Here is a 102,600-nt window from a genome sequence, read left to right on the forward strand (position 1 = left end):
CGTACTTGGCGGCGATCACCTCCCCCTGCTCGGTGACCCGCAGCGCGCCGGCCACCGCGCCCGGCGGCTGGGCGCGGATCGCCTCGTAGCTGGGCCCGCCGCCGCGGCCCACGGTGCCGCCGCGGCCGTGGAAGAGCCGCAGCCGGATGCCCTCGCGGCGGGCGAGCTCGACCAGGTCCAGCTCGGCCCGGTAGAGCGCCCAGTTGGCGGCGAGGTAGCCGCCGTCCTTGTTGCTGTCGGAGTAGCCGAGCATGACCTCCTGCACGTCGCCGCGGTTGGCCAGGAGCCGGCGGTACAGGGGCTGGCCGAGCACGGCGCCGAGGGTGGTGGCGGCGGCCTGCAGGTCGTCGATCGTCTCGAACAGCGGTGAGATGCCCACCGGGCAGGTGGGACCGGGGTGGGTCTGGGACGACGAAGCGCCGGCCGGGTCGAGCAGGCCGACCTCCTTGAGCAGGACGGCGACCTCGAGGACGTCGCTCACCGACTCGCACATGCTGATCACGTAGTTCGGGATCGTCCGCGGCCCCAGCAGCTCCACCCGCTCGGCCGCAGCGAGCAGGACGTCGAGCTCCTTCCGGGTCTCCTCCGACAGCTCGGCGCCGGGCCGGACCAGCGGCCGGCGCAGGGCCAGCTCGCCGGCCAGCAGCTCCACCCGCGCGGCCTCGTCGAGCCCGGCGTAGTCGTCGCACACCCCGGCCCAGGCGAGCAGCTCCGCGACCACCTGCTCGTGCACCGACGAGTTCTGCCTCAGGTCCAGCCCGCACAGGTGGAAGCCGAACACCTCGACCGACTCCCGCAGGCGCAGCAGGCGGTCGTCGGCGAGGGCCCCGGCCCCGTGGCTGCGCAGCGAGGCGTCGACGACGTCCAGATCGGCGCGCAGCTCGTCGGGACCGTCGTACGGGGGCAGCGGCGGCAGCGCCCCGGGGTCCCCCGGCTCCGCCCCCGGCACCCGTGCGGCGGTGGCCGCCAGCCGCGCGGAGATGCCGGTGAGCGCCCGCCGGTAGGGCTCGTCGGCGCGGAACGGGGAGTCGTCCCGCGAGGCCTCGGCGAGGTGGTAGAGCTCGGGCGTCGGCGTGACCAGCCGGTCGGACATCGACAGCTCGTCGCGGAGCGCCGCGAGCTCGGCCAGGTGGTGCGTCAGGGCCGTCGCGGCCTGCCGGGAGGTGGCCCGGCGCAGCGCCTCGGCGGTGACGAAGGGGTTGCCGTCGCGGTCGCCGCCGATCCACGAGCCAGGCAGCAGCATCGGCCGGCGCAGCACCCCGGCCCCGGGCCAGCGCTGCTCGACCGCGCGGCGCACCTCGGCGTTGATCGCCGGTACCACCTCGAACAGCGAGAGCTCGTAGTAGCGCAGCGCCTCGTCGATCTCGTCGGTCAGCCGCAGCCGGGAGAGCCGCAGCAGCGCCGTCTGCCACAGCGTCAGCACCGAGCGCCAGAGCCGGGCCGACCACTGCGGGTCCACGTCGCCGTCAGCGGCGCGGTCGCGCTGCCGGATCAGCTCGGTGACCTGCCGCTGCACCTGGAAGACGGTCTTGCGGCGCACCTCGGTGGGGTGGGCGGTGACGACCGGGCAGACCAGGGCGCCGGCGAGCTCGCGGGCGACCGTGTCCTCGCGGACGCCCGCCTCGTCCAGCAGCGCGAACGCCGCCGCCAGGCTGCCCTGCTGCGGTGGGGACCCCGCGCGCCGGTGGTGCCGCCGGCGGCGCTCGTGGTGGATGTCCTCGGCGAGGTTGGCCAGCAGCGAGAAGTGGCTGAAAGCGCGGATGACGTGGTTGGCCGAGCGGACGTCGAGCCCGGCGAGCCGGTCGGCGAGCTCGGCGCGGTCCACCTCCGAGCGGCGGATGCGGAACGCCTCGACGCGGGTGGACTCGACCAGCTCCAGCACGTCGGGCCCGGCCTGCTCGCCGATCACCTCGCCGAGGACGCGCCCCAGGAGGCGGATGTCCTCCCGCAGCGGTTCGTCGTCCGCCCGGTCAGCGGCACCAGGCGCACCGTGGCGGCGGAGATCGGCGACGTCGACAGTGGCTTCGCTCACACCGCGATTATCGGGGATGCAGGTGACGCATTCGTGTCGCCCCCGATACAGGCCCCGTCCAGCGGCTCACCCCGAGCCCGCGAGGGATGAGGAGGACGGGGTCCTCTCAGTGCTCGAGCTCCCAGAGGCACTGCGCCGCGAGCTGGTCGCCGGCCGCCGCGCCCAGGCGGAACTGCTCGACCGCCCCCTCGAGGTCGCCGCGGTCGGCCAGCAGCACGCCGAGGTTCTGGTGGCAGTAGGGGTCACCGGCGGCGATGCCGCTGCGGTAGGCCTCCTCGGCCGCCTCCTCGTCGCCGAGCTCCTCGCGGTAGAGGTTGCCCAGCGGCAGCCAGGCCACCTGCTCGCCGAGCTTGGCGCCACGCTCGAGCACCGAGCGGGCCTCTGCCGCGCGGCCGGTCTCGCGCAGGAGGTGCGCGAGGTCGGCGCGGGCGGCCGGGAAGTGGTGCTGGCCGGCGCGGAGGTCCTCCTCCAGGGCCGGGTCCAGCGACGAGCACCAGCGCCAGCAGGCGACGACGGCCGCCGCCTCCTCGTCGCCGGCGGCGGCGAACTCCTCGGCCACCGCCATGGCCTGCTCGCGCTCACCCTGCTCGCGGAGCAGGAAGGCCAGCTGCAGCCCGCCCTCCAGGTCGCCCGCGGCCGCGGCGCCCCGGTAGGCGCGCATGGCTCCGGCGAGGTCGCCGAGGTCCTCCAGCACCAGGCCGAGGTTGCGCCAGGCGTCGGCCTCTCCGCCGCGCAGTGCGACCTCGTAGGCGTCGACCGCCTCCTCCCAGCGGCTCTGCGCGGCGAGGGAGTTGCCGAGGTTGAACGCGGCGACCGAGTCACCCAGGTCGAACGCGCGGCGGAAGCAGGCCTCGGCGTCGGTCTGCCGGCCGGCGTCGGCCAGGTCGCAGCCGAGGTCGATCAGCGCGTCGGCGTCGTCGGAGGCGAGCAGCCGCCGCAGCCGCCCGTCCAGGTCCTCGGTCATGCCGCCGATGATCGCGGCGAGGGGGCGCGCGGCGCGCCCCCTCGCGGTCGGACCTCACCCCAAGGGAGCGGCCCGCGGCGGCGGGATCACCCGATCAGCTGCCGAAGGCCTCGCGCCAGGCCGGCATCAGCGAGCTGCGCACCCAGTCGAGGTAGGGCTCCTGCTGGTCCCCGCCGATCTGCACCAGGGCCAGGTGGGTGAACCCCGCCTCGGCGTACTCCCCGGCGGCCTCGATGACCGCCTCGACGTCGTCGCCGCAGGGGATCGACCCGGCGACGTCGTCCGGCGTGACGAACTGGGACGCGCCCTCGAAGGCCGCCGGACCGGGCAGCTCGGCGTTGACCTTCCAGCCCAGGCCGAACCAGCGGAAGAGGCTGTGCGCCCGCTGCACCGCGGCCTCCTCGTCGGCGCCGAAGCTGATCGGCATCTGCGCGATCTTGGACTTGCCGGCACCGCCGGCGCCCTCGAACTCCTCGACGAGCTCGCTCAGGGGGTCGGTCGCGATCAGGACGTCGGCCAGCTCACCGGCGATCCTGGCCGCCTGCTTCCCGCCGGCGGCGAACCCGATGGGCACCCGCTTCTCCGGGAGGTCCCAGAGCTTCGCGGACTCGACGTCGAAGTGCTCGCCGCGGAAGTTGGTGTACCCCTTGCCGTCGAACAGGTCGCGGATGATCTCCAGGGCCTCGACGATCCGCTCGTGCCGCACGTCGGCCCCGGGCCACCCGCCGCCGACGACGTGCTCGTTGAGGTTCTCCCCCGCGCCGAGGCCCAGGGTGAAGCGCCCCTCGGAGAGGATCTGCAGGGTCGCGGCCTGCTGCGCCACGACCGCCGGGTGGTAGCGGAACGTGGGGCAGGTCACGTAGGTCATCAGGGGGATGCGGCTGGTGGCCTGCGCCGCAGCGCCCAGGGTCACCCAGGCGTTGGGCGAGTGACCCATCTCGTCCAGCCACGGGAAGTAGTGGTCGCTGCTGACGGCGAAGTCGAAGCCCACCTCCTCGGCACCGACCACGTGGCGGACGAGGTCCCTCGGCCCGGCCTGCTCGGTCATCATCGTGTAGCCCAGCTGCATCGCCATGCCGCCCGGCTACCCGGCCCGCCCCGGCGGCCAATCCTCAGACGCGCTCGGCGCGCAGCGCCTCCCGGACCTTGATCTTCCCGCTGGTGCGCAGCAGCGCCCCGGCGTAGACCCGGCCGCCGAGCCGGACGATCAGCGCGATGGCGGCCAGCATCAGCGCCACGGCCAGCCCGACCTCCCAGGCAGCGACGTCGCCGGCGGCCTGCCGCACCGGCATGACCAGCGGTGAGAGCCCCGGCACGTACGACGTCACCCGGGCCAGGCCGCCGGAGGGGTCGGAGGCGGCCTGGATGCCGACGAAGAAGGCGACGATCAGGACCATGGACGTCGGCATGAGCACCGTGGCGAGGTCCTCCTGGCGGCTCACCAGCGAGGCCGCCACCGCGAAGACCGCGGCGTAGAAGGCGTAGCCGAGCAGGAACCAGGCGATCACCGTGAGCACGGTGCCGATCAGCTCCCCGGGCACCTCGACCACGTCGAAGGCGAGGACCCCCACGACGCCGACGACGCCGATCAGCACCATCTGGCCCAGCGCCAGCACCCCCAGGCCGAGGATCTTGCCGGCGAGCAACTGCCACGGGCGCATGGTCGCCAGCAGCAGCTCGACGACCCGGCTTGCCTTCTCCTCGACCACGCCCTGCGCGATGAACTGGCCGAACAGGATCAGCAGGCTGTAGAGCAGGACGACACCGATGATCGCCGTGACGACCCGCTGGCCGTCGGCCGCGGCGCCGCTCTCCAGCGGGGTGACCTCGACCTCGGGCACGTCCAGGCCGGTGAGGCCGGCCTCGGCGAGCTGCTCGGCGACGGCGAGCTGGCCGACCGCGCCCTGCACGACCGCCTGCAGGGCCCCACCGGCGGACTCGCGCACCAGCAGCTCCGGGCCGGCGCCGGCCAGCAGGGCGCCGTCGACCTCCTCGGCGTCCACCGCGGCGCGGGCGGCGGCCTCGTCGTCGAGCTCGACCACGGTGACGTCGACGTCCAACGCCTCCCCCTGGGCCTCGAGAGAGGCGGTCACGGCGGGGGCGCCGCCCACGACGCCGACCCGCGTCTCGTCGCCGCCGGAGCTGACGACCACCTGGAAGGCCATCGCACCGACGATGGCGACCAGGATGACGATCGAGCTGATGATGAAGCTCTTGTCCCGGATCCGGGTGGAGAGCTCGCGCGCAGCGACCAGCCGGACCTTGGCGGTGCTGCTCAGGGTGCTCGGCGCGGTCACGCGGCCACCTCCTGCGGCTGGGCGACGGCTTCGCGGAACAGCTCCACGAGGGTGGGCTCGCGCCAGGCGAAGTGGGTGACCCGCCCGGTGCGGACGGCGGTCGCGAGGACGGCCTGGTCGTCGCCGCCGGCGCCGAGGTCGAGCAGCGTGTCACCGGCGGACTCCGAGACCACGCGGACGCCGGGCAGCGCGTCGGCCCAGCCCCGCGGCGCGTCGGGGACGACGACCCGGAGCAACCGGCCCGCCTCGCGCCGGCGCAGCTCGTCGACGGTGCCGGTGGCGACCATGCGGCCGCGGGCGAGGATGCCGACCGAGTCGCACAGCCGCTCGACGAGGTCCAGCTGGTGGCTGGAGAAGACGACGGGGACGCCGGTGCGCACCTGCTCCAGCAGCGCCTCGGCCAGGGAGTCGACGCCGACCGGGTCGAGGCCGGAGAACGGCTCGTCGAGGATGAGCACCTCGGGCCGGCTCACCAGGGCGGCGGCGAGCTGCACCCGCTGCTGGTTGCCCAGCGACAGCTTCTCCACCGGGTCGCCGCGGCGGTCACCGAGGCCGAGCCGGCCCACCCACTCCTCCGACGCCCTGGCCGCGGCGGCGGCGTCCATGCCGTGCAGCCGGGCGAAGTAGGTGACCTGCTCGCCGACCTTCATCTTCGGGTAGAGCCCGCGCTCCTCCGGCATGTAACCGATGCGGCTGCGGGCGGCCTCGTCCAGCGGGCGGCCCTGCCAGCGCACCTCGCCCGCGTCGGGCCTGACCAGCCCCATGGCGATCCGCATCGTCGTCGTCTTCCCCGCCCCGTTGGAGCCGCAGAAGCCGAACATCGACCCCGGCGCCACCGCGAAGCCCACGCCGTCGAGGACGCGGAGGTCGCCGAAGCTCTTCTGCAGCCCGTCGAACTCGAGCACCTGTCTCCTCCTGCTGCCGGCACCACCGCCGGAAACCGTAGCGGTGCTCACGATCACCGCGGGCCGACCGACCCGCCCCGGGGTGGTGACCCCGACTGTTCACCTCGCGACCGCCGCGCCGGTGCGGTCTCATCGGCCCATGAGCGAGCGCGACGGCGTGGCCCAGCCGCCCTCCGGGGTGGGCCTGGAGCAGCTGCGGTCGGCAGCGGCCGGGTGCACGGCCTGCGAGCTGTGGCAGGACACCACCCAGACGGTGTTCGGCGAGGGGCCCGAGACCGCCCGGGTGGTCCTCGTGGGCGAGCAGCCGGGCGACCAGGAGGACCGGAAGGGCGAGCCCTTCGTCGGTCCGGCCGGCCGGCTGCTGGACAAGGCCCTGGCCGACGCCGGCATCGACCGGCGGGACAGCTACGTCACCAACTCGGTGAAGCACTTCTCGCACACGGTGAAGGGCAAGCGGCGGATCCACCAGACGCCGCGGCCGGAGCACCTGCGCGCGTGCCGGCCGTGGCTCGACGCGGAGCTCGCCATCCTGCAGCCCGACGTGGTGGTGGCGCTCGGCGCGACGGCGGCCAAGGGGCTGATCTCCCCGTCGTTCCGCATCACCCGCGACCACGGGCAGCTGCTGCCCTGGACGCCGCCGGGCGCGCCGGCGCCGACCGAGGACGACGACGAGGACGCGCCGCACCAGACGTGGATCCTCGCGACCACGCACCCGTCGGCGATCCTGCGCACCCCCGGCGAGGCCCGCGCCGCCGCCTACGACGCCCTGGTCGCCGACCTGCGCACGGTCGCCGCCACACTGGCCTGATCCCACTCTCCGGGAGTACCGGTGAGTAGGAACGGCAGGTGCCGGTTATGCCCTCCCGGCGTCCGGCCGGCCTCGCCACTCTCGGGGGCGGGCGAGCCCGGCCGGACCTTCCGTCAGCCGGTGCGGTCGACGGTCGAGCGGGAGGCCCGGAACAGCCAGAACGAGGGCACCAGCAGCGCGACGGCGACCATCGCGAGCACCACGACGACGCCGCCGGACACCATCGCGAACGAGACGCCCGCAGCGCTGGCCAGCGCACCGGCGCGCAGGTCGCCCAGCCGCGGGCCCCCCGTGACCACGACGATGAAGACGCCCTGCATCCGGCCGCGCATCTCCTCCGGGGCCGCCGTCTGAAGCATCGCGCTGCGCAGCACCGCGCTCACCATGTCCCCCGCCCCCGCGACGGCCAGGCACAGCACCGCCAGCCACAGCGTCGGGGCGTAGCCGAAGCCGATGATCGCCACGCCCCACACCGCGATCGAGACGATCACGACCGCGCCCTGCCGGTCGACCTTCGACACCCAGCCCGAGGTCAGCCCCATGACCAGCGCGCCGATCGAGATCCCCGCGAACAGCCAGCCCAGGCTGTTGGGCGAGTCGGCGTACCGGGTCTCGGACAGCTCGGGGAACACCGCCTGGGGCCAGGCGAACAGCATCGCGATGACGTCGACGACGAACGTCATGAGCAGCACGGGCTGGGTGCGCAGGAACGCGAAGCCCTCCCAGACCCCGTGCACGGCTGCACCCAGCCGCAGTTTCCCGGCGTCCCGGCCCGGAGGCAGCGGCGGCAGCCCGCGGAGCAGCACGGCGGCGACCACGAAACCGACGGCGTCGATGGCGTAGGCGGTGAACAGGGACCCGAGGCCGATCAGCAGCCCCGCGAGGAGCGGGCCCACGATCACGCCGATCTGCCGGACGGTCATGGCGAGCGCGTTCGCGGCGGGCACGCCGGCCGTGCCCACGAGCGCCGGGATGACGGCGTAGCGGGTCGGTGAGTTGACGGCGGTGAAGGCGGAGACCGCCGCGGTGAGGATCCACAGGAGGACGAGGTTCCCCCCACCCGGGAGCAGCGCCTGCGCCGCGAGCAGCGCGCTGGTCACCGCCGCGCCGACCGAGGTGATCACCAGCAGCCGCCGGCGGTCCATGGCGTCCGCGATCGCGCCGCCGAGGAGCCCGAAGACGACCAGCGGGACGAGCGCGACGATCGACGTCACGCCGACCATGAACGACGAGCCGGTCAGCAGGTAGACCTGGAAGGGGACGGCCACCAGCGTCATCTGCTGGCCGATCGTGGTGGTGGCGATGCCCCAGAAGAGCCGCCGGAAGCGCGGGTCCCGCAGCGGCGTGGTGTCGATCGCCCAGCCCCGCCGGCGCACCCGCTCCGGGACGGGCTCCTCGACCGGCGCACCGCCCTCGACCGGGTCGACCGGCTGGCTCACGGCGCGAGCCGCTGCACGATCCAGCCCCCGCCCTCGGCCGAGTCGCGCACGAACCGCAGCCGGTCGTGCAACCGGTCCGCGCCGCCCTGCCAGAACTCCACCCGGTCGGGCACCACCCGGTAGCCACCCCAGACCTCGGGCCGGGGCAGCTTCCCCTCCGGCGTCTGCTCGTCCAGCAGCCGCACGCGCGCCTCGAGCTCCTCCCGGGAGTCGACGACGGTCGACTGCACCGAAGCGACGGCGGCCAGCTGCGACCCGCGCGGCCGGGGGTCCCACAGCCCGTCGGAGGCGGCGTCGCCGATCCGCTCCACCCGCCCGCCCACCCGCACCTGCCGCTGCAGCGCGTGCCAGGGGAAGACGAGCGCGGCCCGCGGATTCACCGCCAGCTGCGCACCCTTGGCCGAGGCGTAGCTGGTGCCGAAGACGATGCCGTCGGTGTCGTAGCCCTTCATCAGCACGATCCGGGCGTCCGGGGCGCCGTCGGCGTCGGCGGTCGCCACGACGACGGCGTTGGGCTCGGGGAGCTCTGCGGCGACCGCGTCGGCGAACCAGCGGTCGAACTGCTCGACCCACGTGGGGGCGAGCTCCTCCTCGCGCAGCCGCCCCAGCGTGTAGTCGTTCCGCATGCGGGTCAGGTCGGGCACGCCGTCATGCTGACACCGGGCGCGCGCGGCGGCTCGGGAGGGCGCTCGCACCGCCCCCCGTGTGCCGGCGCGGGGTGGACGGCCTAGGGTCGGCAGGCAATCCGTGCGCCAGTTCCCTGCGCGCACGTGGTCCGCGCGCAGAGGAGCATGCGAGATGGCCGACGACTTCGTACCCGGCCTGGAAGGCGTCATCGCCTTCGAGACCGAGATCGCCGAACCGGACAAGGACGGCGGTGCACTGCGCTACCGCGGCGTCGACATCGAGGACCTGGTCGGCAAGGTCACCTTCGGCAACGTCTGGGCGCTGCTGGTCGACGGCAAGTTCGGCCCCGGGCTGCCGCCGGCCGAGCCGTTCCCCATCCCGGTGCACAGCGGCGACGTGCGCGTCGACGTGCAGGCCGCCCTGGCGATGCTGGCCCCCTTCTGGGGCTATCGCCCGCTGCTCGACATCAGCGCCGACGAGGCGCGCGACCAGCTGGCTCGCGCCGCGGTGATGGCGCTGTCCTACGTCGCCCAGTCCGCCCGCGGCATCGGCGTCCCCGCCGTCCCGCAGAGCCGCATCGACGAGGCCGCGACGATCGTCGAGCGCTTCATGGTCCGCTGGCGCGGCGAGCCCGACCCCCGCCACGTGGCCGCGGTCGACGCCTACTGGACCTCCGCCGCCGAGCACGGCATGAACGCCTCGACGTTCACCGCCCGCGTCATCGCCTCCACCGGCGCCGACGTCGCCGCCGCCATGTCCGGCGCGATCGGCGCGATGTCCGGCCCGCTGCACGGCGGCGCCCCCTCCCGGGTGCTGCACATGCTCGACGACGTCGAGAAGACCGGCGACGCCGAGAAGTACGTGAAGGACCTGCTCGACCGCAAGGAGCGGTTGATGGGCTTCGGCCACCGGGTCTACCGCGCCGAGGACCCGCGCGCCCGCGTGCTGCGCCGGTCGGCGCAGGAGCTCGGCGCCCCGCGTTTCGAGGCCGCCCTGGCCCTGGAGAACGCCGCCCTCAAGGAGTTGCGCGAGCGGCGCCCCGACCGGCCGGTCGAGACCAACGTGGAGTTCTGGGCGGCGATCGTCCTCGACTTCGCCGAGGTGCCCAGCCACATGTTCACCTCGATGTTCACCTGCGCCCGCACCGCCGGCTGGTGCGCGCACATCCTCGAGCAGAAGAACACCGGCCGTCTCGTGCGCCCGTCGGCCCGCTACATCGGGCCCGAGCCCCGCAAGCCCGAGGCCGTCGAGGGCTGGGACACCATCAACCACCAGGCCGCCCAGCCGGCCTGACGAAGGACCACCCTTCCCCCCACGCCTCGCGAGCTCGGCGTGGGGGGAAGGGTGGATGTTCCAGCACGTCACCTCGAGAGGCTTCGCCCGGCATGACCGTCACCATCCCCGCCGCGCTGCTGCCGGCCGACGGCCGGTTCGGGTGCGGGCCGTCCAAGGTGCGCCCCGAGGCGTTGCGCGCCCTGGCCGGCGCGGGGGCGGCGGTCATGGGCACCTCGCACCGCCAGGCCCCGGTGCGGGCCCTGGTCCGCCGGATCCGGGAGGGGCTCACCCAGCTGTTCGACCTCCCGGACGGCTACGAGGTGGTGCTCGGCAACGGCGGGACCACCGCCTTCTGGGACGCCGCGCTGTTCGGGCTGATCCGCGACCGCGCCGCTTTCGGCACCTACGGCGAGTTCTCCGCGAAGTTCGCCGCCGCGGCGGCGGAGGCGCCCTTCCTCGGCGACCCGGTCGTCGTCACCGCCCCGCCCGGTTCCCTGGCGGTGCCGGCCGCGACCCCGGGCGTCGACGCCTACGCGTGGGCGCACAACGAGACCTCGACCGGCGTCATGGCCCCGATCTCCCGGCCCAGCGGCACCGAGGACGCCCTCGTGCTCGTCGACGCCACCTCCGGCGCCGGCGGCCTGCCCGTCGACGTCTCGCAGACCGACGTCTACTACTTCGCCCCGCAGAAGTCCTTCGCCGCCGACGGCGGGCTGTGGGTGGCGCTGATGTCGGCCGACGCACTGCAGCGGATCGCCCAGATCAAGGCGTCGGGCCGCTGGGTGCCCGGCTTCCTCGACCTCTCCGTCGCCGTCGAGAACTCCGCGAAGGACCAGACCTACAACACCCCGGCCGTCGCCACGCTGTTCCTGCTCGCCGACCAGATCGACTGGATGCTCTCCCTGGGTGGCCTGACCGGCACCGTCGAGCGCACCCGCGAGTCCTCGTCGCGGCTCTACGGCTGGGCGGAGCGGTCGGCGTACGCCGCGCCGTTCGTCACCGAGCGCGACCACCGCAGCTACGTCGTGGGCACCGTCGACTTCGCCGGCTCCGTCGACGCCGCGGCGCTGGCCGCGACACTGCGCGCCAACGGCATCGTCGACGTGGAGCCCTACCGCAAGCTCGGCCGCAACCAGCTGCGGGTCGGCATGTTCCCCGCCGTCCACCCGGACGACGTGCAGGCGCTGACGGCGTGCATCGACTACGTCGTGGAGCGCCTGTAAGGGCGGCGGGAGCCGGCCCCCGCGGGGCCGGAGCCGGTCGGGCAGCCGACCGGGGGGTCGTGCAGGGTTTCTCGGTGGAGGTGGGTGTGGGACCCGGTGTGCCCGCGGGCGCCGACGGTGGTGAGCTCTTCGCCGCCGGGGGCGAGGCCGCGCGGCTGATGGCGGCCTTCGACTGGTCCGCGACCTCGGTGGGCCCCGTCGAGACGTGGCCGGTGAGCCTTCGCATGGCCGTCCGCACGGTGCTGGTCTCGCGGTTCCCGATGATCGTCTGCTGGGGCCCCGACCTGCTGCAGTTCTACAACGACGCCTACGCCCCGGTGCTCGGCGCGAAGCACCCGGCGATCGGCAAGGACATCCGGCTCACCCAGCCCGAGACGTGGGACGCCCTGCGGCCACCCATCGAGCACGCGATGAGCACCCTCGACGCGTCGTGGATGCCCGAGCTGCTGCTGCCGCTGGAGCGGGCCGGGTACCGGGAGGAGACCTACTTCACCGTCTCCCACGCACCGGCCTTCGACGACGACGGCCGGGTCGCCGGCATCCACGCCGTCTGCGCCGAGGTCACCCACGAGGTGCTCGGCCGCCGCCGCCAGCACCTGCTGCGCCAGCTCGCCGCCGTGGGCACGCAGCTGGGCGAGGAGGCCGAGGTGGTCGCCGCCATGTGCCGGACACTGACCCAGGACTGCCTGGACGTGCCCTTCGCCGCGGTGTACCTGGCCGAGCCCGGCGACGCGCGGTTCCGCCTGGTGTCCGCCGCCGGGTGCCCCGCCGACCTGCTGCCGGCCACCGCACCGCTGGACCCGGCGGGGTTCCCCGGCGACGTGGCCGCGCTCGGAGTCGTGGGCGGCCCGTTCGGCGATCCGGTCACCGATGCGGTGGTGCTGCCGCTGCCCACCGGCGGCGACGGCGGACCGCTCGGCCGGCTGGTGGTCGGCCGCAACCCGAACCGCGCACTGGACGCGGACTACACCTCCTTCCACGACGTGATGGCCGGGCAGTTCGCCGCCGCCGTCACGACCGTCCGGGCGTTCGAGAGCGAGCGGCGGCGGGCCGAGTCCCTCGCCGAGCTCGATCGCGCCAAGACGACGTTCTTTGCCGACGTCAGCCACGAGCTGCGCACGCCGCTCACCCTGCTGCTGGGCCCGCTCGTCGACGTGCTCGAAGACCCCGACGTCGCGCTCACCCCCGATGTGCGCGAGCTGGTCACCCTGGCCGTCCGCAACGGCCGGCGGCTGCGACGCCTGGTCGACGACCTCCTGGACTTCGCCGGCATCGAGGCCGGGCGGGCCACGCCGGTGCGGGTCGAGACCGACGTGGCCACCTTCACCGCCGAGCTCGCCGGCATCTTCCGGTCGGCCGCCGAGCGGGCCGGGCTGCGCCTCACCGTCGACTGCCCGCCCCTGGACCGCGCGGCCCACGTCGACCCCCGCATGTGGGAGAAGATCGTCGTCAACCTCCTCGCCAACGCGGTGAAGTACACCTTCGTGGGCGGGATCGACGTGGCCCTCCGCGGGACCGACGACCGCCTTGTGCTCACCGTCGCGGACACCGGCGTGGGCATCGTCGCCGAGGAGCTCCCCCGGCTGTTCCAGCGCTTCCACCGCGTCGCCGGGGCGGCCGCCCGGACGCGCGAGGGCACGGGGATCGGCCTGGCGCTGGTGCAGGAGCTCGCCGCGCTGCACGGCGGCACCGTCACGGTCACCAGCGAGCCGGGGCGCGGCAGCACCTTCACCGTCGCCCTGCCGTACGGCACCCCCGACGCCGCGACCGACGGCGACGCGGCCGCCCCCTCCGACGCCGCCCGCGGGGAGGCCGAGGGCTGGGAGCAGGCCGGCTCACGCCCGTCCGGGCGGCCCGACGGCTCCCCGGACGCGGCCGAGGTGCTCGTGGTCGACGACAACGCCGACATGCGCGGCTACCTCGCCCGGCTGCTGCGGCCCTTCTGGGCGGTGCGCACGGCGGCCGACGGCGAGGAGGCGCTCGCCGCGGTGGCCGAGCGGCGCCCGGCCCTCGTGCTGACCGACGTGATGATGCCCGGGGTGGACGGCTTCGAGCTGCTCCGGGCGCTGCGCGCCGACCCGGCCACCCGCCACCTCCCGGTGATCATGCTGACCGCGCGGGCCGGGCAGGAAGCCTCCGTCGAGGGGCTGGAGGCCGGCGCCGACGACTACCTGGCCAAGCCGTTCCGCGCCGCGGAGCTGCTCGCCCGGGTCCGGGTGGCGCTCGAGCGGGGAGCCGGGCGCGCCGTGGCCCCGGCAGGGCCCGGCGGGGTCGCCGAGCCACCCCCGCCGGCGACCTCCCCACTGCCCGCCCCGCTGGTCGCCACGGCGGTCGGGCGGCCGGGGCCGGTGCCCGCTCCCGAGCCCCGGCCCGGCACCCCGGACGGTGGGCACCGGGCGCACTGGCGGCTGCCGTCCGCGCTCTCGTCCATCCCCGTCGTGCGCCGCCGCCTCCGCAGCCTGCTGGCCGACGCCGGGGTCGGCGAGGAGCAGTCCTACGACCTCCTCCTGGCAGCGTGCGAGGCGGCCAGCAACGCGATCGAGCACGCCCAGCACCCGACCGAGCCGGTCATCGAGGTGACCGCGGTCGTCGAGGACAGCGTCGTGGAGATCACCGTCCGCGACCACGGCCAGTGGCGGGAGCGCGTCCCGAGCATGGACCGCGGCCGCGGCTCGACGATCATGAGCGCCGTCGCCGAGGTCACCGCCGTCCCGAGCCCCGAGGGGACGACGGTCCGGATCCGGTCGGCGCTGCGGCCGGCCGCCTGAGCCGCCGGCGCGGGAGTCGAGGCTCGCCCACCGGCCGGGGTTCGACCGCGGCCGTCAGCGCAGCAGCCAGGTGTCCTTGGTCACGGGGCCCGCCCCCAGCACCCTGGTCAGCGCGAGCGGCAGCGTGGTCGTGGTTCCCCCGGCCACCGAGAACACCCGCAGCTCCACCGGCCGCGGACGCAGGCACCCGTCGACCAGCGTGGGCGCCGTGGAGGGGATCAGCGGCTCACGGGCCACGAACCGGTGCGGGGCGGCGGTGATCTCGGCGCGCAGCGCGGCCAACTCCTCCCCCGAGCAGGTCGGGCCGTGCACGAGGCGCCGGCCGCCGTACCCGGCGACGGTCTCCACCTCGAGCTCGTGCAGCCGGCCGGCGACCTCGGCGCACGCGGCCGGGTCGGCGAGCACCCAGGTGCGTGCCGACGCCAGCAGCGGCTCCTCGCCGAGGTAGAAGCGGATCATCGCCGGCACCCACGCGTAGCCGGCCGCGTCGTCGGCCACCCCGTTGCCGGGCACGTTGGCCAGCCCCAGCCGCCCGGCCCGCACCGCCTCGGTGAGGGCCGCGTCCAGCGGCACCCCCGCACCGGTCGGGTAGGCGCCGAGCAGCGCGTCGTCGAAGCGCCGGTAGAGGACGTCGACGGGGACACGGCCACCGTCGACGGCGGCCTCCACCCCCCCGTCCCCGCGCGGCCAGAGGTCGCCGGCCCGCACGAGCGGGGCGTCGAGCGCCTCGGCGAGCACCTGGTGCTCGAACCAGGCGCCGTCGCTCTCGCCCTGGGTGAGCACCGCCGTGCGTGGCGACCCGGCGGCCCCCGGCGGGGCGGCGTCCGCCAGCGCGCCGGACAGCAGCGGGATCGCGTCGGCGGGGTCCCGGAGCCGCTCCCTGGCGGCGGCGGGGAGCTGCGGCAGCAGCGCGCGGGCGCTGTCCCGGTCGGCGAGCGCGTAGCCGATGCCCGACGGCGCGCGCAGGTGGTCGCGGACCACCGCCCAGCCCCCGTCGCCGGTGCGGACGAGGTCGGCCGCGGCGACGGCGGCGCGCGGCTGCCCCCGCCAGGCGCGGGAGACGGCGTCGGGGTCCCGGCCGGGGCCGTGCGCCACCGCCCACTCGGGCAGGGCACCGGCCCGCACGATCTCCGCCGCGCGGTCCGGATCGCTGCGCCGCCGGCCCGCGGGCCGGTAGGCGTCGTCGAGGAAGGCGTTCAGCGCGCGGTGCCGCTGGGCCATCCCGGCCGACACCGCCCGCCACGCGCCGGCGTCGACCAGCCGCGGCACCGGATCCAAGGCGACCGGGCGCAGCTGCTGCCGGCCGTCGGCCCACGTGCCGACGACGACGCCGCGCTCCTGCCGCCGCCGCGCCAGCTCCGCCTCCGCGGCCGCGAGCCCGGGGGCACCCAGCCGCTCGAGGACGGCGACCGGCCCGGCCCAGCCGTCGCGCAGCCGGCCGTCGGCCCCGACGGCCTCGTCGGTGCGGTCGGTGGGGTAGCCGGCGAAGAGTTCCCCGCTCACAGCCACCGATCGAACCAGGCGGCGAGCCGCTCGCCCAGTTCGACCAGGTTCTCCCGGCCCACGATCGCGTGGCCCTCGCCCGGGAAGAGCAGCAGGTCGGCGCGGGCACCGCGGGCCTGCAGCGCCTGGTAGGCCTGCACCGACTCGGCAACGGGCACGTTGGTGTCACGGTCCCCGTGGGCAAGCAGCACCGGGGCGGTCAACCGGTCCAGGGTCGTCATCGGGGAGAGCGCGGCCAGCATGTCGCGGTCGGCGACCGGGTCGCCGTACTCGGTCACCGAGGCCGCGGCCATCCACGGCTCGGTGCCGGCGAAGAAGGTGCGCAGGTCGCTCATGCCGGCCAGCGAGGTACCGGCCGCGAACAGCTCCGGCCAGCGGGTCAGCGCGACCAGGGTGAGGTACCCGCCGTAGGACCAGCCGTGCGCGCCGACCCGGCCCGGCTCGGCGATGCCCGCCGTCACCAGCTCGTCCACCGTCGTCCGGACGTCGGCGAAGGAGGCCTCGCGCGCCGGCCCGTCATCGGCGGTCATGAAGGCGCGGCCGAAGCCGCCGGAGCCCCGCACGTTGGGGGCGAAGACGGTGAGCCCCGCAGCCACCATGCTCTGCGTGATCGGCGACCAGTTCGGCCGCGCCTGGCCCTCGGGGCCGCCGTGGAAGCTGACCACCGTGCGGTTGGGGCCGCGGCTGCCCGCCGGCTCGTACAGCCACCCGGAGAGCCGGACGCCGTCGGGGCCGACGTACTCGTGGCGCACCGGCTCGACCAGCCCCGTCAGCCGCCGCCGCGCGGGCGAGCAGGGCAGCGGCTCGGGGGTGGCGCCGTCCAGCGGCACCCGCCACAGCCCCCGGGGCGCACGCGGTCCGGAGAGCTCGGCGACCAGCGCGTCGCCGTCGGCGGCCGGCGCCCAGCCGGAGAGCACCGGCTCGGGCAGCTCGATCCGCCGCACGACGGCGCCGTCGCAGCGCGCGTGCAGCCACAGCTCGCTCACCCCGTCGGCGTTCCACACCGCGAGGACGGTGCCGTCGGGGCGGACCGCGTACCCGTCCAGGTCGGCGTCGGCCCGCTGCAGGACGACCCGACCCCGCCCCGGCACGCCGTCGGCGTCGAGGGGGACCGCGACCAGCCCGGCGCGGTCGGCCCCGGGCGGGCCGGGGAGGGCGGCGCGCACGTGCACGGTGGCCCCGCCGTCGGTGAAGCGGCCGTCCTCGGAGGCGATCCCGCCGGGGGCGTCGAGGGGCACCACCCGCCGCTGGATGCCGGTCGCGACGTCGATGACGACGATGTGGCGGTAGGCGCGCGGCCCGCGCCGCGCCAGCACCGTCCGCCGGTCGGAGGAGACCGCGGTCACGGCCAGGAACCCCCCGGAGGCGAGCGTCCGCTGCTCGCCGGTGACCACGTCGACCAGCACGACGTCGGCATCGGGCCCGGAGCCCGGGGCGATCGAGCAGGCGTAGCGCCGGGCGTCCACCCAGCAGCCGGCGAAGACGGCCGCCCGCGGGTCGGCGCCGGCGACCAGCCGGTGACCCGTGCCGTCGGGGCGGACCACGTGCAGCTCGGCGCAGATGGAGCCGCCGGGGCTCACCAGGTAGGCCAGCCGCTCCCCGTCGGGGGCCCAGGAGACGGAGATGACCTCCTGCTCGGCCCCCGACACCTGGACCGGAGGGGTCCGCCCGTCCAGCGCGGCGACCTCGAGCCGGGGCAGCCCGGTCCGGTCGGTGACGTAGGCGACGCGGCGGCCGTCGGGCGACGGCGCGGGGCACCAGGCGGCGGTCGCCCCGGCGATCCCGGCGATGGCCCGGCGGACCGCGGCGGGGAGCGCCTCCGGCGGCGCGAGCACCTCCAGCGCTGCGCAGCCCGCGGGCGCGGCCGTCCACTGCTCGGTCACGGGACTGGCCATCGCTCCTCCTCGGCTCGGTGCGGCGCCGCCGGCGAGCCCCCCACTGTGGCGGGGGTTCGTTTCCGGCACGTGTCAGCGCTGTCATCGGCGTGCGTCGTGCTCGCCCGCACCCCCCGCCGGAGGGAGCTGAGCCACCCCGCGCCCGGCCACGCCACGCCGGGGCGCCTGCGCGCCGCGCGCGGCCGGTCCCGATAGCCTCGGAGACCGGGGTCTCGTCCGGGCCCGCCGCGCCGGCTGCAGGAGGTCGCCCATGCGCACGCTGCGCCTCGTGGCTCTCTCCGACGACGGGAAGAGCCTCGTCCTCGTCGCGGACAGCCCCGAGCACCCCGAGGGCGAGCGGTTCGAGCTTCCGATCGACGAGCGCGTGCGCGCCGCGGCCCGGGGGGACGCCCGCCGGCTCACCCAGATCGACGTCGACCTCGGCACCGAGCTGCCGCCCCGGGTCATCCAGTCGCGCATCCGCGCCGGCGAGACCCCCGAGCAGGTCGCCACCGCCACCGGCGCCCGGGTGGAGCGGATCATGCGCTTCGCCCACCCCGTGCTGCAGGAGCGCGAGCGCGTGGCCACGCAGGCCCGCGAGGCGCGCGTCCGGCTCACCGAGGGCGCGCCGGGCGCCGTGCTCCAGCAGTTCATGGTCGAGCGGCTGCGGCTGATCGACACCGACATCGACGCCGTCCGGTGGGACGCCTTCCGCGACGAGGACGGCACCTGGGTGGTCACCGGCGAGTGGCGCGCCGGGGCGAAGTCCGGCACGGCCCGGTGGAACTTCGACCTGCCGTCCCGCACCGTCACCCCGGGCGACGCGGCGACGACGGACTTCGCCGAGGGCACCCGCCTCGTGCGGGTCGTGCCCGAGGTGCCCGCCGGGCTGCCCACGCCGGCGCCCCGCAGCCGCCCCGTGGCGGTGGTGCGCAACCCCGAGCCGGCGCCGGCCCCCGCCGCGGCGGAGGACGCCCACGTCCGCGACGTGCACGCCCCCGACGGCAGCCCGGCCGACGACGACCCGATGGCCGCCCTGCTGGACGAGGTCGCCGAGCACGACACCGTGGTGCTCGGCCGGGGCGGCGGCGAGGGCACGGACGACGACGAGGACCCGCGCGCCCGCATCCCGGCGTGGGAGGACATCGTCTTCGGGGTCCGCCGCAACCGCTGACCGGATCCGCGTGGAACCCCGCGCGCGGCTGGGTAGTTGATCCGGCATGAGTGCTTCGGTGTCGATGCCGCTGGGCGGCGTGCAGGTCGGGTCCTTCGACAGCTACGAGCGGGCGCAGGCCGCCGTCGACCACCTCTCCGACGAGAAGTTCGCGGTCGAGAACGTGACCATCATCGGGACCGACCTGCGCATGGTGGAGACCGTGACCGGCCGCATGACCATGGGCCGGGCGATCGCCGCCGGCGCCGCGGCCGGCGCGTGGTGGGGTCTCTTCGTCGGGCTCCTGCTGGGCATCTTCGCCCCCGACGGCTCCGGCTGGATCGGCTCCGTGCTGACCGGCCTGCTCATCGGTCTGGCCTTCGGCGCCGCGTTCGGCGGGATGGGCTACGCGGCCACCCGCGGCAAGCGCGACTTCACCAGCACCAACAAGATCATCGCCAGCCGGTACGACATCATGTGCCACCCGGCGCACGCCGAGGAGGCCCGCGCCCTGCTCGCCCGCTTCTCGCTGCGCGCGGGCTGACGGAGCCCGGGCGGCGGAGCGCGGCTAGCGCAGCGCGGCGAAGGCCACGGCCGCCGCGGCGGCCACGCCGAGGGAGTCGACCCCGCTGCGCATCGGGATCCGGGCCCGCACCCGGGCCGCCCGCTGCGCCTCCGGGGTCAGCCCCGGCCCCTCCGCGCCCAGCAGCACCGCGGTGCGCGGGTGGGCCACGGGATCGATGCCGGCCAGGTCGACGGCGTCGGCGGCGGGGGTGAGCGCGACGGTGAGGTAGCCGGCGTCGTGCAGCAGGTCGAGCCCGGCGGGCCAGTCGGGCAGCACGGCGAACGGCAGCGACAGCACGTGCCCCATGGACACCCGCACCGACCGCCGGTAGAGCGGGTCGGCGCAGCGCGGGTCCAGCAGCAGGCCGTCGACCCCCAGCGCCACCGCGGATCGGGCGATCGACCCCAGGTTCTCGGCGTCGTTCAGCGCCTCGAGGACGGCCAGCCGGCGCGGCGCCGCCGGATCGGGCCCCGCGAGCAGCCCGTCCAGGTCGGCGGACGGGCGGCGGTCGGCCGAGGCGACGACGCCCCGCGTGAGGCGGAACCCGATCACCTCCGAGAGCACCCACTTGTCGGCCTCGTAGGCCGGCACGTCGTCGGGCAGGTCGAGCGCGCTCACCCGCCCGGGCACCCCGAGCACCGCCCGCACCCGGTAGGGGGAGGCGAGCAGCCGCTGGACCGCGGGGACGCCCTCCACGATCACCGGACCGGTGCCGCGTGGCGTGCCCGCGGGCCGGTCCCCCGCCTTGAGGTCGCGGAAGTCGGCCACCCGCTCGTCGGTCGGGTCGGTGATGGTCTCGGGCACCCGGTGATTCTGCCGGGCGGGCGCCGACGGGTCGCGGCACCCAGGATCGGGACGTGACCCCCGACAACGCTCGCGTGACCGTCATCGGCGCCGGCATCGCCGGCCTCGCCTGCGCCCGCGCCCTCCGGGACGCCGGCCGCGACGTCCAGGTGCTGGACCGGGGGCGGGGCCCGGGCGGCCGGCTGTCCTCGCGCACGGTGCGTGGCCGGGCGGTCGACCTCGGCGCCTCCTACCTCACCGCGAGCGACGGGTCCCCGTTCGCCGCCGTGGTGGCCGACTGGGTGGACCGCGGCCTGGCCCAGCCCTGGACGGACACCTTCGCGGTGCTCGGACCGGAGGGGCTCCGGGAGCGGAAGTCCGGACCGCTGCGGTACGGGACGCCGGCCGGGTCGCGCAGCCTGGCCGTCGACCTCGCCACCGGGCTGTCCGTCCGGTCCGGGACCACCGTCCGGGAGGTGACCGCCGGCCCCGCCGTCGACGGGCGGGCCGTGCCGGCCGCCGTCCTGGCCATGCCCGGGCCCCAGGCCGCCCGGCTGCTCGACCCGGCCGGCCGGGCGGGGCGCCTGGCCACCGCGGAGAGCTGGCAGCCGGCCCTCGCGGTGGTGCTGGGCTGGCGCCGGCGGCGCTGGCCGGCCGATCTGCACGGCGCCTTCGTGCACGACGACCCGGCCGTGGAGTGGATCGCCGACGACGGCGACCGCCGTGGCGACGCCGCCCCGGTGCTGGTCGCGCACACGACGGCCGGCCTGGCCGCCGAGCACCTCGGGGACCCCGCTGCCGCCGTGCCGGCCGTCGTGGCGGCCGTGCGGTCCGCCCTCGGCATCGACGTGGAGCCCGAGTGGACGGAGGTCCACCGCTGGACGTTCGCCCGGCCGGCCGCGCCGCGGGAGGAGCCGTTCGGTCTGGTCGACCGGATCGGGCTCTGCGGGGACGGGTGGCACGCACCGGCGAAGGTCGAGGGCGCCTGGTCCTCGGGGACCGCGCTGGGCCGCGCGCTGGCCCGTTGACGAGGTGAAGGAACTCACCTAGCGTTGAGTTCATCACCCGTTGAGTTCTTGGGGGTGCGTCATGGACGCCATCACCGTCACCGATCTCGTCGTCGACCGCGGGAAGCGCCGGGTGCTGCCCGGGCTGTCCTTCACCGTCCCCGCGGGCCAGGTCACCGGGCTGCTGGGCCCCAGCGGCAGCGGGAAGACCACCCTGATGCGCGCCCTCGTCGGCGTGCAGCGCATCCGCTCGGGCACCGTCACCGTCCTCGGCGAGCCGGCCGGCTCCCCCGGGCTGCGTCCCCGCGTCGGCTACGTCACCCAGTCCCCGAGCGTCTACCCCGACCTCACGGTGCGGGAGAACGCCCGCTACTTCGCCACCCTGCAGGGGCGGCGGGCGGTGGACGCCGACGCCGCGATCGCCGACGTGGGGCTGGCCGACGCCGCCGGTCAGCTGGTCGCCGACCTCTCCGGCGGCCAGAGGGGCCGTGCATCCCTGGCCTGCGCCCTCGTCGGCGAACCCGAGGTCCTGGTGCTGGACGAACCGACCGTCGGCCTCGACCCGGTGCTCCGCGTCGAGCTGTGGGAGAGGTTCCACGCCCTGGCCGCCGCCGGGACGACGCTGGTCGTCTCCAGCCACGTGATGGACGAGGCGGGCCGCTGCGACCGGCTGCTGCTGCTCCGCGACGGCGAGCTGCTGGCCGACTCCACGCCGGCGCAGCTGCGCGCCGACGGCGGCTCCGAGGACCTGGAGGAAGCCTTCCTCGCCGTGGTCCGGGCCCGGACGGGGGTGGCGGCGTGACCACCGCCCTGGCGAACCCCCGCCTGACCACCGCCACTGCGGGCCGGGTCCTGCGCCAGCTGCGGCACGACCACCGCACCATCGCCATGATGCTGGTGCTGCCCAGCGCGCTGCTCGGGCTCCTCCACCTGCTGTGGCAGGACGTGCCCACGCTCCCCGGTCAGCCCGGCACCTTCGACCGCATCGGGCTGACGATGCTCGGGATCTTCCCGTTCGTGGTGATGTTCCTGGTGACCAGCATCGCGATGCTGCGGGAGCGCACCTCCGGCACGCTCGAGCGGCTGCTCACCACCCCGCTGGCCCGGCTGGACCTGCTGCTCGGCTACGGCCTGGCCTTCGGCCTGGCCGCCGCACTGCAGGCGGCCGTCACCGTGACGGTCGCGACGACGCTCTACGACCTCGACGTCTCCGGGTCGATCGGCCTCGTCGTGCTCATCGCCGTGGCCGACGCGGTGCTGGGCGTCGCCCTGGGGTTGCTGGCCAGCGCCTTCGCCCGGAGCGAGTTCCAGGCGGTGCAGTTCATGCCGGTGGTCGTGCTGCCCCAGTTCTTCCTCTGCGGGCTGCTCGTACCCCGTGAGCAGATGGCCGGGTGGCTGCAGGCGATCAGCGACGTCCTGCCGCTCACCTACGCGGTGGAGGCGCTGCAGGAGGTCGGGCGGTCGCCGTCGGCGACCGGCACGATGTGGGTGGACGTCGGGCTCGTCGCCGGCGCCGCCCTGCTCGCCCTCGCCCTGGCGGCGGCGACCCTGCGGAGGAGGACCAGCTGAGCGCAGCAGGACCGGCTCGACGGTCGGGACGGCGCCCCGGGAACCCCGACACCCGGGACGCCGTCCTGGCCGCGGCCCGCGAGGCGTTCGCCGAGCGCGGTTTCGACGGCGCGACCATCCGCGGGATCGCGGGCGCGGCCGGCGTCGACCCGGCTCTGGTGCACCACTACTTCGGCAACAAGGACAAGCTCTTCCTCGCCGCCATCGAGGCGCCCGCCAACCCGGCGGAGCTGCTGCCCGAGGTCCTCGCCGGCGGTCGCGAGAACCTGGGCGAGAACATCGTGCGGCTGCTGCTGCGGGTGTGGGACGGCCCGATGCGACCGGCGGCGCTGGCGCTGGTCCGCTCCGCCGTCGCCAACGAGTGGACGGCGAAGCTGCTGCGCGAGTTCCTCGTCTCGCAGATCCTGCGGCGCGTGGTCGGCACGTTGGGGCTGCCCACCGCCGAGCGGGAGGCGCGCGCCTCGCTGGCCGCCTCCCAGCTCATGGGCCTGGTCATGGCCCGGTACGTGCTGCGGGTGGAGCCGCTGGCCTCCGCCGCGCCGGAGTCGATCGTCGCGGCGGTGGGCCCGACGGTGCAGCGCTACCTCACCGGCGACGTGGCGCTGCCCCACCGCTGATCGTTCCGGGTCGGGTCAGTCACCGCGGGGCACTCAGCGCGGGCGGGGAGCGCGCGCCAGCTGACGGCTCTGCGCGACCAACCGGCCGGTCGAGTCCCAGATCCGGTACTCCTCGTCGAGCCAGCCCCCGGCGATCTCGGTGGCCCGCGCCTCGGCCAGGCACCACCCGGGGGCGGGCCGCGCGCGCACCAGCACCTGGAGCTGGACGGTCGGCGCCCAGCCCATCAGCCCCATCGACCAGATCGTCGGGGGCAGCACGTCGGCGAAGAGCAGGAGCGCGAACGGGTCGGGATCCCGCCCGTCGGCGAGCCGCAGCCAGGCGCGCATGACCGGCTCCCCCGACGGGGTGCCCCTCACCCAGCCGGCGGTCGCCGGGTCCAGCCGGGTCTCCACCCGGTGCCGCAGCCCCACCGCGGGCACGGGGTGCCCGCCCATGTCGGCGCCCGGTTGCGCGTCCAGGCACTCCTCCACCGGCGGGACGTCGGGCGCCGGCACCGAGCGCAGCGGGGCGTCGTCCCCGAGCGTCGCCGTCGTCACCTGCACGCTGAGCGTGGGCCCCTCGGCACCGCTGAGGACGACGCCGGAGTGCCCGAGAGTGCGCCCGCCCGGGCCGGGCGTGACGGCCAGGGTGGCCGGGCCGGGCGGCGTCGCACGCAGGTAGCTGGCCGACACCGCCACCGGGTGCGGGTGCGGGTGCGGGCTGCCGGCGACGGCCGCCCGCGCGGCGACGGCGAGCAGGTACCCGCCGTTGAGGATGCCGCTGCCGACGTCCCAGCCGGGGTGCAGGTCGGCGGCGAAGCCGCCACCCTCGGCCCGCCGGACGGCGGTGGCGGCGTCGAAGTCGGAGAGAGCCTGGTCATCGTTCTGCGGCACGTCGGACAGCGTGCCAGGGTGGCCGGCGTGGACCACACCCACCTGGGCCGCAGCGGTCTGTCGGTCTCCCGGCTCTGCCTGGGGACGATGAACTTCGGCTGGAAGACCGAGGAGGGCGATTCCCACGCGATCCTCGACCGGGCCCTGGCCGAGGGCGTGAACTTCGTGGACACCGCGAACGTCTACGGCTTCGAGGCCGGCAAGGGCCGCACCGAGGAGGTGCTGGGCAGCTGGTTCGCCCAGGGTGGCGAGCGCCGGGAGCGGACGGTGCTGGCCACCAAGGTCTACGGCGGGATGTCCGACTGGCCCAACGACACCTTCCTCTCCGCCCGCAACGTCGTGCGCTCCTGCGAGGCCTCCCTGCGCCGGATGCGCACCGACTGGATCGACCTCTACCAGTTCCACCACGTCGACCTCGCGACGCCGTGGGAGGAGATCTGGCAGGCCTGCGAGACGCTGGTCGCCCAGGGCAAGGTGCTCTACGTCGGCTCCTCGAACCACGCCGGGTGGCAGCTGGCCGCGGCCAACGAGACGGCGGCCCGCCGGCACTTCCAGGGGCTGGTGAGCGAGCAGTCGCACTACAACCTCCTCACCCGGCACGTGGAGCTCGAGGTGCTGCCCGCCGCGCAGCACTACGGCGTCGGGGTGATCCCGTGGAGCCCGCTGGCCGGCGGGCTGCTCGCCGGCGTGCTGGAGGAGGCCGGGGGCGGCCGGCGCGGCGAGGAGCGCACGCAGAAGCGGGTGGAGCGGCACCGCCCGGCGCTGGAGGCCTACGAGGCGCTCTGCCGGGAGCTGGGGCACGCGCCCGCCGACGTCGGCGTGGCCTGGCTCCTGCACCAGCCGGCCGTCACCGCACCGATCGTCGGCCCGCGCACGATGGAGCAGCTCGAGGGCGGGCTCCGGGCGCTGGAGATCCGGCTCGACGACGCCACGCTGACCCGGCTCGACGAGATCTTCCCCGGCTACCGCCCCGCCCCCGTGGAGTACGCCTGGTGAAGGACCCCGTCGCCCCCCACGCCTCGCTCGATCGGCGCGGGGCCCTGCGACGGGGCCGGTTCCATCACGTCACCAGGGGCCAGCAGGCGAGCACCGTGTAGGCGGGGGCCGGGCCGAGGCGGCTCTCCCACAGCCGGATCCGGTCCACCGGCCACTCCGGCCCGCGGTAGCCGGCGAGCCGGTCGGTCAGCGTGGCGTCGGCGGGCCGGCCCGGCCGCCACCGGCCCAGGGTCAGGTGGGGCCGGAAGGGCCGTTCCTCCACCGGGAGCCCCAGGGCACGCGCGACCGCCGCCAGCCGCCCGGCCAGCGCCACCAGCGGGTCGACGTCGCCCTCCAGCCCCGCCCAGGCGACCTGGGGACGGCGCAGCGACCCGAACCGCCCGCCGCCGGCCAGTCGCAGCGTCATCGTCGGGGTCGCGGCCACCGCCGGCGCGGCGGCGGCCACCAGGCGGGGCACCAGCGGGTCGGGCACGGCCCCGAGGAACAGCAGCGTCAGGTGCCAGCGCTCGGGTCTGCCCCAGCGCGGCGCCCCCGGGAGGTCGCGCAGCGGCAGCAGGACGCGCTCGAGGTCGTGGCGCGCGCCCTCGGGCGGGTCGACGGCGAAGAAGAGCCGCCGTCCCGCCCCGGGGCTGCTCAGAGGGGCACCTGCAGGCCCGCGGCGCGCAGTTCGGCGGCAACCCGGAGCCGCTCGACCTCGCGGGCGCGGCCCTCCGGCAGACCCGCGAGCGCCGAGGCCAGGCCCAGCATGCCGGCCGCCTCGGTGAGGACGTCGTCGTACGCGGCCAGCAGCGCGCGGCGGCGCGCCATCGGCATCCCGGCCGGGACGAGCGCCACCTGGCGGCCGAGCCGGCGCACGTCGGCCGCCACGACCTCCAGGGCGCGTCCCGGGGGCGCCGGGTGGCGCGCCGCGTGACGGCGGGCAGACCACGCCTCGATCCGCCGGATGAGCGGTCCCAGGCCGGCGACCAGGCCGGCGAAGGCGGCGAGCAGTGCGACGAGCTGGATCAGCGCGGCCATGGCGTTCCCCTGCGCACGGGCGGGACGGGTGCAGCGAACGGTACGCGCGGAACGCTCAGAGCGACTGCTGACCGGGGGCCTTCTGGCTGAGCTGCTCCTCGACGCTGCGCACCTGCGACGACGGGACCACGGGGCGGATGCGCAGCCGCACCGGCGAGCGCTCCACCGTCAGCCGCAGGGACCCACGGTGGGCCAGCCAGGCCGCGGCGCCGAGACCCGCGACCACGCAGACGCCGCCGCCCAGCACGAGGCCCCACGGGGCGCCCAGGTGCTCGGAGATCCAGCCGACCAGCGGCGCCCCGACGGGGGTGCCGCCCATGAAGCACATGAAGTACAGCGCCATCACCCGGCCGCGCATCTGCGGGTCGACGCCGAGCTGGACGAAGCTGTTGTTGGCCACGCTGAAGACCAGCGCCGCCGCACCGGTGGGCACCAGCATCGCGGCGAAGGCCCAGTAGGTGGGCATCAGCCCGGCGACGACGGTGCAGGCGCCGAAGAGCACCGCCGACGCCACGAGGAAGCGCTGCCGGGGGCGGACGCTGCGCCGGGTGGAGAGCAGGGCGCCGCTCAGCGACCCGACCGCGAAGCAGGTCGAGAGCAGGCCGAAGGCCTCCGCCCCGAGGCCGAAGGTCTCCCGGGCCATCAGCGCGATGGTGACCTGGTAGTTGAAGCCGAAGGTGCCCAGGACGAAGGCCAGCCCCATCGCCAGCAGCAGGTCGGGGTGCGCCCGCGTGTAGGCCAGACCGGCGCGCAGCTGCCCCCGGCCCCGGGCCACCGGCGGGCTGGGGGTCAGCTCGTCGGCGCGCATGCCGGCGATCGCCACGATGGTGAAGGCGAAGCTCGCCGCGTTGAGGAAGAACGCCGGTGCGGTGTTGCCCGACGCCGCGCCGATGAGCAGGCCGGCGAGCGCCGGCCCGACCAGGCGGGCGCCGTTGAAGATCGTCGAGTTGAGGCTGACGGCGTTCGTGATCAGCGCGGGGCCGACCATCTCCGGGACGAACGACTGGCGCACCGGCACGTCGACGGCGGCGACCGACCCGAGCAGCCCGGCCAGCACGAAGACGTGCCACAGCGCCACCGCCCCGGTGGCCACCAGGACCCCCAGGACCAGGGCGAGCAGCCCCATGAGGGCCTGGGCCGCGATCAGCAGCCGGCGCTTGGGGTAGCGGTCGGCGAGGACGCCGCCGTAGGCGCTCAGCAGCAGCGAGGGGCCGAACTGCAGGGCGGTGATCAGGCCGAGGGCGACCCCGCTGCCGTCGGTGAGCTGCAGCACCAGCCAGTCCTGCCCGATGCGCTGCATCCAGGTGCCGGTCAGGCTGACGAGGTTGGCCGAGGCGTAGCGGCGGAAGTTCCGCACCCGGAGGGCGCGGAACATGCCGCTCCCCTGCTCGGGCGGCGTCCGCTGGTCAGTGCTCGTGCAGGTCACCCACCGGCGAGCTTGTCCATGATCTCGGCCGCTTCGCGGAGGACCGCCCGCTCCTCGGCGGTCAGCTCCTGCAGCCGGCCGGCCAGCCAGGCCTCGCGCGCCCGCGCCTCCGCCGACAGCAGCTCCTCGGCCGCGTCGGTCAGCCCGATGATCACCTGGCGACCGTCGGTGGGGTGCGGGGTGCGGGTGACCAGCCCGGCGTTCTCCAGCGCGACGACGACGCGGGTCATCGACGGCGGCTGCACCCGCTCGTGGGCGGCGAGCTCCCCCGGGCTCATCGGGCCGTGCCGCTTCAGCGTCGACAGGGCCGCGAGGTGGGTGAGCGTCACCGAGGTGTCCACGCGCTGGTTGCGCAGCCGCCGGGAGAACCGCATGACCGCCAGCCGCAGCTCGTGGGCGAGCGCGGCGGTGTCCAGCGTCGTCCGGCCCACGGTTCGTAGCCTACCTAACGATCTGTCGGTCGCCGCGCTCTCCGACGGCCCCCTCGCAGGGGCCCGCCGCGAGCTCGCGAGTGGTGGGGGGCGAGGGAGCCCTCTCTCAGAGGAGCTGCTGCAGCGGCTCGAGCGCGAAGTAGACCAGGAACAGCAGGGCCACCACCCACATGAGCGGGTGGATCTCCCGGCCCCGCCCGACCGCCAGGCGCAGCAGCACGAAGCTGATGACGCCGGCCCCGATGCCGTTGGTGATCGAGTACGTGAACGGCATGAGCGCGATCGTCAGGAACGCCGGGATGACCAGGGACATGTCGTCCCACGTCAGGTTCTTGATCTGGCTGATCATCAGCGCGCCGACGATGACGAGCGCCGGTGCGGCCGCCTCGGAGGGGACCACCGCGACCAGCGGGGTGAAGAAGACCGCGACCAGGAACAGCAGGCCGGTGACGATGCTGGCCAGCCCGGTCCGGGCGCCGTCGGCCACGCCGGCGGTGCTCTCGATGTAGGTGGTGTTGGAGGAGACGCTGCCCGCGCCACCGGCCGCGGCGGCCAGCGAGTCGACGAGCAGGACCGGCTGCGACTTCGGCAGGTTGCGGTTCTCGTCGAGCAGGTCCCCCTCGGCGCCGACGGCGGTCACCGTGCCCACGGTGTCGAAGAAGTCGGCGATCATGATCGCGAAGACGATGAGCAGGGCGGCGACGACGCCGATGCGCTCGAAGCCGCCGAAGAGGGAGAAGTTCCCGAGCAGCGAGAAGTCGGGGCTGCCGACGATGTCGTCGGGGAGCGCCGGCACCTGCAGCGCCCAGCCGCGGGGGTTCTCCCCGTCCTCGCCGAAGCGGGGGCCGACCCCGGCGATCGCCTCCACCACGATGGCGAGCACCGTCGTCGCGACGATGCCGATGAGGAGCGCGCCCCTGACGCGGCGGACCACCAGCAGGCTCATGAGCAGCAGGCCGACGACGAAGACGAGCATCGGCCAGCCGGCGAGCTGGCCACCCACGCCGAAGCTGATCAGCGGGTTGCCCGGCCGGATGATGCCGGCGTCGGCGAGGCCGATGATGGCCAGGAAGAAGCCGATGCCGACGGCGATCGCGACCTTGAGCTGGGCCGGGATGGCCTCGAACACCGCCTTGCGGAAGCCGGTGAGCACCAGCACGGTGATGAGCAGGCCCTCGAGCACGACCAGGCCCATGATCTCCGGCCAGGTGAGCTGCGTGGCCGCGAAGACCGCGACGATCGCGTTGATGCCCAGGCCCGTGGCCAGCGCGAACGGGTAGCGGCCCACGATGCCCATGAGGAGGGTCAGGGCACCGGCGAGCAGCGCGGTGACGGCGGCGATCGAGCCGAACGGCAGCACGGTGCCCGCGACGTCGGCGCCGGGGACGCCGTCCGGCCCGGGGATGCTGGTCAGGATGATCGGGTTGAGCACCACGATGTAGGCCATCGCGAAGAAGGTCGTGATGCCGCCGCGCACCTCGCGGCCGACGGTCGACCGGCGCGCGCTGATCTCGAAGTAGCGGTCCAGCCCGTTCTTCGGGCGCACCCGCGGCCCCTCGCTGCGGCGGGGCGTGGTGGGGGGCGTGCCGGCCGAGACGTCGGCGGGGGTGCTGCCGTCGGCGGCGGCGGCGCTGGCGCCACCGGAGGGACGGGACTTCTGCGGCATGCGGGATCTCCGGGCGGTGCGGGCGGCCATCGAGCGGCGACAGCGTGCCACACGGATGTTTCCGGCACGTGCCACCGTGGCCGGGACGGGATCTAAGGTGCGGTCGTGGCCCGTCCCGGTAAGCAGGCTCCCCCGCCGCTCGAGGTCGACACCGTGCGCGTGGTGATCGCCGGCATCGCGGTCTGGGCGGTGGTCCTGGTCGTCCTGCTGCTGCTGGGCGACCGGGTGGACCGGATGTGGACCTGGACCTGCGTCGCCGCGATCGGGCTGGCGCTGCTGGGCCTGGGCGTCATGAAGCTGCAGGGGCAGCTGGGCCGGCGCGACCGCGACTGAGCCGGGGTTCAGTCGCCCAGGACGTCGTACTCCGAGGTGTCGTAGCGCGCCGAGGTGACCACCTCGGTGTCCTGGACGAGGACGAGCGTCGCCTGGCTGTGCGCGCCGCACCCGTAGTCGGCCGTCACGACCCGCCCGTCCCCGGGGGCGTAGGCGTTGCCGCAGGCGCCCACCATCTGCCGGAGCGACCCGGCCAGCGGGAGGTAGAACCCGCAGGTGGCGCAGGGGCCCGGCGCCTGCCGGGCCATCGGGGACGTCGGCCCGTACTCCCCGGCCGACCAGCGGGCCACGGCCTCGGCCCGGCCCTCCCGCGACATGACCCGCTCCCGGCCGAGGCCGATCTCGCGGGCGACGACGCGGCCCTCGGGGTCGTCGGCGGAGTCGTCGTCGGCGGTGTACGCCGGCACCAGCCGGGCGTCGTCCTCGGTGGCCGGCAGGACGTCGCCGACCGAGAGGTCCCCCGGCCGCAGCCGCTCGTGCCACGGCACCCACGCCGGCGCGAGCAGCGCCTGCTCGCCCGGGAGCAGCACCACCTCGTCGACGGTGACCCGGTCCTCGCCGGGCACCCGGGCGACCGTGACCGCCCAGTGCCAGCCGACGTAGCCGGGCAGCCGGCTGGCGAAGGTGTGGGTGACCACCTCGCCGAGCTCGGCGGGGCCGACGGCCTCCGCCGTCGCCCCCAGGTGCTCGCCGACCAGGTCGGCGGCGCCGGCGGTCTCCACGGCGGCGGCCCGGGCCGGCTCGATCGCGGCGGTCAGCGGCTCGGCCGCTGCGGAGGCGGGCCGGACGGGCGCGGAGGAGTCGGACACGCCCCCATTGTGGCGGACGGGCCACCCGGCGTCCGGCACCGCACTCCCGGGTCGGTGCGGCACCATGGGCGGCGTGTCCGCACCCCGCCGCTCCTCCGGTGCCCGCCGGTGGTCGCGGGCGGGCGGGCAGGAGGCGGCGCCGCCCCTGGACACGACCCCGCTGGGCGTGCCGCGGCCGCAGACCCGACCGATGCCGCAGCCCGGACCGAAGGTCACCGTCACCCGGGTCGCCGCCGCCCGCAGCCGCGAGCTCACCGTCGCCGCCGCGCGTCGGGTACGCACCGCCAGCCGGGCCGACGGCGCGGGCGAGAGCGGGCTGACCCACCTGCTGTGGGTGAACGCGCTGCACATGGCCGGAGACGCGATGATCGCCGTCTCCCTGGCCGGGACCCTCTTCTTCGCCGCCACCGCCGACGCCCAGCGCGGCAACGTGGCGCTCTACCTGCTGGTGACCATGGCGCCGTTCGCCCTCCTCGCGCCGGTCATCGGCCCGGCCCTGGACCGGCTGCAGCGCGGCCGCCGGTGGGCGCTGGCGGTCTCGCTCGGCGGCCGGGCCGCCCTGGCCCTGGTGATGGCCGGGCACTTCGACGACCTCTGGCTCTACCCGGCGGCGCTCGGGGTGCTGGTGCTCTCCAAGGCGCACAACGTGCTGCGGGCGGCGGTGGTCCCCCGGGTGCTGCCCGGTCCGATGTCGCTGACCTCCGCGAACGCGCGGCTGTCGGTGTTCGGCCTGGTGACCGCCGGCGTCGCCGGGGGGCTCGGCGCCGGGGTGGCCGCGCTGCTCGGCTTCGACTGGGAGCTGTGGGCGACCGCGGCGGTCTTCCTGGCCGGGGCGGTGCTCGCCGTCCGCCTCCCCCGCCACGTCGACGTCCCCACGGGCGAGGAGCCCGCCGACGTCCTCAGCACCACCGAGATCCCGCTGCCCGGCCGCCGCCGGCGGGTCACCCCGCACGTGGTGCTGGCGCTGCGGGCCAACGCGGCGTTGCGCGGCCTGGGCGGGTTCCTCACCATCTTCGCCGCGTTCCTGGTGCAGGCCACCTTCGCCGACGGCTGGTCGGCCACCCTCGCCCTGGGCGCGCTGGCCGCAGCCGCGGGGCTCGGGAGCTTCACGGGGACCGCCGTCGGCTCGCGCATGCACACCGCGGCCCCCGACCGCCTCGTGCTGCACGCCGCCTCGGGCGCCGCGGCGGTGACGGTGCTGGCCGCGGTCTTCTACGGGTTCGGCATGGCGGTGCTGGTCGCCGGCGTCTCCGCCGTGGCGAACGCGCTGGGCAAGGTGTCGCTCGACGCGATCATCCAGCGCGAGGTGCCCGAGAGCCTGCGCGCCTCGGCGTTCGCCCGCTCCGAGACGGTGCTGCAGCTGGCCTGGGTCGTCGGCGGGGCGCTGGGCATCGCGCTCCCGCCCACGGGCTGGCTCGGCTTCACCGTCGCCGCGGCGCTGCTCGTGCTCGCCGTCGGGCTGATCCTGTGGAGCCTCTACCGCAGCCGTCCCCCGGCGACGGCGACGGGGGCCTCCGATGCGCCGACGACGCCGGTGGGACCGTCGTGGTCGTGAGAACCCCCCTCCCCGCGCTGCTGCTCGCCCTCTGCGCGGCCGGCTCGCTGTCGGCCTGCGCCGGCGAGCCCGCCACCCCGCAGGACGTGCGGGTGCAGGCCGGCAGCCAGGACGTCACCGCCGCGCCCACCCAGTACTGCCTCGACGGCGAGGGGCAGCGCTACGGCACGACGCCGCCGGTGGTCGAGGTCTCCCCCGACACCACCATCACCCTGACCGTCCCCGAGGCGATCGCGGAGCGCGGCTGGCAGGTGCAGGTGTTCGACGAGTCGCTGGAGGAGCTGATCGGCGAGGTCGACGTCCCGGCGGGGACGGAGACGTTCGCGGAGATCAGCTCCTCCGACGTCGTCCCGCCGGCCTTCTACCTCGTCGTCGTCGAGGACGCCGGCGGCGACTGCGGGGAGTTCACCGCGGCCTGGCCGGTCGGCTTCCTGCGTGCCGGAGGTGACCTGGCGAGCTGAGGGCGCTCAGCCCTCCAGGTCGCCGGCCACCGCGCGGAGCACGGCGGCGACCTTGCGGGCGTGGCCACGCTCGGGGTACCGGCCGTGCCGCAGACCCTCGGAGACGTCGTCGAGCAGCTTGATCAGGTCCTCGACGATCGGCACCAGCTCGTCGGGCTTGCGCCGGCTGGCCGCGGCGACGGTGGCGGCCACCGACGGCAGCGGGTCCAGCAGCCGCACCTGCAGCGCCTGGTCCCCCCGGCGACCCGCGACGATGCCGAACTCCACGCGCTGCCCCGGCTTGAGGTCGGTACCGGCGGGGAGGGCGTCCTTGTGCACGAAGACGTCGGGACCGTCCTCGCGGGACAGGAACCCGAAACCCTTCTCCGCGTTGAACCACTTCACTCTGCCGGTGGGCACGGTGGATTCCCTCAGCTCTCGGTCTGGCGCGGTGGGACGACGGCGGCAGGACACCGCTGGCTGACAGGTTAGCCGCCGCTGCGTCGCGCCCACCTGCCGATTCCGAGGGTGTCCCTACGCTGGGCCGGTGCCCGACCACCCCGACTACCGCTTCACCCTCGCCAACGAGCGCACGCTGCTGGCCTGGCTGCGGACCGGGCTGGCCCTGGTCGCCGGCGGGGTGGCCGTCGCCACCTACGCGCCGGACCTCGGGGTGCGCTGGGGCAGCGCCGCGGTCGCGCTCGCGCTGGTCGTCATCGGGCTGGGCATCGCGCTGGCCGGGTACCGCCGCTGGCAGGCGAACGAGGAGGCGATCGCGGCCGGGCGCGCGCTGCCGTCGAGCGTGCTCGTCCCGGCGGCGGTCGCCGCCGTGGCGGCGGTGGTGGTCGTGGTCGGGGTCCTGGTGGGCCTGGAGGTGATGCGCGGGTGAGCGCGCCGGTGGAGACCCAGCCCGAGCGCACGGCGCTGGCCTGGCAGCGCACGGGCCTGGGGCTGCTGGCCGTGGCCGGGCTGGTCGGGCACCGGGCGGTGCACCTGGGCAGGCCGGCGCTGCTGGTCCTCGCGGGGGTCGCCGCGCTGCTCGGGCTGGCGGTGCTGGGCGGGCTCGCGCCGGTCCGCTACCGCCAGGTGCAGCGGCGGGTCGCCGCGGAGGGGGCGGTGGTCGGCCGGTCGGCGGCGCGGGGCGCGACGGCGGCGGTCGTCCTCACCGCCCTCGCCGCCGCCGTCGCGGTCGTCATCCCCGGGTGACGTCCGGCACGACCCCCAGCCGCTCCACCAGGTGCAGGAAGACGACGGCGAAGTCGTTCTCCGCCACCTCGGCGGCCACCCGGGCCCAGTCGACCTGCTCCCGCAGCGCCCGGGCGACCGGCAGGAGCCGGGAGAAGTCGCAGTAGTGCTCGTCCAGCGCCATCAGCTTCGAGACGACGATGTCGGTCGGCAGCATCACCGGCATCTGCACCGAGAGCACCGGCAGCACCTCTGCGCGCTCGACCAGGTCGTTCTCCACCGGCCGACCGCAGGTCCGCCAGATGACGTCGACGAAGACCTCGTCCCGCTCCACCTTGAGCAGCCAGTCCTCCGCCGGGTCGACGACGTCCAGACCGGCGGCGACCAGCGCCTTCGCCGCCCGCTCGGCCTCACCGGCCGGCACGAGGAAGTCGGCGTCGTGGTCGGGCTCGGGGGCACCGCGCACCCAGGCGGCGTAGCCACCGCAGAGCGCGAACGGCACGTCGCCCTGCTTGAGCGCGACGGCGGTCCGCTTCAGCAGGTCGCGCACCTGGTCGCGGGGAGACGTCTGCACCTGCCGCCTGCTACCCGCATGTCACCGGGGCACACGGCGGGGTTGGACCCGGCGGGCAGCGGGGCACAGGGAGCAGGTGCGCATCGCGAGCTTCAACATCCTGCACGGACGCTCCCTCGACGACGGCCGGGTCGACGTCGACCGGCTGGCCGCCGCGGTGAAAACCCTGGATGCCGACGTGCTCGGCCTGCAGGAGGTCGACCGCGACCAGCCGCGGTCGTTCGGCGCGGACCTCACCGCCGTCGCCGCCGAGGCGATGGGCGCGGTCGACTCGCAGTTCGTCGCGGCCCTCGACGGGACGCCCGGCGGCACCTGGATGGCCGCGACCGGCGAGGAGCAGCCCGGGTCGGCGAGCTACGGCATCTCGCTCCTGTCGCGCTACCCCGTCGTCTCCTGGCGGGTGGTGCGGATGGCCCCGCTGCGGGTCAGCGTGCCGCTGTGGTCCCCGCAGTCCCGGCGTCCCTTCCTGGCCCGCGACGAGCCGCGGGTGGCGGTGGCGGCCGTCCTGGAGGGACCGTTCGGCCAGTTCACGGTCTGCAACACCCACCTGTCCTTCATCCCCCGGTGGAACGGCCACCAGCTGCGCACGCTGGTGCGCTCGCTGGAGGGCACCCGCGAGCCGCTGGTGCTCCTGGGCGACCTGAACATGCAGCAGCGCGCCGCCGCCCGGTACAGCGGGCTGACGCCGATCGCGACGGCGGCCACCTTCCCGGCGCCGCGGCCGTCGCGGCAGCTCGACCACGTCCTGGTGCGCGGCGGCCTGCGCGCGAGCGGTCCGGCCGAGGCGGTGCGGCTGCCGCTGTCGGACCACCGGGCGCTCGTGGTGCCGGTCGCGGCCACCTGACCGGGGGGAGGCCGGTCGCGGTGGCACATGGTTCCGTGGATCATGACCGCATGTCCGGAGCCGCCCGCATGCTGTCACTGGTCGCCACGATCGTGCGCGCCGTCTTCTCGGTGATCGCCGCGGTCCTCGTCGTCCACGCCGTGTTCGTCCTGTTCGAGGCCAACCCGGCGAACGTGCTGGTGCAGTTCGCGGCCGGCTGGCGCGACTCCTTCGGCTGGTTCACCCGCGACCTGTTCACGCCGTCGGACCCGGAGGTCGCCGAGGCGGTCAACACCGCGCTGGCGGCGCTGATCTGGGTGATCGCGGGCTCGCTGCTGTCGAAGCTGATCGTCAAGCTGGCCCCCGAGAGCAGTGCCCGCGTCTAGGCGTTCCGCACCGCGGCGGCGGACTCCAGCCCGAGCTCGGAGACCGCGACCTGGCGCATCTCGACCTTGCGCACCTTGCCGGTGACGGTCATCGGGAACTCGTCGACGACCTTCACGTACCGCGGCACCTTGTAGTGGGCCAGCCTGCCGGCGCAGAACTCCCGCAGGGACTCGGCGGTGAGCGGCTCGGCCCCCTCGCGCAGCCGCACCCAGGCCATGAGCTCCTCCCCGTACCGCTCGTCGGGGACGCCGATCACCTGCGCGTCCACGACGTCGGGGTGGGTGTAGAGGAACTCCTCGATCTCCCGCGGGTACACGTTCTCCCCGCCGCGGATCACCATGTCCTTGATCCGGCCCACGATGTTCAGGTAGCCGGCCTCGTCCATGACGGCGAGGTCGCCGGTGTGCATCCAGCGGGCGGCGTCGATCGCCTCGGCGGTCTTCTCCGGCTCCTCCCAGTAGCCGAGCATCACCGAGTAGCCGCGGGTGCAGAACTCCCCCGGCGTCCCGCGGGGCACGGTCAGCCCGGTGGTCGGGTCGACGACCTTCACCTCGAGGTGCGGGTGCACGCGGCCGACGGTGGAGGTCCGGCGGTCCAGGTCGTCGTCCGCGCCGGTCTGGGTGGAGACCGGCGAGGTCTCGGTCATGCCGTAGCAGATGGTCACCTCGGTCATCCCCATCTCGGCGACGACCCGCTTCATCACCTCCACCGGGCACGGTGAGCCGGCCATGATGCCGGTGCGCAGGGTGGAGAGGTCGTAGTCGGCGAAGTCGGGCAGACCCAGCTCGGCGATGAACATCGTCGGGACGCCGTAGAGCGAGGTGCAGCGCTCGTCCTGGACGGCGCGCAGCGTCAGCGCCGGGTCGAAGCCGGGCGCGGGGATGACCATGGTCGCGCCGTGGCTGGTGGCCGCCAGGTTGCCCATGCCCATGCCGAAGCAGTGGTAGTAGGGAACCGGGATGCAGATGCGGTCGGCCTCGGTGTAGCCGCAGCCCTCCCCCACGAAGAACCCGTTGTTGAGCAGGTTGTGGTGGGTGAGCGTGGCGCCCTTCGGGAAGCCCGTCGTGCCGGAGGTGTACTGGATGTTGATCGGGTCGTCGGCCGAGAGCTCGAGGGCTCGCTCGGCCAGCCGGCCCCGGTCGCCGGCCCGGCCGGTCGCCATGAGCCGGTCCCACTCGCCGGACCCCAGGAAGACGACCTCGCGCAGCGCCGGGCACTCCCCCCGGACCTCCGCCACCATGGCGCGGTAGTCGCTGGTCTTGAACTCCGGCGCGCTCACCAGCACCGAGATGCCGGCCTGCTTCAGCACGTAGGCCAGCTCGTGGGTCCGGTAGGCCGGGTTGATGTTGACCAGGATCGCGCCGAGCTTCGCCGTCGCGTACTGGACGAAGACCCACTCGGCGCAGTTGGGCGCCCAGATGCCGACCCGGTCGCCCTTGCCGACGCCGAGGGCGTCGAGCCCGAGCGCGCAGGCGTCGACGTCGGCCACCAGCTGCGGGTAGCTCCAGCGGCGACCCGAGGCGCACTCGACGAGCGCCTCGTGGTCACCCACCCGCGCCGCCGTCCGATCCAGGTTCGCCCCGATCGTGTCACCGAGCAGGGGGACCGTGGAGGTCCCGCTGCTGTAGGACGGCAGCGCGGGCGCGCTCACCGCCGCCGGCCCTCTGCGGTCTGGACGCCGGCCCGGTTCGGCTTGTCCGTCGGGTGGGCGTAGCGCAGGCGCTCCGCGGGGATCGGGAACCCGTGGTCCTCGCCGAACGGCGACAGCCCCCCGGCGACCGAGGCGGAGAGCTCGGTGACCGGCGGTCCGCCGCCGTCGGACTCGCCCCAGGTGGGTTCCACCAGGTGCGCGTGCTTCTCGTTGCGCTTGGCCATGACGCCTCCGTGTGCGGTACCGGGTGCACCGCGCGGTGCACTGTTGCCGACATCTTCCCCTGACCGACCTGCCGACCGCGCGCCACCGCCCCCCGTGGCGGCGGTGGTGTCGCGGTCAGCGGCCCCGGGAGACCACCCGGGCCCCCCAGAGGGTGCCCGCTCCCTCGGCGGTGAACACCCACTGACCCGGACCGACCGGCGCGGCGAGCACGCCGGCGCCGTCGAGCTCCTGGACCGCGCGGGTCCGCCAGATGGCGGTGCTGAGCAGGCGCAGGTGGACGGCGTCCTCCCCGCTGTCGGGCTCGAAGGCCAGGACGGCGGGCCCGGCGACGAAGAGCCGCCCGGAGCGCCAGGTGGTGCCGGCCAGCGCCCGCCGCCAGCGGCTGGTGCGCATCAGGGCCCCCACGCCGACGACGACGGCGGCCACCCCGCCGAGCACGAGGGCCATGACCGCGAGCCCGGCGCCGGGTACCCGCCGGCCGTCCTCGCCGGCCAGCGTGACCGTGGCGACGCCCAGGAGGACCCCCAGGACGACGGCGATGGCGCCGCCGCCCAGCCAGCGCAGCGCGCCGACCTGGAGGGCGGCCAGGGAGGTCCGGGTGCCGGGGTCGTCACTCGCCGGGTGCATGCGCCCATGCTGGCAGCAGCGTCCGCGGGGACGGCGACGTAGCGTGGACCGGATGTCCACGGAAGCCCCCGCGACGCTCGCCGCCTGGTTGCGCACCCGCAGCGACGAGCAGTTGCGCGCGCTGCTGGCGGCCCGGCCCGACGTGGCCCGCCCCGCACCGTCCGACGTCGTCGCGCTGGCCAGCCGGCTCGCCGTCCCGGTGTCGGTGGACCGGGCCCTCGACGAGCTCGACGCCGCCACCCTGCAGGTGCTCGACGTCGTGCTGCTGGCCCCCACCGACGGCCTGGCCCCGGACGCGCTGTCCGGCGAGCTGCCCGAGGTGCCCGAGGACGTCGTCGCCGGCGCGGTCGAGGCGCTCACCGCGCGGGCCCTCCTGTGGGGCGACGACGTCCTGCACGCGCCGGACCCGGTGCGCCGCGCCGTCCGGCACCCCGCCGGGCTGGGCCGCCGGGCGGTGGACCTGCGCCTGCAGCTGCCCGCGGACCTCGCCGCCGCCGTCGGCGAGCTGACCCCTGAGGAGCGGCAGGTGCTCGAGCGGCTGGCGGGCGACCGCCCGGTCGGCCACCTGCCCGACAGCCCCAACGGGAGCGCCTCCCCGGCGCGGCGGCTGCTGCAGCGGGGCCTGCTGGCGCGCATCGACGCGCTGAACGTCGAGCTGCCCCGCGAGCTGGGCCTGCTGCTGCGGGGTGACCGCCCCTACGGACCGCCGCGCCGGCGACCGGAGCCCGCCGTCGTCACCCGCGACCCGCAGGTGGTGGACCGGCAGGCCGCCGGTGCGGCGCTGGAGCAGGTGGGCCGGGTCGGCGAGCTGCTGGCGCTGCTGGAGGACGAGCCGGCCGGGCTGCTGCGCAGCGGCGGGGTGGGGGTCCGCGACCAGAAGCGGCTGGCCCGGACGCTCAAGGCGAGCGAGCCCGACGCCGCCTGGCTGCTGGAGCTGGCCCACGCCGGCGGGCTGCTCGACGTGGGCGGGCCGCACCGCGACGAGTGGCTGCCCACCCGCGCCTACGACGTCTGGCGGGAGCAGGACCTCGCCGACCGCTGGGCGGTGCTGGCGGCCGGGTGGCTGGGCGGCGTCCGGCTGCCCTCGCTCGTGGGCGTGCGGGACCTCGCCGGCAAGGCCGCCAACCCGCTCTCCCCGGACCTGGTGCGGCACACCGCGCCGGCGATCCGCCGGTCGGCGCTGGCCGTGCTCGCCGAGCAGCCCCCGGGGTCCGGGTTGGCGGCGGACGAGTTGACCGGGCTGCTGCGCTGGCGCACCCCGCGGCGGGCCGACCGGCTGGCGCCGGTGCCCGACATGCTGGCCGAGGCCGCGCGGCTCGGTGTCCTCGTGAATGGGGTGCTCTCCACCGGCGGTCGCGGCCTGCTGGCCGGCGGTGAGGACGGCGCGGCCGACGGCATGCGCGGGCTGCTGCCCGAGCCCGTCGACCACGTCCTGGCCCAGCCCGACCTGTCGCTGATCGCGCCGGGTCCGCTGGTCGCGGAGCTCGCCGACACGCTCTCCGTCGTCGCCGACGTCGAGTCCTCCGGCGGGGCGACGGTGTTCCGGGTCTCGGAGTCCTCGGTCCGCCGGGCGCTGGACGCCGGCTGGTCGGCCTCGGATCTGCACGACTTCTTCGCCAAGGCGTCCCGGACGCCCGTGCCGCAGGCGCTGGACTACCTGGTCGACGACGTCGCCCGCCAGCACGGGCGGCTGCGGGTGGGCGCGATCGAGTCCTACGTGCGCTCGGACGACCACGGGCTGCTGTCCCAGGTGCTGAGCGACCGGCGCACCGCCGCCGCCGAGCTGCGCCGGCTGGCGCCCGGGGTGCTGGTGAGCGGGCTCGGCGCCGACGAGGTGCTGACCGTGCTGCGGGAGGCCGGCTACGCCCCGGCCGGTGAGCACCCGGGTGGGGCGGTGCTCACCCGTCCGCCGGCCCGGCCGCGCGCCGCCGGCCGCCGCGGCACCGAGCCGCCGACCGCGCCACGCCCGCTGGGCGCCGCCGACCTGGACACGACGGTGCGGGAGATCCGGGCCGGCGACGCGGCGCTCGCCGCGCGCCGCGGCGAGGCGGTGCGCCAGGTGCCCGGGGTGACGACGGCGTCGACCCTGGAGCTGCTGTCGCGGGCGGTCCGGGACGGGGTGCCGGTGTGGCTGGGCTACGTGGACGCCCAGGGCAGCGGCAGCCAGCGCGTGCTGCAGCCGGTGTCACTGGCCGGGGGCTTCCTGCAGGGGTACGACGAGCGACGCGGGGAGAGCCGCACCTTCGCCGTCCACCGGATCACCTCCGTGGCCCTGGTGGAGGACGACGACGCGGTCTGACCGGCGGCGTTCCGTCGGTGGGGCGGCCTACCGTGCCGCCGTGACCGAGACGTTCACCGCCGTCCTGTGGGTCCACGACGGCCCGGCCGGGTGGCACTTCCTCACCCTGCCGCCGGCGGTCGCCGACGAGGTCCGGGAGCTCGGCGCCGGTGCCCGCGTCGGTTTCGGCTCCGTGCGGGTGGCGGTCACGGTGGGCGGCACCTCGTGGGAGACCTCGGTGTTCCCGGACGCGCGGAGCGGCTCCTACCTGCTGCCCGTGAAGAAGCCGGTGCGGGCCGCCGAGGGGCTGCGCGCCGGCGACCGAGTACGGGTGGCGCTCGACGTCAGCCGGGCTCCGGCACCCGGTAGCGGCGGGTGAGCATCCAGCCGACCCGGCCGAGGACCGCGAGCAGGTAGAGCCCGAGGACGAGGAAGGCCCAGCCGTCGAGCCGGGGATCGGCCGCTTGCGCGGCGCGGACCACCAGCACCTGCACCGCGGCGATCAACAGCAGCGTCCACGCGCCGATCCACCACAGGTCATCGGCCACCAGTGCCCGCAGGCGGGGCAGGTGCTCAGGGCGCTTCCAGTACCCGGGGTGCGGCACGTCGAACAGGTGGGCGGGCGCCCGCTGGACCATCACCACCAGGCCGGCGAACAGCAGCGCCATGCCGAGCCCGAGCAGACCGGCGGTCCACAGCGCCTCCGCGCGACCGGCCCACCGGTCCGGTTCGCCACCGCCGCCGAAGTGCACCGGCACCCGGTCGGGCAGCCGCGCCAGCGACCACGCCCAGGCCGCCGCGCAGGAAGCCGTCGCCGCGAGGAACCACCAGCGCGCCGAACCCACACCGGCAACCTATCGATCCCCCGCGCCGTCCCCGACCCCGGCGAGAGGGAAGGTCGTGTCGCCCCCCGGCGTTACCGTGGGCAACCCCCGCCCCATGGAGAGAGTTGACGCGTGTCTGACGGCCCCTTGATCGTCCAGTCGGACAAGACCTTGCTGCTCGAGGTCGACCACCCGCTGGCCCGTGAGTGCCGCGCGGCCATCGCCCCGTTCGCGGAGCTGGAGCGCTCCCCCGAGCACGTGCACACCTACCGGGTGACCCCGCTCGCGCTGTGGAACGCCCGCGCGGCCGGCCACGACGCCGAGCAGGTCGTCGACGCGCTGGTGCGCTACTCGCGCTACCCCGTGCCGCACGCGCTGCTGGTCGACGTCGCCGACACGATGGACCGCTTCGGCCGGCTGACCCTGGCGCAGAACCCGATCCACGGGCTGGTGCTGACGTCCTCGGACCGCGCGGTGCTCGAGGAGGTCATCCGGTCGAAGAAGGTCGCGCCGATGTTGGGCGCCCGCATCGACGACGACTCGATCGTGGTGCACGCGGCCGAGCGCGGCCGGCTCAAGCAGGCGCTGCTCAAGGTCGGCTGGCCGGCCGAGGACCTCGCCGGTTACGTCGACGGCACGGCGCACCCGATCTTCCTGGAGCAGGACAACTGGCAGCTGCGCGACTACCAGCAGGAGGCCGTGGACGGCTTCTGGGCGGGCGGCTCGGGTGTCGTCGTGCTGCCCTGCGGTGCGGGGAAGACGCTGGTCGGCGCGGCGGCGATGGCCGAGGCCAAGGCGACCACGCTCATCCTGGTCACCAACACCGTCTCCGGGCGGCAGTGGAAGCGCGAGCTGATCGCGCGGACCACGCTGACCGAGGAGGAGATCGGCGAGTACTCCGGCGAGCGCAAGGAGATCCGGCCGGTCACCATCGCGACCTACCAGGTGATCACCACCCGCCGGAAGGGCGAGTACCGGCACCTTGACCTCTTCGACGCGCAGGACTGGGGCCTGATCGTCTACGACGAGGTGCACCTGCTGCCGGCGCCGATCTTCCGGCTGACCGCCGACCTGCAGTCCCGCCGCCGGCTGGGGCTGACCGCGACGCTGGTGCGCGAGGACGGCCGCGAGGACGACGTCTTCTCCCTGATCGGGCCGAAGCGCTACGACGCGCCGTGGAAGGACATCGAGCAGCAGGGCTACATCGCGCCGGCCGAGTGCGTGGAGGTGCGGGTCGCGCTCGACGACGAGGAGCGGATGACCTACGCCGTCGCGGAGCCCGAGGAGCGGTACCGGATCGCGGCGACCGCGCAGTCGAAGTTGCCGGTGATCCGCCGGGTGCTCGACCGTCACCCCGACGAGCAGAAGCTGGTCATCGGCGCCTATCTCGACCAGCTGGAGGCGCTGGGTGAGGCGCTCGACGCCCCGGTGATCCAGGGGTCGACGACGAACAGGGAGCGGGAGCGGCTGTTCGACGCCTTCCGCACCGGCGAGATCAAGACGCTGGTGGTCTCGAAGGTCGCCAACTTCTCCATCGACCTGCCCGAGGCCGCGGTCGCGGTGCAGGTGTCGGGGACGTTCGGGTCACGCCAGGAGGAGGCGCAGCGCCTCGGCCGGGTGCTGCGGCCCAAGGCCGACGGCCGGCAGGCGCACTTCTACACCGTCGTCAGCCGGGACACCCTCGACAGCGAGTACGCCGCCCACCGGCAGCGGTTCCTCGCCGAGCAGGGCTACGCGTACTCGATCGTCGACGCCGCTGACCTGGCCGGTTCCGGTGAGGTCAACGGCCCCGACTGGGTGGACGAGCCCGCCGACTGACCTGGCGCGATCTCGATGCCCTCGGCGACCAGGTGCAGCAGCGTCGGTGCGTCGATCACGAACCGCGTCATGCGCCCGCACCGTAGCGGCGCCGCGGGGCGCATCAGTACGGCGGTGGGGACGTCGAGGCGACCAGGCCGCCGGGGGTGGTCACGGTGAGCGTGCCGTCTGCGGCCAGCTCGTGCTGCCAACCCGGGGCCTGGTGCTTGCCGCGGTGGTGCGGGGTGCAGTAGCCGACGAGGTTCTCTGCGCTCGTCTCGCCGTCGGGCCAGCGCCGGTCGTGATCCAGCTCGCCGCTCCTGGGTACCGGCCGGCGGCAGCCGGGGAACCGGCACCGGCGGTCGCGAGCCCGCAGGAAGCGGTCGAGCCGGGCGCCCGGCCGGTATCCGTCGGTCGGCGGCGGAGCGCCGAGGCCCGGGAAGGCGCTCAGGTCGTGGGTGCAGCAGGCCGGGTTCTGCCGGCAGGCGCTGCCCTCGCACCGGGACCGCCGGCGGAGTTCATCGCTGTCGGTGAGCGCCACCAGCGCGCCCGTCAGCTCGTCGACGACCGCGATCCGCGGGCGGTCGACCAGCCCACCGCCACCGGTCCGGTCGAGCAGCTGCGCGAGTGCGGTGCGTTGGGCCTGGGTCGCGGCTCCGAGTGCGGTGAGGGCATCAGAGGCCGAGGAGGTCCGCCCTCCCTCGCTCCTCCGCCAATCGGCTTCGTCCTCCGCGTCAGCCACCCCCGCGGCCGCCACCGCACCTCTCGCCCGACCCACCGCCCGCTCCAGGTCCAGCAGGACCGCCCCCGCCGCCTCGACGGCACGGTCGGCGGCAGCCCAAGGACCGGCCCCAGGCGCAGGGGCGTCGGCGAGGGCGTGACCTGGCCGGGGCACAGGGGCGTCGGCCAGCGCAGAAGTGAGCCGGGGGTCTTGCGGCGGTGCGCCGGCGGGGGCAGGGCCGGAGCGCCGCTCGGGGCCGGGCTCGGACCACGGGCCGTCGTCCACGCTCCAAGCAGAGTCCAGCCACGGGAGGAGGTCCACCGCGGCCGGCATCGCCTCCCAGCGGGCCGCTTCCTCCCAGAACCGGGCCTGCTCCTCGGGTGGCGGGGCCTCCGCGCCGCCCCACTCCTCCAGCACCCGCGCCTCGGTGGCGGCCCACCAGTCGGCCAGGGTCTCCTCCTCCCACGCGTCCGGTGGGCGGGTGCCGGGCGACCACGTCTCGTCCGGCTCCGCGGTCTTTTCCGACGGCGCAGTCTCCTCCGGCGGCGCGGGCTCGTCCGGCTCCGCGGGTGCGGGTGGCTCCGCGGGTACCGGTGCCGCCGCGTCGACCGGCCGTGCGGCTCCAGCCGGTGCCACAGAGTCGGGCAGGAGGCCCAGCGCGCGAGCGAGAGCCCGCACCATCTCGGCCGGTACGACATGGCCGTTGATCTCCCCCGGCTGGTCGCCCCCCAGCATCGTGCGCACCCCGGCCACCAGGGTGAGCTGCGCCTGCACGGGCGCGAGATCGTTCTCCCCCGGCCGCAGCACCAGATCGAGCAGGCGGTCGGCCATCTTCTGCCCGCGGGTGCGCCGGTCGTCGGGCGTGGAATCCAGGGCGTCGGCGTACCGACCCAGCGCGTCGAGGAGGGCTTGCGCCTCCGGCACGGAGATCAGCGCGCTGAGCACCGCCGTCCCGTCGGTGGCACCGGGCCGGACGGAGACGCCGCGCTCGTGGAGCGCCCGGGTCAGCCGGCCGGCGGCGTCCCGGGCGTCCCGCCGGAGCACCACCCGGCGCGCCTTGTCACCCAGCTGCGCCGGGGTGGTGACCCGGCCGGCGGCCCAGGCGAGCAGCTCGGCCTCCACCTCCGCCCGGATCCCCGCGTCGGCGATCGGTGCGACGGTGCCGAGCATCGGCCACAGATGCCCGTCGTGCAGCGCCCCCGACTCGAGGGCGTCCAGCGTCCCTGGCAAGCGGTGCACGAGGGTGAGGGACCGGGTGAGCAGCGCCTCGGCCGACTGCGAGGTGCGGGACAGGGCGAGGGCGAGCTCCTGCGTCGCCCACTCGCTGACCCCGGACAGCACCTCAGCGCGCGACGCCCGGCGATCGGCACTCATGGTGCCCGGCTCGCCGGGCTGCCGGTCGACCGATGCCGGGCGGGTCGCGGCGAACTCGGCGATCGCCCGGGCCCGCAGCGCGGTCTGCCGGGCGATCTCCCGGTCAGCGGCCTGCACCGCGCCGAGCGGACCGGACGCCCACCCGGCCGGTGGCGCGTCGTCGGCAGCACACCCGTCCGTCATGCATCGAACATACGTTCGACCTCTGACAGTTCTCGCCGATCAGCCGCCGGCCGGCCGCAGGTCCAGGCCCATCAGCACCTCGTTGCGGCGGTCGCCCGGGGCGACCTGCAGAGCTCCCGGCCAGCAGCCGGTGACCACCCAGCCGTACCGCGCGTAGAACGTCTCCAGCCCCATCCCGCCACGCACCTCGAGCCGCAACGACTCCAGGTCGAGGTCGTCGCGCGCCGCGCGGGCCACCTCGGTCATCAGCGCGCCACCCACGCCGCGACCCCGGGAGGGCAGCGCCGTCTGGACGTGCGTCACGCGCCCCCAGTGCGCCGCGACAGGGTCGGCGTTGCCGGTCAGCACCAGCCAGCCGGCGACCTCTCCCTCGTGCTCGGCGACGAGGACCCGGCACAGCCGCGGGTCGAGCCCCGCGACCAGCCGGTCGACCACCGGCGCCACGACACCGTCGTCCACCGGTACCTGCCGGGCGAAGCCGACCGCTCCCCCGGCGTTGGCGACGTCCCGCCAGCAGGCGACGAGCCCCGCCCGCAGCCGCGAGGTCACCTGGTCGGGACCGGTCAGCCAGCGCACCGCCGGAGTCTGTCAAGTGACCGCGATGCCGCCGGGGACGCCTGGGATCCCCGGGGCCGACGGGAGTGACGAGCCGGTCCGTCCATGCCATGACGATCGCCACACCGACCGCGCAACGATGGACATAGGGCCAGGTCACAGGCCTGTTGGCACGCGGCCATACGTGCCGCCCGGCGGGGCGCGCGGCAGGAGACCGGTTGGGCGTGTCGTCCGCGCGGCAGCGAAGATGGGTCCCGACATGGCGACTGCAGCAGCAGCGGCGGCCCGGGCCCCGCAGACGACCAGCCGACCGCTCCGGGCATGGCAGCAGGCCGCCCTCGGCCAGTACGAGGAGGCCTCCCCCAAGGACTTCCTGGTCACCGCTACGCCCGGCGCCGGGAAGACGACCTTCGCCCTCACGCTGGCCGCTCGGCTGCTGTCGCGGCGGGAGGTGGCACGCGTGGTCGTCGTCGCCCCCACCGACCACCTGCGGTTGCAGTGGGCCGAAGCGGCCGACGCGATGGGCATCGTCCTCGACCCGAACCTGACCAACGCCGTCGGCCCGGTGCGCGCCGGCACCCAGGGCTACGTCACCACCTACGCGCAGGTCGCCGGCAAACCGATGCTGCACGCCGCCCGCGCCACCGCCGTCAAGTCGCTGGTCATCCTCGACGAGGTGCACCACGCCGGCGACGGGCTCTCCTGGGGCGAGGCGGTCGAGGAGGCCTACGGCATGGCCGCGCGCCGGCTCTGCCTCACCGGGACGCCGTTCCGCACCAAGCCCGACGAGCGCATCCCTTTCGTCCGCTACGAGGAGGACACCTTCGAGGGCGAGGCGGGCGGTCTGGTCAGCCGCGCCGACTACACCTACGGGTACAAGGAGGCGCTCGCCGACAACGTGGTCCGCCCGGTGGTCTTCGCCGCCTACACCGGGACCTCGCGCTGGCGGAACTCCGCCGGCGAGGTCGTCGCCGCGTCACTCAGCGAGGCCGGCACCAAGTCGGTGGAGATGCAGGCATGGCGCACCGCCCTGGACCCGAAGGGCCAGTGGGTGCCGCACGTCATCGCCGCGATGGACGACCGGATCACGCACCTGCGCGAGGAGGGCGGCATGCCCGACGCCGCCGGGCTGATCCTCGCCAGCGACCAGGACGACGCCCGCGACTACGCCAAGATCGTGCGCCGGGTGACGGGCAAGGCGCCGGAGCTGATCCTCTCGGACGACCCGAAGGCGTCGAAGAAGATCGAGCGGTTCGCGACCGGGTCAGCCCGGATCGCCGTCTGCGTCCGGATGATCTCCGAAGGCGTGGACGTGCCGCGCGCCGCCGTCCTCGCGTGGATGACCTCCTACCGGACGCCGTTGTTCTTCGCCCAGGCCGTCGGCCGCGTCGTCCGCTCGCGGGCCGCGCACGAGTCGGCCACGGTGTTCCTCCCCGCCGTCCGCCCGCTGCTGACGCTGGCCGCCTCGATGGAGGAGCAGCGCAACCACGTCATGCCGCCGCCGAAGACGGTGCAGGGCGACGAGCTCGACCTCGAGCCGCTGCCACCCAAGGAGAAGGACCCCGACGGCATGAAGCAGTGGGAGGCCCTGGAGGCCGACGCCCGCTTCGCGCACGTGCTGCACGGGGGGACGGCGCACACCGGTGAGGGCCGCCCGGCGACGGTCGTGGCCCCGGAGGAGGAGGACTTCCTCGGCATCCCCGGCCTGCTCACCCCTGAGCAGACGGCGTCGCTGCTGGCCAAGCGCGACGAGGAGCTGCGGCTGCGCATCGCCCAGAGCCACCGGGACGACGCCGACGACTTCATGGTCGTCGAGGACCACCCGGACGAGGACGACGCCGGCCGCTCGTGGCGCGATGCCGCGGAGCTGCGGCGGGAGATCAACCGGCTGGTCAACCGGGTGGCGGCGCGCACCTCGCAGCCGCAGGCGGTGGTGCACACGCAGCTGCGCCAGTCGGTGCCCGGCCCGCCGTCGGCGTCGGCGTCGGTCGACGTCCTCCGCGCCCGCCGCGAGCGCCTCCGCACGATGCTCTGACACCGTCGTCCTCCGGACGACACCGCGGTGACACCGTCGTCCTCCGGACGACACCGCGGCCAGGGGGCTCCCCTGGAGAGTGGAGCCGTTGCATCCCACCTGCGCGGAGCCCTCCGGGCCCCACTCGGCGCGATCGATCACGGTGTCGGTAGCAGGCCCCGGCTCGCGGCGATGGCGACGGCCTCGGTGCGGCCGCCCGCGCCGAACTTGGCCAGGATGTTGCTCACGTGGACGCTGGCGGTCTTCTCGCTGATGTAGAGCTCCGCGCCGATCTGCCGGTTCGTGCGCCCGAGGGCCAGCAGCCGCAGCACCTCCGCCTCCCGCGGGGTGAGGACGGCGGAGACGTCGACCGTCCGGACGCCGGCGACGTCGAGCCTGCCGCGGCGTGCCAGCGCCTCGACCGCCTCCCGCAGCGGCCGTGCCCCCACCCGGACGGCGACCTCGTGCGCGGCCAGCGCCTGCTCCCCCGCTCCGGCCCGGTCGCCGGTCGCCAGGAGCGCCTCGGCGAGCCGCCGGCGGGACCGCGCCTCCTCGTAGACGTGCCCGAACCCGAACGCCTCGACCGCCGCGCGCCACAGCTCGGGTGCGGCGTCCCCGCGCAGCCGGGCCGCCTCGGCCGCCACCCGGGCCTGCCAGGCCCTCGCCTCGACGCCCATCGTGTCGCCCCACCACCGCCGGTAGATCTCGACCGCCGAACCGGCGACGTCGACCAGCTCCCCACCGACCTCGGTCCACCGGGACTCCTCCGCCACGTCCCCGGCCCCCCGGGCCGCGGCTGCGGCGTCGGCGACGGCAGCGAGCGCCGTGCCGGCCAGCCGCAGGACGCCCAGGTGGTCGGTCCACGCACGCTGCAGCCGCCCACTAGCGGCCAGGGCGACGTCGACGGCGGTCCGGGCGTCGCCCTGCCACGCCGCCAGATCGATCTCGGAACCGGCCGTGACGAGGTCGAGGAGCACGTGCGCGCCGAGGCGCGGGATGAGCCCGCGGGCCCAGTCGACGCGCTCGCGCGCGGCCGGCTCCCCCCGCCCGACGAGGACGAGGAGCCCGGCGGCGCGCACGTGCGCGGCCATCTCCGGCACCCGGGCCAGCAGGTCGGCCTCCGCCAGGCTCGCGTCCCACTCCCCGGTCATGTAGAGGGCCGTCACCTGCAGGTGCCGGAGCTCGGCCGGGTAGTACGACCACTCGATGCCGAGGTCGCCCGCCCGCCGCGTGCCGCACCGGGTCCACTCCAGCGCCTCGCCGATGCGGCCGGCCTCGAACGACACCGTGGCGAGGTTGAACAGCACCCGCATCTCGACGTCCACGTCTCCGGACCGCCGGGCCCGTGCCAGCGCCTCGTCCAGCCGGGCCCGGACCGCCACGGGGTCGGCTCCGGGCAGCGCGCGCACCTGGGTCACCGCGATGTCGGACCAGGCGCCCTCCAGGCCCAGCACGTCGGCCGCGGCCAGCGCCTCCTCGGCCGCCGCCTCCGCCTCCGCCAGGTCGCCCTTGCTGTAGCTCAACCGTGCGAACGTGGCCGCCGCCCACGTGCGCTCCTCCGACGGCGGCTGCGCGGGCACGAGCGCCATGGCCGCGGCGCTCTCCCGGTGCGCACCGGTGACGTCCTCGACGCGCACCATGGCCTGGGCGAGCGTGTAGTGCACCCGGGCGCGCCTGGCCGGGTCGCCGTCAGGGCCGAGCGCCTCCAGCGCTGAGCGGAGCAGGGCCACGGCGCGGTGGAGCTCCCCCACGGTGCGCGCGGCGGCCGCCGTCTCGGCCAGCAGCGCCGCCTGGTCCCGGCCGGCCCGCTCGCCCGCATCCGGCACGGCCGACCAGAGCGCGAGCGCAGCCTCGAGGTGCTGCAGCTGCTCGGCGGGGGCGCCCACGCGGCACGCGTGCACGGCAGCCTCCAGCGAGGCGGCGAACGCACCGGGGAGGTCGTTGCTCTCCCGGGCGTGGTGGGCCCGCTCCGCGGCGGTGCCGGCGTCGGGGTGCGCGTCCAGGTAGCCGGCGATCGCCGCATGCAGCCGCACCCGTTCGCCCGGGAGGAGGTCCGCCAGCACGGCCTCGCGGAGCAGTGCGTGCCGGAAGCGGTAGCGACCGTCGTCGGAGACGACGAGCAGGTGGTGGTGCACCGCCTCGGCGAACGCCCGCTCCAGCTCGTCCGGCGGCAGCTCACCGATCGCCGCGACCAGCTCGTGGCGCACCCGGCGCCCCGCCACAGCGGCCACCCGCAGCACCTGCTGGACGGCAGGGGAGCGCTGCTCCACCCGGGCCAGCAGGACGTCGGCCAGCGCGAGCGGGAGCCCCTCGCCGTGCAGCCCCGCGGCCAGCAGCTCCTCGGCGTAGAAGGCGTTGCCCTCCGCGCGGGCGACGACGTCGTCGATCGCGTCGTCCGGGAGCCCACCGGTGCGGAGCGCCAGGTCACGCACCAGCTGCCCGAGCGCCTGGTCGGGCAGCGGGGCGAGGTCGAGGCGCTCGACGCCCGGCAGCCGGACGAGCTCGGCCAGCAACGGGCGGAGCGGGTGCCGGCGGTGCAGGTCGTCGGCGCGGTAGGAGGCGACGACGGCGATCGGCTCGTCGGACAGCCGGGCCAGCAGGTAGCGCAGGAGGTCGCGGCTGGACCGGTCGGCCCAGTGCACGTCCTCGAGCAGCACCAGCAGCGGGCCGGCCGCCGCCAGCTCGCACAGAAGGCCCGCCACCGACTCGAACAGCTGCAGGCGGCCGTCCTCGACCGGCTGCGGAGCCGCCCGGTGCGGGAGCGGGCTGCCGAGGTCCTGGCCGTCCGCCGGGGGACGCACCGGCACGACCGCACCGGGGCGGCCTGCGATCAGACCGGCGAGCACCGGGTTCTCGCGGGAGGCCGGCGCCAGGTCCGGGTCGGCCGCCACCGGGCGCAGCAGGTCGACGAAGGGCAGGTAGGGCAGCCCGACGTCGCCGAGGTCGACGCAGTGCCCGGTGAGCACCCGTAGCCCGCGCTCAGCTGCCCGCCGGCTCAGCTCGTCGAGCAGCCGGGTCTTGCCGACGCCGGCGTCGCCGGCGAGCAGGGTGGCGCACGCCCGTCCGGCGACGGCCCGCTCCACCTGCGCGAGCAGGTGGGCGAGCTCCTCTGCCCGGCCCACGAGCGGGGCGTCGTCCCAGCGAGACACGGCAGGGATCGTGGCACGCGGGGGTGACCGATCGGGCCCGGCGCCACCCGGCCGGGGTGTGCTCAGCGCGAACGCCGGGGCCTGCGGAGCCACGGACCGCGCCGGGTCCGCGTGCCGCGACCGAGCTCCTGGAGGACCTCGCGGCGGTAGGCGAGCTCGGCCTCGAGTCCGGGGTTGGGGTACGTCATGGTCGTTCCTCTCATCGGTTCGGACGAGGAGAACGGTCGTGCTGAGGGGGGACCCGCGACATCGGGCGACCACGCCGTCCCCGGTAGCGGTCCCCGCCTAAGGGGGCCTCAGACCCACCCGTCGGGGTGACATCGGGCGCAGGAGCGGTTCACCGCCCGGCGCGCGGGAACCGTCGCCCCCGCGGCGAGCGCCGCAGGCCGGCGCTCCGCCGGCCGCCACCGGAGGAGTTCGTCATGCGACTCGGAACCGCCATCGTGCTGCTCGCGCTCGGCGCGATCCTCACCTTCGCCCTGCGCGTGGACGTCAGCGGCGTCGACCTGCAGGTCGTCGGCTGGATCCTGATGATCGTCGGTGCGCTGGGCATCGTCCTGGAGCTGGCCGTCTGGGGCCCGCGCCAGCGCCGGGTCGCCCGCACCGACGCCTACGGCGACCCGGGCGGCGCCCCGGTGCGCCGGAGCACCACGGAGGAGTCCTACTGAGCCGACCCGCTCGGCGAAGACGCGAGAGCCCCCGCCCGGAGGGCGGGGGCTCTCGTGCGTCGAGGTCCGGACCGGATGACGGCCGCCTCGCGGCGAAAAGCACAACACGGCTCCAGGCCCCCGACCGAGGTCGGGGCGGTAGTCCGTGAAGGCGTAACCAAATGGCACCCGGGGGCACGATGCACCCGGTCCGGACGGGATCCACCGTACGCGCCGGACGGACCGGCGTCATGTCGCGGGACGTGGCCGTGGACACGGTTGGTCGGGTCGTTCCGCGTGGGCCCCGGAGGGGTCCGCGCAGGTCGGGACGGCACCTGGCCGCGATGCGACGCGGACCGTCGCAGGTCAGTTGAGGCCGCGTTCGTCCTGCTTGAGCGCGGTGTCCACGGTCAGCGCGGAGGCGATCACCATGCTGGCCAGCGGCTCGGGCAGCCGGTAGTGCACGAGGACGACGTAGCGGTCGGCCGTGGTGAACATCGTCCGTGCCAGGCCCTCCCACTTCTTGGTGATCCGGGCGACCTCGACGCCGGCCGCATCGGTGATCGCGAAGTCCCAGGCCCGCCAGTTCTCCGCCTGGATGGCGCCGACCGGCCGCCCACCGGCGACCAGGTCGAAGCGGATCTTCCCGAAGACGTTCGCCTGCACGATCTCGCCGACCGGGGCGCCGTCGGGCCGCTCCACGACCACCCGCGACCTCACGAACTTCGCCGGCCGGGTGAGCACCAGCACCGGCCCGCGGGCGTCCCGGACCTCGAGCCGGTGGGTGAGGAACTGGTCGAGGTTGGAGACCAGCCGCACCGCCTTCTTGAGCGAGCTCTGCCCCACCTGGACGACGGCGCCGATCTGCTGCCCGCTCCCGTCGAGCACGGCGTACTCGTTGGTGAGCTCGATCAGCTTCGTCCTCTGGTTCACCAGCAGCACCGGCTGGTCGTAGAGCGACGGGCCCGCGGCCGGGGGCGCCGCCTGCCGGGCGTGCTCGGTCCACCCCTGCCCGCCCCACCACCGGGTGCCTCCGCCGCCGGCGGGATCGGGATACCAGCCGGGCGGCGGCGGGGGCTGCGTCACGGCCGTCACGCTAGCGCCGGTCCCCTGCTGCCCCGTGCCAGACTCCGACCGTGGCCGACCTGACCGACGTGGAGGCCCGTGTCCTCTCCGCCGTCGACGAGCGGTGGGCCGTGGACCGGCTGGCCGCGATGATCGCCGTCCCCTCCGTCGGGGGCAGCGCTGCGGAGAGCGAGGTGCAGCACCTGCTCGCCAGGTGGCTGGACGAGCTCGGCTGCGACGTCGACTGCTGGCCCGTCGACCTGGCCGAGGCGGCGGCCGCCGCCGACGCCCCCGGCCAGGAGGTGGTGCGCACCGAGGCGTGGGGCGTCGTCGGCACCGTCGGCGGCGAGGGCACCCCGGCGCTGGTGCTCTCCGGGCACACCGACGTCGTCCCGCCCGGCGACCTCGACCTGTGGTCCGGCGACCCCTTCGTCCCCCGCTTCGCCGATGGCGCGGTGCACGGCCGCGGCGCCTGCGACATGAAGGCCGGCGTCGTCGCCACCCTCGCCGCGGTGCACGCCCTGCGGACGGCGGGGGTCCGCCTGGCCCGCCCGCTCGCCCTGCACGGCGTCGTCGGCGAGGAGGACGGCGGCCTGGGCGCCTGGGCCGCACTGCGGCGCGGCCACACCGGCGAGCTGTGCGTGATCCCCGAGCCCACCGCGCAGGCCGTGGTCACCGCGCATGCCGGCGCGCTCACGTTCCGGCTGGAGATCAGCGGCCACGCCGCGCACGCCGCCATGCGCGACCGCGGGGTGAGCGCCGTCGAGCTGTTCGCGCACGTGCACGCCGCGCTGCTCGCCTTCGAGACCGAGCGGCAACAGGATGCCGACCCCCGCTTCGGCGACGCCCGCTTCCCCTACGGCATCTCCGTCGGGCGGGTGCGGGCCGGCGACTGGGCGAGCTCGGTGCCCGACCGGCTGGTGGCCGAGGGGCGGTACGGGGTGCGCATCGGCGAGCCGGTCGAGGCGGCGCGCGCGGCGCTGGAGACCCGGCTGGCGGAGGTCTCGGCGACGCACCCGTGGCTGGCCGAGCACCCGGTGCGGCTCACCTGGGTCGGCGGGGCGTTCGCCAGCGGGGAGCTGCCGGCCGGGCACCCGCTGCTGCCCGCGGTGCGGGCCGCGGTCGTCGACGCCGGCGGGCCACCACCGGTCGAGCGCGCCCTCCCCGCGGGCACCGACCTGCGCCTCTACGCCGCCGCAGGCATCCCGACGCTGCACTACGGCCCGGGCGACCTGCACCTGGCCCACGGCCCGCAGGAGCAGGTGCCGGTCGCCGAGCTCGTCACCGCCGCCCGCGCCTTCGCGCTGCTGGCGCTGCGCACCTGCGGGGCCCGGTGAGCGGCCCGGTCGGGTTCGAGGCCTGGGCCGCGCTGGCCGGGGACTCCCCCATCTCGCGCACCGAGTGGGCCGCGGTCGTCGCCGCCTGGAGCGAGCCGCACCGCCACTACCACGACCTCGCGCACCTGGCGGCCGTCCTCGGACTCCTGGAGCGGCTCGCCGCCGGCGTCCCCGACCCGGACGCCGTCGCCCTGGCCGCCTGGTACCACGACGTCGTCTACGACCCGCTGCGCCCGGACAACGAGCAGGTCAGCGCCGAGCGCGCACGGGCCGGGCTGCGCGGGCTGGTGCCCGAGGAGCGCGCGGAGGAGGTGGCCCGGCTGGTCCTGCTCACCGCCGGGCACGACCCCGAGCCCGGTGACGCCAACGGGGCCGCGCTCTGCGACGCCGACCTGGCGGTGCTCGCGGCACCTCCGGCCGCCTACGCGGGGTACGCCTCGGCGGTCCGGGCCGAGTACGGGCACCTCTCCGACGAGGAGTTCACCGCCGGGCGGATCGCCGTCCTCGAACGGCTGCTGGAGCTGCCCCGCCTCTACCGGCTGCCCGCCGCCGAGGAGTGGGAGCCGGTCGCCCGGGCCAACCTGACCGCCGAGCTCACCCTGCTGCGGGCGCGCGCTTCCGGAGCCTGAGGCCCGCGGCGAGCAGGCGCGCCAGCAGCTCCCGGGAGCCCACCGGCAGGGCCCCCGCGGCGACGGCGATGTCGTAGAGGTCGGCCGGCACGTCGTAGTGGTCGCCCTGGAACGCCCGCCGCGGGATGCCGAGCTCGGCGGCGACGAAGGCGTGCAGCTCCTCGTAGGAGACGTCGCTGACCAGGTGGGACCACATCCGCCCGCGCCAGGGCCACACGGGGCTGTCGATCAGCACGGCCACGGGGAGCAGTGTGCCGGGCCGCGACTAGCGTCTGCCTGGTGAGGCGAGCTTGCGAGCCCACCCAGATGCACAGCAGTGGCGCGAAGCGAGCGACGAGCGCCAGCGAGGAGACCAAGTGAGCGCAGAGATCCGCTGGGGAATCGTCGGGCCGGGCCGCATCGCCGAGAAGGTGGTCGAGGACTTCGCGGTCGTCGACGGCGCCCGCGCCGTGGCCGTCGCCTCCCGGTCCCAGGAGCGCGCCGACGGGTTCGCCGCCCGGCACGGCCTGGAGCGCGCGTACGGCTCCTACGCCGACATCCTCACCGACCCGGACGTCGACGTCGTGTACGTGGCCACCCCCCACCCGCAGCACCACCAGTTCGCGCTGGCCGCGCTGCGCGCCGGCAAGGCGCTGCTCGTGGAGAAGGCGTTCACCGCCACCACTGCCGGCGCCACCGAGGTCGTGGACCTGGCCCGCGGGACCGGCACCTTCGTCATGGAGGCGATGTGGACCCGGTTCCAGCCGGCCGTCGTCGCGCTGAACGAGCTGGTGGCCGACGGCGCCATCGGCGAGGTGCGCTCGGTGCAGGCCGACCTCGGCGTCGCCCGCGAGTACGACCCCGTGGACCGGCTGTTCGCGCTCGAGCTCGGCGGCGGCGCCCTGCTCGACCTCGGGGTCTACGTCGTGAACTTCGCCCAGATGCTGCTGGGCACCCCCGACCGCGTCGTCGCCACCGGCTCGCTCTTCCCCTCCGGCGCCGACGCTGAGGCCGCGATCCTGCTCGGCTGGGACGACGGCCGCAACGCCGCGCTCACCACGTCGCTGAAGTACGCCCTGCCGGGCGCCGCCCGCGTGGTCGGGACGACGGGGTGGATCGACGTCGTCCCCCGCTTCCACCACCCGCAGACGATCGTGCTGCACCGCGCCGGGGCCGATCCCGAGGAGATCACCCGCCCGCAGACCGGCGCCGGGTACGCGCACGAGCTGATCGAGGTCACCGAGTGCCTGCGCGCCGGCCGGACGGAGAGCGCCGTGATGCCGCTGGCGGACACGCTCGTGGTGCAGGACGTGCTCGGGCAGGCCGCCGACCAGCTCGGGGTGCGGCACGCGGAAGCGGTCGACGTCCTGTGATCGTCGTGACCGCCGCCGGCGGGGCCACCGGCACGGCCGTCGTCCGGGCGCTCCTCGCCCACGGCGAGCGGGTCCGGGCGGTGGTGCCCTCGCGCAAGCCGCGGCCGCAGCTGGACGGCCTGGGCGCCGAGGTGGTCCTCGGCGACCTCACCGGCGACCCGTCCCCCGCCCTCGCCGGCGCCGACGCCCTCTACCTGATCTGGCCGAACTTCGACCCGGCGGAGGCGACCGGCGCGCCCGCCGTGCTGACCGCGGCCGCGCGTGCGGGGATCCCCCGGCTCGTCTACCACTCGGTGCTCCGCCCCCAGGCCCGCGCCATGCCGCACCACGCGGCCAAGGACCGCGTCGAGGAGTCGCTCGACGGCGCCGTCGCCGGCACGCCCGCGCGGTGGCGGGTGCTGCAGCCCTGCGCCTACGCCGACAACCTCGACGGCGCGCTCACCAGCGCCGTCGCGACCGGCGAGCTGCGCAGCCCGTGGGGCCTGGAGCGGGCGCAGTCGTTCGTCGACCTGCGCGACGTGGCCGACGCGGCCGCCGTGCTGCTCACCGAGGACGGGCTGGACAGCGGCACCTTCGAGGCGGTGGGCCCCGAGGCGCTCGCCGCCCCCGACGTCGCCACGCTGCTCACCGCCCGCTCCGGGCGGCCGGTCACCGCCGTCGACGTCCGCACCGAGGACGACGGGACCTACGCCGGCCGGTGCCGCACCACGATGTTCGACTGGTACCGGGCGCACGGCTTCACCGGCAGCCCGCGCGTGCTGACCGCGCTGCTCGGTCGGCCACCGCGCACGTTCGCCGAGCACCTCGCCGACCGGGTGCCGGCGGGCCGCTGACCGTCCCCCGACCGGGTGGCACGGCTGCAGGGGCCGCGGGCGCGTGCCGATGGGAACAGGAACGGCCGTACCGACGGCCGCCCGCCCGAGGGGATCGACATCCATGGCTCTGCTCGAAGGTCTGGCCGCACTGGCGGCGAAGTTCGCCGGCGCCAGCACGGTCGCCCAGGTTGCGACCGGCGTCGGCATCGCGACCGCCGGGGTCACCGGCGCCGGTGCCGTCGGCGCCCTGCCCACGCCGGTGCAGGACGCCGTCGCCAGCACGGTCGAGACCGTGACGCCGTTCGAGTTCGCCGGCTCGGAGGACGAGGTGACGGCGACCGACGAGGGGACCGACCGCGACGAGGTGGACGCCGAGGAGGAGACCGCCCCCGTGGAGCCTGTCGAGGCGGAGCCCGTCCTCGGGGAGGAGACCGTCGAAGAGCAGCCCACCGAGGGCGACGTCGTCGAGGACGAGAGCGCCGACGAGGAGGCCGGGCTCCGCGGCCTCGACAACGCCATGGCGCACGCCGACGAGCACGCCCAGGAGGCGCTGGCTGCGGCCCAGGCCCGCCAGGCGGCCAACGACGCCGAGAAGGCCGGCCGCGAGGCGGCCCGGGCCGCGGACACGGCCGCCCGCGATGCGGCGAAGGCGGCCCGGGACGCCGCCACCCCGGCCGCGGAGACCGTCGGGAAGAGCACCGGCCAGCCCGCCGGCCAGGGCCGGGGGAACCAGGGCCGCGGCGGGAACTGACCTCCGGTCAGACGGGAGCCTGCTGCTCGGGCTCCCACGCCAGCCCGGTCGCCTGGGCTGCGGTCGGCACCCGGGTGGGTGCCGACCCGGCCCGGCGCACGGCGTCGGCGAAACGCACCGCGTCGATCACCGCGTTGCAGCCCGGGTCGTTGTTGAAGTAGACGAGGACGTCGCTCTCGCCGTACGCCGCGGCCAGCCGGTCGGCCCACAGCTGCAGCGTCTCCGGGCGGTACCCCCAGCCCTCGAACCCGTGGTGCAGCCGCAGGTAACCCCAGTCGGCGGTCCGCCAGAGCGGGGCCACGGGCTGCTCGTCGCGATCGGCCCAGCACAGCGCCGCCCCGTAGCGCTCCAGCAGCGCCCGGATCTCGTCGGTCCACCACGTCTCGTGCCGCGGCTCCACCGCCACGCGGGTGCCGGCCGGGAACTGCGCCAGGCACTCCCGCAGCAGCTCGGGGTCGGCCTTGAGCGTGGGTGGGAGCTGCAGCAGGACCGTGTCCAGCTTGTCCGCGAGCCCCTCGGCGCGGCCCATCAGGCGGGCGACCGGCTCCTCGGGCTCGCGCAGCCGCTTGATGTGGGTGAGGAACCGGCTGGCCTTGACCGCCCACCGGAAGTCCGACGGGGTGCGCGCGCGCCACTTCTCGAACGTCGCCCGCTCCGGCAAGCGGTAGAAGGCGTTGTTGCTCTCGACGGTGGCGAAGTGCTGGACGTAGTGCTCCAGCCACAGCCGCTGCGGCAGCTTCTGCGGGTAGAAGGCCCCGCGCCAGTCGCGGTACTGCCACCCCGACGTCCCGATGATCACCGCCATCCCCGGCCGCTACCCCGTACCGCGGTGGCTGACGCGACGACCGCCCGCGCCCCCCGTATTGGGGGACGGCGGCACCCCTCTGCTCGGCTGCCGGGGTGTCCGGTCACGGACAACCGTGTGACGTACCAGACCTGGCCCACGACGGGGTGGGCACGGCGGGAACCGCGGAGTTGGACATGACCAGTACAGCAACGACCCCGAGAGGTGGTCGCGGGGGTGCGCACCGCGCCGTGGTCCCCCGTGCCCCACGATCGAGCCGCAAGCGCCTCATGGCCGGAGGGCTCAGCGCGGCCCTGGCCACGAGCGCCATCATCACGTTCGCCGCCGTGGCCGAGGCGGGCACACCCCCGGCCGGCCCCGGCAACATCGAGATCTTCAACAAGCGCAGCATGGTGGCCCTCGAGGGCTACACCGCCCAGGCCGGCCAGGAGGCCACCGTCGAGGTGATCCGCGGGAGCGAGATCGTCGGCATCGGCCGGGGGACGATCGACGACACCGGCTTCTTGGAGTTCAACCACCCCGGCGGGGAGTGCTGGATCGGGGTCACCCCCAACATCAAGCCCGGCGACGAGGTCAAGGTCTCGTTCAGCGGGGCGCTGTTCACGGACTCCGCCGTCACGATGTCGCCCACGGTGACCTCCGTCGTCGGCAGCAACTTCGTCGCGTCCGGCGAGGTGGTCGAGGGTGACCCGGAGACCCGCGTGCGCGGCACGGGGACGGTCACGATCAACGGGACGTACGACCCCGCCGACCCGTGGTTCGACCCGGCTCGGTTCGTGATCGAGACCGTCAACCCGGACAACAAGGACGACAAGACGCCGCCCGGGGAGGACCCGGGGCTGGTGGACGCCCGAGCGATGGGCATCACGCTCGTCCCGGACGCCGAGCACCCCAACGGCGAGCCCGGCCTGTGGGACGCCACTGCCACGATCGACCCGGCGACCGGCACCTGGTCGGGCACCTACACGCTCTACACGGAGGCCGACTACGACCGGACGCTCGCGGGCGACCACGTCGCCGCCTCGTGGATGGCGGAGTCGGGTGAGCTCGCCCTCGGCCTCACCCAGAACGAGTTCGAGGAGATCCCCGGGCCGGGGATGGGCGGCTGCCCGCCGAGCCCCGACGGTCAGGTGCCGACGGCCCCGACCACGGCTCAGCTCTCCTCGGCCACGGGTTCCACCTCGGTGGACGTCACCTGGGAGCCGGCGGCGCAGCCCGCCGACGCTCCTGAGGTCACCGGCTACCGGGTGGCCGCGATCGGCGGTGCGCACCTCGAGCAGGAGGTCGCGGAACGGACCGGCGCGACCGCCGTGTCCCTCGACGGCCTGGAGGCCGGCGCCTCGTACGAGATCATGATCGAGGCGTACAACGGCCGCTGGTCGGCGGCACAGTCGGTGGGCTCGATCGTGGTCGGCTCCGGTGGCGGCACGACCACGCCGACCGACCCGACGACCCCGACGGAGCCGTCCACCGCCCCGGCGGCGCCGACCGGGCTCGCAGCCGAAGGCACCGGCCTCGACAGCGTGACCGTCACCTGGGCCGCATCCCCGGCGGAGGACGCGGTGACCAGCTACACCGTCACCGCCACCGCGGCTTCCGGCGAGCCGGTGACCCTGCCGGTGACGGCGCCCGCGACCAGTGCGACGCTCACCGGGTTGGGGTCGGGGACCGTGTACGACATCACCCTCACGGCCACCAACAGCATCGGCACCGGTGCAGCGGCCGGTCCCGTCCAGGCCACCACGCTCAGCACGGCAGCGCCGAGCTCGACCACGGTGAGCCGGGTCATCTCGGGCCACGAGCGGGTGACGATGGAGTGGTTGGCAGCCACCCCGGGGAACTCCGCCAGCCCGGTGACCGGCTACGAGCTCTCGGCCACCCCGGTCGACAGCACCGGAACTGCCACGGGTGAGTCGGTGACGGCCTCGGTCGGCGCCGTCACCACGGGGACCATCTCGGGCCTGACCAACGGGACCACCTACCGGCTCGACGTCGTCGCCGTGGCCGGCGAGTCGAGGGGCCCGGCGGCGACCTTCGCCGACGGCCACCCCGGGACGGTGGTGCCGAACGACGTGCTGACCGTCGGCAGGGCCCAGTTCCGGGACGACCGCAACGAGTACCGGATCACCGGCACGGCTCAGGACACGACCGCCAACACCGTGACCATCCGGCTCAGCACCGGCGAGCTCGTGGCCCAGAACGTCGCGGTCACCGACGACGGGGCGTGGTCGGTCAGCACCCGCAACGGCCCGCAGGCCACGCCGGGGGCGACGCTCACGGTCACCTCGTCGTCCGGGGGGAGCCTGACGGGGGTGCCGATGGAGCGCCGCTGACCACCACGGTCGTGGCGGCGGCAGCGACCGCATCCCGCCGCCACGACCGGACGCCGAGGGCCCGTCACCGTTCCGGTGGCGGGCCCTCGGCACGTCGGCGTCCGCGCTCCTCCGGGTGATCGGCCGGGATGCCTCCTTTTGGGGGGTGCACGGCCCCCCACCCCTCGGCTGCCCCAGGCCCTCCGGCTGAACCACGGTGAGCACGTTCCCTCGACCGAGGCGACCACGGCTCACTGCGGAGACAGCCATGACCAGGACAGGACCGACCACCGGGCGTGGTCGCAGGGGACGGCACGGACCGGTGACCGCCCCCACGACCGGAGCCCTCCATCCCACGACCAGGACCCGCCGCGCCACGATGGCGGGCGGCCTCGCCGTCGTCACGGCCGCGGGCGTCCTCGCGACGCTCTCGGGCGTAGCGAGCGCCGGCACCCCGCCGGCCGGACCGGGCAACATCGAGGTGTTCCCCGACCGCGACATGATCGCCATCGAGGGCTACACGGCCCAGGCCGGCCAGACCGCGAACATCACCGTCCGGCGCGGCGGCCAGGTCGTCGGGACCGCCTCCGGCGAGGTCGACGCCACGGGCTTCCGGGAGTGGAACCACGACTCGGCCAGCTGCTTCACCGACGTCACGCCCGACTTGCAGGCCGGTGACGAGGTGTCGCTGTCGTTCAGCGCATCGCCCCTGGTGGACGGCATGCAGGTCAGCTCGGCACAGATCACCGAGGTGATCGCCAGCGAGCCGGCCGAGGGCAACGTCAACTCCGTCACCTACAACGGCACCTACGGCAGCGACGTCAGCCTCGACCGCTTCGCCGTCGAGGTCGTCAACCCGACCATGCGCGACGAGGGCGCCATCGGCGAGCGGGCCATCGGCTGGAGCCCGAACGAGGTGCCGGACGAGGCGCCCACCGGCTACACGGTCTCGGGTACCGCGGAGAACGGCGTGTTCTCCGTGACCTTCGCCGACATGTCCGCCTCGGACCAGCAGTTGGTGTACGAGGGCCAGGCCGTGGCCCTGAGCTGGATGGCCGACGCCACCACGGTCGAGCAGCAGCTCGGCCTCACGCTGGCCGAGTACGGGCTGGCCAGCGGCGGTGCTCCCGGCTGCCCCGCCGGCCCGGACGGCGCGCGGCCGCCCGTCAGCGAGTACTCGACGGTGTGGAACGCCGACGGGACCTCGGCCACGGTCACCTGGGCATCCGCGACGCCGGTGCTCGGTGGTGACGCGGTCACCGGCTACAGCGTCACCGCCGTCGACCAGACCACCCAGCGGCAGGAGGGCTACCGCGTGGGCGCGAACGCCACCCAGGTCGTCCTGGACGGGCTCACCAGCGGCGCGCTGTACGACATCGAGGTCCGCTCGATGGTCGGCAACGAGATGGGCGCTCCCTTCGCCCTGGCCGGGACGATCGCGCCGCCCAACGAGGACGGCTCGGCGGACACCACGGCGCCCGTGGTGACCACGACCCCCGCGCTGACCGGCACCACGGCCGTCGAGACCGCCTCCCTGACGCTGGCCACCGACGAGGGGACGCTCTACTACACGACCGACGGCAGCCTGGTGACGACGGTGGAGGGCGGCAACGTCCCGTCGGCCACCGCGACGCTGTACACGGCGCCGATCCCCGTCACCACGGCCAACACGACCGTGAACTACGTCGCCATCGACGCGGCCGGCAACGCCACCCACGGCTCGGGTGTGGTGTCTCCGGCGCCCGCCGCCGCGGCGGTCGCGCCGACGGGGCTGGCGATCACCGGCTTCAACGGGTCGGGGGTCAACAACGACGCCGGCCGGGTCCGCCTGGCGTGGAACCCGGTGACCGACGCCACGGAGTACCGGGTCCGCGTGTCACTGCGGACGGACGCGACGGCCACGACTTCGGCCACGGTCGTGCTCCAGCCCGAACGGGACGTGGTCGTCACCGGCACCACGGCCGAGGTGACCGGTCTGCCGAAGTCCGAGCCGGGGACGAGGTGGGTCTTCCGCGTGCAGTCGAAGACCCCGGCCGCGACGACGTACTCGTCGCTGTCCCCGGGCGTCAACGTCGTCCTCCCGGGTGACGACGTCGCCATCGGGCTGGCGCAGTTCCGGACCGGCGACGAGTTCCGGATCGACGGCTCGGGCACCGTGCCCGGGGCGACGATCACGGTGCACCGCACCAACACCGCGGGCACCGGGCCGGCCCTCAACCCGATCGCCGGGTACCCGACCGGTGTCGTCGGTCCGATCGAGGCTCCGGAGGCCTCCGGAGCCTGGGCCATCACCGTCGACCCGGCCCCGGCGACCGCACCCACGGAGATCTGGGTGAAGTCGAGCGAGGGCGGCGTCTCCGGACCCTTCCCGGTCGAGGTGCGCTGACCGCTCCACCAACCGAGGGCCCGTCACCAGCCGGTGGCGGGCCCTCGGCCTGTACGGGCCGGCCGCACACCGGACGCCTGCTTCTCGGATGTCGGGGTCCGGGCGGCGCTCCGGAGCCCCGCTTCGCGGAAGTCGCGCCGCACGCCGGCGGCGACAACCCCGGAGACGCCGACAGGGGCGGCCCCGCCGAAGCGGGACCGCCCCTGCTGGTGAGGCCGTGGAACGGCCTCGTCCAGAGGCTCACCCCGAGCGTGCGAGGGGTGAGGAGGACGAGGTCCTCTTAGAAGTCCATGCCGCCCATGCCATCGCTGTTCGGCATGGCCGGAGCGTTCTTCTCCGGCTTGTCGGCGATGACGGCCTCGGTGGTGAGGAAGAGCGCCGCGATGGAGGCGGCGTTCTGCAGCGCCGAGCGGGTCACCTTGGCGGGGTCGATGATCCCGGCGGCGACCAGGTCCACGTACTCGCCGGTGGCGGCGTTGAGGCCCCAGCCGGTCTCCGAGTTGCGGACCTTCTCCGCGACGACGCCACCCTCGAGGCCGGCGTTGATCGCGATCTGCTTCAGCGGCGCCTCGAGCGCGACGCGCACGATGTTGGCACCGGTCGCCTCGTCACCCTCGAGCTCGAGCTTGTCGAACGCGACGGCCGTGGCCTGCGCGAGGGCGACGCCACCACCGGCGACGATGCCCTCCTCGACGGCCGCCTTGGCGTTGCGCACCGCGTCCTCGATGCGGTGCTTGCGCTCCTTGAGCTCGACCTCGGTCGCGGCACCGGCCTTGATGACGGCGACGCCACCGGCCAGCTTGGCCAGGCGCTCCTGCAGCTTCTCCCGGTCGTAGTCGGAGTCCGACCGCTCGATCTCGCTGCGGATCTGGTTGACCCGGCCGGCGATCTGGTCGGTGTCCCCGGCACCCTCGACGATCGTCGTCTCGTCCTTGGTGACGACGACCTTGCGGGCACGGCCCAGCAGCTCGAGGCCGGCGGTGTCGAGCTTGAGGCCGACCTCCTCGCTGATGACCTGGCCACCGGTGAGGATGGCGATGTCGCCGAGCATGGCCTTGCGGCGGTCGCCGAAGCCCGGCGCCTTGACGGCGACGGACTTGAAGGTGCCACGGATCTTGTTCACGACCAGGGTCGCGAGGGCCTCGCCCTCGACGTCCTCGGAGATGATGGCCAGCGGCTTGCCCGACTGCATGACCTTCTCCAGCAGCGGGAGCAGGTCCTTGACCGAGCTGATCTTCGAGTTGACGACGAGCACGTACGGGTCGTCGAGGACGGCCTCCATGCGCTCGGCGTCGGTGACGAAGTAGGGCGAGATGTAGCCCTTGTCGAAGCGCATGCCCTCGGTGAGCTCGAGCTCGAGCCCGAAGGTGTTGCTCTCCTCGACGGTGATGACACCTTCCTTGCCGACCTTGTCCATCGCCTCGGCGATGAGCTCACCGATGGCGGGGTCGGCAGCGGAGATCGACGCGGTCGCGGCGATCTGCTCCTTGGTCTCGACGTCCTTGGCGGTGGCGAGGAGGTACTCGCTGACCGAGGCGACGGCGGCCTCGATGCCCTTCTTCAGGGCCATCGGGTTGGCGCCGGCGGCGACGTTGCGCAGACCCTCGCGGACGAGCGCCTGGGCCAGCACGGTGGCGGTGGTGGTGCCGTCACCCGCGACGTCGTCGGTCTTCTTGGCGACCTCCTTGACGAGCTCGGCCCCGATCTTCTCCCAGGGGTCCTCGAGCTCGATCTCCTTGGCGATGCTCACACCATCGTTGGTGATGGTGGGCGCGCCCCACTTCTTCTCCAGAACGACGTTCCGGCCACGGGGGCCGAGCGTCACCTTGACGGCGTCGGCGAGGGTGTTCATCCCTCGCTCGAGGCCGCGGCGTGCCTCTTCGTTGAACGCGATCATCTTGGCCATGTGGTGATGTCCTCCGAGCGTGGATCGCTGCACGGCCGGTTGGTGCCCGCGACGGACGACACCAGCGGCGTGGACGCTCCTTCGGTCCACCGACCGGTGCCTCACCGTTCCGACCTGATTGGCACTCAAAGGGTACGAGTGCCAGAACCGAGTCTGGCACTCCACCCCGGCGGGTGCAAGGACGGACGGAGGCCCGGCCCCCTCGAGGGGGACCGGGCCTCCGGTGCCGCGGGTGTCTCAGGCGCTGCGGACGGCGTCGGCCTGCGGGCCCTTCGAGCCCTGGACGACCTCGAACTCGACGCGCTGACCCTCGTCGAGGCTCTTGTACCCGTCCATCTGGATGGCCGAGTAGTGGACGAAGACGTCCTGGCCGCCGTCGACGGCGATGAAGCCGAAGCCCTTCTCGGCGTTGAACCACTTCACGGTGCCCTGTGCCACGTGTGCTCCCACGTTTCGTGCGTGCGGACGGCCCCTCTGGATCGGGGGACCGGGCCTAGCTCTTCCGCCCGCATATCACGAACATGGAACTGGAACCGCGCGAGAAGGTACATCAGCACCCACCGGGTGCACGTGGTTCTCCGCCGCTGTGTTGCCGGATCGGGCGACGCGGATCAGCCGATGAGGCCGGCGGCCCGCACCGACTTCAACGACGGCTCCACCCGGTGGGTGGGGCCGACGACCGGCTCGAGCGGGTCGAGGGTCTTGAGCCCCTCGCCGGTGTTGAGGACGACGGTCTCCTTGGCCGGGTCGAGCTGCCCGCCCTCGACGAGCTTGCGCAGGACCGCGACGGTCACGCCGCCGGCGGTCTCGGCGAAGACGCCGGTGGTGCGGGCGAGGTCTCGGATGCCCTGCACGATCTCGTCGTCACCGACGCGGGCCACCGCACCCCCGGTGCGCCGGATGGCGTCCAGGGCGTAGGGGCCGTCGGCGGGGTTGCCGATGTTCAGCGACTTGGCGATCCCGGTCGGCTTCACCGGCTTGACGACGTCCCACCCGTTGTCGAACGCGGTGGCGATCGGGTCGCACCCGGCCGACTGGGCGCCGAAGATCCTCCACTCGGACGCCTCGACGATGCCGGCCGCGGTCAGCTCGCGGAAGGCCTTGTCGACCTTGGTCAGCAGCGAGCCGGACGCCATGGGGATGACGACCTGGGCGGGGATGCGCCAGCCGAGCTGCTCGGCGATCTCGTAGCCCATCGTCTTGGAGCCCTCGGCGTAGTAGGGCCGGACGTTCTGGTTGACGAACGCGGTGTCCTCGAACTCGTCGGTCTCGCCGAGCTCGCTGGTCAGCCGGTTGACGTCGTCGTAGGAGCCGTCGACGGCGACCAGCGTCTGGCCGTAGACCGCGGACTGGACCACCTTGCCGGGCTCGAGGTCGCTCGGGATGAAGACGAACGACGGCAGGCCGACGCGGGCGGCGTGCGCGGCCACCGAGTTGGCCAGGTTGCCGGTGGAGGCGGCGGCGATCTTGGTGTAGCCCAGCCCCTTGGCGGCGGTCGCGGCCAGGCTGACCACGCGGTCCTTGAAGGAGTGGGTGGGGTTGGCGGAGTCGTCCTTGACCCAGAGGCCGCCGGTGAGCCCGAGCTCGGCGGCGAGCCGGTCGGCGCGGACCAGCGGGGTCATGCCGGGGTCGAGCGTGACCCGGTCGGCCGGGTGCTGGCCCACCGGGAGCAGGGCCACGTACCGCCAGATGTTCTGCGGCCCGGCCTCGATCTGCTCGCGGGTGACGGCCTTCATCAGCTCGGGGTCGTAGTCGACCTCCAGCGGGCCGAAGCACTCGGCGCAGGCGTGCTGGGCGATGAGGCCGAACGTGGCGCCGCAGTTGCGGCAGACGAGCCCGCGGGCCGGACAGGGTGGCACCGGGCCGCCTGCGCTGGAGTCGGCCTGGGCGGAACCGGGAGCGGTGAGGGTCATGCGACGACTACCTCCTCATCTTCCCCGCTGCGGGCCGTCGAGCCGCGCGGGACGGAATTGGCACCTCCCGCCCGTCGCGCGGAGCGCTGCAGGCGGCGGTTGCCGGGGCTTCATCGGGCCGTGTCCCTCTGCCCCTCTGGATGAGTGAACGGCGTGGACTCTACCCAGTGGCGCGCGGCGCCCGACGGCCGGACAGGATGGCCCGGTGAGCGCGCGCGTCGTCTACACCGACCTCGACGGCACGATGGTGGGGCCGCGGGGCTCCTTCTGGCACACGGAGGGGCGGGAGCTGACCGACGGGCCGGCCGGCGCGCTGCTCGACCTGCACCGCGCCGGGGTGGCGTTGGTGCTGGTCAGCGGCCGCACCTACGAGCAGGTGGTGGAGGCCGCGCGCATCTTCGCGGCCGACGGCGCGATCGCCGAACTGGGCGCCACCATCGGCTGGGGCTCGGGCCGGAACACGCACCGGCTCCGCGGCGCGCTGCCCCCGCAGTACGGCGACCGGACGCCGATGGAGGTCATGGCCGAGCTCGGGATCGTCGAGGACCTGTTCGCCGAGCACCCCGGCCGGATCGAGTGGCACGCGCCGTGGCACGCCACCCACGCCGCGGACGCGCTCCTGCGCGGCCGGCTGGACCCCCTCGCCGTCGACGCCTGGCTGGCCGAGCGGGGGGCGGGCTGGCTGACGCTGAAGGACAACGGCTCGATCCAGCGGGCCTCCTGGATGGGGCTGGATGCCGACGCCGGGCCCCCGCGGGTCTACCACCTGATGCCGCGCGGCATCTCCAAGGGCGCGGCGATCGCCTGGGACCTGGAGCGGCGCGGCCTCTCCCCCGCCGACGCCGTGGCCATCGGGGACAGCGTCAGCGACCTGGAGATGGCGCCCGCGGTGGGCCGGTTGTGGATCACCGCGAACGGCGCCGCCGCCGACGGCATGGCCGACGCGCTGGCCGCCGTCCCGAACGCCTCGGTCACCGCTGACGCGATGGGCGAGGGCTGGGCCCAGGCCGTGCGGCAGAGCCTGTGACGCCGCGTCGTGCCGAGTGGGCCCCGGAGGGGTCCGCGCAGGCGCGACGCAGCGGCTCCACGCCGGCCGGGACGGCACCTGCCCGCGGTGTCGCCGGCAGGGCGACAGCTACGACGTGACGTCGCGGCGGGCGAAGTGCCGGAAGCCCAGTGCGGTGAAGACGGCGATGTAGACCAGCGACTGGATGACGCCGCGGAACAGGTCGCCGTCGTCGACCGGCGTCTGCAGCAGGTCGGTCCAGGCGAACTCCTCCGCCGTCGGGAACCAGTCGCGGATCGAGCCCAGCTGCTCGACCTGGTCGAGGATCGCGAAGACGACCATGGTGAACACCGCGCCGCCGACCGCGGCCAGCGGCGCGTCGGTGATGGTGGAGAACCAGAACGCCAGCGCTCCGACGACGAGCAGGTGGACGGCGAGGTAGCCGAGCATCCCGGCCAGCCGGAGCATGCCCTCGCCCTGGTCGATCCCCACGCCGACCGGCGTCGTGATGTCGCCGAAGCCGAAGGCGATGCCCCCGGCGACCACCGCCACCGCCGCGAGCGTGAGCAGCGCGGCGACGGACTGCACCAGCGCGGCCAGCCACTTCTGCCGGAGCAGGCGCATCCGCGGGACCGGGGTGGCCAGCGCGTACCGCAGCGACCCCCACTGCGCCTCCACGGCCACGGTGTCACCGAAGAACAGCGCGTAGACCACGACGAGGAAGAAGCCCGTGGTCGCGAACAGCACGAACAGGGTGAAGTTCAGCCCGCTCGCCGTCGCGACGTCCACCAGGTTGATCCGGGTGTTCTCCGCCGCCTCCTCGCTGGCGCCCAGCTGCAGCGCGGCGATGAGCACCAGGGGCAGCGCGACCATCAGCGCGAAGACGCCGAGGGTGCGCCGCCGCTTGAACTGGCGGCGCAGCTCGACCGACAACCGCAGCGTGCGCTCGGGCCGGTAGCCGGCGACCGCGCCGGTCGGCTGCACGTGCTCCGTCATGGCTGGACTCCGGCCTCGATCCGCTCCCCGGTCGCTGGCGCTCCCTGCGAGGCCCCCTCGACCGTCGTCCTCGCGGGCGCCCGTCGTCACGACTCCCCCACCAGCGCCAGGAAGGCGTCCTCGAGCCGGCGTCGCGGCGTGAACTGCTCGACGGCGACCCCCGCGGCCACCAGCGCCTGCAGCACGTCGGCGCGCCGGGCGCCGTCGAGCTCGGCCACGAGGCCCTCGTCGGTGCGCCCGGCGGTCACCCCCGGCAGCGACGAGAGGACGGCGACCGCCCGGTCGGTGTCGGCCTCGTCGGCCAGGCCGACCAGCACCGAGCCGCCGGTACCGACGATCTCCTCCACGGTGCCCTGCGTGATCTTCTGCCCCTTCGCCATCACGACGACGTGGCTGCAGGTCTGCTCGATCTCGCTGAGCAGGTGGCTGGAGACGATCACCGTGCGGCCGGTGGCGGCGTAGGAGCGCAGCACCTCGCGCATGGCGTGGATCTGCGGCGGGTCCAGCCCGTTGGTCGGCTCGTCGAGGACCAGCAGGTCGGGCAGCCCGAGCATCGCCTGGGCGATCGCGACCCGCTGGCGCATGCCCTGGCTGTACCGGCGCACCGGCCGGTCGATGGCGGCGCCCAGCCCCGCGATCTCGATGGCCTCCGCCATGTGCGCGTCCTCGGCCGGACGTCCGGTGGCGGCCCAGTAGAGGGTGAGGTTGTCCCGGCCGGAGAGGTGCGGCTGCAGGCCGGTGCCCTCCACGAACGAACCGAGCCGGGAGAGCACGGGGGCGCCGGGACCGGCGGCGTGCCCGAAGATGCTGATCCGCCCCTCGGTGGGCTTGATGAGGCCCATCAGCATGCGCAACGACGTGGTCTTGCCGGCGCCGTTGGGCCCGAGCAGGCCGAGCACCTGGCCGCGCCGCACCTCGAACGAGAGGTCACGGACGGCGACGAAGCCGTCCTTGTAGGCCTTGGTCACGCCGGTGAACCGCAGCGGGACGTCCTCGCCGTCCGGCTCGACCTGGGAGATCTGCCGGCGCCGGCGGGCGCCCCACCAACGGGCGGCCAGCCAGCCGAGCAGGCCCAGGCCCGCGAGGACGGCGAGCAGCACCCACCAGCGGGAGGTGCCGGTCGTGGCCTCGCTGCGGCCGTCGACCTCGGGAGCGGCCAGCGTCGCCTCGCCCGCGGCGACGCCGTTGGGGGCGACGTCGGAGGCGAGCCCGACGGTGTAGACCGCCGCCTCGTCGGGCAGCGCGAACGCCTGGTCGGTGGAGGAGACCAGCACGCGCATGGTGTGGCCGGTCTCGAACCGGTGCACGATGCCCGGGAGCGTGACGCTCACCCGCGTCGGCGCGGTGGGGTCGGTGGAGATCCCGGTGAGCGAGAGGGGGGCCACCAGCCCGCCCGGCAGGGTCGTCCCGCCGTCCGGGCCGACGTCGTAGAGCTTGGCGAACAGGGTGGCGCTGCCGCTGGGCGAGGCGACCGCGAGGTCGACCGTCGAGGCGCCGACGACCTCCACCGGGGCCTCCAGCGGGGCGCTGTCGAAGGCGGCGTACTGGCCGGGGATCTCCGCGGTCGTGCCGCCCAGCGCGGAGGTCAGCGCCCCGAGCCCCGGCACGGTGGTGAGCGCGGCGGGCGTGCCGCCGGCCGGGGTGACGACCGGCTGCACGGGGCCGGAGACGGTCACCGCGCGGCGGGTGGCCGGCTCCGCGCCGTCGAGGCCGGGGTAGGCCGCCGCCGCGACGGTCTGGCCGCCGCCCTGCACCCGGCCGACGGTGGCGCCGAGCCCGGTCGGTGCCGGGTACTGGAAGCCCGTGCCGGGGTCCTCGCCCTCCCCCCGCAGGTGCCAGTCGAACCAGCCGGCGACCTGGTCGCGGAGCTCCTGCGCCTGCCGGTCGGACGAGGAGGCGTCGTGGCCGCCGGCGAACCAGACCACCTTGACCGGCGTCCCGTCCGCGGCGATCCCGCGTGCGTTGGCGTCGGCCTGGCCGACCCCGAAGAGCGAGTCCTGGGTGCCCTGGACGAGCAGCGTCGGCACGTCGATGCGGTCGAGCACCCCGGCCGGGCTGCTGCGGTCGAGGACCGCGGCGACCTCCGGCGTGAGCGTGCCCGTGGCGGCGGCCGTCTGGTAGGCCTCGCAGACCTCGACGCGGAAGCGGCCGCAGGTGAGCAGCAGCTCGGCGGCCGCTGGGTCCTGCGCCGCCTGCGCGAGGAGTTCGTCGGGCAGCCGGGTGGGCAGCGCGGCGCCGCCCGCCCCGCCGCCACCGCCGAGTGCGTCGAGGAGGCCGCCGGAGGACGAACCGATGCCGAAGAACAGGCCGGACCACAGCCGCTTGTAGACCCCCGACCCCTCGGTCTGCGGGACCGCGGCGACCGTGTCGGCCTCCAGCTCGCCGGTCTGCGAGGGGAAGAGCGAGGTGGTCAGCGAGTGCCAGGTGATCTGCGGCGCGATGGCGTCGACCCGCTCGTCGTAGGCGGCGCCGAGCAGGGCCAGCGCGCCGCCGTACGAGCCACCGGCGACGCCCACCCGCGGGTCGCCGTCGGCGTCGAGCTGGACGTCGTCGCGCTCGGCGAGCAGGTCGAGCAGCGTGGAGAGGTCGGCGATCTCGTAGCGGGGGTCGTTGAGCCCGATCCGCCCGGTGCTCTCCCCGAAGCCGCGCGCGGAGTAGGTGAGGACGACGTAGCCGCGCTCGGCGAGGTCGGCGGCGTCGTCGGCGACCGACCGCTTGCTGCCGCCGAAGCCGTGTGCCAGCACCACCGCGGGGGCGGGCTCGTCGGTGTCGGGGAGATACAGCGTCGTGTCGAGCTCGACGGCGTCCTCGCCGGAGCCCGACGGCACCCGGGCCTCCACGGTCCGCAGCTCGGCGGCGCCCGCCGGGGGCGCGAGCACGAGCAGACCGGTGGGCAGCGCGAGGGCGAGCAGGGCGGCGGCCACGGCGCCCGCACCGGGGCGCGGGCGGCGACGCACGGGCCCTCGGAGGGGACGCACGCTGCCCCCAACGGCCGAGGGGCGGCGGGTGTTCCGGCCGAGCCGGTTCAGGGCTGCCAGTTGCCGGTGGCCACGATGACCAGGCCGGGCGCCGGGGCGTCGGTCACCTCGAAGAAGCGCGGCGCGGGGCCGGCGAGCTCGGGGAACTGGTCGATCAGCTGCAGCGCCGCCTGGCGCTGCTGCTCGTCGCCCTCGGTGAAGAAGACGGTCGTGGCCGAGACGTCGGTGCCCTCGTAGGCGCCCACCCCCGGCGACTCCCAGCCGCCGGCCGCCACGGCGCCGGAGATCTTCGCGGCCAGGCCGGTGACGTTGGTGGCGTTGAGGACGGTCACGGGGACGCGCACGGGGGTGGTGATCGCCGGCTCCACGACCACGGGCTCCTCCGGCAGCGGCGGCAGGGCCGCGGTGGGGACGGCGACGGTGGGGACGGCGGCCGGAGCCGGGACGGCGGCCGAGGCCTCCTGCTTCTCCGGGGCGGTGACCGTGTAGACGCCGAGGACCGCGCCGGCCACCACGGCCATCGCGACCAGGCCCATGAGCACGCGGCGCGGCTTCCGCTCGGGCTCGTCGTCGAAGATGACCTCGGGGGTGCCGTTGCGCTTCGCCGCCTTGCGGCGGGCGGCGTCGGCGGCCTGCCGCTCGGCGCGGTAGGCGGCGCGCCCGCCCTTGACCGCGGCGCCCGGCGCGATGCCGGCCGCCTCGAGGTCCTGGTCGTCGTAGCCCGGCTCGTCGTGGGCGAGGCCGCCGTCGAGGTCGTCGTCGAGGTCGGCCGGCTCGGCGCGGCGGGCACCGGCGCCCCGCTCCGGGATCGCCGTGGTGGCCGGCGCCTGCAGCACCTCGGGCGCGACCCGGGAACGGCCCGTCTCGTCGGTGCGCGAGGGCTTGGTCCAGTCGCCGTAGGAGGACGCCGGCGCACCCGAGGGGGTGGTCTGCCGCGGCACGCGTGGGACGAGCGGCGCCGGGGTGCTGCGTCCCACGCCGCGGGCGGGGCCGGTGGAGGCAAGGGGCTCCTCGTCCACGAGCACCCCCGCGCGGGCCGGGAGGATGGGCTTCGCCGGCAGCGGGACTGCCTGGACAGCCGCCTCGGCGACCGGCCGCGCGAGGGCGTCGGCGGGGCGCGACGGGGCGGGGACCTCGGCGGCGAGTGCCGGTGAGGGCACCGCGCGGAACGGTGCGGCGCTCGTCTGCGGCGCGATGACGGGAGCGGGGGCAGGGACGGCGGCCGCGCGCGGGCCGACCGGCACGGGTGGCAGGGGCAGCCGGGAGCGGGAGACCTGGCCGGGGCCGTCGACGGGCGCATCCACCGGGACGTCGCGCCGGAGAGCGGCGCGGTCGCGCCCGGGCGCGGTGGGGTGGTCGCTCAGGCCGGCGCCCGGGAAGGCGCCGTCCGGGGCGTCGGTCCTGCGCCGCCCAGCGGGCGCAGACGCGTTCCCCTGAACCAGTCCGTCACTGCCTGACGCGGCGTGCCTGCCCACGGTGACCGAATCTAATCCATGTCATTCCCCTTGCCCAGGACCTGCACGGCACGGGTCCGCTGACGCGCCGTCCGCAACCGGCGCAGCCGGCGGACCACCAGCGGGTCGGCCGCGAGCGCCTCGGGACGGTCGACCAGGGCGTTGAGGGCCTGGTAGTACCGGGTGGGGGTCGTGCCGAACAGGTCGCGGATCGCCGTCTCCTTGGCGCCCGCGCGCCGCCACCACTGGCGCTCGAAACCGAGCATGTCGTGCTCGCGCCGTGAGAGGCCTGCGGCTCCGGCCTGCACGGACCCCTCCCCTGACCCGTCGACCCGGGGCGGGGAGACCACGGGGGCTGGGTCGCTGTTCATGGTCGGACCATCTCCTGAGCTGCTCCGCCGACCGGGTGCTCCCGGCGGCTCGGGCACGACGGTAGCGCCGCCCACCGACGATTCCGGCGACCGCGCCGTAGCGACTCCGGCGGTCGGTTCAGGGGGTCGCGACGACCGCGTCACGGGCCGCCCTGCGGGCCCCGGCCCGGGCGTGTCGGAGCGTGTCGGCGGTGAAGACGGCCAGCGCCACCCAGACGATCACGAAACCGGCCAGCCGGGCCGGCGGCATGGGCTCGTCGTAGACGAAGACGCCGATCGCCAGCTGCATCAGCGGCGTCAGGTACTGCAGCAGGCCCACGGTCGACAGGGGGATCCGCCGGGCGGCCGCGGCGAACAGCAGCAGCGGCACCGCCGTCGCCACCCCGGCGCTGGCCAGCAGCAGGGCGTGCCCGGCACCCGCGTTCGCGAACGTGCCCGAGCCCCCGCCGTGGAGGACGGCGAGGACGACGCCGGCCGGGACGGCGACCAGCGCCGTCTCCAGGAACAGGCCCGGCGCCGCCTCGACCCGGACGAGCTTCTTCATCAGGCCGTACAGGCCGAACGAGAGCGCCAGGCCGAGGGCGATCCACGGCGGGCGCCCGTAGTCGACGGTGAGCACCGCGACGGCGACCGCGGCGATGCCGACGGCGACCCACTGCAGGGGGCGCAGCCGCTCGGTGAACACCACCACGCCCAGGACCACGCTGACCAGCGGGTTGATGAAGTAGCCGAGCGAGGTCTCCACGACCTGCCCGGAGTTGACCCCGTAGACGTAGATCAGCCAGTTCGTGGCGATCAGCACCGCGGCACCGGCGAGGACGAGCACCGTGCGGGGGCTGGTGACCGCGGCCCGCACGTGGCCCCAGCGGCGGACGACGGTGAGCAGCAGCCCGACGAACAGCAGCGACCAGAGCACCCGGTGGGCGACGATCTCCAGGCCGCCGGCGGGCTCGAGCAGCGGGAAGTAGAGCGGGAAGACGCCCCAGAGCGCGTAGGCGCCCAGCCCGGAGACCACCCCCAGGCGACGCTCGTCCACGGCGGCACCGTACGCCCGGGCCGGAGACCGGCCGCAGGCGACCGGATCGGCCTACCGTCAGGGTGTGAGCACTCGGCGCCCGGGCCCCCTGCAGTGGGTCTGGTACGCGTACGGCGGGGGGTTGCCCCGCGAGCTGGCGCCGTGGGTGCTGGCCGACACCACGCGCCGCACCTGGGTCTGGCGCCACCTGGCCCGGGCGGTCGTGCAGCTGCTGCCACTCGTCGTCGCGTGCCTGCTCCTCGTCCCCGTCCCGCTGGCCTACCGCGTCTCCGCCGCCGCCGGCGGCCTGCTGCTCGGCCTGCTCTTCTCGCTGGCCTACATGGTCGAGACGATCGAGCACCGCGTGGCCAAGGCCGGTTACCCGCCGGGGACGGCGGCGCAGCTGCGGGCCGAGCGCGCCGAGCGGGCGCGGGTGGAGCGGCTCTCCCCCTACCGGCGCGACGGCGCGGGGAGCTTCGACTGAGCCGACGAGGGGACTCGAACCCCTAACCGCCCGATTACAAGTCGGGTGCGCTACCAGTTGCGCCACGCCGGCGAGACGCGGGGACAGGTCCCGGGCCCGAGTCTAGGGACAACGCCGGGACGGATCCCGCGTCGTCCTACCCGACTCGGACGGACGCGGTCAGGCAGCCTCGGTCTCCGCGCTGGGGTCCGCCCGCGGCGGGGTGCCGCGCACGAAGCCCGTGGGGTCGACGCTGCCCAGGGGCTCGGCCGCGAGCCAGCGGGCGAACCCGGCCGGGTCGCGGCGCTCCAGCTCGTCGAGCACCTGCTCCCGGCGGGCCACCAGCCGCTGTCGCGCCGCCGGGGCCAGCGGCCGCTTAAGCTCCGCGCCGGTGCGCCGCCACTCCTCCCCCAGCGCCGCCGTCGACGCGCCCGCCACCACGGCCGCGGGCTGCCAGCCGCCCGCGACCGGGCCCGGCGACGGCGCCGGGCGGGCCGCGGCCTCGCGGCGGTCGCGCGCCCAGCGGAGGGCGGCCCAGCCGGCGGCTCCCACGCCGACCAGCAGCAGCGCCAGCGCCCCACCGGCGAGGACCGCCGTCCCGCTGACCACCAGCAGCACCGCGATGGTGACGGCCGCCGCCTGCGCGGCCGCCTCCAGCACCGACCGGTGCGCGGGCCCGGGCGCCTCGCGCGCCACCCCGGCGGCGACGCACCCCGCGAGGGCGCCGGACACGCAGACGGCGACCAGCCCGGGCCCCCGGAGCGCGATGCCGCCCACGACCGCCACGACGGCGGCGCAGGCCAGACCCAGGCCGATCAGGAACCGGAAGAGAGGACCACGGACGGGCACGGAGAGCTCCACGAGGCCGACGGGACGGGCGAGGCGGGCCGCGGGCGGGGACCCCGGCTCAGGAACCGCCACTACCCGCCTGCTGCCGCCGCTGCACACGGTGTCTCGGAACTGTCACCCACCGCCCCGGGGCGCGGAGGCGACCGGGCAGGATCGGCGCCGTGGGGTCCTCGGTGGTCGACGTCGACCTCCGTCTCGGGATCGTCCTCGTCACGCTGACCGCGCTGGCCGCCGCGAGCGGGCGGCTGTCGGGCCTGGGTGAGGGCCGGTCCGTGCTCGTGGCGGCGGTCCGCGCCACCGTGCAGCTGGCCGTCGTCTCCGCCGTCCTGCTGGTCGTCGTCGGCTCGCTGTGGCTCTCCACCGCCTTCGTCCTGCTCATGGTGTCGGTGGCGACCGCCACCGCGGCCGGGCGGGCCACCGGCCGTCCGCTGCGCTCGCCGGGCGCCGTCCCCCGCCTGGCCGCAGTCGCCGTCCCCGTGGTCGGGGGCGCCGCCCCCGTGGTCGCCCTCGTGCTCGCCAGCGGCACGGTGCCGCTGCGCGGGGAGGCGCTGATCCCCATCGCCGGCATCCTCATCGGTGGTGCCATGACGGCCACCTCGCTCGCGGGCCGGCGCCTGCGCGAGGAGCTCGGGCAGCGGCGCGGCGAGGTGGAGGCGGCGCTCGCCATCGGCCTGCTCCCCCGGGACGCGGCGCTGCTCGTCGGCCGCCCGGTGGCCGGCACCGCGCTGGTCCCCCCGCTGGACCAGACCCGCACCGTCGGGCTGGTCACCCTGCCCGGCGCCTTCGTCGGCGTGCTGCTCGGCGGCGGCAGCCCGCTGGAGGCCGGCGCGGCGCAGCTGCTGGTGCTCGTCGGCCTGCTCGCCACCGAGGTGCTGGCGGTCTGGGCCGTCACGGAGCTGGTCGCCCGGGGGCGGCTGCTGAAGGTCCCCCGCTGATCGCGGCGCCCAGGAAGCTCACAGGCACCCTCCAGCGTTGAGCCAGAGGCGGAGCCGACAGTGGGTTGCGACGCAGCGGCCGCACGGCTGCGAGGAGAGGAACGAACACGTGAGCGAGCACCAGCACCAGTACCCCGGCGCCGGCCAGCAGTACGGCTGGCAGCCCCCGCTGCCGACGCCGCACCAGGCGACGACGCCCCAGCCGGTGACGGTCCCCGGCTACCCCGGGTACGGCGGGCTGCCCGCGCCGACGGTCGAGCAGCCCCCCTCCCGGCGCGCGAGCCGGCTGCGCATCGGCCTGGTCGGTCTCGTCGCGGGCGCGCTCATCGGCGGTGGCGCCGGTGCGGGCGTGGTGACCCTGCTCGACGAGCCGGCCGGTGGCAGCGGCACGCCCGCCTCCGCCCAGAGCGTCACCATCGAGAACCCGGAGCGGGCGACCACCGCCACGGCCGCCGCGGCCAAGGCGGCGCCTAGCGTCGTCACCGTCTACGTGAGCAGCGGGTCCGGCGCGGGCAGCGGCTCGGGCGTCGTCCTGACCTCCGACGGCTACGTCCTCACCAACAACCACGTCGTCGCCGAGGGCGCGGGGGGCAGCGGCGCGGTCCAGGTGCGCACCGCCGACGGCACCCTCTACGACGCCGCGGTCGTGGGCACCGATCCCGAGTCCGACCTGGCCGTGCTGCGCCTGGACGGCGCGGAGGACCTGGTCGCGGCCACGTTCGCCGACTCGGACGAGGTGCAGATCGGCGACGTCGCCGTCGCCATCGGCGCCCCGCTGGGCCTGTCGAACACCGTCACGGACGGCATCATCAGCGCGACCGGCCGCGCGGTGGCCACCGGCTCCACCGAGGGCGACGCCACGGTCCTGGACGCGATCCAGACCGACGCGGCGATCAACCCGGGCAACTCCGGTGGCGCGCTCGTCGACGGCGCCGGCGAGGTGATCGGCATCAACACCGCGATCGCCACCGTCGCGTCGGGCGTACCTGGCGGGCAGGCGCAGAGCGGCAACATCGGTGTCGGCTTCGCCATCCCGGGCAACACTGCCCAGCGGATCGCGCAGGAGATCATCCAGACCGGCAGCGCCACCCGCGCGTTCCTGGGGGTGACCGCGACGGTCGCCGCCGACGACCAGAACCGCGAGGTCGGCACCGGCGCCGAGGTCGTCACCGTGGAGCCCGGCAGCGCCGCCGAGGAGGCCGGGCTGCGCACCGGCGACGTCGTCACCGCCGTCGGCCAGCGGCCGGTGACCACCTCCACGGAGCTGACCGCCGCGATCCGCAGCAAGGCCCCCGGCGAGACCGTGGAGCTCACGGTCCGCCGCGGCTCGGCCGACGTCACCGTCGAGGTCACCCTGGGCGAGACGAGCTGACGCCCCCGGCGGCCGCCCGCCCCGGCTCCCTAGGCTGGGCCGGGTGGCCGCTCCCCCGCTGACCGCCCCCCTGGCCGGGACGCTCGACGACCCGGCCCGGGCCCGCGACCTGGCCCGCATGAAGCGGCTGGCGACCGGGCTGTTCCTGCTCGCCGCCGCGGTCTTCCTGGTCTGCGTGCTGGTGGGCGAGGAGACCGGCGGGTGGGTCGGCTACGTGCGCGCGACGGCGGAGGCCTCGATGGTCGGCGCGCTCGCGGACTGGTTCGCCGTCACCGCGCTCTTCCGGCACCCCCTGCGGCTGCCGATCCCGCACACCGCGATCATCCCGCGCAAGAAGGACCAGATCGGTGAGAGCCTGGGCGCCTTCGTGCAGGAGAACTTCCTGACCCGCGCCGTCGTCGCGGAGAAGCTCGCCACCATCGATGTCCCCGGCCGGCTGGGCACGTTCCTCGCCGCCCCCGGCCGCGCCGAGCGCCTGGGTGGCGACGCCGCCACCGCGCTCACCGGCCTCACCCACCTGCTCAAGGACGACGACGTGCAGCCCGCCGTCGCCGCGCTGGTGGACCGCAAGCTGCACGAGACCCCGGCGGCCCCCGCGCTGGCCCGGGTGCTCGAGCTCGTGGTGGACGGCGACCGGCACCAGGAGGTGCTGTCGGCGGCGCTGCGGCTCACCGCCCGCTTCCTCGACGAGAACCGGCTGGTGTTCCGGGCGCAGCTGGGCGACGCCTCCCCCGCCTGGGTGCCGGACTGGGTGGACGACCGCGTGTTCGACCGCGCCTTCGCCGGCGTGCACCAGTTCCTCGCCGAGGTGGCCGCCGATCAGCGGCACGAGCTGCGCCGGGCCTACGACGCGCGGTTGCGCCTGTACGTGCACGCGCTGCGCACCGACCCCGCCGCCGCCGAGCGCGTGGAGGAGTTCAAGCACGAGGTGCTGGCCCACCCCGCGGTGCGCGACTGGTCCGGTTCCCTCTGGACGACGGCGAAGGACGCGGTGCTGACCGCCGCGGCCGACCCGACCTCGCCGCTGCGCGCCCGCGTGACGGCGCTGATCCTCGACGGCGCGCGGCTGCTGCGGACCGACCCGACCGTGCGCGAGCTCGTGCAGCGGCACAGCGGCCAGGTGGCGGGCTACCTCGCCGAGCGCTTCTCCGGCGACCTCGCCGACCTGGTCAGCACCACCGTCGCCCGCTGGGACACCGACGAGACCAGCCGGCGGATCGAGCTGCAGGTGGGCCGGGACCTGCAGTGGATCCGGGTGAACGGCACCGTCGTCGGTGGCCTGGCCGGCCTGGTGATCTACACGGTGGCGCAGCTGCTCGGCTGACCCGCGCGGAGGCCCCCCGTCCGGCGCTCCGTCCTCACCGCTGGATGTAGTCCACCAGCTGCTGGCGCTCCGCCTCCAGCTCGTCCAGCCGCGCCTTGACGACGTCCCCGATCGAGACGATCCCGACCAGCGCCCCGTCGGCGACGACGGGGACGTGCCGGACCCGGTGCTCGGTCATCGTCCGCGCGAGACCGTCCACTGTGGCGTCGGGCGAGCAGACGTGCACCTGGGTCGTCATCACGCTCTCCACGGCCTGCGCCAGGAGCTCGCTGCCCCGGTCGTGGAGCCCCCGCGCGACGTCCCGCTCGGAGATGATGCCGTCGATCCGGCGACCGTCGGAGGAGACGACGAGCGCCCCGATCCCCAGCTCCGCCAGCAGCGCGAGGGCGGACCGGATGCTCGCGGACCCGTCGATGGTGGCGACCTCGGAGCCCTTGCGCCGGAGCAGTTGGCTGATGCGCACGCTGTCCTCCTCGGGCCGGTGCCGGGAGTGTGCTCCTGCCTCCTCGCGGGTGCAACGGTGTCGGGACCGCCCGGCGCGAACCGGGGAGCTACCTGGCCGCGCCCGAGCTGCGGACCATGGCGGCCTGGTACAGCGCGATGCCGGCCGCGACGCTGACGTTGAGCGACTCGGTGTCGCGCGAGATCGGGATGCGGACGACGACGTCGCACTTCTCCCGCACCAGCCGGGAGAGGCCGGTGCCCTCCGCGCCCACGACCAGGGCGACCGGGTCGGCGAAGCCGTCGTACTGGTGCAGGTCGACGTCGCCGTCACCGGCCAGCCCGACGGTCTGCAGCCCGGCGTCCTGGTAGGCGGCGAGCGCCCGCGGCAGGTTGACCGCGCGGGCGACGCGCAGCCGGGCCGCCGCGCCGGCGCTCGTGCGCCAGGCCGAGGCCGTCATCCCGACCGCGCGGCGCTGCGGCACGACGACGCCGTGGGCGTCGAACGCGGCCGCGGACCGGACGACGGCGCCGAGGTTGCGCGGGTCGGTGACGCCGTCCATCGCCACGACGAGCGGCGCGCGGCCGGAGTCGCGGGCGAGGTCGAGCAGGTCGTCGGGGTGCGCGTAGTCGTACGGCGGCACCTGCAGGCCGATGCCCTGGTGCAGGGCGCCCTGCGACATGCGGTCGAACTCGGCCCTGCCCACCTCGAGGAGCGGCAGCCCGCGGTCGGCCGCGAGCGCGAGCGCCTCGGTGATCCGTTCGTCGGTCCCGCCGCGCGTGGTGTCCCCGGTGACCACGTACAGCGCCGTCGCCGGGATCTGCGCGCGGAGCGCCTCGACGACGGGGTTCCGCCCGAGCAGCAGCTCCGGGGTCTCCTCGGCGCGCTGGCGGGCGCGGGCGCGGTCGGCGCGCTGCCGCGCCTCGGCCTGGGCACGCCGCTGGGCAGGGTGCCCGGTGCGCATCTCGGCGGGTGGGGTGGCGCCGCGGCCGGCGAGCGACCGACGGTTCTTGCCGCCCGTCCCCGCGGTCGCCGTCTTCTTGCCCGCACCGGTCGTGCGGCCGCGGCGCTGGCTGTTGCCGGCCATCAGTGGGTCAGCTCCCATCGGGGTCCCTGCGGGGTGTCCTCGACCTGCACGCCGAGGGCGGCGAGCTGGTCGCGGATCGCGTCCGCGGCGGTGAAGTCCTTGCGAGCGCGGGCAGCCTGCCGCTGCTCCAGCGCCAGTGCCACGAGGCCGTCGGTGGCCTGCGCCAGCCGGTCGTCGGAGCCGCCGGCCCACTGCGGGTCCAGCGGGTCCAGCCCGAGCACCCCCAGCATGGCGCGCACCGAGCCCAGCGTGCCGGCGACCGCCTGCTCGTTCCCGGCAGCCAGGGCGGTGTTCCCCTCGCGCACCATGTCGTGGATCGCGGCGACCGCCGCCGGGGTGCCGAGGTCGTCGTCGAGCGCGTTGCCGAAGTCGGCGCAGAGCACCGGCGCCCCGGCGTCCGCGCCGACCCGCTCCGCCGCCCGCTTCACGAAGGACTCGATCCGGCGGTAGGCCTGCCCGGCCTCCTCCAGCGCGGCGTCGGTGAACTCGATCATCGAGCGGTAGTGCGGCGCGACCAGGTAGTAGCGCAGCTCGACCGGCCGCACCCGGCGGACGACCTCGTCGACCAGCGCCGTGTTGCCCAGCGACTTGCTCATCTTCTCGCCGCCGAGGGTGACCCAGCCGTTGTGCAGCCAGTACTGCGCGAAGCCGTCGCCGGCGGCCCGGGACTGCGCCTGCTCGTTCTCGTGGTGCGGGAAGCGCAGGTCCAGGCCGCCGCCGTGGATGTCGAACTCGGCGCCGAGGTACTTCCCGGCCATCGCCGAGCACTCCAGGTGCCAGCCCGGCCGGCCGCGCCCCCACGGGGTCGGCCACGAGGCCGTCGCCGGCTCCGCGGGCTTGGCGGCCTTCCACAGCGCGAAGTCGCGGGGGTCGCGCTTGCGCTCGTCGCTGTCGGTGTCGGCGGCGGGCTCGAGCGCGTCGAGCCGCTGGCCGGTGAGCGCCCCGTACCCCGGGAAGGAGCGGACGTCGAAGTAGACGTCGCCGTCGACGGCGTAGGCGTGCCCGCGCTCGATCAGCCGCTGCATGAGCTCGACCATCTCGGGGACGTGCCCGGTGGCGCGCGGCTCGTAGGTGGGCGGGAGGACACCGAGGACGTCGTAGGCGCGGGTGCTGGCCCGCTCGTTGTCGAACGCCCACGCCCACCAGGGGACGCCGTGCTCGTCGGCCTTGGCGAGGATCTTGTCGTCGATGTCGGTGACGTTGCGGACGTAGGTCACCTCGAGGCCCCGCGCGACCAGCCAGCGCCGGAGGACGTCGAAGGAGACCGCCGCCCGGACGTGCCCGACGTGCGGCGGGCCCTGCACGGTGAGACCGCAGACGTAGACCGACGCATGACCGGCACGCAGGGGCGTGAAGTCGCGGACCGCGCGGGCGGCCGTGTCGTACAGGCGGAGGCTCACCGCGCGAAGTTTACGTAGCGCGGCGTGGACACCGACGGGAGTCTACGGACTGTCCGCGGGCCCCTCCGCCTGCGGCGAGGCCGCCTCCTCCGTGCGGATCACCAGCGCGGTCGCGACCGCGGCCCGGCCCTCTCCCCGGCCGGTCAGCCCGAGACCGTCGGTGGTGGTGGCCGCCACGCTCACCGGGGCGCCGAGCGCGGCCGAGAGCGCAGCCTCGGCCTCCGCCCGGCGGGGACCCAGCTTCGGGGTGTTCGCGACGAGTTGCACCGATGCGTTGCCGATCTCCCAGCCGAGGCCGGTGACCACCTCGCGCACGTACTCGAGGACGGCGATGCCCGCGGCCCCGGCCCAGCGCGGGTCGTCGGTGCCCAGCAGGCCCCCGATGTCACCGAGCCCGGCGGCGGACAGCACGGCGTCGGCGAGCGCGTGGGCGACCACGTCGCCGTCCGAGTGCCCGGCGCAGCCGTAGGTGCCGGGCCAGTCCAGGCCGGCCAGCCGGCACGGCCGGCCCGCGACGACCGGGTGGACGTCGGTGCCGATGCCGACGCGTGGCAGCAGGGTCACGGGCGCACCCCGCTCGCGGTCGGGCCCGCGCTCAGCTCGGCGAGCGCGAGGTCGTGCGGGACGGTGATCTTCGCGGCGCGCTCGTCGCCGGGGACGGTGTGCACCGGCACGCCCGCGGCCCGGACGACGGCGGCGTCGTCGGTGTGCTCGGCCGCGTCGTCGAGGGCGGCGTAGGCGGCGACCAGGGTGACGCGGTCGAACCCCTGCGGCGTCTGCACCCGGCGCAGCGGGGCGCGGGGCACCGCCTGGGCGACCACGCCGTCGTCGTCCACCAGGACGGTGGTGTCGACGACGGGCAGCACGGGGACGACGGCGAGCGCACCCCCGGCGAGGGCGTCGAGCACCCGGGCGACGGCGTCCGGCGGGGTGAGCGGCCGGGCGGCGTCGTGCACGAGGACGACGTCGGCGCCCGCCCCCGCGGCGGCGAGCCCGGCGCGGACCGACGCCGTGCGGGTGGCTCCCCCGTCGACGAGCCGGACCGCCGGGGGCAGCGCGGCGGCGAAGGCGGCGCGCTCGGCGGGCGGCACGGTGACGACGACCTCGTCCACACCCCCGGCGAGCAGCCCGTCGACCGCCCAGGCGACCAGGGGCCGCCCGGCCAGCGGCACCAGCGCCTTCGGCAGCGCCTGCCCGTCCCGTTCGGCGCCCAGACGCGAACCGCTCCCGGCCGCTGCGACGATGGCGACAGCGTGCACGGGAGCGGTTCGGTGGGATCTGCGGAAGCGCGGAGCGCTCAGCTGGCGAGGACCTCGTCGAGCAGGATCTCGGCCTTGTCCTCGTTGGTGCCCTCGGCGAGCGCGAGCTCGCTGACCAGGATCTGACGAGCCTTGGAGAGCATCCGCTTCTCGCCGGCCGAGAGGCCACGGTCCTTGTCTCGGCGCCACAGGTCGCGGACGACCTCGGCCACCTTGTTGACGTCGCCGGAGGCCAGCTTCTCGAGGTTGGCCTTGTAGCGGCGCGACCAGTTCGTCGGCTCCTCGGTGTGCGGGGCGCGCAGCACCTCGAACACCCGGTTGAGCCCCTCCTGACCGACGACGTCGCGGACGCCGACGATCTCTGCGTTGTCGGCCGGCACACGCACGGTGAGGTCGCCCTGGGCGACCTTCAGCACGAGGTAGGCCTTCTCTTCACCCTTGATCGTGCGCTTCTCGATCGCCTCGATGAGCGCGGCACCGTGGTGCGGGTAGACGACGGTCTCGCCGACAGTGAAGCCCATGTGGATGTGACCCCTTTCGCTCCCCCAAGGTTAGCACGGCAGACTGACCAGCGGATCGGCGCCGGGCAGTAAATCTGCAGGTCAGCGGCCTGGGCAAGTCCGTCGGAGGGGTTGACACAGCGTGATTGATGTGCCTGCGGGAGCCGCTCCCCAGGGCGGGACGGTCCGCGCGCTGGTCCGCGCCACGCACCCCGGGCCGGCCCTCGCGGTCACCACCGTGGCCACCCTGCTCGCCCTGGCGGCGGACGTCCCCCCGGCGCGGACGGCGCTGCTCTGCGCGGCCGTCCTCGCAGGTCAGGCGTCCATCGGCTGGAGCAACGACTGGCTCGACGCCGACCGCGACCGCGCCGTCGCGCGGGCCGACAAGCCCGTCGTCCAGGGCGCCGTCGACCCCGCCCTGCTGCGTCGCGCCGCCCTCGCGGCCGCCGCAGTCGCGGTCGTGCTCTCGCTGCTGCTGGGCCTCGTCCCCGGCGCGCTGCTGCTGCTGCTCGTCGCGAGCGGGTGGGCCTACAACGCCGGGCTCAAGCGCACGATCTGGTCGGGTGCCGGCTACGTCGTCGGCTTCGGCGCGCTGCCGGCCGGGGTGGTCGCCGCCGCCCCGGGCACCCCCGTGGCCCCCTGGTGGCTCGTGGTGGCCGGCGCGGCGCTCGGCGGCGCCGCCCACCTGGCGAACGTCGCACCCGACCTCGAGGACGACCTGGCCACCGGGGTCCGCGGGCTCCCGCACCGGCTGGGGGCGCGGGTCTCCGCGGTCACCGGCGCGTTCCTGCTGGCCGGGGCGTCGCTGGTGCTGGTGCTGGGCCCGCCGGGCCCACCCGGGGCGAGCGGGTGGGCGGCGCTCGCCCTGGCCGCTCCCGCGACGGCCGTGGCCGCTCTCGCGGGCACGGCGCGCTTCCGCCGGCTGGCCTTCCCCGCGGTGATGCTGCTGACGGTGCTGGACGTCGCCCTGCTGGTCGGCAGCGGGTCGGCGCTCACCTGAGGCACCCCTCGGTGGGCGCCGGTCCGCGCCGCTACCCGCTCCCTGCGGGCGGGCCGGGAAGGCGACCGATACGCTCGGGAGGTCTCCCTGCCGCCGATCCCCGGTGGCCGGCACGGTCCTGCTGGAGGTCGACAGCCGTGAACCGCGCTCTGCGCGCCGCCACGATGGGCGTTCTGCTCGTCTCCCCCTTCGCCCTCTCGGCCTGCAGCGCCGGCCAGGTCACGCAGACCGCCGAGCAGCAGCGCGACAAGGTCGGCGCCATGGCCGCGGTGGGTGACATCGCGCTGCGCCAGATCGCCGTCGTCGCCCCCGAGGACGGCGAGTACCCGGCCGGCGAGGACGCCCCGCTGCGGCTCGCCGTCGTCAACACCGGCACCGAGAGCGACACGCTGACCGGCGTCTCCGGCGAGGGGTTCGGCGACGTCGAGATCACCGCCCCCGAGGGCTCCGCGTCGCCGAGCGCACAGCCGCCCGGCACCGGCGGCGGCACCTCGGGCGGCACGAGCGCCCCCGCCGGCGAGGGCGAGCTGGAGATCCCGGCCGGCGCCACCGTCTTCTTCGGCGAGGACACCGACGCCGCCATCACGCTCACCGACCTCGACGAGCCGCTCACGACCGGCCGGATCCTCGAGCTGACCTTCAGCTTCGAGAACGCCGGCGACGTGACCACGATGGTCCCGGTCGCCGCCCTCGAGGAGGTCCGCGAGCGCGGTGAGTCGTTCGACTTCCACCACGAGGAGGAGGGCGAGACCGGCGGCGGTGTCGACGAGGGCAACCGCGAGCAGACCGAGGTCGCCGGCGGGGGGAACCCCGAGAACTGACCTCCACCCCCTGCTCCACCCGCGACGGCGGCTCCTCCCGGGGAGCCGCCGTCGCGCGTTCTGCGGGGAACTGTCGGTGGCCGCGGCTAGCGTGCCCGCCGTGCCACCTGCCGGAGTGAAGTCCCGCCCCGCCCACCGCTGCACCGAGTGCGGCTACGCATCGGCCAAGTGGGTCGGGCGCTGCCCCGAGTGCCAGGCGTGGGGCACCCTCCAGGAGCTCGGTGCCCCGACCACCGGGCTGCGGGCCGTCGCGGCCGGCCAGGTGAGCGCTCCGGCGCGGCCGATCGCCCAGGTCGAGCTGGCCGGCGCCCGCGCCGTGCCGACCGGCATCGACGAGTTCGACCGCGTCCTGGGCGGCGGCCTGGTGCCGGGCGCGGTGCTCCTCGTGGCCGGCGAGCCCGGGGTCGGCAAGTCCACGCTGCTGCTCGAGGTGGCCCACCGGGTAGCGGCCACGGGCGGCACGACGCTCGTGGTCTCCGGGGAGGAGTCGGCCGGGCAGGTCCGGCTCCGCGCGGAGCGGATCGGCGCCCTGCACGACCGGCTCTACCTCGCCGCCGAGACCGAGCTCTCCGCCGTGCTGGCCCACGTCGAGGCGGTCAACCCCTCGCTGCTGGTCCTCGACAGCGTCCAGACCGTCCGCTCCCCCGCCGTCGAGGGCACCGACGGCGGTGCCACGCAGGTGCGCGCGGTCGCCTCGGCCCTGACCGGGGTCGCGAAGAGCCGCGGCATGACCACGATCCTCGTCGGCCACGTGACCAAGGACGGCGCCATCGCCGGCCCGCGGACGCTGGAGCACCTGGTCGACGTGGTCGTCTCCTTCGACGGCGAGCGCCACTCGACCCTGCGCATGGTCCGGGCGACCAAGAACCGGTTCGGCCCGGCCGACGAGATCGGGTGCTTCGAGATCGGCGACAGCGGGGTCGTGGGCGTGCCCGACCCGTCGGCCCTGTTCGTGTCGCGCCGCGCCGACCCGGTCCCCGGCAGCTGCGTCACCGTCACCCTGGAGGGCAGCCGGCCGCTGCTGGCCGAGGTGCAGGCCCTGGTGGCGAGCACGAGCGGGGGTGGCTCCCCCCGCCGGGCGGTCAGCGGGCTGGACTCCCAGCGGGTGGCCATGGTGAACGCGGTGGTCGAGCGTCGCGGGCGGGTGAAGCTCGCCGACGCCGACGTGTTCGCGGCGTCCGTCGGCGGGGTGCGGATCGCCGAGCCGGCGGCCGACCTGGCGCTGGCCCTGGCGATCGCCTCGGCCGCCAAGGACACCCCCCTGCCGGCGGGGCTGATCGCGCTCGGGGAGGTCGGCCTCTCCGGCGAGATCCGCCGCGTGGGGGGCACCGGTCGCCGGCTGGCCGAGGCCGCCCGCCAGGGCTACCGCGTGGCCCTGGTGCCCCCGGACGCCGGCGCCGCCCCGGCGGGCATGCGCCTGATCGAGGTCCCCGACCTGGGTGCGGCCTTCCACCGCATGTTCTGAGCCCGTAGGGTCTCGTATGAGGTGCCGGTCGACGCCGGCGCACCCCCGAGCGTGCTCGGCCCCCGGCGCGGGCACGTAGACTCGGTTTCCGTACCACTCGACCGTCAGGAGCGCTCGTGCCCGCCGCCGTGGACCCCGAGGTCGCCCTGCGCGAACTCCTCGGTCGCATCGCCCCCGGCACGGCGCTCCGCGACGGCCTCGAGCGCATCCTCGCCGGCCGCACCGGCGCCCTGATCGTGCTCGGCTACGACCGGGTGGTCGAGTCCATCTGCACCGGCGGCTTCGCCCTCGACGTCGCGCTCTCGGCCACCCGGCTGCGCGAGCTGGCGAAGATGGACGGGGCGGTGATCGTCTCCTACGACGGCAGCCGCATCGTCCGGGCGGGCGTGCACCTCATGCCCGACCCGACGGTCCCGACCGAGGAGTCCGGCACCCGCCACCGCACCGCGGAGCGGGTCGCCGTGCAGACCGGCTTCCCGGTGATCTCGGTGAGCCAGTCGATGCACATCATCAGCGTGTACGTCGCGGGCCGGCGGTACACCCTCGAGCACCCGACGACGATCCTCGCCCGCGCCAACCAGGCCCTCGCGGCCCTGGAGCGCTACAAGCTCCGCCTGGACGAGGTGGCGAGCACCCTCTCCGCGCTGGAGATCGAGGACCTCGTGACCGTGCGCGACGCGATGAGCGTCAGCCAGCGGCTGGAGATGGTGCGCCGGATCGCCGACGAGATCGAGGGCTTCGTCGTCGAGCTCGGCACCGACGGGCGGCTGCTGGCGCTGCAGCTGGACGAGATGCTCGCCGGCGTCGAGGAGGACCGCGGGCTGCTCGTCCGCGACTACCTGCCCGCGGCCGGCCGCCGTGCCCGGACGATCGACCAGGTGCTCACCGACCTGCGGGCGCTGACCGCCACCGAGCTGCTCGACCTCTCCGCCGTCGCCCGGTGCTACGGATTGCCCACGTCACCGGACGCCCTGGACTCGCCGGTGAGCCCACGGGGCTACCGCCTGCTCGCCCGGGTCCCCCGGCTGCCCGCCGGCATCATCGACCGCCTCGTCGAGCACTTCGGCGGGCTGCAGAAGCTGCTGGCCGCGACGATCGAGGACCTGCTCGCCGTGGAGGGCGTCGGCGAGGCCCGGGCGCGCGGCATCCGCGAGGGGCTGTCCCGGCTCGCCGAGACCTCCATCCTGGACCGCTACAGCTGACAGCCGGAGCGGGTCGGCATGCGAAGCATCCCGACCCCTGCTCGGGCTGCACCAGGTACGCGCTCGGCGGAGCCGAGGCCTGCCTGCTCACGCCGAAGGCGTGAGGGTGAGCGGGGCGTCGCCGGACACCTTCGTGTCCAGGCGGCCGCGGACCACGTAGCCCCCCGGCGAGGGCGTGACCCGGGGCGCCGCGCAGGCCGGGTCGCTGGTGAGCCCGCCCCACTGCACGGGGAGCACGACCGGCTCCCCCGGCGCCAGCGTGCGCTGCTCGCTGCTGCTCTCGGGGAAGCAGTCGTTGCTCCCCCAGATCCGCGCGCCGGTGGCATCCACCATCACGAACTCCTGCAGCTGCTTGTCCAGCGGCCGCACGCACGGGACCGACGAGGAGTTCACCACGACCAGTTCGAACGTGGGCTTGTCGCCCACGGCCACCGCGCCCGGGGTGCGCACCTCCAGGCCCAGCATCTCGTCGGTGCACGGCCCGCCCGGGGTCGGCCCCGCCGGGACCGGGGGCTGGGTCGGCGGCGCCGTGGTGCCCGGCGTCCGGACCTCCGCGACCGAGGGCACGACGCGCTCCAGCGCGGGCGGCTCCGTCGGCGCGACCCCCGCCGCCGGCACGGCGGCCGATCCGCTGCCGCCACCGTCCGGCACGAGAGCCAGCACGCCCCAGGCGACACCGCCGAGCAGGGCCAGCAGGACCACCAGCACGGCCAGCCGACGCCGCCAGTAGACGGCTGCAGGCAGCGGGCCGACCGGGTGCAACACGCGCAGAACGCTAGTGCGCCCGGTCGCGACTGTTCCGCTCGGCACGCCGCGCCGGCCGCACGGCAGACTGGGTGCCCGTGACCAGGCCGCCCTCCTCCACCGCCGCGCCCGTCGGCGAGCTGATCGTCGACTGGTACGCCACCGCCGCCCGCGACCTGCCGTGGCGGACGCCGGAGGTCGACCCGTGGGCGGTGCTGGTCAGCGAGGTGATGCTCCAGCAGACCCCCGTGGCCCGCGTGGAGCCCGTCTGGCGGGCCTGGGTGGCCCGGTGGCCCACCCCGGCGGACCTGGCCGCCCAGCCGCCCGCCGAGGTCATCCGGGCGTGGGGGAAGCTCGGCTACCCGCGGCGCGCGCTGCGGCTGCGGGAGGCCGCCATCGCGATCAGCGAGCGGCACGGGGGCGTCGTCCCCTCCGACGTCGCCGCGCTGGAGGCGTTGCCGGGGGTGGGCACCTACACCGCCCGCGCGGTCGCCTGTTTCGGGTACGGCCGGCGCCAGCCCGTCGTCGACACCAACGTCCGCCGCGTGGTGGCGCGGCTGGTGCACGGTCGGGCCGAGGCGGGCAACGCGCGGTCCGCCGACCTCACCGACGTCGCCGCGCTCGCACCGGAGGACGAGGAGAGGGCGGTGCGCTTCTCGGTCGCGGTGATGGAGCTCGGCGCGCTGGTGTGCGTCGCCGGCACCCCGCGCTGCGGCGCCTGCCCGGTCCGCGACCGGTGCGCCTGGCGGTCGGCCGGCGCCCCGCCGCACGACGGGCCGCCCCGGCGGGTGCAGAAGTTCGCCGGCACCGACCGCCAGGTGCGCGGCCGGCTGCTCGACGTCCTCCGGGCGGCGCACGAGCCCGTGGACGCGGCGGCGCTCGAGCCCGCGTGGGACGACGCCGTCCAGCGGTCCCGCTGCCTGGACTCGCTGCTCGCCGACGGCCTGGTCGAGCAGACCGCCGACGGCCTCTTCACCCTCCCCGGGGGCGGCGCCGATCAGGTGACCTGATCATCGAGCGTCCTCCATCACGGTGTGCGGTGAGGGAGGACGCTCCACGATCAGGGTCCCTGATCGTGGCCGGGGCGGGACCGGGGTGAGGGGATGCGGGGCGGAGGGGCCGGTGAACGCCGGAGGGGCCGCCTCCCTCGCGGGAAGCGACCCCTCCGGTCGTGCTGATCGATCAGTCGGCCTGGGCCGCCGGACCGTCCTCGTCACCCTCGGCGCCCGAGAGGGCCACCGGCGGGGTGTCGGGCAGGTCGACCGGCTTGGGCTCGCCGCGGAAGGTGAACTTCTGCGCGGGGCCCTCGGCGTCGTCGACGTCCACCACGATGATCTGCCCGCTGGACAGCTCGCCGTAGAGGATCTTCTCCGACAGCGCGTCCTCGATCTCGCGCTGGATGGTGCGGCGCAGCGGCCGCGCACCCAGCACGGGGTCGAAGCCCCGGGTCGCCAGCAGCTTCTTCGCCGCGGGCGTGATCTCCAGCGCCATGTCCTTGTTGGCCAGCTGACCCTCCACCCGGCTGACCATCAGGTCGACGATCTGGATGATCTCCTTCTCGGTCAGCTGGTGGAACACGACGATGTCGTCGATGCGGTTGAGGAACTCCGGCCGGAAGTGCTGCTTCAGCTCCTCGTTGACCTTCAGCTTCATCCGGTCGTAGTTCGACTGGTCGTCGTTACCGGCCTGGAATCCGAGGCCCACGGCCTTGGAGATGTCCCGCGTACCGAGGTTCGTGGTGAGGATCAGGATCGTGTTCTTGAAGTCCACGATCCGGCCCTGACCGTCGGTGAGACGGCCGTCCTCGAGAACCTGCAGCAGCGTGTTGAACACGTCCGCGTGCGCCTTCTCGATCTCGTCGAAGAGGACCACCGAGAACGGCTTGCGCCGAACCTTCTCGGTGAGCTGACCGCCCTCGTCGTAACCGACGTAACCGGGAGGCGCCCCGACCAGACGGGACACGGTGAAGCGGTCGTGGAACTCGCCCATGTCGATCTGGATGAGCGCGTCGTCCTCACCGAACAGGAACTGCGCCAGCGCCTTCGCCAGCTCCGTCTTACCGACACCCGAGGGGCCGGCGAAGATGAAGGAACCACCGGGACGGCGCGGGTCCTTGAGGCCCGCCCGCGTACGCCGGATGGCCTGGCTGACGCTCTTGATGGCCTCTTCCTGGCCGATGATCCGCTTGTGGAGCTCGTCCTCCATGCGGAGCAGACGCGTGGTCTCCTCCTCGGTGAGCTTGAAGACGGGGATGCCGGTCCAGTTGGCCAGCACCTCGGCGATCTGCTCGTCGTCGACCTCGGCGACGACGTCCATGTCGCCGGCCTTCCACTGCTTCTCGCGCTCGGCCTTCTCGCCCAGCAGCTGCTTCTCGGTGTCGCGCAGCGACGCGGCCTTCTCGAAGTCCTGCGCGTCGATCGCCGACTCCTTCTCGCGGCGGACGGCCGCGATCTTGTCGTCGAACTCGCGCAGGTCCGGCGGTGCGGTCATCCGCTTGATCCGCATCCGGGCGCCGGCCTCGTCGATCAGGTCGATCGCCTTGTCCGGCAGGAAGCGGTCGGAGATGTACCGGTCGGCCAGCGTCGCCGCGGCCACCAGGGCGCCGTCGGTGATGCTGATCCGGTGGTGCGCCTCGTAGCGGTCGCGCAGGCCCTTGAGGATCTCGATCGTGTGGGCCAGCGTCGGCTCGCCCACCTGGATCGGCTGGAAGCGGCGCTCGAGGGCGGCGTCCTTCTCCAGGTGCTTGCGGTACTCGTCCAGCGTGGTGGCGCCGATGGTCTGCAGCTCACCGCGGGCCAGCATGGGCTTGAGGATGCTGGCGGCGTCGATCGCGCCCTCGGCGGCACCCGCACCGACGAGCGTGTGGATCTCGTCGATGAACAGGATGATGTCGCCGCGGGTGCGGATCTCCTTGAGGACCTTCTTGAGGCGCTCCTCGAAGTCACCGCGGTAGCGGGAACCGGCGACGAGCGCGCCGAGGTCCAGCGTGTAGAGCTGCTTGTCCTTCAGCGTCTCGGGCACCTCGCCCTTGACGATGGCCTGTGCGAGGCCCTCGACGACGGCGGTCTTGCCGACGCCGGGCTCGCCGATGAGGACCGGGTTGTTCTTGGTGCGCCGCGAGAGCACCTGCATGACCCGCTCGATCTCCTTGGCCCGCCCGATGACCGGGTCGAGCTTGGAGTCGCGCGCGGCCTGGGTCAGGTTGCGGCCGAACTGGTCGAGGACCAGCGAGGTCGACGGCGTGCCCTCGGCGGGGCCACCGGCCGCGGCCGGCTCCTTGCCCTGGTACCCGGACAGCAGCTGGATGACCTGCTGGCGGACGCGGTTCAGGTCAGCGCCGAGCTTCACGAGCACCTGGGCGGCGACGCCCTCGCCCTCGCGGATCAGGCCGAGCAGGATGTGCTCGGTGCCGATGTAGTTGTGGCCGAGCTGCAGCGCCTCGCGCAGCGACAGCTCCAGGACCTTCTTCGCCCGCGGGGTGAAGGGGATGTGGCCGGACGGCGCCTGCTGGCCCTGCCCGATGATCTCCTCGACCTGCTGGCGGACACCCTCGAGCGAGATGCCGAGGGACTCCAGGGCCTTGGCAGCGACGCCCTCACCCTCGTGGATCAAGCCCAGGAGGATGTGCTCGGTGCCGATGTAGTTGTGGTTGAGCATCCGGGCCTCTTCCTGGGCCAGGACGACGACACGGCGGGCTCGGTCGGTGAACCGTTCGAACATCTGCTGCTTCTCCTCTGACCGGCTGGTCCGGCGCTGCCCTCCCCGTGTGGGAAGGAGCACCCGACGTCCGTCGGCGCGCGGGGGCACCGGTCTTTCCACTGTAGTCGCGGACCACGCCGTCCCGTCGTCGTCCGACGGGTCCGGTGGGTGGCTGCCCGTTCCAACCACGGCCCCCGGAGCGCTGTTCCACCCCCGTTACGCCGTGAGCGGACGGCGGCGCGCCGCCCCTGGACGCCGGGCACCCCGCCCCCTGTCGGGCCTACCGGCCGCCACCGCGGCCCTGGACGCCACCGGCCCGGCTCCCCTGAGGGGAGCCGGGCCGGTCGTGCCCTGCTGGAACGGCCCCCTCGCAGGGACCGGGGGCGAGCAGAAGGGCCTCGTCCCTCTCAGCCCTCGCCAGCTCGGGCCGAGCCTCCGGACGAGGCCTTAGTGGGCGGCTTCGTAGGCCTCGACGACGCTGGCCGGGATGCGGCCGCGGTCGCTGACCGCGTGACCGTTCTTGCGGGCCCAGTCGCGGATGGCGCCGGCCTGCTCGCGGTCCATGCGGCCACCGCCACCGGTGGCGCGGGTGCGGCCGCCACCGGAGGAGGAACGGGTTCCGCGACCGACCTTGCGCGCCGCCGAGATGTAGCGGGCGAAAGCGTCGCGCATCTCCTGGGCGTTCTTCTCCGCCAGGTCGATCTCGTAGGACGTGCCGTCCAGAGCGAAGCTGACGGTCTCGTCGGCCGGGAGATTCTCGTCGAGGTCGTCGCTCAGGATGACCTGGACCTTGCGCGCCATTCGTTCCTCGCTTTTCGCAACGGCCCGGAGGCCGGATGGAAATTGCACCCGGCGGGTGCGAGGGCTATTACAGCACGGAGCGGCGGCAATAGGAAATGGCAACCCGATTACTCCTCGAGAGGAGTAATCGGGATACGAACGGATCAGGAACTGAGCGGGCGGACCAATGGGAACAGGATCGTCTCCCGGATGCCGAGACCCGTGAGGGTCATCATCAAGCGGTCCATCCCCATTCCGACCCCGCCGGTGGGCGGCATGCCGTATTCGAGCGCCTCGAGGAAGTCCTCGTCGAGCACCATCGCCTCGGGGTCACCGGCCGCGGCCAGCAGCGCCTGCTGGGTGAAGCGCTCCCGCTGGACGACGGGGTCGACGAGCTCGGAGTAGCCGGTGCCGCGCTCGATGCCGCCGATGTAGAGGTCCCACTTCTCGGCGACCCCCGGATCCGTGCGGTGCGCCCGGGTGAGCGGCGAGGTGTCCACCGGGTAGTCGATGACGAACGTGGGGTCCTGCAGCGAGGGCTGCACCAGCGCCTCGAAGATCTCCTCGACCACCTTGCCGTGGATCCAGGCCGGGTCGATGCCCACCTCGTGCCGCTCGGCCAGCGCGCGCAGCTGCTCGATCGGGGTCTCCGGGGAGACCGGCTCCCCCACCGCCTCGCTCACGAGGTCGAACAGGCGCACCTGACGCCATTCCCCGGACAGGTCGAGCTCGGTGCCGTCGTGGTGGCGGGCGACGTGGTCGCCGAAGAGCGCTTCGCAGCTCTCCTGCACCAGCTCCCGGGTGATGACGGCGATGTCCTGGTAGTCGAGGTAGGCCGCGTAGAACTCCAACATCGCGAACTCCGGGGAGTGCGAGCTGTCGGCGCCCTCGTTGCGGAAGTTGCGGTTGATCTCGAAGACCCGGTCCAGCCCGCCGACGATGCACCGCTTGAGGAACAGCTCGGGTGCGATGCGCAGGTAGAGGTCGAGGTCGAAGGCGTTCATGTGGGTGCGGAACGGCCGGGCCGCGGCACCCCCGTGCACCGTCTGCAGCATCGGGGTCTCGACCTCGATGAACTCCCGCCGGGCCAGCCCCGCGCGCAGCGTGGACATGACGGTGGCCCGCTGCCGGACGGTGCGTCGGGCCTCGTCGCGCACGATCAGGTCGACGTAGCGGCGGCGGACCCGCAGCTCCTCGCTCATCGGCTTGTGCGCCACGGGGAGCGGGCGCAGGGACTTGGCGGTCAGCTGCCAGGAGTCGGCGAAGACGGAGAGCTCCCCGCGGCGCGACGTGCCGACCTCGCCCTCGACGAAGACGTGGTCGCCCAGGTCGACGTCGGACTTCCAGGCGGCCAGCGCCTCCTCGCCCACGCGATCGCGGGAGAGCATCACCTGCAGCTCGGCATCGCCCTCGCGCAGCGTGGCGAAGCAGAGCTTGCCGGTGTTGCGGTAGAAGATCACGCGGCCGGTGACGCCGACCCGCTCGCCGGTCATCGTGTCCGGCTCCATGTCCGGGTGGCCGGCGCGGACCGCGGCGAGCGTGGTGGTGCGGGGCACGCGCACGGGGTAGGGGTCGACCCCCGAGTCGCGGAGCCGGTCGAGCTTGGCCCGGCGCACCCGCATCTGCTCCGGCAGCTCCTCGCCGCCGTCGTCGCCGCCCGTCCCGTTCGGTCCCACGTCCGTCACGGGGGCTCAGCCTACGGTGCGGCCGGCCGCCGCTCGGCGGCCTGCTGCCGCTGGAAGGCCAGCCGCAGGCCGTGGACGGTCAGGTCGGGCTCGCGCTCCCCGATCGTGCGGCAGCTGTCGACCAGCAGCGGCGCCAGCCCCCCGGTGGCGACGACGACCGGCGCGGTGCCGAACTGCGCGACGAGCTCCGCGGAGATCCGGCCCACCAGCCCGTCGACGAGGCCGGCGAACCCGAGCACCAGCCCGGACTGGAGGGCGGCGACGGTGTTCTTCCCGATGGCGTGCGGCGGGCAGCTGAGCTCGACCGACCGCAGCTGGGCCGCCCGGCTGGCCAGCGCGTCCCGGCTGACCTCCACCCCGGGCGCGAGCGCGCCGCCGAGGAACTGACCCTCCGGGCCGACGGCGTCGACGTTGGTGGAGGTCCCGAAGTCGACGACGACCACGGGGCGACGGCCGCCGTCCGGGGCGCGGCCGAACAGCTCCGCGGCCGCCAGGGCGGTGACCACGCGGTCCGCGCCGACCTCCCGGGGGTTGTCCACGTGCAGCGGGACGCCGGTGCGCACGCCGGGCCCGATGAGCACCACCGGCACCTCGAGGGAGTCCAGCAGCTGGCGCAGCGCCGGCAGCTGCGCGGGCACCGTGGAGCAGGCGGCGACGCCGGTCACCTCGGTGTCGCGCAGCAGGCCGCGCCACAGCATGCGCAGCTCGTCGGCGGTGGCGCGGGGCGCGGTCGTCACGCGCCAGGAACCGACCCGCCGGTCGCCGTCGAAGGTGGCGAGGACCGTCTGGCTGTTGCCGACGTCGACGGTCAGCAGCACCGCGTCACCGGATCGGCAGAAGGACCCCGTCGCCCCCCGCCGCTCGCACGCTCGCGGCGGGCCCCTGTGACGAGGCCGCCCGGCTCGCAGGCTCGCGGGGGAACCCGGGGCGGGGCCATCACTCGGCGCCGTCGGGCGCGGCCGCGAACGGGCTCCTCCGGTGGTCGGTGGCCCCGGGCACGGGGGCTGACGGGTCCCCGCCGAGCTCGACGACGCGGTTGGCGCCGTCGACGTGCACGACCGTCGGGATGCAGCTCTTGGCCTCGGTCTCGTCCATCAGCCCGTAGCTGATGAGGATCACCATGTCGCCGGGGTGCACGAGGTGGGCGGCGGCGCCGTTGATGCCGATGACGCCGCTGCCCCGCTCGCCGGGGATGACGTAGGTCTCCAGGCGGGCGCCGTTGGTGATGTCGACGATCGCGACCTGCTCACCGGGGAGCAGGTCGGCGGCGTCGAGGAGGTCCTCGTCGACGGTCACCGAGCCCACGTAGTGCAGGTCGGCCTGGGTGACCGTGGCGCGGTGGATCTTGGACTTGAGCATCGTGCGCATCATCGGGGGCCTCCCAGTCGGACTGCCGTGTTGTCGAGGAGTCGGGTGCTGCCGGCGCGGGCCGCGACCAGCAACCGGGCGGGGCCGGTGTCCGGCGCCGGTCCCAGGTCGGTATCGGTCAGCTCCAGGTAGTCCTGGACCAGGTCGGGCTCCTCGGCCAGGACGGCGCGGGCGGCGGCGAGAACGGCCTCGGCCCCGTGCGGGCCCGCGTCGGCCCCGGCACGCAGTGCCCGGTGCAACGTCCCGGCCCGGGACCGCTGTTCCGGCGAGAGGTAGCGGTTGCGGCTGGAGAGCGCCAGGCCGTCGTCCTCCCGGACGGTCGGGACGCCGACCACCTCGACGCCCAGCGCCAACTCCCGGGCCATGGCCCGGATGAGCGTCAACTGCTGGTAGTCCTTCTCGCCGAAGAGCGCCAGGTCGGGCCGCACCAGCCCGAAGAGCTTGGCGACGACGGTGAGCACGCCGGCGAAGTGGCCCGGCCGCACGGCGCCCTCGAGCACCGACCCCAGGGGGCCCGGGTCCACGGTCACCCCGGCCGCACCCGGCGGGTAGACCTCCTCGACCGGCGGGTGGAGGACGACGTCGGCGCCCTCCTCCGCCAGCGCGGCGAGGTCGGCGTCCCAGGTGCGCGGGTAGCGGTCGAAGTCCTCGCCGGGCCCGAACTGCGTCGGGTTCACGAACACCGAGACGACGACGCTGCCGGCCCGCTCCCGGGCCGCGCGGACCAGGGTCCGGTGCCCCTCGTGCAGCGCTCCCATGGTCGGCACGAGGGCGACCGGACCGGGCAGGGCGGCGACCAGCCGGCGCAGCTCGGCGGCGGACTCGGCGACGACGGGGCGGGTACCGACGCTCACCGGGACCCCGCGACGTCGTCGTGCCGCGCGGCGCCGAGCACGTCGAGCACCGGCGCGGCGTCGTGGGCGCGCAGCCGGCCGGCGGCGACGGCCCGCTCGGCGGTCCGCTGCGCCATGGCGACGTAGGCCGCGACCGCGCCGGGGGCCCGCTCGCCGAGGGTCTGCAGGTGGCGGGCGACGGTGCCGGCGTCGCCGCGGCTGACCGGGCCGGTGAGCCCGCGGTCACCCCGGCGCAGGCCGTTGTCCAGCGCGGCGGTGAGCAGCGGGCCGAGCACGCGCCCCGGCTCGGCCACCCCGGCGGTGCGCAGCAGCTCGGCGGCCTCGGCGACGAGGGTGACCAGGTGGTTGGCCCCGGTGACCAGTGCCGCGTGGTAGAGCGGGCGGTCGGCCTCGGCGACGAAGAACGGCTCGCCGCCCATCTCCAGCACCAGGGTCTCGGCGACCGGGCGGTGCTCGGGACGACTCGTCACGCCGAAGGGCGCGCCGTCGAGCCGGTCGGCGTCCTCGGGGGCGCCGGTGAAGGTCATGGCGGGGTGCAGGGCGAGCGCGAGCACCCCGGCCTGCTCGGCGGGGGCGAGCACGGCGAGCCCGTGGGCCCCGGAGGTGTGCAGCAGGAGCTGGCCGGCGCGCCAGGCGCCGGTCTCGGCGAGCCCCGACACGAGCCCGGCGAGGGTGTCGTCGGGGACGGCGAGGACCACGAGGTCGGCGGCGTCGACCACCGCGTCGGCCGGCAGCAGGGGGACGCCGGGCAGCAGCCGGGCGGCCCGCTCGGCGGAGGCGGCGGAGAGGCCCGAGGCGGCGACGACGTCGTGGCCGGCGGCGGCGAGGGCGGCACCCAGGACGGCACCGACGCGACCGGCGCCGATGACACCCACGCGGAGGCGGGCGGGCGCGTCGGACGGGCGGGCGTGCGTGCGGGCCGGGCCCAGCAGCGCGCGGACGGTCCTGCGGGCAGCAGGCATCGGTGCACCTCTCGTTCCAGTCCCTCGCGGGTACCGGACGTCGGGAGCGATCCGGTGGGGATCGCGGTGGTCGAGCGGGTGGTGCGGGTCGGAGCTCCGGCCGGCGTCCGCTGCAACCGTTCCGTGTCACGCGGGCGACCTGCCGATGGCGAGTGTGTGACGCCCGCGCGGCCCTCGCAACGCCTGGTCGCTGTGTGCTGGCTCACGTCCGGGCGGCGCACCCGGCGGCGAGCCGGCGAGGGCGCCGCCCTACCGTGACGGCCGGCACATCGGCGAGGGAGGCAGCGTGCACACGTTCGAGGGAAAGACCGCACTGGTGACCGGCGGCAGCCGCGGCATCGGCCTGGGCATCGCCCGGAGCCTGGTCGAGCGCGGCGCCCGGGTGGTGCTCACCGCCCGGAAGCCCGATGCGCTGGCCGAGGCGGTGGAGGCGCTGGGCGGGCCGGAGGTCGCGGTGTCGGTGGCCGGCAACGCCGGCGACCCGGATCACCGCGCGACCGCGGTGCGCACGGCGGTCGAGACGTTCGGCAGCCTCGACGTGCTGGTGGGCAACGTCGGCATCAACCCCGCCTACGGGCCGCTCATGGACCTCGACCTCGACGCGTGCCGCAAGATCCTCGACACCAACGTCGTGGCCTCCCTCGGCCTCGTGCAGGAGGCCTGGCGGGCCTGGATGGCCGAGCACGGCGGCTCGGTGCTCTTCGTGGCCTCGGTGGCGGGGCTGCGCTCGTCGCAGGAGATCGGCGCCTACGGGGTGAGCAAGGCCGCGCTCATCAACCTGACGACGCAGCTGGCGGTGGAGCTGGCGCCCAAGGTGCGGGTGAACGCCGTCGCCCCCGCCGTGGTGAAGACCCGCTTCGCCGGCGCCCTCTTCGAGGGCCGGGAGGCCGAGGCCGCCGCCGTCTACCCGATGGCGCGCCTGGGCACGCCCGAGGACATCGGCGAGGCCGCCGCCTACCTGCTGGGCGACGGCGCGGGGTGGGTCACCGGCCAGACGCTGGTGCTCGACGGGGGCGGGCTGTCGCGCGGTCCCCGCTAGGGGTCAGCGGCCGAGGACCCGGGCCAGGACGTCGTCGCTGTCGCCGTCCTCCCGGTACCGCCGCCGACGGCGGCCGCCCGCGTTGGGGCTGACGCCGTTCTCGGCGAGGATCTGCTCGATGCGGATCGGGGCGTCCGGGCGGTCCTGCTCCGGCGGGGCCGCCCAGGTCGGCGGCACCGCGGGCTGCGCGGTGGTGGGGGGGAACTCGGCGGGCGGCTTCTCCCCGTCGTCGGTGCGCCGGCGGCGCGGGGCGTCCTCGCTGCGAGGCGGCGCCGGCGGGTCGAGGAGCGACCGCGCGGCCAGCCACTCCACGGGGGACGGCGGCGGGGTGGCCGGTGGGGCCGGGGGCAGCGTGGACGAGGGCGTCACCACCGGCGAGTGGACGGTGGCCGGCGGGGCCGGGCGCTCGCCGACAGCAGGCGCCCCGGACCCGAGGGAAGGGTCGCCGTGGTGGGCCGCGGCGCGCTCGTGCCGGCCGAACCCCGAGGGCGCCGGCGCCGGCGCGGGGGCGACCGGGCGGGCCGGCACGGGAGGCGCGGGCGGGCGCAGCGGCGGCGGGGGCGGCGCGGCCGCGCGGACCGGCGGCGGGACGGGTCCGACGGTCGGAGCCGGCGGGACGGGCGGGGCAGTCGGAGCCGGCGGCGGGACGGCCGACCAGGTGCTGGTGCGCACCTGCTCGAACTGCTGGGTGGGGCGCGGCTCGTCCAGCCGGATCGCCGGCCAGCCGCCGGTGAGCTCGCGCGGCGGGGCGTCGTCGCTCCAGGTCGCGCCCTCCAGCGTGCGCGCCGACCCGTCGAGCCGGCTGGCCTGGGTTCGCATCACGATCCGCTCGACGAGCATCTCGCTGGACAGCTGCTCGGCGAGCTCGGCCCGAAGCCGCCCCATGTCCTCGCGGAGCGCGCCCAGCTGCCCGAGCTCGGTTCGCAGGCCGGCGAGCGCGGCGACGTCGTCGCGGAGGGCGGCCACGCGGGCGACCTCGTCGCGGAGCTCGCCGAGCGCGGCGATCTCCCCGCGCATGCCGGCCACCCGGGCGACCTCGTCGCGGAGACCGGTCAGCGAGGAGATCTCCCCGCGCAGCGCGTCGAGCTCGTCGCGCATCGACTCCTCGGCCTCGCGGCGGAGCTCGTTCTCCAGCTCCAGCTCGTGCTCGCGGCGGGCGGCGACCTCGCGCTCCAGCTCCGCCTCGTAGGCGCGGCGCAGGTCGGCCTCGCGTGCGGCGGCCCGCACCCGGTCGGTGTCGCGCCGTCCGGCGGCGAAGGTGGCCAGCACGAGGGCCCAGGCCACGGCCACGACGGCGACCCGAAGCAGTTGGGCGTTGTCGGTGAGGAAGACCGCGAGCGTGGCGCCGACGGCGAGCACGAAACCGCCGGTCTGGAGCAGCGTGCGGGAGCCGGCGAGGGCGGGGCCGCGGGCGGCGTCGTCCTCGCGGCGGGGCATGGCACACAGCGTAGCGACGAGTGGCGCTCACGGGGAGGAAGCGACCCCGTGCCCACAGTGGTCCCAGGTGCCACAGTTCTCCGGGTGACCCTCTCGCTGCTCGACTGGCGCCGCCGCGTGGCCGCGCTGCACGCCGCCGTCCGGGACACCGCCGACCCCGAGCAGGGCTGGTGGCGGTGGCGGGAGGGCCGGGACGAGCTCTTCGCCGACCACCCCCAGTCCCCGCTGGACGCCTCCGGGCGAGCCGCCTTCCGCGGCCTGCCGGTGGCGCCCTACCGGCCGGAGCTCCGATTCACGCCGGTGCTCCAACCGGCGGCGCCGCTGCGGCTGGAGGTCCCCACGGCCGCAGACGGCGTCGTCCCGCTGGACCGGATCGGGGCGGTGGACCTGCCCGGGGTCGGCCGGCTCGACGTCTGGTGGGTTGCGCTCTACGGCGGCGGGGTCTTCCTGCCGCTGCGCGACGGCAGCGCGGGCGGCACCACCTACGGCGGCGGGCGCTACCTGCTCGACACGGTGAAGGGCGCCGACCTGGGGGGCGACGGCGAGCGGCTGGTGGTGGACCTCAACTTCGCCTACCACCCGTCCTGCGCCTACGACCCGCGCTGGTCGTGCCCGCTGGCCCCCGAGGGGAACCGGGTCCCCACGACCGTGGCCGCCGGGGAGCAACTGCCCCCCGGCGGCTGGTACTGAGCTGCTGGAACGGCCCCCGTGCAGGGGTCCCGCCGCGAGCCCGTGACGTGCTGGAACGGCCCCCGTGCAGGGGTCCCGCCGCGAGCCCGTGACGTGCTGGAACGGCCCCCGTGCAGGGTCCCGCCGCGAGCCCGTGACGTGCTGGAACGGCCCCCGTGCAGGG

At 75.2% G+C, this 102,600-nt stretch carries 96 protein-coding genes, 1 tRNA gene and 1 riboswitch (1 of these 98 cut by a window edge); of the genes, 42 read left to right on the forward strand and 55 right to left on the reverse strand.

Annotated elements, in window-relative coordinates; genetic code table 11:
• The 5 genes from ppc to ACI794_RS05535 form a co-directional block, all read right to left on the reverse strand.
• Window positions 1-2,032: the 5' portion of a phosphoenolpyruvate carboxylase gene (ppc, locus tag ACI794_RS05515; RefSeq protein ID WP_456615819.1), read on the reverse strand. 791 nt of this gene lie to the left of the window's left edge; only the first 2,032 of its 2,823 coding nucleotides appear in the window; its start codon is at window positions 2,030-2,032; the stop codon falls past the left edge of the window.
• A 106-nt stretch (window positions 2,033-2,138) separates the two neighbouring features.
• A complete protein-coding gene (locus ACI794_RS05520) occupies window positions 2,139-2,996 on the reverse strand; it encodes a tetratricopeptide repeat protein (RefSeq protein ID WP_456601055.1) in 858 nt (285 codons plus the stop codon).
• 94 nt (window positions 2,997-3,090) lie between these two features.
• Complete coding sequence (locus ACI794_RS05525) at window positions 3,091-4,071, reverse strand: TIGR03557 family F420-dependent LLM class oxidoreductase (RefSeq protein WP_456601056.1); 981 nt, start codon at window positions 4,069-4,071, stop codon at window positions 3,091-3,093.
• Between the two features lie 37 nt (window positions 4,072-4,108).
• On the reverse strand, window positions 4,109-5,293 hold the full coding sequence (locus tag ACI794_RS05530; protein WP_456615820.1) for an ABC transporter permease: 1,185 nt from the start codon (window positions 5,291-5,293) through the stop codon (window positions 4,109-4,111).
• Window positions 5,290-6,198: an ABC transporter ATP-binding protein gene (locus tag ACI794_RS05535; protein ID WP_456601058.1), complete on the reverse strand. Its 909-nt coding sequence runs from the start codon at window positions 6,196-6,198 to the stop codon at window positions 5,290-5,292. Before ACI794_RS05535 ends, ACI794_RS05530 begins: the two co-directional genes overlap by 4 nt.
• Before the next feature lie 139 nt (window positions 6,199-6,337).
• Between ACI794_RS05535 and ACI794_RS05540 the strand changes: the two genes are divergently transcribed.
• A complete protein-coding gene (locus ACI794_RS05540) occupies window positions 6,338-7,006 on the forward strand; it encodes a UdgX family uracil-DNA binding protein (RefSeq protein ID WP_456601059.1) in 669 nt (222 codons plus the stop codon).
• Window positions 7,007-7,119: 113 nt separating this feature from the next.
• Here ACI794_RS05540 and ACI794_RS05545 read toward each other — a convergent pair whose 3' ends face one another.
• The gene (locus tag ACI794_RS05545) at window positions 7,120-8,445 is read right to left on the reverse strand and encodes an MFS transporter (RefSeq protein WP_456615821.1); all 1,326 of its coding nucleotides are present in this window, start codon (window positions 8,443-8,445) and stop codon (window positions 7,120-7,122) included.
• Window positions 8,442-9,089: a pyridoxamine 5'-phosphate oxidase gene (gene pdxH / locus ACI794_RS05550; RefSeq protein WP_456601061.1), complete on the reverse strand. Its 648-nt coding sequence runs from the start codon at window positions 9,087-9,089 to the stop codon at window positions 8,442-8,444. The genes ACI794_RS05545 and pdxH overlap by 4 nt, the downstream gene beginning before the upstream one ends.
• A 154-nt stretch (window positions 9,090-9,243) precedes the next feature.
• Between pdxH and ACI794_RS05555 the strand changes: the two genes are divergently transcribed.
• The 3 genes from ACI794_RS05555 (at window position 9,244) to ACI794_RS05565 (ending at window position 14,338) form a co-directional block, all read left to right on the forward strand.
• A complete protein-coding gene (locus ACI794_RS05555) occupies window positions 9,244-10,365 on the forward strand; it encodes a citrate synthase 2 (protein ID WP_456579476.1) in 1,122 nt (373 codons plus the stop codon).
• A 92-nt stretch (window positions 10,366-10,457) separates the two neighbouring features.
• Entirely contained in the window at window positions 10,458-11,570 is a 1,113-nt protein-coding gene (gene serC, locus ACI794_RS05560) for a phosphoserine transaminase (RefSeq protein WP_456615822.1), read from the forward strand.
• Window positions 11,571-11,644: 74 nt separating this feature from the next.
• Window positions 11,645-14,338: an ATP-binding protein gene (locus tag ACI794_RS05565; RefSeq protein WP_456615823.1), complete on the forward strand. Its 2,694-nt coding sequence runs from the start codon at window positions 11,645-11,647 to the stop codon at window positions 14,336-14,338.
• A gap of 54 nt (window positions 14,339-14,392) precedes the next feature.
• Here ACI794_RS05565 and ACI794_RS05570 read toward each other — a convergent pair whose 3' ends face one another.
• Together ACI794_RS05570 and ACI794_RS05575 are read right to left on the reverse strand one after the other, a co-directional pair.
• Window positions 14,393-15,841, reverse strand: a complete 1,449-nt coding sequence (locus ACI794_RS05570) for a circularly permuted type 2 ATP-grasp protein (protein ID WP_456615824.1) — start codon at window positions 15,839-15,841, stop codon at window positions 14,393-14,395.
• A complete protein-coding gene (locus ACI794_RS05575) occupies window positions 15,838-17,736 on the reverse strand; it encodes a S9 family peptidase (RefSeq protein WP_456615825.1) in 1,899 nt (632 codons plus the stop codon). The genes ACI794_RS05570 and ACI794_RS05575 overlap by 4 nt, the downstream gene beginning before the upstream one ends.
• Window positions 17,737-17,986: 250 nt before the next feature.
• Between ACI794_RS05575 and sepH the strand changes: the two genes are divergently transcribed.
• Together sepH and ACI794_RS05585 are read left to right on the forward strand one after the other, a co-directional pair.
• Window positions 17,987-18,889 (forward strand): septation protein SepH, encoded by a 903-nt coding sequence (gene sepH / locus ACI794_RS05580; protein WP_456601066.1) that lies wholly within the window; start codon window positions 17,987-17,989, stop codon window positions 18,887-18,889.
• A 46-nt stretch (window positions 18,890-18,935) separates the two neighbouring features.
• Complete coding sequence (locus ACI794_RS05585) at window positions 18,936-19,412, forward strand: general stress protein (RefSeq protein ID WP_456601067.1); 477 nt, start codon at window positions 18,936-18,938, stop codon at window positions 19,410-19,412.
• 24 nt (window positions 19,413-19,436) lie between these two features.
• Here the strand turns inward: ACI794_RS05585 and ACI794_RS05590 are convergent, their stop codons facing one another.
• Entirely contained in the window at window positions 19,437-20,237 is an 801-nt protein-coding gene (locus ACI794_RS05590; protein ID WP_456601068.1) for a TrmH family RNA methyltransferase, read from the reverse strand.
• A 53-nt stretch (window positions 20,238-20,290) separates the two neighbouring features.
• On the opposite strand from ACI794_RS05590, the gene ACI794_RS05595 reads away from it, so the two are divergent.
• The 4 genes from ACI794_RS05595 to ACI794_RS05610 all read left to right on the forward strand — a co-directional run bounded on the left by ACI794_RS05595 (window position 20,291) and on the right by ACI794_RS05610 (window position 23,409).
• Entirely contained in the window at window positions 20,291-21,244 is a 954-nt protein-coding gene (locus tag ACI794_RS05595; protein ID WP_456615826.1) for an NAD(P)/FAD-dependent oxidoreductase, read from the forward strand.
• A gap of 61 nt (window positions 21,245-21,305) precedes the next feature.
• Window positions 21,306-22,025, forward strand: coding sequence for an ABC transporter ATP-binding protein (locus ACI794_RS05600; RefSeq protein WP_456615827.1), 720 nt, complete (start codon window positions 21,306-21,308; stop codon window positions 22,023-22,025).
• Window positions 22,022-22,792, forward strand: coding sequence for an ABC transporter permease (locus tag ACI794_RS05605; RefSeq protein ID WP_456615828.1), 771 nt, complete (start codon window positions 22,022-22,024; stop codon window positions 22,790-22,792). Before ACI794_RS05600 ends, ACI794_RS05605 begins: the two co-directional genes overlap by 4 nt.
• Window positions 22,708-23,409 (forward strand): TetR/AcrR family transcriptional regulator, encoded by a 702-nt coding sequence (locus ACI794_RS05610; protein ID WP_456615829.1) that lies wholly within the window; start codon window positions 22,708-22,710, stop codon window positions 23,407-23,409. The genes ACI794_RS05605 and ACI794_RS05610 overlap by 85 nt, the downstream gene beginning before the upstream one ends.
• Window positions 23,410-23,442: 33 nt before the next feature.
• Here ACI794_RS05610 and ACI794_RS05615 read toward each other — a convergent pair whose 3' ends face one another.
• Window positions 23,443-24,282 (reverse strand): thioesterase family protein, encoded by an 840-nt coding sequence (locus tag ACI794_RS05615; RefSeq protein WP_456601073.1) that lies wholly within the window; start codon window positions 24,280-24,282, stop codon window positions 23,443-23,445.
• 27 nt (window positions 24,283-24,309) lie between these two features.
• On the opposite strand from ACI794_RS05615, the gene ACI794_RS05620 reads away from it, so the two are divergent.
• Window positions 24,310-25,278, forward strand: coding sequence for an aldo/keto reductase (locus tag ACI794_RS05620; protein ID WP_456615830.1), 969 nt, complete (start codon window positions 24,310-24,312; stop codon window positions 25,276-25,278).
• Window positions 25,279-25,342: 64 nt separating this feature from the next.
• On the opposite strand, the gene thpR is transcribed toward ACI794_RS05620, so the two are convergent.
• From thpR to ACI794_RS05645, 5 genes are all read right to left on the reverse strand, one after another.
• Complete coding sequence (gene thpR, locus ACI794_RS05625; RefSeq protein ID WP_456601170.1) at window positions 25,343-25,915, reverse strand: RNA 2',3'-cyclic phosphodiesterase; 573 nt, start codon at window positions 25,913-25,915, stop codon at window positions 25,343-25,345.
• A complete protein-coding gene (locus ACI794_RS05630) occupies window positions 25,912-26,295 on the reverse strand; it encodes a hypothetical protein (protein WP_456601171.1) in 384 nt (127 codons plus the stop codon). Before ACI794_RS05630 ends, thpR begins: the two co-directional genes overlap by 4 nt.
• 55 nt (window positions 26,296-26,350) lie before the next feature.
• Window positions 26,351-27,670, reverse strand: a complete 1,320-nt coding sequence (locus tag ACI794_RS05635) for an MFS transporter (protein WP_456579489.1) — start codon at window positions 27,668-27,670, stop codon at window positions 26,351-26,353.
• Between the two features lie 47 nt (window positions 27,671-27,717).
• Window positions 27,718-28,152 (reverse strand): MarR family winged helix-turn-helix transcriptional regulator, encoded by a 435-nt coding sequence (locus ACI794_RS05640; RefSeq protein ID WP_456579490.1) that lies wholly within the window; start codon window positions 28,150-28,152, stop codon window positions 27,718-27,720.
• A 106-nt stretch (window positions 28,153-28,258) separates the two neighbouring features.
• The gene (locus tag ACI794_RS05645) at window positions 28,259-29,818 is read right to left on the reverse strand and encodes an NCS2 family permease (RefSeq protein ID WP_456615831.1); all 1,560 of its coding nucleotides are present in this window, start codon (window positions 29,816-29,818) and stop codon (window positions 28,259-28,261) included.
• 105 nt (window positions 29,819-29,923) lie between these two features.
• Between ACI794_RS05645 and ACI794_RS05650 the strand changes: the two genes are divergently transcribed.
• Window positions 29,924-30,151, forward strand: a complete 228-nt coding sequence (locus ACI794_RS05650; protein WP_456615832.1) for a DUF2530 domain-containing protein — start codon at window positions 29,924-29,926, stop codon at window positions 30,149-30,151.
• A gap of 8 nt (window positions 30,152-30,159) precedes the next feature.
• On the opposite strand, the gene ACI794_RS05655 is transcribed toward ACI794_RS05650, so the two are convergent.
• Window positions 30,160-30,960 carry a DUF3027 domain-containing protein gene (locus ACI794_RS05655; RefSeq protein WP_456615833.1) on the reverse strand — a complete coding sequence of 267 codons (801 nt, stop codon included), beginning with the start codon at window positions 30,958-30,960 and terminating at the stop codon, window positions 30,160-30,162.
• Between the two features lie 64 nt (window positions 30,961-31,024).
• Here ACI794_RS05655 and ACI794_RS05660 point away from each other — a divergent pair, with 64 nt between their 5' ends.
• Both ACI794_RS05660 and ACI794_RS05665 read left to right on the forward strand, forming a co-directional pair.
• On the forward strand, window positions 31,025-32,515 hold the full coding sequence (locus ACI794_RS05660; RefSeq protein ID WP_456615834.1) for an MFS transporter: 1,491 nt from the start codon (window positions 31,025-31,027) through the stop codon (window positions 32,513-32,515).
• Window positions 32,512-32,976 (forward strand): DUF2771 family protein, encoded by a 465-nt coding sequence (locus ACI794_RS05665; RefSeq protein WP_456601078.1) that lies wholly within the window; start codon window positions 32,512-32,514, stop codon window positions 32,974-32,976. Before ACI794_RS05660 ends, ACI794_RS05665 begins: the two co-directional genes overlap by 4 nt.
• Window positions 32,977-32,982: 6 nt before the next feature.
• Here ACI794_RS05665 and ACI794_RS05670 read toward each other — a convergent pair whose 3' ends face one another.
• On the reverse strand, window positions 32,983-33,375 hold the full coding sequence (locus ACI794_RS05670) for a cold-shock protein (protein WP_456579496.1): 393 nt from the start codon (window positions 33,373-33,375) through the stop codon (window positions 32,983-32,985).
• A 127-nt stretch (window positions 33,376-33,502) separates the two neighbouring features.
• Here ACI794_RS05670 and ACI794_RS05675 point away from each other — a divergent pair, with 127 nt between their 5' ends.
• Together ACI794_RS05675 and ACI794_RS05680 are read left to right on the forward strand one after the other, a co-directional pair.
• Window positions 33,503-33,844: a YidH family protein gene (locus ACI794_RS05675; protein ID WP_456601079.1), complete on the forward strand. Its 342-nt coding sequence runs from the start codon at window positions 33,503-33,505 to the stop codon at window positions 33,842-33,844.
• Window positions 33,841-34,161: a DUF202 domain-containing protein gene (locus tag ACI794_RS05680; protein ID WP_456601080.1), complete on the forward strand. Its 321-nt coding sequence runs from the start codon at window positions 33,841-33,843 to the stop codon at window positions 34,159-34,161. Before ACI794_RS05675 ends, ACI794_RS05680 begins: the two co-directional genes overlap by 4 nt.
• On the opposite strand, the gene ACI794_RS05685 is transcribed toward ACI794_RS05680, so the two are convergent.
• The gene (locus ACI794_RS05685; RefSeq protein WP_456601081.1) at window positions 34,148-34,714 is read right to left on the reverse strand and encodes a nucleotidyltransferase family protein; all 567 of its coding nucleotides are present in this window, start codon (window positions 34,712-34,714) and stop codon (window positions 34,148-34,150) included. The genes ACI794_RS05680 and ACI794_RS05685 overlap by 14 nt on opposite strands.
• Window positions 34,715-34,790: 76 nt before the next feature.
• On the opposite strand from ACI794_RS05685, the gene ACI794_RS05690 reads away from it, so the two are divergent.
• Both ACI794_RS05690 and ACI794_RS05695 read left to right on the forward strand, forming a co-directional pair.
• Window positions 34,791-35,558, forward strand: a complete 768-nt coding sequence (locus tag ACI794_RS05690; RefSeq protein ID WP_456615835.1) for an endonuclease/exonuclease/phosphatase family protein — start codon at window positions 34,791-34,793, stop codon at window positions 35,556-35,558.
• 50 nt (window positions 35,559-35,608) lie between these two features.
• Window positions 35,609-35,923, forward strand: coding sequence for a hypothetical protein (locus tag ACI794_RS05695; protein WP_456615836.1), 315 nt, complete (start codon window positions 35,609-35,611; stop codon window positions 35,921-35,923).
• On the opposite strand, the gene ACI794_RS05700 is transcribed toward ACI794_RS05695, so the two are convergent.
• The 3 genes from ACI794_RS05700 to ACI794_RS05710 form a co-directional block, all read right to left on the reverse strand.
• Complete coding sequence (locus ACI794_RS05700; protein WP_456601084.1) at window positions 35,920-37,575, reverse strand: AMP-binding protein; 1,656 nt, start codon at window positions 37,573-37,575, stop codon at window positions 35,920-35,922. The genes ACI794_RS05695 and ACI794_RS05700 overlap by 4 nt on opposite strands.
• Window positions 37,572-37,799, reverse strand: coding sequence for a hypothetical protein (locus ACI794_RS05705; protein WP_456579503.1), 228 nt, complete (start codon window positions 37,797-37,799; stop codon window positions 37,572-37,574). The genes ACI794_RS05700 and ACI794_RS05705 overlap by 4 nt, the downstream gene beginning before the upstream one ends.
• Before the next feature lie 115 nt (window positions 37,800-37,914).
• The gene (locus ACI794_RS05710; protein WP_456579504.1) at window positions 37,915-38,427 is read right to left on the reverse strand and encodes a hypothetical protein; all 513 of its coding nucleotides are present in this window, start codon (window positions 38,425-38,427) and stop codon (window positions 37,915-37,917) included.
• Between the two features lie 52 nt (window positions 38,428-38,479).
• Here ACI794_RS05710 and ACI794_RS05715 point away from each other — a divergent pair, with 52 nt between their 5' ends.
• Window positions 38,480-40,726, forward strand: a complete 2,247-nt coding sequence (locus ACI794_RS05715; protein ID WP_456615837.1) for a helicase-associated domain-containing protein — start codon at window positions 38,480-38,482, stop codon at window positions 40,724-40,726.
• A 40-nt stretch (window positions 40,727-40,766) separates the two neighbouring features.
• On the forward strand, window positions 40,767-41,084 hold the full coding sequence (locus ACI794_RS05720) for a DUF1905 domain-containing protein (protein ID WP_456601086.1): 318 nt from the start codon (window positions 40,767-40,769) through the stop codon (window positions 41,082-41,084).
• Here ACI794_RS05720 and ACI794_RS05725 read toward each other — a convergent pair.
• Window positions 41,050-41,550 (reverse strand): DUF1648 domain-containing protein, encoded by a 501-nt coding sequence (locus ACI794_RS05725; RefSeq protein ID WP_456601087.1) that lies wholly within the window; start codon window positions 41,548-41,550, stop codon window positions 41,050-41,052. The genes ACI794_RS05720 and ACI794_RS05725 overlap by 35 nt on opposite strands.
• A 111-nt stretch (window positions 41,551-41,661) precedes the next feature.
• On the opposite strand from ACI794_RS05725, the gene ACI794_RS05730 reads away from it, so the two are divergent.
• On the forward strand, window positions 41,662-43,347 hold the full coding sequence (locus tag ACI794_RS05730; protein ID WP_456615838.1) for a DNA repair helicase XPB: 1,686 nt from the start codon (window positions 41,662-41,664) through the stop codon (window positions 43,345-43,347).
• A 103-nt stretch (window positions 43,348-43,450) separates the two neighbouring features.
• On the opposite strand, the gene ACI794_RS05735 is transcribed toward ACI794_RS05730, so the two are convergent.
• Both ACI794_RS05735 and ACI794_RS05740 read right to left on the reverse strand, forming a co-directional pair.
• The gene (locus ACI794_RS05735; RefSeq protein ID WP_456615839.1) at window positions 43,451-45,604 is read right to left on the reverse strand and encodes a DUF222 domain-containing protein; all 2,154 of its coding nucleotides are present in this window, start codon (window positions 45,602-45,604) and stop codon (window positions 43,451-43,453) included.
• 39 nt (window positions 45,605-45,643) lie between these two features.
• Entirely contained in the window at window positions 45,644-46,180 is a 537-nt protein-coding gene (locus ACI794_RS05740) for an N-acetyltransferase family protein (RefSeq protein ID WP_456615840.1), read from the reverse strand.
• A 238-nt stretch (window positions 46,181-46,418) separates the two neighbouring features.
• Between ACI794_RS05740 and ACI794_RS05745 the strand changes: the two genes are divergently transcribed.
• Window positions 46,419-48,194, forward strand: a complete 1,776-nt coding sequence (locus ACI794_RS05745; protein WP_456579511.1) for a DEAD/DEAH box helicase — start codon at window positions 46,419-46,421, stop codon at window positions 48,192-48,194.
• 137 nt (window positions 48,195-48,331) lie between these two features.
• Here ACI794_RS05745 and ACI794_RS05750 read toward each other — a convergent pair whose 3' ends face one another.
• The gene (locus ACI794_RS05750) at window positions 48,332-51,322 is read right to left on the reverse strand and encodes a helix-turn-helix transcriptional regulator (RefSeq protein WP_456615841.1); all 2,991 of its coding nucleotides are present in this window, start codon (window positions 51,320-51,322) and stop codon (window positions 48,332-48,334) included.
• A gap of 62 nt (window positions 51,323-51,384) precedes the next feature.
• Window positions 51,385-51,510 carry a hypothetical protein gene (locus tag ACI794_RS05755; RefSeq protein WP_456601092.1) on the reverse strand — a complete coding sequence of 42 codons (126 nt, stop codon included), beginning with the start codon at window positions 51,508-51,510 and terminating at the stop codon, window positions 51,385-51,387.
• Window positions 51,511-51,744: 234 nt separating this feature from the next.
• Between ACI794_RS05755 and ACI794_RS05760 the strand changes: the two genes are divergently transcribed.
• The gene (locus ACI794_RS05760; protein WP_456615842.1) at window positions 51,745-51,990 is read left to right on the forward strand and encodes a DUF6458 family protein; all 246 of its coding nucleotides are present in this window, start codon (window positions 51,745-51,747) and stop codon (window positions 51,988-51,990) included.
• Window positions 51,991-52,335: 345 nt separating this feature from the next.
• Here ACI794_RS05760 and ACI794_RS05765 read toward each other — a convergent pair whose 3' ends face one another.
• On the reverse strand, window positions 52,336-53,055 hold the full coding sequence (locus ACI794_RS05765; RefSeq protein WP_456601094.1) for an LURP-one-related/scramblase family protein: 720 nt from the start codon (window positions 53,053-53,055) through the stop codon (window positions 52,336-52,338).
• A 50-nt stretch (window positions 53,056-53,105) separates the two neighbouring features.
• On the opposite strand from ACI794_RS05765, the gene ACI794_RS05770 reads away from it, so the two are divergent.
• Window positions 53,106-54,371 (forward strand): ArgE/DapE family deacylase, encoded by a 1,266-nt coding sequence (locus tag ACI794_RS05770; protein WP_456601095.1) that lies wholly within the window; start codon window positions 53,106-53,108, stop codon window positions 54,369-54,371.
• Window positions 54,368-55,000 carry an HD domain-containing protein gene (locus ACI794_RS05775; protein WP_456601096.1) on the forward strand — a complete coding sequence of 211 codons (633 nt, stop codon included), beginning with the start codon at window positions 54,368-54,370 and terminating at the stop codon, window positions 54,998-55,000. The genes ACI794_RS05770 and ACI794_RS05775 overlap by 4 nt, the downstream gene beginning before the upstream one ends.
• Here ACI794_RS05775 and ACI794_RS05780 read toward each other — a convergent pair.
• Window positions 54,966-55,241 (reverse strand): DUF4031 domain-containing protein, encoded by a 276-nt coding sequence (locus ACI794_RS05780; RefSeq protein WP_456601097.1) that lies wholly within the window; start codon window positions 55,239-55,241, stop codon window positions 54,966-54,968. The two genes, ACI794_RS05775 and ACI794_RS05780, sit on opposite strands and share 35 nt — an antisense overlap.
• 115 nt (window positions 55,242-55,356) lie before the next feature.
• Between ACI794_RS05780 and ACI794_RS05785 the strand changes: the two genes are divergently transcribed.
• From ACI794_RS05785 to ACI794_RS05795, 3 genes are all read left to right on the forward strand, one after another.
• Entirely contained in the window at window positions 55,357-56,352 is a 996-nt protein-coding gene (locus ACI794_RS05785) for a Gfo/Idh/MocA family protein (RefSeq protein WP_456615843.1), read from the forward strand.
• 5 nt (window positions 56,353-56,357) lie between these two features.
• Window positions 56,358-57,185: an SDR family oxidoreductase gene (locus ACI794_RS05790; protein WP_456615844.1), complete on the forward strand. Its 828-nt coding sequence runs from the start codon at window positions 56,358-56,360 to the stop codon at window positions 57,183-57,185.
• 103 nt (window positions 57,186-57,288) lie between these two features.
• Window positions 57,289-57,918: a hypothetical protein gene (locus ACI794_RS05795; protein ID WP_456615845.1), complete on the forward strand. Its 630-nt coding sequence runs from the start codon at window positions 57,289-57,291 to the stop codon at window positions 57,916-57,918.
• 7 nt (window positions 57,919-57,925) lie between these two features.
• On the opposite strand, the gene ACI794_RS05800 is transcribed toward ACI794_RS05795, so the two are convergent.
• Window positions 57,926-58,723 (reverse strand): DUF72 domain-containing protein, encoded by a 798-nt coding sequence (locus ACI794_RS05800; RefSeq protein ID WP_456615846.1) that lies wholly within the window; start codon window positions 58,721-58,723, stop codon window positions 57,926-57,928.
• A gap of 269 nt (window positions 58,724-58,992) precedes the next feature.
• On the opposite strand from ACI794_RS05800, the gene ACI794_RS05805 reads away from it, so the two are divergent.
• Window positions 58,993-61,056, forward strand: coding sequence for a fibronectin type III domain-containing protein (locus ACI794_RS05805; protein ID WP_456615847.1), 2,064 nt, complete (start codon window positions 58,993-58,995; stop codon window positions 61,054-61,056).
• A 301-nt stretch (window positions 61,057-61,357) separates the two neighbouring features.
• Complete coding sequence (locus tag ACI794_RS05810) at window positions 61,358-63,421, forward strand: fibronectin type III domain-containing protein (RefSeq protein ID WP_456615848.1); 2,064 nt, start codon at window positions 61,358-61,360, stop codon at window positions 63,419-63,421.
• A gap of 280 nt (window positions 63,422-63,701) precedes the next feature.
• Here the strand turns inward: ACI794_RS05810 and groL are convergent, their stop codons facing one another.
• The 3 genes from groL to thrC all read right to left on the reverse strand — a co-directional run bounded on the left by groL (window position 63,702) and on the right by thrC (window position 67,240).
• A complete protein-coding gene (groL, locus tag ACI794_RS05815) occupies window positions 63,702-65,327 on the reverse strand; it encodes a chaperonin GroEL (RefSeq protein ID WP_456579524.1) in 1,626 nt (541 codons plus the stop codon).
• Between the two features lie 237 nt (window positions 65,328-65,564).
• A complete protein-coding gene (locus ACI794_RS05820; RefSeq protein WP_089306482.1) occupies window positions 65,565-65,765 on the reverse strand; it encodes a cold-shock protein in 201 nt (66 codons plus the stop codon).
• A 173-nt stretch (window positions 65,766-65,938) separates the two neighbouring features.
• The gene (gene thrC, locus ACI794_RS05825; RefSeq protein WP_456601104.1) at window positions 65,939-67,240 is read right to left on the reverse strand and encodes a threonine synthase; all 1,302 of its coding nucleotides are present in this window, start codon (window positions 67,238-67,240) and stop codon (window positions 65,939-65,941) included.
• A gap of 12 nt (window positions 67,241-67,252) precedes the next feature.
• A riboswitch (SAM riboswitch) is annotated at window positions 67,253-67,387 on the reverse strand.
• A 58-nt stretch (window positions 67,388-67,445) separates the two neighbouring features.
• Here thrC and ACI794_RS05830 point away from each other — a divergent pair.
• On the forward strand, window positions 67,446-68,267 hold the full coding sequence (locus ACI794_RS05830) for an HAD family hydrolase (protein WP_456601105.1): 822 nt from the start codon (window positions 67,446-67,448) through the stop codon (window positions 68,265-68,267).
• 108 nt (window positions 68,268-68,375) lie between these two features.
• Here the strand turns inward: ACI794_RS05830 and ACI794_RS05835 are convergent, their stop codons facing one another.
• The 5 genes from ACI794_RS05835 to rarD all read right to left on the reverse strand — a co-directional run bounded on the left by ACI794_RS05835 (window position 68,376) and on the right by rarD (window position 75,081).
• Window positions 68,376-69,242: an ABC transporter permease gene (locus ACI794_RS05835; protein WP_456615849.1), complete on the reverse strand. Its 867-nt coding sequence runs from the start codon at window positions 69,240-69,242 to the stop codon at window positions 68,376-68,378.
• A gap of 86 nt (window positions 69,243-69,328) precedes the next feature.
• Window positions 69,329-72,166: an alpha/beta fold hydrolase gene (locus ACI794_RS05840; protein ID WP_456615850.1), complete on the reverse strand. Its 2,838-nt coding sequence runs from the start codon at window positions 72,164-72,166 to the stop codon at window positions 69,329-69,331.
• Window positions 72,167-72,267: 101 nt separating this feature from the next.
• A complete protein-coding gene (locus tag ACI794_RS05845) occupies window positions 72,268-73,380 on the reverse strand; it encodes a LytR C-terminal domain-containing protein (RefSeq protein WP_456615851.1) in 1,113 nt (370 codons plus the stop codon).
• Between the two features lie 326 nt (window positions 73,381-73,706).
• Entirely contained in the window at window positions 73,707-73,982 is a 276-nt protein-coding gene (locus ACI794_RS05850; RefSeq protein ID WP_456615852.1) for a DUF3263 domain-containing protein, read from the reverse strand.
• 181 nt (window positions 73,983-74,163) lie between these two features.
• A complete protein-coding gene (gene rarD, locus ACI794_RS05855; protein ID WP_456615853.1) occupies window positions 74,164-75,081 on the reverse strand; it encodes an EamA family transporter RarD in 918 nt (305 codons plus the stop codon).
• Between the two features lie 64 nt (window positions 75,082-75,145).
• Here rarD and ACI794_RS05860 point away from each other — a divergent pair, with 64 nt between their 5' ends.
• Window positions 75,146-75,544, forward strand: a complete 399-nt coding sequence (locus tag ACI794_RS05860; RefSeq protein WP_456601111.1) for a DUF5313 family protein — start codon at window positions 75,146-75,148, stop codon at window positions 75,542-75,544.
• Here ACI794_RS05860 and ACI794_RS05865 read toward each other — a convergent pair.
• Window positions 75,544-75,616: transfer RNA gene (locus tag ACI794_RS05865), tRNA-Thr, on the reverse strand. The genes ACI794_RS05860 and ACI794_RS05865 overlap by 1 nt on opposite strands.
• A gap of 87 nt (window positions 75,617-75,703) precedes the next feature.
• A complete protein-coding gene (locus ACI794_RS05870) occupies window positions 75,704-76,384 on the reverse strand; it encodes a hypothetical protein (protein WP_456601112.1) in 681 nt (226 codons plus the stop codon).
• Window positions 76,385-76,533: 149 nt separating this feature from the next.
• Here ACI794_RS05870 and ACI794_RS05875 point away from each other — a divergent pair, with 149 nt between their 5' ends.
• From ACI794_RS05875 to ACI794_RS05885, 3 genes are all read left to right on the forward strand, one after another.
• On the forward strand, window positions 76,534-77,307 hold the full coding sequence (locus ACI794_RS05875) for an ABC transporter permease (protein ID WP_456615854.1): 774 nt from the start codon (window positions 76,534-76,536) through the stop codon (window positions 77,305-77,307).
• Between the two features lie 109 nt (window positions 77,308-77,416).
• Complete coding sequence (locus ACI794_RS05880) at window positions 77,417-78,679, forward strand: S1C family serine protease (protein ID WP_456601114.1); 1,263 nt, start codon at window positions 77,417-77,419, stop codon at window positions 78,677-78,679.
• Between the two features lie 43 nt (window positions 78,680-78,722).
• Window positions 78,723-80,003: a DUF445 domain-containing protein gene (locus tag ACI794_RS05885; protein ID WP_456615855.1), complete on the forward strand. Its 1,281-nt coding sequence runs from the start codon at window positions 78,723-78,725 to the stop codon at window positions 80,001-80,003.
• A gap of 34 nt (window positions 80,004-80,037) precedes the next feature.
• Here ACI794_RS05885 and ACI794_RS05890 read toward each other — a convergent pair whose 3' ends face one another.
• The 6 genes from ACI794_RS05890 to ACI794_RS05915 all read right to left on the reverse strand — a co-directional run bounded on the left by ACI794_RS05890 (window position 80,038) and on the right by ACI794_RS05915 (window position 84,712).
• Complete coding sequence (locus tag ACI794_RS05890) at window positions 80,038-80,466, reverse strand: CBS domain-containing protein (protein ID WP_456601116.1); 429 nt, start codon at window positions 80,464-80,466, stop codon at window positions 80,038-80,040.
• 88 nt (window positions 80,467-80,554) lie between these two features.
• Entirely contained in the window at window positions 80,555-81,532 is a 978-nt protein-coding gene (gene rlmB, locus ACI794_RS05895) for a 23S rRNA (guanosine(2251)-2'-O)-methyltransferase RlmB (RefSeq protein WP_456601117.1), read from the reverse strand.
• Window positions 81,532-82,932, reverse strand: a complete 1,401-nt coding sequence (gene cysS / locus ACI794_RS05900) for a cysteine--tRNA ligase (RefSeq protein ID WP_456601118.1) — start codon at window positions 82,930-82,932, stop codon at window positions 81,532-81,534. Before cysS ends, rlmB begins: the two co-directional genes overlap by 1 nt.
• A gap of 42 nt (window positions 82,933-82,974) precedes the next feature.
• Window positions 82,975-83,496 carry a 2-C-methyl-D-erythritol 2,4-cyclodiphosphate synthase gene (gene ispF / locus ACI794_RS05905; RefSeq protein ID WP_456615856.1) on the reverse strand — a complete coding sequence of 174 codons (522 nt, stop codon included), beginning with the start codon at window positions 83,494-83,496 and terminating at the stop codon, window positions 82,975-82,977.
• Window positions 83,493-84,191 (reverse strand): 2-C-methyl-D-erythritol 4-phosphate cytidylyltransferase, encoded by a 699-nt coding sequence (ispD, locus tag ACI794_RS05910; RefSeq protein ID WP_456615857.1) that lies wholly within the window; start codon window positions 84,189-84,191, stop codon window positions 83,493-83,495. The genes ispF and ispD overlap by 4 nt, the downstream gene beginning before the upstream one ends.
• A 38-nt stretch (window positions 84,192-84,229) precedes the next feature.
• Window positions 84,230-84,712: a CarD family transcriptional regulator gene (locus ACI794_RS05915; RefSeq protein ID WP_306001742.1), complete on the reverse strand. Its 483-nt coding sequence runs from the start codon at window positions 84,710-84,712 to the stop codon at window positions 84,230-84,232.
• Window positions 84,713-84,842: 130 nt separating this feature from the next.
• Between ACI794_RS05915 and ACI794_RS05920 the strand changes: the two genes are divergently transcribed.
• The 4 genes from ACI794_RS05920 to disA all read left to right on the forward strand — a co-directional run bounded on the left by ACI794_RS05920 (window position 84,843) and on the right by disA (window position 89,179).
• Window positions 84,843-85,691 (forward strand): UbiA family prenyltransferase, encoded by an 849-nt coding sequence (locus ACI794_RS05920; RefSeq protein WP_456615858.1) that lies wholly within the window; start codon window positions 84,843-84,845, stop codon window positions 85,689-85,691.
• A 137-nt stretch (window positions 85,692-85,828) separates the two neighbouring features.
• Window positions 85,829-86,512: a hypothetical protein gene (locus ACI794_RS05925; RefSeq protein WP_456601122.1), complete on the forward strand. Its 684-nt coding sequence runs from the start codon at window positions 85,829-85,831 to the stop codon at window positions 86,510-86,512.
• 100 nt (window positions 86,513-86,612) lie between these two features.
• A complete protein-coding gene (gene radA, locus ACI794_RS05930; RefSeq protein ID WP_456601123.1) occupies window positions 86,613-87,977 on the forward strand; it encodes a DNA repair protein RadA in 1,365 nt (454 codons plus the stop codon).
• 116 nt (window positions 87,978-88,093) lie between these two features.
• Window positions 88,094-89,179 carry a DNA integrity scanning diadenylate cyclase DisA gene (gene disA, locus ACI794_RS05935; protein ID WP_456601124.1) on the forward strand — a complete coding sequence of 362 codons (1,086 nt, stop codon included), beginning with the start codon at window positions 88,094-88,096 and terminating at the stop codon, window positions 89,177-89,179.
• 87 nt (window positions 89,180-89,266) lie between these two features.
• On the opposite strand, the gene ACI794_RS05940 is transcribed toward disA, so the two are convergent.
• Entirely contained in the window at window positions 89,267-89,944 is a 678-nt protein-coding gene (locus ACI794_RS05940) for a MucR family transcriptional regulator (RefSeq protein WP_456615859.1), read from the reverse strand.
• Between the two features lie 77 nt (window positions 89,945-90,021).
• On the opposite strand from ACI794_RS05940, the gene ACI794_RS05945 reads away from it, so the two are divergent.
• Entirely contained in the window at window positions 90,022-90,933 is a 912-nt protein-coding gene (locus ACI794_RS05945) for an A/G-specific adenine glycosylase (RefSeq protein WP_456615860.1), read from the forward strand.
• 172 nt (window positions 90,934-91,105) lie between these two features.
• Here ACI794_RS05945 and ACI794_RS05950 read toward each other — a convergent pair whose 3' ends face one another.
• From ACI794_RS05950 to ACI794_RS05980, 7 genes are all read right to left on the reverse strand, one after another.
• On the reverse strand, window positions 91,106-93,643 hold the full coding sequence (locus tag ACI794_RS05950) for an ATP-dependent Clp protease ATP-binding subunit (protein WP_456579548.1): 2,538 nt from the start codon (window positions 93,641-93,643) through the stop codon (window positions 91,106-91,108).
• A gap of 426 nt (window positions 93,644-94,069) precedes the next feature.
• Entirely contained in the window at window positions 94,070-94,423 is a 354-nt protein-coding gene (locus ACI794_RS05955; protein ID WP_456579549.1) for a histone-like nucleoid-structuring protein Lsr2, read from the reverse strand.
• A 143-nt stretch (window positions 94,424-94,566) separates the two neighbouring features.
• Window positions 94,567-96,087, reverse strand: coding sequence for a lysine--tRNA ligase (gene lysS / locus ACI794_RS05960; protein ID WP_456601127.1), 1,521 nt, complete (start codon window positions 96,085-96,087; stop codon window positions 94,567-94,569).
• Between the two features lie 11 nt (window positions 96,088-96,098).
• Window positions 96,099-96,905, reverse strand: a complete 807-nt coding sequence (locus ACI794_RS05965) for a type III pantothenate kinase (protein ID WP_456579551.1) — start codon at window positions 96,903-96,905, stop codon at window positions 96,099-96,101.
• A 118-nt stretch (window positions 96,906-97,023) separates the two neighbouring features.
• Entirely contained in the window at window positions 97,024-97,458 is a 435-nt protein-coding gene (gene panD, locus ACI794_RS05970) for an aspartate 1-decarboxylase (RefSeq protein ID WP_456601128.1), read from the reverse strand.
• Window positions 97,455-98,309: a pantoate--beta-alanine ligase gene (gene panC / locus ACI794_RS05975; protein WP_456579553.1), complete on the reverse strand. Its 855-nt coding sequence runs from the start codon at window positions 98,307-98,309 to the stop codon at window positions 97,455-97,457. The genes panD and panC overlap by 4 nt, the downstream gene beginning before the upstream one ends.
• A complete protein-coding gene (locus ACI794_RS05980) occupies window positions 98,306-99,271 on the reverse strand; it encodes a Rossmann-like and DUF2520 domain-containing protein (protein WP_456601130.1) in 966 nt (321 codons plus the stop codon). The genes panC and ACI794_RS05980 overlap by 4 nt, the downstream gene beginning before the upstream one ends.
• 286 nt (window positions 99,272-99,557) lie before the next feature.
• Between ACI794_RS05980 and ACI794_RS05985 the strand changes: the two genes are divergently transcribed.
• Window positions 99,558-100,310: an SDR family oxidoreductase gene (locus tag ACI794_RS05985; RefSeq protein ID WP_456615861.1), complete on the forward strand. Its 753-nt coding sequence runs from the start codon at window positions 99,558-99,560 to the stop codon at window positions 100,308-100,310.
• Between the two features lie 3 nt (window positions 100,311-100,313).
• Here ACI794_RS05985 and ACI794_RS05990 read toward each other — a convergent pair whose 3' ends face one another.
• Window positions 100,314-101,747 carry a DUF6779 domain-containing protein gene (locus ACI794_RS05990; RefSeq protein ID WP_456615862.1) on the reverse strand — a complete coding sequence of 478 codons (1,434 nt, stop codon included), beginning with the start codon at window positions 101,745-101,747 and terminating at the stop codon, window positions 100,314-100,316.
• Window positions 101,748-101,831: 84 nt separating this feature from the next.
• Here ACI794_RS05990 and ACI794_RS05995 point away from each other — a divergent pair, with 84 nt between their 5' ends.
• Window positions 101,832-102,437, forward strand: coding sequence for a DUF1684 domain-containing protein (locus ACI794_RS05995; protein ID WP_456601133.1), 606 nt, complete (start codon window positions 101,832-101,834; stop codon window positions 102,435-102,437).
• The last annotated feature ends 163 nt before the right edge of the window (window positions 102,438-102,600 follow it).

It is taken from the genome of Blastococcus sp. SYSU DS0541 (assembly GCF_054050875.1).

Excerpts from the sequence above, each read along its gene's own strand:
- ACI794_RS05520 (WP_456601055.1), bottom strand. The coding sequence starts at position 2,996 with ATGACCGAGGACCTGGACGGGCGGCTGCGGCGGCTGCTCGCCTCCGAC.
- ACI794_RS05525 (WP_456601056.1), bottom strand. The coding sequence starts at position 4,071 with ATGGCGATGCAGCTGGGCTACACGATGATGACCGAGCAGGCCGGGCCG.
- ACI794_RS05540 (WP_456601059.1), top strand. The coding sequence starts at position 6,338 with ATGAGCGAGCGCGACGGCGTGGCCCAGCCGCCCTCCGGGGTGGGCCTG.
- ACI794_RS05555 (WP_456579476.1), top strand. The coding sequence starts at position 9,244 with ATGGCCGACGACTTCGTACCCGGCCTGGAAGGCGTCATCGCCTTCGAG.
- serC (WP_456615822.1), top strand. The coding sequence starts at position 10,458 with ATGACCGTCACCATCCCCGCCGCGCTGCTGCCGGCCGACGGCCGGTTC.
- ACI794_RS05575 (WP_456615825.1), bottom strand. The coding sequence starts at position 17,736 with ATGGCCAGTCCCGTGACCGAGCAGTGGACGGCCGCGCCCGCGGGCTGC.
- sepH (WP_456601066.1), top strand. The coding sequence starts at position 17,987 with ATGCGCACGCTGCGCCTCGTGGCTCTCTCCGACGACGGGAAGAGCCTC.
- ACI794_RS05585 (WP_456601067.1), top strand. The coding sequence starts at position 18,936 with ATGAGTGCTTCGGTGTCGATGCCGCTGGGCGGCGTGCAGGTCGGGTCC.
- ACI794_RS05600 (WP_456615827.1), top strand. The coding sequence starts at position 21,306 with ATGGACGCCATCACCGTCACCGATCTCGTCGTCGACCGCGGGAAGCGC.
- ACI794_RS05630 (WP_456601171.1), bottom strand. The coding sequence starts at position 26,295 with ATGGCCGCGCTGATCCAGCTCGTCGCACTGCTCGCCGCCTTCGCCGGC.
- ACI794_RS05635 (WP_456579489.1), bottom strand. The coding sequence starts at position 27,670 with ATGTTCCGCGCCCTCCGGGTGCGGAACTTCCGCCGCTACGCCTCGGCC.
- ACI794_RS05645 (WP_456615831.1), bottom strand. The coding sequence starts at position 29,818 with ATGCCGCAGAAGTCCCGTCCCTCCGGTGGCGCCAGCGCCGCCGCCGCC.
- ACI794_RS05660 (WP_456615834.1), top strand. The coding sequence starts at position 31,025 with ATGGGCGGCGTGTCCGCACCCCGCCGCTCCTCCGGTGCCCGCCGGTGG.
- ACI794_RS05695 (WP_456615836.1), top strand. The coding sequence starts at position 35,609 with ATGTCCGGAGCCGCCCGCATGCTGTCACTGGTCGCCACGATCGTGCGC.
- ACI794_RS05705 (WP_456579503.1), bottom strand. The coding sequence starts at position 37,799 with ATGGCCAAGCGCAACGAGAAGCACGCGCACCTGGTGGAACCCACCTGG.
- ACI794_RS05710 (WP_456579504.1), bottom strand. The coding sequence starts at position 38,427 with ATGCACCCGGCGAGTGACGACCCCGGCACCCGGACCTCCCTGGCCGCC.
- ACI794_RS05715 (WP_456615837.1), top strand. The coding sequence starts at position 38,480 with ATGTCCACGGAAGCCCCCGCGACGCTCGCCGCCTGGTTGCGCACCCGC.
- ACI794_RS05735 (WP_456615839.1), bottom strand. The coding sequence starts at position 45,604 with ATGACGGACGGGTGTGCTGCCGACGACGCGCCACCGGCCGGGTGGGCG.
- ACI794_RS05745 (WP_456579511.1), top strand. The coding sequence starts at position 46,419 with ATGGCGACTGCAGCAGCAGCGGCGGCCCGGGCCCCGCAGACGACCAGC.
- ACI794_RS05755 (WP_456601092.1), bottom strand. The coding sequence starts at position 51,510 with ATGACGTACCCCAACCCCGGACTCGAGGCCGAGCTCGCCTACCGCCGC.
- ACI794_RS05760 (WP_456615842.1), top strand. The coding sequence starts at position 51,745 with ATGCGACTCGGAACCGCCATCGTGCTGCTCGCGCTCGGCGCGATCCTC.
- ACI794_RS05795 (WP_456615845.1), top strand. The coding sequence starts at position 57,289 with ATGGCTCTGCTCGAAGGTCTGGCCGCACTGGCGGCGAAGTTCGCCGGC.
- ACI794_RS05800 (WP_456615846.1), bottom strand. The coding sequence starts at position 58,723 with ATGGCGGTGATCATCGGGACGTCGGGGTGGCAGTACCGCGACTGGCGC.
- ACI794_RS05805 (WP_456615847.1), top strand. The coding sequence starts at position 58,993 with ATGGCCGGAGGGCTCAGCGCGGCCCTGGCCACGAGCGCCATCATCACG.
- groL (WP_456579524.1), bottom strand. The coding sequence starts at position 65,327 with ATGGCCAAGATGATCGCGTTCAACGAAGAGGCACGCCGCGGCCTCGAG.
- thrC (WP_456601104.1), bottom strand. The coding sequence starts at position 67,240 with ATGACCCTCACCGCTCCCGGTTCCGCCCAGGCCGACTCCAGCGCAGGC.
- ACI794_RS05835 (WP_456615849.1), bottom strand. The coding sequence starts at position 69,242 with ATGACGGAGCACGTGCAGCCGACCGGCGCGGTCGCCGGCTACCGGCCC.
- rlmB (WP_456601117.1), bottom strand. The coding sequence starts at position 81,532 with ATGGCCGGCAACAGCCAGCGCCGCGGCCGCACGACCGGTGCGGGCAAG.
- ACI794_RS05915 (WP_306001742.1), bottom strand. The coding sequence starts at position 84,712 with ATGGGCTTCACTGTCGGCGAGACCGTCGTCTACCCGCACCACGGTGCC.
- ACI794_RS05950 (WP_456579548.1), bottom strand. The coding sequence starts at position 93,643 with ATGTTCGAACGGTTCACCGACCGAGCCCGCCGTGTCGTCGTCCTGGCC.
- ACI794_RS05955 (WP_456579549.1), bottom strand. The coding sequence starts at position 94,423 with ATGGCGCGCAAGGTCCAGGTCATCCTGAGCGACGACCTCGACGAGAAT.
- panD (WP_456601128.1), bottom strand. The coding sequence starts at position 97,458 with ATGATGCGCACGATGCTCAAGTCCAAGATCCACCGCGCCACGGTCACC.
- ACI794_RS05980 (WP_456601130.1), bottom strand. The coding sequence starts at position 99,271 with ATGCCTGCTGCCCGCAGGACCGTCCGCGCGCTGCTGGGCCCGGCCCGC.
- ACI794_RS05990 (WP_456615862.1), bottom strand. The coding sequence starts at position 101,747 with ATGCCCCGCCGCGAGGACGACGCCGCCCGCGGCCCCGCCCTCGCCGGC.